Here is a 115,343-nt window from a genome sequence, read left to right on the forward strand (position 1 = left end):
CCTTGAAGATCTCCTTGATCTCGTCAGACAGCTGCTGTCTTCGCAGCTCACGCGGGGCGGGTTTGCGGGTATGCCACTTGTAGAACCATGACTGGCTCACCCCCCAGCGCCCGGCAGGACACCGCGTGCGGAATGCTGTACTCGGTCCTCTGGTCGCTGATCACCCCGGCCACGACGGCCGGGTCCGCCACAGCTATTTCACCCACAGGACCATGCAGCGTTTGAGGACATCACGCTCCATGGCCAGCTCCTTGTTGTCCTTCTTCAGCGCCGTGTTCTCTCGTCGCAGCCGGGCGATCTCCTCATCCACGTCGGCCGGCTTGCCCTTCTCGGCTCGCTTGGCCCGTGACACCCAGCTCGCGAGCGTCGCCTCGTTGATCCCCAGGTCATCGGCAACCTCGGAGATCGGCTTCCCCGTCTCGGCCACGATCCGTACAGCCCCCTCACGAAACTCCGGCTTGAACACTCGACGCTTCTCTGCCCTGACTCTCAACTTCCCCTGCAGTCACGGACTCCACGCTACGAGGGGAGACTCACCTCACAGCACACCTCCGTGCTGCGGTACCTCGCGCTCGCCGACGCCCTTGGCACGGATGCCTCGCGCAACAAGGATGAGGCCAGCCGTCTTGTACGGGAGGTACTGGCGGGCGAGCACTGGCAGTACGTGCTACCAGTCCTGCCACAGCTTGCTCCAGAGGCCGTCCCCCGGCTCGCGGAGTCGGCCCTCGTGTACGCCTCCGGCTGTCGATGAGGGTTCGTGGGTCGACCCGACCGAGTGGCGACAGCGAGACAGGGCGGCCTCTCGGCCGTACCCACGGTCGGTGACAGCCCGGTGGACGCGTCAGAAGACCGCACGGTCACGGACCAATACGACTACCACGATGGCGAACCCCGTACGAGGCCCTTCCGGGACCCCCAGAGGCGCCAGCAGGCAGTGCTGAAGCCAGGCTGCTGCTGCGGGAAAGAACCGACACCACCGAGCCGCCAGAACTGGTATGGCAACCTATACGCAGAGTATGGTCTTATATATGGCATCAAAGAAAGTGACAGTGACGATCCCCGAGGAACTCCTTGAGGAGATTCGCGGGGAGGCGGCCGAGCGAGGTCTGTCGGCGTACGTGGCCGAAGCCTTGCGCTTCAAGCGCGACCGGGACCGGCTCAGAGAGCTCGTCGGCTGGCTGGAGGAGGAGCACGGGCCAGTCACGGAAAGCGAGCGCGCCGCAGTGCGCCACGAGCTGGACGATCTTGATGCCGAGCACAAGAACCGCGCGGGCAGGAATTGCGCGGGAGAAGCCGCGTGAAGCAGCGGAACTGTGACCACAATCCGCCGCTGCGTGTCTTCGTGCTGGACTGCGAGGCTCTGTCGCTGGCCGTGCGCGGGGATCGGATGATGATTGCCCGGCTCAGGCTGGCCGCTGACGGTGAGGCCGAAGTGGTGACTTCTCCGATGACACTGGTCGAGGCCTACGACGGCAGAACCACCGAGCAACGCTGGGACTGGGTCCTCTCCCGCATCAGCGTGGCCGACATCGGGAAGGACGAAGCGCGCCAGGCCCGTCGGCTCTTGGCCGACGCAGGTCTGCACGGCCACAAATACGCGATCGATGCAGTACTCGCAGTTATCGCGCGGCAGCAGAAGGGACAAGTCACGGTCTTCACCTCGGATGTGGACGACTTGGAACGGCTGGTCCCCGACACAATCGTCGTCAGGAAGGTGTGACCTCGGCCCGGTATCAGTTCTGGTCTCATTCACCGCCGTACATCACCGTTCAGACCGCCGATCTGTTCCGGCCCCGACTCAGGACGCGGGCGTCCCCCTCGATCGGCCATTCTGGCTTCTGTGCGGGCCGATTCCGGTCGGAGCCCACCCGCGCTCGTCTTTGTGAGGTGTCCCCATCGGCAAGCCCAGTGGATCAACTCTGGCAGCGTGGCTGAGTGATCTGGAAGTCGACCGGCTTGAACGAGTCCTGGCGACCCGCCCGGATGCCGTGTCCCCGCCGGAGCCACGGTCGTTCGGCGAACTCGCGGACCGCCTTCAGCGGCCGGCCTCGGTGGCCCCGGTGCTGACCGGGCTCGCGCTGCCGCACCTGCAGGTGGCCGAGGCACTGGCGGCACTGGGGCCCGTTCCCCGTGCCGCCCTGGCCGATCTGCTGGTCTCGACCGGAACGGAGAGCGCTCGCGGGTTGGACGCGGCCTTGGAGGCGCTGGCCGACCGCGCACTCGTCTGGGCGGACGGTGAAGGGCTGCTGCACATGGTCGCGCCATTGCGGCAGGCGTGGGACTCGCCGCTGGGGGTGGATGCTCCGCTCACCCGGCTGTTGGCGGACACGACCTCCGAGGAACTGCGCCGCATGCTGGTGGCCCTGGGCATCAGGTCGCCCGGCACCACCAAAAAGCATCGGCTGACCGCTCTGCTGGAACACCACAGCGATCCGGAGCGGGTGGCCGCGGTCATCGCCTCGGCACCTGCGGCCACCCGGAATCTCCTTGAGCGGCGAGCCTCTCACCAGGGTGAACAGGCTCAATCGCCGGCACATTTCCTCACGTTCAGGACTCCGCCGCCCGGCTCCGGGCCGGGCGCGCGCTGGGCGCTGGAGCGGGGACTGCTGGTCCAGGACCGGCACTCCGGGTACGGATCCACACGCATGCCCGCCGAGGTGACGCTCGCCCTGCGCGGAACAGGCCGGCGCGCCCCCTTCGAGCCCGTCCCGCCCGTCGTGCGGACGGTGTCCGTGACCTCGGCGGAAGTGGACCGGGAGGCGGCGGCCGCCGCCACGGCGTTCGCCGCACATGCCGCGTCGGTTCTGGCGACGTGCTCCGCGGCTCCGCCGGTCCTGCTGAAGTCCGGCGGGGTCGGAGCACGTGAGTTGTCCCGGATCGGCAGGGCGGCACAGTGCGACGGCATCGTCGTACGCCTCGTTCTGGAGACCGCGTACGACGCCGGGCTACTGGCCCGGGACGGCGACCGGGTCGCGGCGACGGACGGGTACGACACCTGGGCGGAAAGAGAACCGGCGGAGCAGCTCACCGCGCTTCTCCACGCCTGGCGGACGCTGCCGCTGACTCCGTCCCGAGCCCGCGACGAGGACGGCAAGGCGCTGCCCTCGCTCGCCGGAGAACCGCCCTGCGACAGCTGTTCACAGGCCCGGGAGGGGCTCCTCGCCGCCGCGGCGGCGCTCCCGGCGCACCACGGGGCGCACAGCACCGCGGAGCTGGGGCCGCTGGTCGCCTGGCATCGCCCGCTCGCCGAGCACCTCCCCCAGGACACCGCGCCCTTCGCCACGGTGATCCGGGAAGCGGAACTGCTCGGGGTCCTCGCCCGCGGCTGCCTGTCCCCCATCGGCGCCGCCCTGCGGGGCGACGATGCCGAAGCCGCCGAAACGCTCGCCGCCGCCTGTGAGCGGCTGCTGCCGGAGGCCACCAGGGCTGTCCGTTTCGGCGCGGACCTCACCGCCGTCGTCACCGGCACCCCGTCCGCCCGCCTCGCCGCACTGCTGGACACCGTCGCGGACAAGGAAGTCGGTGGCACGGCATCGGTGTGGCGGTTCAGTCCCACAACCGTTCGCCGCGCCCTGGACACGGGCCGCGCGGCGGATGCCCTCGCGGCGGACCTGAGCGCAGTCGCCGTCGGTGCCCTCCCCCAGCCGCTGTCGTACCTGATCAACGACACCGCGCGCACTCATGGCCGGGTGCGCATCACCCCCGCCGCCTGTGTGATCCACGGCGAAGAACCCGCGCTCCTCGCCGAACTCGTCACGCACAGAAAGCTCGCCGGCCTCGGTCTGCGCCTGCTGGCACCGACCGTGCTGGTCAGCCGGACCCCACTCGACCAGACCCTCGCCTCGCTCCGGGCCGCCGGCTACGCCCCCGTCGCGGAAAGGGCCGACGGAACCGTACGCGTCGAGAAGACCCGGCGCCCACGTGCAGCCGCCCCGGCCCCACTCCCGGGCCAGCGGCGGCGGTCCGTGCCGACGGTGACTCCGGTGACCGTCGACCTGAGCACGCTGGCCGCCAGGCTGCGGGCCGCCCCAACGGCACTTCCGGCGCCCGACCCGTTCGGCACCGGGGTCCCCTACGGCACGGACACCGAGGAGATCGTCGCCGGGTACGCGAAGAATCTGGCGTACGCCGATGTTCGCCTGCTCGCCCATGCCGTCGACGCCGGCACAGCCATCACGGTCGAGTACGTCGCCGCTTCGGGCAACCGGACCGTACGTACCCTCAGCGAGCTCGTGCTCGACCCGCCCCACGTGTATGCCTGGTGCCACCTGCGCGACGACGACCGGGTCTTCACCCTCTCCCGCATCCGCGGCGTCATGCCCGGATAGCCGGGATCCGCGTCGTGGCCCGGTGTGCGGCCGGCCACTGCGGCCATGCCCCGCCACCCAGCACGGCGAGGCGCCGCCGCTACGATCGCCGACCATGGACTGGGTCGAGCGCACCGCGCAGTTGAGGCAGTGGACGAGGAGCGGGGCGCGGGCTCCGCACAAGCCGCTGCTGTTCCTGTACGCGCTCAGCCGGTTCCAGCAGGCCGCCGATGACGAGCTGCGGTACAGCGCCGTGGAGGAGGACCTGCGGGGGCTGCTCGTCGCCTACGGACCCGGCAACCGGACGACGCCCGCCTATCCCTTCCATCACTTGGTGAGTGACGGCGTGTGGGAGGTGCGCACCGAGCGCGGGCCGGGCAGCCCGGGGACCGGGGTCGGGGAACTGCGCAGCTCCGGCGCCGCGGGGCGGCTGGCGCCGGAGCTGCGGGCGGCGCTGCGGCGGGAGCCGTCCCGCCACGACCGCCTGACCGCCGATCCGGGCAGTGACGGACGCCCGAGGTTCTCCTGGACGACATCCGTGCGAGGCAGCAGGACGGGGCGTCGGCCTACGTCGCCGAGGCGCTGCCCCGTCTCCTTGTACGCGAAGGTCTGGAAGACCCTCCGCGAGCTGGAGCATGTTGATCACTCCCTCGGCTCGGCGGCGCAAGGGGGCGTATGTGGCCATGCGCTCGGCCCTTGGATGGCTGCGTCCTGGAGCGCGTCCAGACCGCGCGCGATGAGAACCTGTGCCCGGCTGCCGGGCCGGACGCAGGCCAGGAGCCTTCGAACGGGGGCCGTCGGGCCCGTCAGGGGGACGCGCCTCAGGGGCAGGTCCTGAGGGAGTGGGGCCCGCCGGGGCATGAGGCAGATGCCGTGTCCGTGGGCGACCAGGGCGGCGACGGCAGTCCAATCGATCGCGCTGTGTGCCACGCGTGGGGTGAACCCTGCGGCTGCCGCGGCGCGCAGGAGGACCGGGTGCTGGTCCCTGGGGTCCCCCGCCTGGATCCAGGTCTCCTGGGCGGCATCCACCAGGCGTACGGATTCCCGGCGGGCAAGGACATGGTGATCGGGTACGACCAGGTCCTGGGGTTCTTCCGTCAGCACTACGTGTTCGAAGAGGCCGCCTCCCGTGCCCGGAACATCGAAGGCGGCGATCACTACGGCGATGTCCACCCGGTGGGCGAGCAGAAGGCTGAGGCGGTCTTCGTCGGGGTGTTCGTCGAGGCGGCAGACCATCTGCGGGAACTGGTCGCACAGTGTCTGTGCCGCCGGGGCGATCACCGAGGCAAGGGCGCTGGCGACGCCGGTGATCCGCAGGAGGCCCGCGGTTCCTTCCCGGTGGGAGTCCAGAACGGCGCCGGCCCGTTCCCATTCGGCGTTCATGGCCTCCACGTGCCCGACCAGTGCGAGCGCGGCGGGAGTGAGCCGAACCCTTCGGCCCTCCGGTTCCAGAAGTTTCAGGCCGAGTTCGCCTGACAGCTGACGAAGCTGCTGGGAGACCGTAGGGGGCGAGAGGTGCAGAGTCGCTGCCGCGGCGGTGACGGTTCCTTCCGCGTGCAGGGCGCGCAGAGCCTGCAGACGAGGGTCGATCATGTGGCTTCTCCGAACGGAACGGTGTGGAACTTTCCCATGGACGCCGTCAGGACGCCCGGACAAGAATGAAGATCCGCGCCCATGACGATCGACGCTCGCACAGGGGCCCGTGCGGATCCGCTTTCGCGCACTGTCCGCTCCGAGCCCACTGGAGGCTTGTTGTGCTCGATTCCGCTGTCGCGGGAGCGCTGGCCGGATACGGTCTCGCCATCCCTGTGGGAGCCGTCGCCGTGCTGATGATCAACCTGACGGCCCGGACCTCTTTTCGCGTCGGGGCCGCGGCGGCGATCGGTGCGACGACGGCAGACGCGCTCTACGCCGTGATCGCTGTCGTGGGAGGAGCGGCGGTGGCCTCGGCGATCCAGCCCTTCTCCGAACTCTTGCGCTGGTTGGCCTTCCTGGTCCTGGCGGTGATGGCCGCGCGGATCGCCGTTGCCGGACTGCGGAAACCAAAGGGCGGCGCGGTCCAGAAGGCACCTGAGGAGACGGCAGTCAGCCCACGGCGGTCGTTCGCGATGTTCCTGGCGCTCACAGCGCTCAACCCGTGGCCCGCCCTGTACTTCGTCGCGCTCATCCTCGGACATCAGGCCCTCCAGGAAGCATCGTGGGCAGAATCGGCGGTTTACATCGCGGCTGTCGTCACCGCGTCCGCGAGTTGGCAGTTGTTGCTTGCCGGCGGAGGGGCGGTTTTCGGCCGCTTCATCACCGGCCCACGAGGTCGAAAGGTCACCGCTGTGGTTTCCAGTGCTCTGATTCTGGGACTCGGCGCCCACATGGCTCTGGGGTGACATAAAACGGGGGTGTACCCCAGGCACAGTTTCTGCCTGGGGCATAGAAATCACTCTCCCTGTACCACGTGGGCACGGCCCTGTTAAATCGCCAAGACCTTGTCTTCCGATGGGTTCAGCTGCCCCAGGACCCACTCCCGAAACGTGATGATGAGACTCTCGTGTGGAGTGTGGAACTCTTCGAAGTACTGGGAACCTGCCGAATTTTGAACCCTGACACAGGCTTCGAAGTCCTCGCGGGCCGTGACGTCTACGAGTGCCACAGCATCATCCGGGGAGAAATCGGGATCTTCCATGGCCTCGGGATGAAAGAGCCACTGCGTGACGACCTTGGTGCGGTCGGGTCCCACTGGATCGAACCGCATACACATCACATGGTCCGGAATGAACATGAGGTGCACATTGGGCCAGAGAAGGATCCCATGGAAGGTCCGTGCATCGTCTTCCGGCACACCGGGAAGCCGGGCTGCCGCCGCTTTTCCGGACAGCGAGAATCCAGTGGCACCGTCAGCCAGTGCGGACCCACGCTTCTGAGGACCTTCAGGGCCGCTTACCGTCCCGTATCCGGTACGCCAGCTCGGAAGAATCTGGCAGATTTCCGGATGCATGGTGGGGCAGTGGTAGCACTCACAGAAATTCTCATAGAGAATCTTCCAGTTCGCCGGAACTTCGTAGACCACCTCCTTGGCAACCTTCAATTCGTTGCAGCCGTAGTTGCCCGGGACGTCGTCATCGCCGAAGCGTTCACGGATCAGCGGTCCGACCTGGTCCGCCAGGGGTGCCGCGTCGGGGTCGAGGTTCACCCAGACGTAGCCGAGCCATTCGGTGACGCCGGCGGTGAAGAGGTGCCGCTCCTTCGTCTCGGGCGGGAGGTCGCGCATGAAAGGGGCTGCCGTGAGGTGGCCGTCAAGGCTGAAGGTCCATCCATGATAGGGACAGCGGATGGAACCGCCGAAATTCCCCTTTTCCTCAAGGCAGAGCTGGGCACCGCGATGGCGGCACAGATTGATCAGGGCCCGGATCTCGCCGGCGGCCTTGCGTACGAGAAGAACGCTCTCTCTTCCTACATTCACACGTACGAATGAGCCGGCTTCGGCGATCTCCGAGGACCGCGCCACGCACTGCCAGGAACGCTCGAATATTCGTTCCTGCTCCCGGGCGAAGTGTTCCTCACTGGTGTAGTACGTCGGTGGCTAATTAACCGTCACTCCTGAACTCCCTTTCGGTTCGAAACCAAGCCGAGTCGCGCAACGCAAGCCGGGGCTTCACTCTCGAATTCAGCAGATCGGTTTTCACCCGTACTGAACGATTCAATCGACGACCGGCTCTACGTCACCGGAGACTTGCGCGCCTCGAAAAACCTGCGCACGCAGAAGCAATGGCCGATTTCCACGAACCATCATGCGCATGGCGTCATCAGACCCGCAAGAGCTCTTCATTTCGGGGCTGAAAACACCCGTTCGATAAAGCGTTGGACCGGATGCCGGCGCCGGCCCTTCGACAGAGGCGGCGAACCTCGACCACAGCCCACCGGGCCGCACGGACTGCCGGCCCACTGCCTCGGTCGAGCAGCGGGCAGCATGGCGATTGGCTCAAGTTCGCCTACCACTGCCGGAATTATCTAGAGTTTCCACGACCATTCTGACTGAGCTCCGAATTGCACGCTCATAAGGCGACTGGGTCCCTCTCGTAGCGTGGAACCGTCCGCTCACCCGCAAGCCACCACTCCTCCTGGCCGGGTCGGACCTGTCGAGGGTGGAGGCGCTGAACCGCTACGACCGCCCCCGCCTCCACCAGCGCGGCCGGGAATCGGCCGTGGGCCCGCTGAACCCGGTCGACATCGGCGAGATGCTCGACTCCATGCCCATGGACGCGAACGGTGACCAGCGGATCAACGGCCTGATCGAACGGTCCACGGCTCTCTTCCCGACGGCACCCCGCCGCTGAACAGTCCGGCAGGTCATCCGAGAGCCTGGACAAACCCGGCGTCCCGTTCACGGCGTGGCAGCCGCCGTCCGGGATCCCGTATACGAGATCCTGACGTCAACTAGGGCTGGATTCAGCCGCCTTGACTTGGTTTCGGACAACGATGGGCGTCTCGTGCCTCGGAGACAACCCCGGGAGTGCCCTACGTCATCTCTCACAGGCGGGAGACAGTTTCGTCATCGCATCCGGTGCGGCGCTGTCCGTCCACCGTCCCATCAGGCACTCGGAAGTACGAGGAATGATGACCAGATCCCACCAGGCCCGTCTGTCGCGTTCGGCCATCGCCGCAGCAGCGGCCATCGCCGTGACCGCGGGCGTCGTCGCCGCAGCACCCGACGCCAAGACGGCCGAGCCCACGCCGAAGCTCAGCCTGATCGCCGCTTCCACTTCGGTGACCCTCGATTCGTGGAAGGAGGACCCCGGCGTCTACCTGGACCTCGGGACGTACGTCACCGCCGAGAACGGTCCTCTCGAACTGAAGGTGAGCCGTAAGTCCTACAAGGACCCGATCATCGCGAAGCAGATCATCCGGGATGGGAAGGGCAAGCAGACCGGGACGAAGGTTCTGCCCAAGCGTCTGCTAAAGGACTTCGCCGGGCTGCCCGATTTCGCGAAGATCACCGTCACGGACGCGGCCGGCAAGACCGTGCTGGACAAGACCGAGGCGTTCTGTCCGAACAACGCGTCCGGTCGCGTCCGTCCCGACGCACCGGCCAACTCGAAGTATCCCGAGAGCTGTCCCGTGAACCCGTTCACCCTCGGTTCCGTGTGGGGTGTCGAGAACGGCTGGGCGTCCAACACCTACGCGGGCTACTACTCCGCGCCGGTCCAGCTGGCCGCCGGCAAGTACACCGCCAAGGTGTCCGTGTCGAAGGCCTACCGCGATCTGTTCGGTATCGCCGACAAGCCGCAGACGATCAAGGTGACGGTCCGCGAGCGCAGTTGGGAGGAGGGCGAGGGCGTCTCGGGCGCCTCCCAGATGTCCGGGCACGACATGTCCAAGATGTCCGGGCATGAGATGTCCGGCCACAGCATGCCCGGACACGGCGCGATGCGTTCGCCCGCCCCGGCGGCCGCGACGAGCGGTGCCGGTCCCTCGTACAACGTGGGTCACGGGCCCTACGCCCCCGCGCCGCCCTCCCTGCCGTGGGCGCTCAAGAAGGCCGCCCTCAAGTCCGCGCAGGCGGGTGACGTGGCCGGGCGTACCGACGGGTCGCGCAAGGCGCCCGCCGCCCAGCCCAACGCGAAGCGGCCGACCGGCAAGGCGACCGTGCCCGACGTTCCCAAGCCGGACCTCCGGTCACTGCCCGCCTATGGCATCACCGTCAGCGACGGGTACGAAGAGGAACCGGGCAAGGACTACCTCGCCTTCAGCGCCAACGTGTGGAACGCGGGCCCCGCGAAGCTCGTCGTGGACGGCTTCCGCGCTCCGGGCAAGGAGCTGATGGACGCGTACCAGTACTTCTACGACGCCAAGGGCAAGCAGATTGGGTACACCCCGACCGGCACCATGGAGTGGGACCCGCGCCCCGGCCACGAGCACTGGCACTTCACCGACTTCGCCAGCTACCGGCTGCTGAAGGAGGACAAGAAGGAGACCGTGCGCAGCGGCAAGGAGGCGTTCTGCCTCGCCAACACGGACGCGGTCGACTACACGGTGAAGAACGCCAACTGGCACCCGGAGAACACCGACCTGTCCACCGCGTGCGGCCAGGAGAACTCGATCTCCGTCCGCGAGGTGCTCGACATCGGCTCCGGTGACACGTACACCCAGGACCTGCCCGGCCAGTCCTTCGACATCACCGGCCTGGCGAACGGCACCTACTACATCCAGGTGCTGGCCAACCCGGAGAACCGGCTCAAGGAGACCGACCTCACCAACAACAGCGCCCTGCGCAAGGTCGTCCTGGGCGGTAAGCCCGGCGCCCGTACGGTGACCGTCCCCGCGCACGACCGGGTGGACGCCAACTAACGGCACCTGACGCCGACCAACGGAACGGCAACCAACACCCCATCCCCATAGGTGCGGCCCCCTGGACTCCTGTCCCGGGGGCCGTATCCGTATCCGTACGCGGGCCGCGTGAGGTCAGTTCTTCGGGTGGCGCTTCGTGATCCGGCCCTGGGCGTCCGCCTCCAGGAACACCTTGGCGTCCTTGCCCGCCTCGCCCGCGTTGCCCGTCACCGATACCCGGACGGTCAGGTCCCGTCCCCCCGACGCCGGCTCCACGTCGATGCGCCATGCCTCGGGGTCACGTACGCCCAGGGTGTTCCGGGCCTCGCGCACCAGGCCGGGGAACAGTTCGTACGGGAGCGTGCGCAGGTCGATGGCCCGGGCGCCGTTCTTCGGGCCGCCGGTCTCGCCGCTCACCGCCATGCGGTGCTCCTCGATGCTGAGTTCGGCCACGCTCGACGTGCCCACCCGTTCCGTCAGTGATTCGGCGGTGTCGCGCATCCTGCCGATGTCCAGCATCGACGCCGAGGGCCCCGAGACCGTCGTGGACGACGAGAAGGTACTTGTCGAGGACGAGGACGAGGATGAGGAAGGGGAGCCGGGGCGGGGCTCGGAGCCGTCGAACAGCTCACCCCGGAGCAGCAGAATGACGACCACCGCGCCGAGCAGCAGCCCCACCAGGCCGATGAAGCAGCTCGATCCCGCCTTCTTCCTCCGGTCCTTCTCCCGGGTGAACTCGGGCGCGGAGTCCACCTTCGCCGTCTCCGCCCGCCGCAACCACTCCGGTGACGGCCTGGTGACGATCTCGACCTCCCACGGCTCGTCGGGGCGGTACTCGACGACCGTCACACCCCTCGGCCGGTAGGTGGGGATGTCGACGAGATTGATCGGCTGGTTGACCGTGACCCGGTACGCCGCACGGTCGTCCGGGGCGACTGTGAGGTCGAACCTGACCGGGACGTCCGCCGTCTCGCCGCCGGTGGCGCGCAGGTCCTCGATCAGTGCCAGCGCCGTGCGGGTGACCGAGGTGCCCTTCCCGGCCTCCCGCCGGCGCTCCAGGACCAGCAGCACCACGACGGTGAGCACCAGGAGCCCGGCGCCCGTCACGAAGACGGGCACGCTCTTGATGATCACCCCGCAGACCATGCACGCCAGTGCGGCACCGGTCGTCCCCCCGGCCAGGAATCCGCGGATCTGGGCTATCGGCCCTGTGGTGTCTTCCCGCCCGGCAACTGTGTTCCCCATGGCGGTGATTCTGCCGTGCCGGAGGGGTTCGGCGGTGGGTTCGGCCGGGCCGGATCGCCCGGCCCGGCCGACTCCGGATCAGTCCTCGCCCTCCAGGTTGCCTTCCGTCTCCAGGAAGACCTGGCGCAGCGCTTCGAGCACCGCCGGGTCGGGCTTGGCCCACATCCCGCGCGACTCGGCCTCCAGGAGGCGTTCCGCGATGCCGTGCAGGGCCCACGGGTTGGCCTGCTGGAGGAACTCGCGGTTCGTCGGGTCCAGGACGTACGTCTCGGTGAGCTTGTCGTACATCCAGTCGGCGACCACGCCCGTCGTCGCGTCGTACCCGAAGAGGTAGTCGACGGTCGCGGCCAGTTCGAAGGCGCCCTTGTAACCGTGGCGGCGCATCGCCTCGATCCACTTGGGGTTCACGACGCGGGCGCGGAAGACGCGGGACGTCTCCTCGACCAGGGTGCGGGTGCGGACCGTCTCCGGGCGGGTGGAGTCGCCGATGTACGCGGCCGGGGCGGTGCCCTTCAGCGCGCGCACGGTGGCGACCATGCCGCCGTGGTACTGGAAGTAGTCGTCCGAGTCCGCGATGTCGTGCTCGCGGGTGTCGGTGTTCTTCGCGGCGACCTCGATCCGCTTGTACGCGGTCTCCATCTCCTCACGGGCCGGCCGCCCGTCGAGCTCACGCCCGTAGGCGTAACCGCCCCACACCGTGTAGACCTCCGCGAGGTCGGCGTCCGTGCGCCAGTCGCGGGAGTCGATGAGCTGGAGCAGACCGGCGCCGTACGTACCGGGCCGGGAGCCGAAGATACGGGTGGTGGCGCGGCGTTCGTCGCCGTGCTCGGCCAGGTCCGCCTGCGTGTGGGCGCGTACGTAGTTCCGCTCGGCCGGCTCGTCGAGCGAGGCGGCGAGCCGTACGGCGTCGTCCAGCAGACCGATGGTGTGCGGGAACGCGTCGCGGAAGAAGCCGGAGATGCGCAGCGTGACATCGATGCGGGGGCGGCCCAGTTCCTCGTACGGGATCGCCTCCAGACCCGTCACCCGGCGCGAGGCGTCGTCCCAGACGGGGCGGACACCGAGCAGCGCGAACGCCTCCGCGATGTCGTCGCCCGCCGTGCGCATCGCGCTCGTGCCCCACAGGGACAGGCCGACCGAGGTGGGCCATTCGCCGTTGTCGGTGCGGTAGCGCTCCAGGAGCGAGTCGGCGAGCGCCTGACCGGTCTCCCAGGCGAGCTTGGAGGGGACGGCCTTCGGGTCGACGGAGTAGAAGTTGCGGCCGGTCGGCAGCACGTTGACCAGGCCGCGCAGCGGGGAACCGGACGGGCCCGCCGGGACGAAGCCGCCGTTCAGCGCGTGGACGGCGTGGGCGAGTTCGTCGGTCGTGGCGGCGAGGCGCGGTACGACCTCGTGGGCGGCGAAGTCGAGGATGTCGGCGACGGCCCGCGGGTGTCCGGCGGCCACGGTCGCGACGGCGGCGGGGTCCCAGTCCGCGTCCTCCATCGCCTGGACCAGGGCGCGGGCCTGCTCCTCGATCGCGTCGGCGGCGGTGCGGGTGGCGGCGGACTCGTCGAGACCGAGCGCCTCGCGCAGACCCGGCAGGGACGCCGTACCGCCCCAGATCTGGCGGGCGCGCAGGATCGCCAGGACCAGGTTGACGCGGTCCTGACCGGCGGGTGCGGTGCCCAGGACGTGCAGACCGTCGCGGATCTGGACGTCCTTGATCTCACAGAGCCAGCCGTCGAGATGCATGATGAAGTCGTCGAAGCCCTCGTCCTCGGGGCGGTCCTGGAGCCCCAGGTCGTGGTCGAGCTTCGCCGCCTGGATCAGGGTCCAGATCTGGGCGCGGATCGCCGGGAGCTTCGCCGGGTCCATCGCGGCGATCTGGGCGTGCTCGTCGAGCAGCTGCTCCAGCCGTGCGATGTCGCCGTAGCTGTCCGCGCGGGCCATCGGCGGTACGAGGTGGTCGACCAGGGTGGCGTGGACGCGGCGCTTGGCCTGCGTACCCTCGCCCGGGTCGTTGACCAGGAACGGGTAGACGAGCGGGACATCGCCCAGGGCCGCGTCCGGGCCGCAGGACGCGGACAGGCCCGCGTTCTTGCCGGGCAGCCACTCCAGGTTGCCGTGCTTGCCGAGGTGGATCATCGCGTCGGCGCCGAACCCGTTGTCCTCGGCGGACGCCGCGATCCAGCGGTACGCGGCCAAGTAGTGGTGCGAGGGCGGCAGATCGGGGTCGTGGTAGATCGCGATCGGGTTCTCGCCGAAGCCGCGCGGCGGCTGGATGAGGATGAGCAGGTTGCCGCGGCGCAGGGCCGCGAGCACGATGTCGCCCTCGGGGTTGGCGGACCGGTCCACGAACATCTCGCCGGGCGCCGGGCCCCAGTGGCGCTCGACGGCCTCGCGCAGATCGGCGGGGAGCGTGGCGAACCAGCGGCGGTAGTCGGCCGCCGGGATGCGGACCGGGTTGCGGGCCAGCTGCTCCTCGGTGAGCCAGTCCTGGTCGTGACCGCCCGCGTCGATCAGCGCGTAGATCAGTTCGTCGCCGTCGCCGGAGACGAGGCCGGGGATCTCGTCCTCGGGGCCGAAGTCGTATCCCTCGGCGCGGAGCCGGCGCAGCAGGGCAACGGCGCTGGCCGGGGTGTCGAGGCCGACGGCGTTACCGATCCGGGAGTGCTTGGTCGGGTACGCGGACAGCACGAGCGCGATCCGCTTCTCCGCGTTCGGGATGTGGCGGAGCCTGGCGTGCCGTACGGCGATTCCGGCGACCCGGGCGGCGCGTTCGGGGTCGGCGACGTACGCGGGCAGGCCGTCCTCGTCGATCTCCTTGAAGGAGAACGGCACGGTGATCAGGCGGCCGTCGAACTCCGGCACCGCGATCTGGGTGGCGGCGTCCAACGGGGAGACGCCCTCGTCGTTCTCCTCCCAGGCGGCGCGGGCGCTGGTGAGGCAGAGCGCCTGGAGGACGGGGACGTCGAGACCGGTCAGCGCGCCCGCGTCCCAGGACTCGTCGTCACCGCCGGCGGACGCCTCGGCGGGACGGGTGCCGCCCGCCGCGAGAACGGTCGTCACGATGACGTCGGCGGCCCGGAGTTCATCGATCAGCTCGGGCTCGGGGGTACGCAGCGAGGCCACGTACAGCGGGAGGGGGCGGGCGCCCGCGTCCTCCACGGCCGTGCACAGGGCCTCGACGAACGCGGTGTTCCCGCTCATGTGGTGGGCGCGGTAGTAGAGCACCGCGACGGTGGGCGCGGACGCGGGGGCCTGCCGGGCGGTCCGCTCCAGCGGGCCCCACGCGGGGGCCGGGGCGGGCGGCTCGAAGCCGTGGCCGGTGAGCAGCACGGTGTCGGACAGGAACCGGGCCAGCTGGCCGAGGTTGGCGGGGCCGCCGTGCGCCAGATAGGCGTGCGCCTCGGCGGCGATGCCGATGGGGACGGTGGAGGCGGCCATCAGCTGGGCGTCCGGGGCCTGCTCGCCGGTCAGGACCACGACCGGGCGGCCGGTGGCCAGCAGCTGGTCGAGTCCCTCCTGCCAGGCGCGTACGCCGCCGAGGAGACGTACGACGACGAGGTCCACGCCGTCCAGGAGCTGCGGAAGGCCGTCCAGCGGGAGCCGGGAGGGGTTGGCGTAGCGGTAGCTGACCGGGCCGTCGGAGGCGCGGGCGCTCAGAAGGTCGGTGTCGGACGTCGACAGGAGCAGGATCATGCTGCGTCTTGGCCTTCCTCGGGGTGTCCACGCCCCGGGCGGTGTCGGAATCGGGTTCCCCTGCTCGAACAAAGTCGAGCGCTGCGGGGAAGGGAGTTCCTGACTCGCCCGGCCGGGGTGTCGGCCGGGCTCACAGTGGCGGGACCGCGCCGGATTCGCACCGGGCTTCCTCCCCTGTCGCCGTCTGGCGATGACGGACCGTATGGGCCGCCGTTCTGCATCCTAAGCGGGTGGGGTGCGGCGGTGGGTGGGCGCGGGTGCGGAAGGCCGGTACTCCCCGTGGTCCAAGGCCGGTACTCCCCGTCGCGGACGCTTGGTGCTCCCCGTGATCGGAGGTCGGTGCTCCCGTAGCCGGAGGCCGGAGGGCCGGAGCGGACAGCCGGTGGGCCGGGGCGCGGGCCGGGGCGGAACGCCGGTGGGCAGAGGTGCGGGCCGGAGCGGAACACCGGTGGGCCGGGGTGCGGGCTGGAGTTGTACGTCACAGGGAGCGGGCGGTGGGCGGTCGGTATGCTCGCCGCCATGTCCGATTCCGCCCCCTCGCCCCGGTCCACGGGTGCCCCCGCCGTCCCGAGCGGTGGTGACGCCTGCCCGGGAACCCTGAGGCTGCACCGGGCGGACGACGGTGCGCTGGCGCGGGTCCGGCTGCCCGGCGGAGTGCTGACCGCCGCTCAGGCCGAGGCCCTTCTGACGGCGGCCGGGCGGCTCGGGGACGGTGAGCTGCATCTCACCTCACGCGGCAACATCCAACTGCGCGGACTCGGTCCGGGCTGCGGAGCCGAACTGGCCGGTTCGCTGGGCCGCGCCGGGCTGTTGCCCTCCGACGCGCACGAGCGGGTGCGCAACATCGTCGCCTCGCCGCTCTCCGGACTCGACGGCCGCGGGCTCCCCGACATCCGTTCCTGGCTGACCGGGCTGGACGCGGCGCTCTGCGGGAGCGCGTACGCGACGGGGCTCTCGGGCCGTTTCCTGTTCGCCCTGGACGACGGCCGCGGCGACGTGGACGCCCTCGGCGCCGATGTGACCCTGATCGCGGACGGCGGGAGCGCGCTGCTGCGGGTCGGGAGCGACGACGCCGTGTTCCGGGTGCCCGCCGCCGACGCCCCCCGCGCCGCGCTCCTCGCCGCCGAGGCGTTCCTCGGCCCGGCCCGGGAGTCCGGTGCCTGGCGGGTGAAGGACCTGCCCGACGACGCCCGCGCCGCGCTGCCGGGTGAGGTCGCGCGGCGGATCGGCCCGGTGGGCCCGGCCGTCCACCGCGCCCGCCCGCCCGCCGCGCATCCCCCGGCCCCGGGGCCCGTGACCGGACCGCACGGGCTCACCGCGCTCTGTGCCGGGGTGCCGCTCGGCCGGCTCGCCCCCGCACAGTGGCGGCTGCTCACCGATGTCGCGCGGCGCGGCTCCGGCGAGCTGCGGCTCACCCCGTGGCGCGGGGTCGTCCTCCCCGGGCTCGCCGAAGCGGACGCCGCCGAGGCGCTCCGTACGCTCGCCGACGCCGGGCTGATCACCGGGCCCGACTCCCCCTGGACCGGTGTGGGGGCCTGTATCGGGCACCCGGGCTGCGCGAAGTCGCTCGCCGATGTGCGGGCCGAAGCGGGGGCCGCCGTCGGACCGCTCGGCCGGCTACCTGTGTACTGGTCCGGGTGCGAACGCCGGTGCGGCCATCCGCACGGGGAGTGGATCGACGTGGTGGCCACCCGCGACGGGCACCGGATCTCCCACGTGCGGGGGGACGGGCGCGAGGCTCCGGTGACGGTCCGGGACGATCCGGCCGCGCTCGCCGCCGCGGTCGCCGCGGCCCGCGCCTGACCAGTACAGGTACCTGTGTACGTATAGCCGTTCCCGTCCCCGTCCCCGTATCCGTTCCTGTTCCCGTTTCCGTAGATGAAGAAGAAAGCGACAGCACTGTGCATCAGTACGAGAAGGACGGACCGGCGATCTACCGCCAGTCCTTCGCCACCATCCGCGCGGAGGCGGATCTGGCCGGGCTGCCCGCCGATGTGAGCCAGGTCGCCGTCCGGATGATCCACGCCTGCGGCATGGTCGACCTCGTACGCGATCTCGCTTTCTCCCCGGACGCCGTGGCCCACGCCCGTACGGCGCTGCGCTCCGGCGCTCCCATCCTGTGCGACGTGGCCATGGTCGCCAGCGGGGTCACCCGTAAGCGGCTCCCGGCCGGCAACGACGTGGTGTGCACCCTGTCCGACCCGTCGGTGCCGGAACTCGCCGCGAAGATGGGCACCACGCGCAGCGCTGCCGCCCTGGAGCTGTGGCGCGACCGGATGGAAGGCGCCGTCGTCGCCATCGGCAACGCGCCCACCGCCCTCTTCCGGCTGCTGGAGATGATCGAGGAGGGCGCCCCGCGCCCCGCCGCCGTCATCGGCGTCCCGGTCGGCTTCATCGGCGCCGCCGAGTCGAAGGAGGCCCTCGCCGCCCACCCGTCGGGCCTGGAGCACCTGATCGTGCGCGGCCGTCGCGGCGGCAGCGCGATAGCCGCGGCCGCGATCAACGCGATCGCCAGCGAGGAAGAGTAATGAGCGACAGCGTGAACGAGGCCGGAGCAGCCGGGGTGGACGAGACCGACGCGGGCACGGTCGACGAGACCAGGACAGGCAGGCTCTACGGCGTGGGGCTGGGTCCCGGCGACCCGGCCCTGATGACCGTACGGGCCGTGCAGATCATCGGTGAGGCCGACGTCGTCGCGTACCACAGCGCCCGGCACGGCCGGTCCATCGCACGGTCCATCGCGGCCGAGCACCTGCGCCCCGACCACATCGAGGAGGCGCTGGTCTACCCCGTCACGACGGAGACCACGGACCACCCGGGCGGCTACCGGGGCGCGCTGGAGGAGTTCTACGCCGAGGCCGCGGCCCGGCTCGCGGTGCACCTGGACGCCGGGCGCACCGTCGCCGTGCTCGCCGAGGGCGACCCGCTGTTCTACGGCTCGTACATGCACATGCACAAGCGGCTCGCGGACCGGTACGTCACCGAGGTCATCCCCGGCGTCACCTCCGTCAGCGCGGCGGCCGCGCGGCTCGGCACCCCGCTCGTCGAGGGCGAGGAGATCCTGACGATCCTGCCCGGCACGCTGCCCGAGGAGGAGCTGACGGCCCGTCTGGCGGCCACGGACTCCGCGGTGGTGATGAAGCTGGGCCGTACGTTCCCGGCGGTGCGCCGTGCGTTCGAGGCGTCGGGGCGGCTGCCCGAGGCCCGTTACGTGGAGCGCGCCACGATGTCCGGGGAGCGCACCGGCGACCTGGCGGACGTCGAGGCCGGTTCGGTCCCGTACTTCGCGGTCGCCGTGCTGCCGAGCCGGATCGACGCGCCGCGCCCCGAGCGCGCGCCGGACTCCGGTGAGGTGGTCGTGGTCGGTACCGGCCCGGCCGGACCGCTGTGGCTGACGCCCGAGACGCGCGGGGCACTGGCCGCCGCCGACGACGTGGTCGGGTACACGACGTATCTGGACCGGGTGCCGGTACGGCCCGGCCAGGCACGCCACGGCTCCGACAACAAGGTCGAGTCCGAGCGCGCCGAGTTCGCCCTCGACCTGGCCCGGCGCGGGCGGCGGGTGGCGGTGGTGTCGGGCGGCGACCCGGGGGTCTTCGCGATGGCGACGGCGGTGCTGGAGGTGGCCTCGCAGGACGCCTACGCGGACATCGCGGTACGGGTCCTGCCGGGGGTGACCGCGGCCAACGCGGCAGCCGCCCGCGCGGGTGCTCCGCTCGGCCACGACTACGCCACGATCTCGCTGTCCGACCGGCTCAAGCCGTGGGAGGTCATCGCGGAGCGGTTGCGCGCGGCGGCGACGGCGGACCTGGTGCTGGCCCTGTACAACCCCGGTTCGAAGAGCCGGACCTGGCAGGTCGGCAAGGCCCGCGACCTGCTGCTCGAACACCGCTCGCCGGACACCCCCGTGGTGCTCGGCCGGGACGTGGGCGGGCCGACGGAGAGCGTGCGTACGGTGCGGCTCGCCGATCTCGACCCGGCCGACGTCGACATGCGGACCCTCCTGATCGTGGGCTCGTCGCAGACGCGGTGGGTGCGGCGGGGCGGCGAAGGACAGCAGATCGTGTGGACGCCGCGGCGGTATCCGGAGGCGTGAGGGCCGGTCGGTCAGACCGCCACGCCACGCAGCCAGGACTCGGCCTCCTCCGGAGTGGCGGCCACCGGGACCCCCTCGGGGACGGGTGGCCGCCGGACGACGACCACCGGAATCCCGGCCTCGCGGGCGGCGGTCAGCTTCGGGGCGGTCGCGTCGCCGCCGCTGTCCTTGGTGACGAGGACGTCGACGTGGTGGCGGCGGATCAGCTCCCGTTCCCCGTCCAGGGTGAACGGGCCCCGGTCGAGCAGCACCTCCATCCGGGCGGGGCAGGGCCCTTCCGGGGCGTCCACCGAACGCATCAGGAACCACAGCGCGTCCAGCCCGGCGAAGGCCGCGAGCCCCATCCGGCCGGTCGTGAGGAACACTCGCTCGCCCAGCGCGGGCAGCAGTTCCGCCGCCTCCTCCAGTGACCCGGCCGGGTGCCACCGGTCGCCGTCGCCGGGCACCCAGCCCGGCCTGCGCAGCGCCAGCAGGGGAACATGGGCCATGGCGGCCGCCGCGGCCGCGTGGAAACTGATCGTCCCGGCGAAAGGATGGGTGGCGTCGATGAGCGCGTCCACCTGGTGCTCCCGCAGCCACGCGGCGAGCCCGTCGGTACCGCCGAAGCCGCCGATGCGGACCTCGCCCGGCGGGAGCCTCGGCCCGGCCACCCGACCCGCGAGCGAACTGGTCACCCGTACGTCCCCGCCCGTGTCCTCGTTCTCCACCAGGGACTCGGCGAGGCGGCGGGCCTCCGTCGTACCGCCGAGAACGAGTACATGCATCGGAACGGTCCATCTCCATGAGCAGTGAGGCCTCCATGAACGGCGAGGCACAGGGCAGCGAGGCACGGGGCAGCGAGCCGCAGGGCGGGCGCAGCGCCCAACTCAAGCACACCGGTCTGCGGCCGGGGTGGACCACCGGGGCCTGCGCGACGGCGGCGACGACGGCCGCGTACACGGCGCTGCTGACCGGCGAGTTCCCCGACCCGGTGACCATCACCCTGCCCAAGGGGCAGACGCCCGCGTTCGCGCTGGCAGTGGAGAAACTGTCGGCCGGGCCGGAGCGGGCCATGGCCGGGGTGGTCAAGGACGCGGGCGACGACCCGGACGTGACGCACGGGGCGCTGGTACGGGCCACGGTACGGAAGCTGCCGCCGGGGTCCGGGGTGGTGTTCCGCGCGGGGCCCGGCGTGGGCACGGTCACCCTGCCCGGCCTGCCGCTGGCGGTCGGGGAGCCTGCGGTGAACCCGGTGCCCCGGCAGCTGATGCGGGAACACGTCGCCCGGGTGGCCGCGGAGCACGGCGGTACGGGGGACGTGGAGATCACGGTCTCCGTGGACCACGGCGAGGAGATCGCCCGTTCCACGTGGAACGGGCGGCTCGGCATCCTGGGCGGTCTCTCCATCCTGGGCACGACCGGCATCGTGGTGCCCTACTCCTGCTCGGCCTGGATCGACTCGATCCGGCGCGGGGTCGACGTGGCGCTCGCCGCCGGGCACACCCATGTGGCGGGCTGTACCGGCTCGACCTCGGAGAAGACCGTGGTGGCCGAGTACGGGCTGCCGGAGATCGCCCTGCTGGACATGGGGGACTTCGCGGGTGCGGTGCTGAAGTACGTACGCCGTCATCCGGTGGCCCGGCTCACGATCTGCGGAGGGTTCGCCAAGCTGTCGAAGCTCGCGGCCGGACATCTGGACCTGCACTCCGCCCGCTCCCAGGTCGACAAGGGGTTCCTCGCCGATCTGGCCCGGCACGGCGGCGCGGACGAGACCCTGGCGGCGGAGATCGCCGTCGCCAACACGGGCCTGGCGGCACTGCGCCTGTGCGAGGCGGCGGGCGTCCCCCTCGGCGACCTGGTGGCATCCCGCGCCCGCGACGAGGCCCTGGCGGTGCTGCGGGGCGCGCCGGTCGAGGTCGACGTGATTTGCATCGACCGGGCGGGGGTGGTGGTGGGCCGGACGTAGTGCCCGCTACTGGACACCGGGTCCACCGTGTCCACCATGTCCACCGGACGCGGCAGCGGCGAGCCGCGCCCGCCACCCTCCCGGACCCTGCCCGGCGTCCACGGCCGCCGCCGCGTCGCCCGCGAGGTCGACGCCGAGGTCGGCGGCCCTCCTGGCGGCCCAGTGCGCCCAGGCAGCGGCCTGTTGGCACTCCGGGCACTCGGTCTCTCCCGCCATGGCCCGGAAGACGTGCTCGGGCCCGGGTCCTTGGCAGGTGACGAGCGGGGGGACGTACCGGGGAACGACGGGCCGGGAGGGCGAGACGTCGGGACGGACCGCCTCCGCCGAGGACGAGCCCCCGGGACACCCGGCCCCCGCCGAGGACGAGACCTCAGGACACCCGGCCCCCGCCAAGGGCGACGCCTCGGGACACCCATTCCCCGCCGAGGGCGAGACCCCGGCGGGACGCCCCGCCCCCACCGGGGCAGCAGGACCGCGCCGCTCTCCCTCGGGCATCTTCTGCACCAGCCGGTGCCGCAGGAACCCCCCGGCGGAACGGACCCCGCCCGGTGGCAGATCGCTGGTCAGTACGCGCCGGAGCTCACCGCCGGAGATCCCGCGCCGCAGCCACTCCACCGCGTGCGCGACGAGCGCACGCGCCTCGGAGACGCCGAGATGCAGATCCCGGTGGGAATGCCGCAAGGACAGCAACACCTCTTCGGCCTCCGCGACTTCGGGCGCTTCAGCCGCTTCAGGCGCTTCAGGCGGTGAGACCTGACCATCGCTTTCCGTGTCGGCCGTTTCGGTGGGTGGGTGGGATGTGTTCTTCTCCCGTTCTTCGTCTACCGGTAGTTGGCGACCGACCGTCCGAGGGGTCGGCCGACCGACCGTCGGAGAGTGCGTACTCGGAGGCGCACCGCTGTCGACGCCCGCTTCCCGCCACACGGCGAGGGCATCGGCGTCGGAGAGCGGCACGTTGGAGCAGAGCTGATGGGTGACCCACCGCCCCTGCTCCCCGGGGACCCGCTGCTCATGCACGAACCCGTGGGTGACCAGTTGTTCCTTGGCCCGCTGGAACGCCCGTCCCTTGATGCCCAGTTTCCGCCCGTGCTCGGAGAGCGGGAGGTGGGTCTCATCCTCGGGAAGCCCCTGGACGTACAGGAGGAGGATCTTCGCGTCGCTGCACAGACGCGGATGGCGCACGACGTCGTGCGAAGCCTTCGTGTAGCGCCGAACCGGCGCGATAGCATGCCAAAGCATCCCGGTGGACCTCTAGACCACTCGTGGGTGAAGGCCTCCGGACCGGTGCTGTTAACACCCCCGGGGGCCGCCCCATGTACACGTACGCACGAACACACGTACACACAGAGCGTGATGACACGATTACGGTACCGCAGTCGAGGGGACGCTGCGGACAATCCGCTCAACGCCCCGCGTCTGCCGCACCTTTGCCGATTCCCGACGGCCACGCCGCACCGCGCGACGCGCCTTCCTGTCAGCTCAGCGCTTTCTCGATGGCGTCGAAGATGTCGGCGTCGGTCTCCCGCTGCCAGGCGGGCAGGTCGGGCCAGTCCGCCACATAGCCCGGCTTCGGGTCGTCGAAGTGCTTGAACATCTGAGCCGTCCAACAGGTCGCGACGAACCGGCCTCGCTGCTCGCGGGACAGCCGGGAGGTGTGTGCGCCGCTGAGTTCGACGAACTGGGCCACCTGTTCGTAGACGGCCCCTGCGGCTTCGCGCTCCCACTGCGGGGTGTCGTCCCACGGGGTGACGTAGCCGGCCTTCGGTTCACCGGGGAAGTGCCGGTGAACTCCCGCGATCCAGGTCTCCCGGAAGAGTCGTGCACCCTCGGTCTGTGACATGCCATCCCCTGTCGTCACGGTGCGCTCGACGCGGCTCAGCGCGGCAATCTTGCACCGAAGCACTTCGCCAGGGCCTCCATGGTGAAACCTCTGGAGGTACAGCAAACTCAGCACCGGATCGAGAGGGGCCGCAAGCGATGCAGTGGAAGGTTCATGGGGAACGTCCGATCTACGAGAACAACTGGGTGAACCTGTGGCTCACCGACATCGAGACGCCGGACGGGAACCGCTGGGAGCACCACGTCGTCAAGCTCCGCCACCTGGCTGTGGCCGCCGTGATCAACGAGCAACGCGAGATCCTGATGATGTGGCGCCACCGCTTCATCACGAACGTCTGGGCGTGGGAGCTGCCCATGGGCCTGGTCGAGGAGGGCGAGACACCGGCCGACGCGGCGGCCCGTGAGGTCCTGGAGGAAACCGGCTGGCGCCCTGGCTCCGTCAAGCCTCTGATCTACGCCGAGCCTGCCAACGGCATCACCGACTCCCAGCACCACGTCTTCCGGGCCGACGGTGCGACGTACGAAGGACCGCCGACCGAGAAGAATGAGTCGGACCGGATCGAATGGATCCCGCTGGCCGACGTGCGAGGCATGATCGACCGGCGCGAGATCGTCAGCAGCGGCTCCCTCGTCGGGCTTCTCTACGTGCTCATGGACGCGGCTATCCGCTGACCTGTCGGAGGGGGTTCTTCCCGGGCTCATGTGTTCCCAATGAGCTTCTGGCCATCGTGTGTTCGCACGCGGGGTGCATCGTTCAGCAGGGCATCGGTGACCCTGACCGCGTAGACCTCGGCCATGCGGCTGGTCACCTCGTCCGGGGTCAGCCATTCGACTGCCGTGGATTCATCCGACAGTTGCTCGTTGCCGCCTTCGGCATGGCAGCGAAAGACCAGGGCGATGATGCCTCGGGATGTGTTCTTGTAGACCCCGGTCAACCGGTCCACCTGGACCTTGATACCGGTCTCCTCGTAGACCTCCCGACGAACACCGTCCTCCGGGTTCTCAGCCAGTTCGAGCACGCCCCCGGGCGGCTCCCAGGTCCCGTTGTCGGCTCGCTTGATCGTGAGCACCCGGCCGTCCTCCCGGACGACGACTCCGGCCACGGACACGGAGTGGAGCGGCGTTGACGGCGTCTCCTGACGGATGTTACTCATGTACATGAGAATAGGAGACTCAGAAGGACTATGGCGAACAGCGATGTGACCTCTTCGGCCAAGGCGAAGTACCTCCAGATCGCCGACGACCTTGCCGCACAGATTCGGTCCGGTGCGCTGGCGGCCGGGGATGCCGTGCCGAGCGAGACGACTCTCATGGAACGCTACGGCGTTGCCTCGGGAACCGTGCGCAAGGCGGTTGCGGAACTACGGGCGGCTCAGCTGATCGAAACGCACCACGGGCGGGGCTCGTTCGTACGGTCCCGGCCGCCCGTGCAACGCAAGTCCTCCGATCGGTTCCGCCGGACACACCGGAAGGCAGGGAAGGCGGCCTACCTCGCAGAAGCGGAGCAGTCCGGCGGTAGGCCGTCCGTGACCATCCTCTTCATCGGCCCCGCCAAGGCTCCGGAAGAGATCGCCGAGCGGCTGGGCGTACCCGCCGGCTCCCAGGTCCTCGCGCGCAAGCGTCGCTACTTCCGGGAGGGCGTACCCACGGAAGAGGCCACTTCGTATCTCCCCTGGGACGTCGCGAAGGACATCCCGGAGATGTTCGCCGAGAATCCCGGCGGCGGAGGGATCTACGCCCGCCTCGAAGATCACGGCCACACCCTCGGAGAGTTCACCGAGACAGTCCGGGCACGGCTCGCAACCAAGGCCGAGGCGTCCGCACTTGCACTGAGCCCCGGCTCTCCGGTGATCCACCTCGTACGAAACGCGACAACGAAGCCCGGACGGGTCGTGGAGGTGTGCGACACGATCATGGCCGCTGACCAGTTCGTCCTGGACTACCGCTTCCCCGCCGAAGACTGAGAAGGCGTCAGCCGATCAGCCCGTCGGACGTTCCTTCTGACGGTCACTTGACTCCTATATAGGAGTGAGGCACTCTTTCAGCTATCACTCATGTACATGAGTGAATGAGAACGTCTCTTGTATATGAGGTGCTCATGCCGTCGTTCGAGATTGATGCCGTACGGATGACATTGCGGGTGTCGCGCGACTCCGGCCGAACGTGGGGGCCTCTTACAGAGGTACGCGTGGGCGATGACCCGCTGCTCCCGGACAACCCGGGCGGCTTCCCACCGTGCGTATGTCGCCAGTGCCCGGCACGGAACTCTGTCGACTCTCGGGGGCTGGTGTCGTGATGCGGTGCACTCACTGGCGCCGGGTGCCTCTGGACCTGGTGCGAGAGACGCAGGAGAGGTCGGCTGCGGAGTGCGTCGACAGCGCCGTCCAGTGCCAGTTGTCCACCCACGACGGCGACGAGCACTACGGCCTCATCGACGACCTCGCCGAGTACGGCACCGCGTGGTGGCTGAGCTGGCACGGAAGCGCCGAGGTGCAGTTGGTGGCGCTGCCGGACTGCCCCGTGATCAGCCCCGGACCCGACGGGGACGGCTGCCGTGGCAAGAGGGTCGGCTGGTGGATCGAGCACAGTCCGCCCGGGATGGGGCGATCAGGGTCCCAGGAGACGGCTGTCGAAGCCGTCGGCGAGGAGAGATTCGTACGCGGCATGCACGTTCTCCGGGACGTCCTGCTCGATGGCGAATCCGAGCTTTGGATACTCGATCACCCGCTGGAGGTCTCCGACGAGCATGTCCAGGACGAGTTTCCCGTCGCCGATGCTCTTGAGGTAATCGTCGAACTCCAGTGGCTCCGAGGCACAGATGATCTCGATCTCGGGCCACAGCTTGCGGGCGGTGGCGAAGGATCGACGCTCCATGTAGGGCTTGGAGACCAGCAGCACGCTTTTCGGTGTGATCCCGGCGACGGCCAGCACCTCGCGGGAGAGGGTGATGTTCTGCCCGGTGTTCCCGGCGTTCGGCTCCAGCAGGATCGCCGAAGCGGGGACGCCGAGGCCGATGGCGTGCTCGCGGAAGTGCACGGCCTCGCCGCGCGGGAACACCTTGGCGGTGGTGGGGCTGTTGCCTCCGGTGAAGACCAGGTGCGGGAAGAGTCCGGCGTGATACAGCTCGGCGGAGAACGCGGCCACTCCGAGGTCGTGGCTGCCCAGGCCGATCGCCGCGTCGGCAGGCCGGACCTCATGATGCGTCTGGTGGTAGTCCCAGATCAGCTTGGCATGCTGCCACTGATCCTCGCTGAGGGCCTGCTGGTTGTCGCTCACGCTTGTTCTCTCCCCGGTCACCGTTGCCGGGGCCCGGTCAGCCCCTGGCTCATGGCCTCGATGCCCTCGATACTGCGCAGTTGGTGCACGAGTCCGTACTGCGCGGCCACCTCGGCGGCCTGGTCGAGGACGACAGGTCCATCATCGCGGGTGTACCGGTCGGAGAGCAGGATGTGACCGTGGGCGGTGTGCAGTCGCACGTGTGGCATCGGTGAGTCCGGCGTTCCGCTGTTGCGGGCGGTGCCGATGAAGTGCGGCCCCGCGTCCAAGGCGCGGTGCAGGGTGCCGGTCCGCTCTGCGAGCAGGACCGGCGAGTGTGCCGGAGGCACGCCCCCGGCCGGTGCTCAGCACACGTGGCGGTCGCGCTCCGGGGAGTACAGGTGGCTGTCGCGGAACTGCTCCGCCCCCAGCGTGCGGCCCACCATGATCACCGCGGTCCTGACCACCCCGGCCGCCTTCACCTGCTCCGCGATCGAGTCCAGCGAGCCCCGCAGGATGATCTCGTCCGGCCGGGACGCCATGGCCACCACCGCGGCCGGGCAGTCCGCGCCGTAGTGCGGGAGCAGTTCCGCCACCACCCGGTCCACGTACGCCGCGGCCAGGTGCAGCACGATCAGGGCGCCGCTGCGGCCCAGGGTCGCCAGGTCCTCGCCCTCGGGCATCGCGGTCGCGCGCTGGGCGACCCGTGTGAGGATCACGGTCTGCCCGACGGTCGGCACGGTCAGCTCCCGCTTCAGCGCAGCCGCCGCCGCGGCGAACGCGGGCACCCCGGGCACCACCTCGTACGGCACGTCCGCCTCGTCGAGCCGCCGCATCTGCTCGTTGACCGCGCTGAAGACCGACGGGTCGCCGGAGTGCAGCCGGGCCACGTCGTGGCCCTCCGCGTGGGCCCGTACGAGCTCCGCCGTGATCTGCCCGATGTCGAGGTTCGCCGTGTCGACCAGCCGCGCCCCCTCCGGGCACTCGGCCAGCAGTTCGACCGGGACCAGGCTGCCCGCGTACAGGCAGACCGGGCTGGCGGCGAGCAGCCGCGCGCCGCGCACCGTGATCAGGTCGGCCGCGCCGGGTCCTGCGCCGATGAAGTACACGGTCATGGGGTGTCTCCTGTGTCTGCTGAGGCTGAGGTCTTGCGGCACGACCACTGCGTTACGGGCATCGCCTGGCGCCAGCCGGTGAAGCCGCCGACCGGTACCGCGTGGGCCACCGCGAGCCGTACCAGCTCGCCGCCGTGCTCCCGGTACCGCGCGGCGAGCAGCGCCTCGGACTCCAGCGTGACCGTGTTGGCGACCAGCCGGCCCCCGGCGGGCAGCGCGTCCCAGCAGGCGTCGAGGAGGCCCGGCACGGTCAGGCCGCCGCCGATGAACACCGCGTCGGGCGCGGACAGTCCGGCCAGCGCCTCCGGTGCCCGGCCGGTGACCACGCGCAGGGCGGGGACCCCGAGCCGGTCCGCGTTGCGGGCGATGCGCGCCGCCCGTACCGGGTCGCGTTCCACCGTGATCGCCCGGCACGACGGATGGGCCCGCATCCACTCGACGGCGATCGAGCCGGAGCCGCCGCCGATGTCCCAGAGGAGTTCGCCGGGCGCGGGCGCGAGCGTGCCGAGCGTGGCGGCCCGTACGTGGCGTTTGGTGAGCTGGCCGTCGTGGTCGTACGCCTCGTCGGGCAGGCCCGGTACGGCGCCGAGGCGCAGCGTGTCCGGGACGCTCCGGCACTCGACCGCGATGACGTTCAGCGGGTCGCCCGGCGGGTGCGCCCAGGTCTCCGCCGTGCCGTCGACATGGTCCTCGCCCTCGGCGCCGAGCTGTTCGAGCACCCGCAGCCGGCTCGGCCCGAAGCCGTGCTCGCGCAGCAGGGCGGCGACGGCGGCGGGCGTGGCCGCGTCGGCGCTCAGGACCAGCAGGCGGCGCCCCTCGTACAGCGCGGCGGCCAGCCGGGCGGCGGGGCGGCCCACGAGCGTGACGACCTCGGTGTCCTCCACCGGCCACCCGAGTCGGGCGCAGGCGTACGACACCGACGACGGGTGCGGCAGGACGTGCAGCGCCCCGGCCCCCAGCTCCTCGGTGAGGGCCCGGCCGATGCCGTAGAACATCGGGTCCCCGCTGGCCAGTACGGCGATGGCGCTGCCCCGGTGTGCGGCGAGGAGGCGGGGGACGGCGGGGCGCAGCGGGGACGGCCAGGGCACGCGCCGTCCGGTGCACGAGGGCGGGAGCAGCCCCAGCTGGCGCTCACCGCCGATCAGGACCTCGGCGCACCGGAGCGTGTCGCGCGCCGTGCCGGACAGGCCCGCCCACCCGTCGGCGCCGATCCCCACGACGAAGACGGGGAGCGCGGACTTGGGGGCAGGAGACACGGCCGGGACCTCGGTGTTCGGGCAGGGGAAGGGGGCGGGGGCGCAGCCGAAACTCTACTGAACGGGCGAGTCCCGGCCCCGGCCAGGTGGCCACCGCCCCACGCACCGGCAAGTGGCCGCCGCCCCGCAAGGCAGGCATTGGTTCAGAGCCGCCGCCCCGCAAGGGCATGGTTCAGAGCCGCCGCCCCGCCAGGCGGGCACGGTTCAGAGCCGCAGCCCCTCCGCGAGCAGCCCCACGTGCCGGTCGTACAGGGCCGCCAGGTCCGCCGTCCCGCCGCCCTCCGCCCAGTGCCGTACGACGGCCGTGAACACCGCGACGACCGCTGCGGCGGCGCAGCTCGCCTCCAGGTCGCCCGGCGCGCGCCCGGCGCGCTCGGCGATCAGTTCCGCGACGACGTCCTGGCCGCGCTGCTGCTCGTCCAGCCTGCGGGCCCGTACGGCGGGGTCGGTGAGGCCGAGCCGGGTACGGAACAGCAGCTCCGCCCGGTCGGTGGCCGACAGCCCGGCCAGCGAGTCGGTCAGCGCGTGCCGGACGGCGTCCACGACCGGCTCGCCCCCGGCCACGCGGGACCGCAGCGACCGGGCGAGCGCGAGGACCTGACCGTGGTCGTGGTCGTGCCCCTGGTCGTCGGCCAGGACGATGTCCTCCTTGGCCGGGAAGTAGCGGAAGAGCGTGCTCGGGGAGACCTCGGCCGCGTCGGCGATCTGGTCGACGGTGGTCGCCTCGTAACCCTGCTCGGCGAACAGGCGGTACGCCTCGCTCCGGATGGTCCGCCGGGTCCGCAGCTTCTTGCGCTCGCGCAGCCCCATGGGCGGACCCTGGACACCCTGGCCGACGCCTTCGGCCGGGGCCCGGACCGACAGCTGCCCCGGCATCTGCCCCGGATTCGGAGCCGGGGTCTCCTTGACGCTCATACGGTCGATTCTCCGGCACCCGCTGTCCCGGCGGCACCTCCCCGTACGGGGCAGGGTGGGTGATGACGGAGAAGTTCCGCGCGTGGTGTCGAGGAACCGCCCCCGGCTCCGACGTCCCCTGTGAAAGCCGCCCACCGGGGGCGGGCACAGGAACCGAGGAGCGAACTCATGAAGTATCTGGTGATGGTCCAGGGCACCCAGGCCGACTACGACACGATGTCCGGCAAGGGCTCCGCGCACAGCGTGACGTGGAGCGAGAAGGACATGCAGACGATGTTCTCCTTCATGGAGGGCATCAACAACGACCTCGCCGAGTCCGGTGAGCTCGTGGACGCCAACGGTCTCACCGAACCCGCGCAGACCCGGTTCGTGAGCGCGGGCGACGACGGCCGGCCGGTCATCTCGGACGGGCCGTACGGGGAGACCAAGGAACTGCTCGCCGGGTACTGGGTGCTCGACTGCGAGAGCCTGGAGAGGGTCACCGAGATCGCGGCCCGCATCGCGCGCTGCCCGCAGCCCGAGGGCGCGCCCGAGTACCCGGTGGTCATCCGCCCCATCCAGGGCGAGTGCTGAGTACGCCGAAGGCCGGAGCCACGTGTGAACCATGACGAAGACCGGATCGAGGACCTGTTGCGCCTGCACGCGCCACAGGTCCTCGGCGCGCTCGTACGGCGGTACGGACACTTCGACGCGGCCGAGGACGCGGTGCAGGAAGCCCTCCTCGCCGCGGCACGGCAGTGGCCGGAACAAGGGCTGCCGGACAACCCGCGCGGCTGGCTCATCAGGATTGCGTCCCGGCGGCTGACCGACCGGCTGCGCGCCGACTCGGCCCGGCGGCGGCGCGAGGAGACGGCGGCGGCGCTCACCCCGAGGGACGCCTTCACCGCACCGCCGCCCGGGGAGAGCCGGGCCCCCTCCGAGGACGACACCCTCACCCTGCTCTTCCTGTGCTGCCACCCCGCGCTCACCCCCGCCGCGCAGATCGCGCTCACCCTGCGCGCGGTCGGCGGCCTGACCACCGCCGAGATCGCCCGCGCCCATCTGGTGCCCGAGGCGACCATGGCCCAGCGGATCAGCCGGGCCAAGCACAAGGTGCACGGAACACCGTTCCGGCAGCCGGGGCCCGAGGACCGTGACGAACGGCTGGCCGCCGTGCTCCAGGTGCTCTACCTGATCTTCAACGAGGGTTACACCGCCTCCTCCGGCCCCGCTCTGCACCGCGCGGACCTCGCCCGCGAGGCCGTCCGGCTGGCCCGTTCCGTCCGCCGCCTCCTGCCGCGGGAAGGCCGGGTGACCGGCCTGCTGGCACTCATGCTGCTCACCGAAGCCCGCAGCCCGGCCCGCACCGGCCCGCACGGCGAACTGATCCCGCTCGACGAACAGGACCGCACCCTCTGGGACCGTTCCGCGATCGCGGAGGGAGTCGCCCTCGCCGAGGAGGCGCTGTCCCAGGGACCCGCCGGGGACTACCAGCTACAGGCCGCCGTCGCGGCCCTGCACGACGAGGCGGAGCACTCCGACGACACCGACTGGCCGCAGATCCTCGCCCTGTACGACATCCTCGTGCACCGCACACCCGACCCGATGGCGGCACTGGGACGGGCGGTCGCCGTGGCCATGGTGCACGGTCCACGGGCGGGCCTGGCGGAAGTCGCCCTGCTGGAGGGCCCGTTGGCCGGTCACCATCGGCTCGATGCCGTACGGGGCCATCTGCTGGAGCGGGCCGGGGACCCGGAGGCGGCGCGCGCCGCCTACCGCTCGGCGGCCGACCGCACCCTCAGCGAACCCGAGGCCCACTACTTGCGGAGGCGGGCGGACGCGCTGCCCCCGACTCCGTGAATCCCGTTCCCGTGAATGCCGTGAATCCCGGGCGGGGAACCGGGCGGTTCGGCCCATGCGGCTACGGTCTCCGGCCGAAGAACTCGACCTCCGCCACGGCGACCCGGCGGCCCTCCCCGGTGCCGTACGCCGAGTCGACCGTGAGCCGGGCCCGTACGGTCTCCTTGCCGCGTACGTCGAAGGTCTGCTGACCCGCCTGGTCGCGCAGCCGGATCGTCCGGCTGGTCTCCTTGCCGTCCTTCGCCGTCAGTACGACGGTGATCCGCGCCGGGCGGGCCTGGGTGAGGAATTCGTCCTTCCGCGCCGAGGTCCCGGAGAAGACGACGATCTTCCGCACCCCTACCGGCTGAGCGAACTCGCACTCCAGGTACTCCCCGGCGCCCACCCCGGCCTCTTTCGGCGCCCAGTAGCGGTTGTTGAACCCGTCGAAGGCCGCACCCGCCGGATGGCCGGACACCGCGCTGGACGCGCGGAACACCGAGGGCGGCACCGACTCGGGAGTCCCCGTCTCCTCCTTCGCGAAGCCGAACAGGCCGGACAGGTGCGGAAGCGCGAACCAGATCCCGACCGCCAGCAGAAGCAGCACGACCGGCAGCCCGAATCTCGGCCGCCGCCATCCGCGCTTCGGCCTCGTCCCCGCGACATGGGCCTGCCGGGGGCCGCGGCGGAAGATCCGGCGCCACCACGGCGGGCGGACGTCGGGGGGCGGGCCGGGGTCGAGGAGCAGCGCACAGCGGACGCAGAGCGTGCGTCCCGGCGCGTTCTCCGTACGGCAGTTGGGGCAGATCACCGGCGCTCCAGCAGGGACCGGCGCCGGTGTCTCGGGGGCGGGCTGCCTCGGCCCCCGGTCCGGCCAGGCATCAGGCCCCGGAGCGGGCCCGCCCACCTCCTCCCCGGGACGCCGGGGAGCGGCGGTGGCCGGTGGAGGTGGTGTGGGAGGTGCAGAAGGTGCGGGTGGTGGGGGTGGGGTGAATGCGGGCGGAGGTACGGGGGCGGGCGGAGTAGCGGGAAGGGGGACGAGGGCAGACGGAGGCGCAGGAGGGGGCACGTGGGTAGGCGCGGGTGCAGGAGGGGGTACGTGGCTGGCCGCGGGTGCCACCGGCGGAACCGGCGCAACCGGCGAAGCAGAAGGCGCAGACGGGGCCGGCGGAACAGGCGTCACCAGCGGGGGCGCCGGCACCCCCGGCGCGGGCGCGGGCGCGATCGGCGGAACAGGTGCCGGGGCCGCGCTCCCCTCCGCCGGCTCCCAGGCCAGGAACGCCTCGCAGGACGCGCAGAACTCCCGCCCCGGCGCGTTCCGGTGACCGCATGACTCACAGATCACTCCGCACCACCCCCCGAAGCCGCCGGGCTCCCGGCCGACGGCAGGATCTCCAGCGTGAACCCGACGTGCGCCGGAACCTCCGTACCGATCAGCTCCTCCAACCGCACCCGGTCGATCCGCCGCCCCCGCCCCGCTTCCGGCTCACGGACCCGGATCGTCACCCACGGGCGGGCCTGGCCCGGCAGCGGGGTGAGCGGCCGGGTCGACCACGCCGTACCGCCGCTCTCGACGATCTCCGGTTCCGCACCGGTCTCCAGCCGTACCGCCTCGGCCAGACCGCCCGACGTCCCGCGCCGGGCATGCCGGGCCACCGCCCCCCGTACCGCAGCCCGTTGCCGGTCCGGGGCGCTGTCCTCGTACGGCTCCACGGCCACCCACTGGGCGAGCCAGGCGAGAAAGTCGTCGGGGGCGCTGCGGGGGTCGAGGTGGGCGGGCAGGTTGTCGATGGTGAGCAGGACCGGGGCGAGCACGTCGTCCAGCGCGGCGAGGAAGCGCTGGAGGAAGTCCTGCTCCAGGTAGACGGCGGGCAGTTGCTCGATCAGCGGGTGCGGGGTCGGGAGACCGGGGACGCCGGTACGCATCGGCTCAGCCCTCCCGTACCCGGAGCGCGTGTTCGTAGCTGAAGACCAGCGCGTGCCGGTCCAGCGGAATCCGGGTGGTGGCTTCGGTGCGCTCCCCGGTCACCGGGTCCGCCGGATACAGCCGTACGTCCTCCACCAGGTCCACCCCGGGCACCCGTTGCAGGACCGCGAACGCCTCGCCCGACTGGATCGGCCGGCCGAACGGCCAGCCCTGCCCGTTCGGTCCGCCGGTCAGCGGGTTGAAGTACCCGTACAGCGCGGCGAGCGCCGTCTCACGGACCCGTTCGACGACGGCCCCCCGCTCGGCCTGCACCGTGGCGACGACGGTGACGCCCTGGTAGAACGGCGGCTCGACCACCAGCCGGGCCCCGATCGGACGGCGGGCGTCCAGATGCCCGGCGATGAGGCCGAGGGTCTGGGCGGGCGGGATGAGTTCGTCGAACACGATCCGGCCCTGCTCGTCACTGCGTCCGGCCGGTACGACGAGCAGCCGCACTCCGCCCGCCTCGGCGCCGCCGTTCTCCCCGGCGCCCCCGTTCGCCCCCGCTGCCCCGCCGCTCCCGCCGGACCCGCCGGACCCGCCGGACCCGCTCCCGCCCCCGTCCTCTCCGGCCCGGATGCAGTGCACACGGGCCGCGTCCGGGGCGATCTCGCGGGCCAGGAGTTCGTAGTCGTGCGGGACGACGGCCCGGTGCAGGGTCCGCAGCGTCATCGGCCCGCGCACCCGTGCGCTGTCGACGCTCTCCCCGTCGACCCCGCCGAGTGCCGGTCGGCGGTTCTCCACCCGGGCCACGTACGGGATCGCGCTGCGCAGGACCCGCAGGGTGGACCGGGCGACGTTGCCGCGCAGCCCGCCTCCGGTGCGGTAGGAACGCACCCGGACGATGGCGCCCTTGTCCGGGAAGTCGCCGTAGTAGCGGATGCCGCCGTCCCGTTCCCGTACGGCGGGGCCGAACTCCACGCGGCCGGAGTTCGGGTCGAGGGTGATGTGGCGGTCCTCGGGCCCGGAGTGGGCGAAGTCGTCGACCTGGGTCCACCGGGTGAATCCGTCGCCGCCCGCCTGATCCGACACCTCCACGACGAACTCGCCGGGCACCACGGGCGGGCGCGCCAGCGTGAACACCTGGCCCGGTACGCCCTCCGCCGCTCCGAGCACCTCGTCCGTGACGGTCTCGGCGTGTTCGGCGGGCACGGTCGCCCCGATCGTGAACGCGGAGATCCGGCGGACCACGGGCGGCGCCATGTACGTCGGCCGGCCCGGCTCCGCCTCGATCAGACGGCAGCGCAGCCAGCCACCGGTACGCCCCACGACGGCCGCCGGTACGTGGTTCTTCGGCAGATGCAGGATCAGCTCACCGGACCGGTTGAAGCCGCCCGTGTCGTCCTTCTCGATCTCGCAGACCGTCCAGGCGGTGCCGTCCCACGCCTCCCAGAGCAGCGGCGGCCGCAGCGGGTCGACCCCGACGCCCTCGACCCGGCAGTCCAGCCGCAGGACGACCACGCCCGCCGGAACCGCGGCGGACAGGCCCACGTACAGGCAGTCCCCCGGCGCCGGAGTGGCCCCGAAACACGCCACGTCCCGCCCGAGCGCCAGCTCCTCCGTACGGTCCACGGCTTCCCCGGGCGAGGGCCAGGTGGCGAGATGGGCAAAGGCGCAGGGCTCCACCGTCAGGGTCTCGGAGGTGGTGAAGACGACCGCCTCCTCCGTCTCCGTACGGACGGTGGCGACCTCCGTACCCGCCCGCACCACCACCGGGTCGGGCTGCGGCGCGGACAGCCGGAACGTCACCTCGGTCTGTGCGGCCGTGGGCGGGTGGAGCCGCACCCCGATCAGGTCGAGGAAGGTCAGATAGTTCTTCTCCGGCACCCGGTTCACCCGGTAGACGAGCTGGTCGACCATGGCCGCGAACGCCTCGATGAGGGTCACACCGGGGTCGGACACATTGTGGTCGGTCCACTCCGGGCAGCGCTGCTGCACCAGGCGCTTGGCCTCGTCCACCAGGTCCTGGAAGCGGCGGTCGTCCAGATGCGGACTGGGCAGCGTCACGCGCCTGCCTCCTCGTCGTAGGGCGTTCCCCGGGCGGCCGTCGCGTCCTGGGCGGCGCTCGCGTCCTGGGCGTGCTGCGGGATCACATAGAAGGGGAAGACCAGGTTCCGGGGGTCGTTGGCACCGCGCACCGTGTAACCGATGTCGATGTACAGCACCCCCTCGTCCGCCTCGTCGAACCGGACGACCACCTCGGTCACCTCGATCCGGGGCTCCCAGCGCTCCAGCGCCAGCCGTACCTCGTACGCGAGCTGCCCGGCGGTCCCCGCGTCCGCGGGGGCGAACACGTAGTCGTTGACGGCGCAGCCGAACTCCGGCCGCATCGGCCGCTCCCCCGGCGAGGTCGCCAGGATCAGCCGGATCGACTCCTCCAGCTCGTGTTCGCCACGCACCAGGGCGATGGACCCGGTGGCATCCGTACGCGGCGGAAACGCCCAGCCCGCGCCGATGAACTGCTGTCCCATACCGGCTCAGCCCCCGATCAGCACCGACGTGCACCCGGACACGACCGGCGCACCGCAGCCCGCCAGATCCCCGACCCGGGCGGCGGGCTTCCCGCCGATCAGCACCGAGGAGCTGCCGGGCGGCGCGATCGTGGACGGCGGATGGGCGGTGGGGGACGCGCACTGGTGCGCGGTGCCGACCGTGGCGGCGGGCTTCCCGCCGATGAGCACGGACGGCACGCCGGGCGGCCCGACGGTGCCGGGATGCCCGGTGGGATCGCCGACCCGGGCGGCTGCGGATGCTGCTGCCGACATGCGGTCCACTCCTGTTCTGTACGAGTGCGAGTGCGAGTACGTGTGGGTGTGCGAGTACGTGTACGTCTGCGTCTGCGTCTGCGTGTACGGGGCCGAGTGCGGGGGCGAGTACGTCAGTTGAGCTTGATGATCGGGGCGTTCACGGACACCGAGGCACCGCTCTTGATGTCGGTGCGCTGGGTGCCGTTGACCGAGACCTGGCCGCCCTGCACCTCCACCGCTCCACCGGTGGAGAGCGCGACCTTCCCGTTCCCGCCGTCGACGGACACTCCGCTGCGGGACGTCAACGTGACGCTGTCACCGGCGAGTTGGAGGGCACCGCGCCCGGCGTCCAGCGCAACCCCCTTGGCCGCCGTGATGGAGACCTGCTCCTTGGCCTCGATCGTCACGCTGCCGTCGCTGTTGATGACGATGGCGGTGCCCTTGCGGTCGAGGTCGATCGTGAGCTTGCCGTCGCCGGTACGGAGCCGGACGCCCTGCGGCCCGTTCGCGGCGTCCAGCAGCTCCAACTGGTTACCGCTCCTGGACGCGAAGGCGCGCCGGTTCACGGCACCACTGGTGGGATCGACCAGTTCGCCACCGCCACCGGTGCCAGCACCGGCACCGGCACCGGCACCGCCAACGGCGGGAGTACCGCTGTCACCGGCGGGCGCACCGCTCCCGGAGCCGCCCCCGCCCGGCCGGTCCTTCCCGTTGTACAGCCCCGCGAGTACATAGGGCCGGTCCAGATGCCCGTGCTCGAACCCGACCAGCACCTCGTCACCGACCTCCGGAATGAACGCCTCGCCGCCGCCCGTCCCGCCCGACTGCGCCGTACGCGCCCAGTCGCTCGCGTACTCGTCGGACAGCCACGGGAACCGGACCTTGACGCGCCCCGACCCCTCCGGGTCCTGGGTGTCCGTCACGGTCCCGCTCACCAGCCCGGCGCACCGCGAGCCACCACCGCCGCCGCCCCCGCCCGGTGCTCCCCCGGTCAGCCCGAACAGCGAACGCTCCTGCTGGCCGGAGACGGTGATCCAGGTCTCGTACCCGCGTACGGCGTCGAAGACGTGGCGCGAGGACGTCACCGTGTACCGGCCCTCGAACGGCGCGCCCACCGCGTTCAGCGCCACCGCGCTGCCCGCCCGGACCTCCGGGTTGCCCCGGATCACCGCCTCCAGCTCCGCGAACGACCCGGCGATCCGCTCCGCCAGGGCCTTCGCCGCCTGGTCCACCTGCGCCTGCGCCCCGTACGCCGCGTCCGTCACGACGAACCGCGCCTCGCCGAACGGGGCGGCCACCTCCGCCGCCGTCACCCCGAGTTCCAGCGTGGACGACTTCCCCGCCGGGGCCCTGCCCACCAGCGGCTGCTTGGCCTGGACGTCCCAGCCGCGCACCTCCACCTCGGAGACCTGCTCGGCGGCGGACACCCCGGCCCGGCAGCGCAGCAGGTTGCTGCCCAGTTCCAGGACGAGGGGATCGCGGTCCGCACGCGCCGAGGCGTCCGGTGCGCCGCTCGCCTCGGCGGGCCGGGTGATGTGCAGCTGCCCGTCGCGTACGTACGCCTGGGCGCCGGCCTCCTCGGCGAGCCCGCGCACGAACTCCCAGTCGGTGACGTTGGGCTGGGCGATGTGTGCGAGCACCGGCCCGGCGATGTCCACGTTCCCCGGCTTCAGCCCGGCGCGCCGGGCGACCTGACCGCAGATGTCGGCGAGGGTCATGTTCTGGTAGCTGGCCACCCGGCGCCCCCGGAAGAGCCGGTGCGACTCGTCGAGCCCGCGTACGACGGTGAAGGTGCCGGTCTCGTCCAGCTCCACCTCCAGAGCGGTCACCACGCCGTCGAGCAGCGGCTTCGGAGCCGTGTCCCCGCCCGCACGGGCCAGCAGCCGGGCCTCGCTGCCGATCTTCAGCCCGGCCTGCTCCAGCAGCACCCGGTCGGGGTCCCGGAACCGCAGCAGGAACAGGTCCGGGAGCGTACGGCTGTCGTCGACGTACCCCTCGACCAGGGTGTTCACGAACTTCGCCGGCAGCGGTGTGCCGCCGAACTCCACCACCAGCGCGGTGGCGACCCCCTGCTGAGCCATCAGCCCCGCCTCTCCCGGTCGACGGCACCGCGACGCCGGTCGGCCGCGTCCCGGAGCCGGTTCAGCTCGTCGAGGGCGGGCAGCAGGAGCTGGGTCCCCGGCGCGATCCGCATCGGGTCGTCGATGCCGTTCGCCTCGGCGATCACCCGCCAGGCACCGGCGTCCCCGTACTCCCGGTGGGCCAGCGAGGGCAGCGAGTCCCCGGCGTCCACCCGGTGCACGCGCCGGGCCGCCAGCGCGCCCGAGGTCGGGTTCTGCCCCGGTGTCTCCCCGCTGATCTCCTCCATCGTGACCTGGCAGACGGCCCGGATCGGCACCCCGGACGTCGTGAACAGCGTGTATTTTGCCGCCACTTGACTGACGTACCCCGGAAATCCCGTGAGCCCGCCCCAGTGGAAGACCACCCACGGCGGCGAGGAACGCTGCTGCTGCCGGGTCTCGTTCGTCGGCACACAGCACGCGAACAGCTGCTCCACCGAGGTCACCACCCGGGTGTCCTGGGTGTCGCTGGCGTCGAAGAACATCTCGACGGTGAGCTTGCTGGGCTGCGACCCCTGATACTCCGGCGGCCCGGAGCTCTTCGCCCCCTTGGCCGGACTCCGCTTCCAGGAGGCCGCCTTGGTCAGGCTCAGCTCCTTGGGGTTGAACTGGAAGTCGATCCGCCCGCACGGCCCGCCGGGGGTGAGCCCGCCACCGGTCGGCGGGGTCCGCAGCTCCAGGTAGGCGTGCTCCAGCTTGGGCCGGGCCGATCCGCCCTTCGCGGCGGACGCCACCCCCGACGTACCGGCGGCGCTGAAGGCGATGGGCCCTGCCCCGCTCACGCCGCTCAGCCCTCCATCACATAGCCGTGATGGGCGATCTCGATCGTCTCCATCGCGACCTTCGGCGACTCGGGCGTGAACGAGGGGCCGGTCCAGCGCACGGGAACGACCTCCAGCAGCCCCCACTGGGCCACCTTCCGCCCGTCCCCGGTCCGCGCCTCGATGTGCGCCGTCTTGCGGCTGAACCCGGTCGTCATCGTGGCGAACCAGCGCGCCACCTTCTCCGTCTCCCGGGTGAGCGGCCGGGAGAGCTTCACATTGGAGTACTTCAGGCGGGTCGGCAGCTGCCACAGATGACCGTTGTTGCCGCCCTCCTCCCGCGTTTCGAGCACCACTTCACAGCCCAGGCCGTCACATGTGTTGAACGACCCCAGCTCGATGTCGTCGATCGTCACGACGAAGCAGACGCTGACGGCGGGGTCGCTGTCCTGAGCGGTGGCCATGACACGTACCTCTCTCACTGGCGGGCGATCACGGGGCGGGTGGTGCTCAGTGGCGGGTGTTGATGAGGAATCCGGCGCGTTCGCGTTCCAGCCGGAGGTCGGCCTTGAGGAGTCGGCTGAGCGGCGCGTACAGGGCACGGACCAGCTCGTCCGTCACGGGCGGCGCACCCGCCTGGCCCGGTGCTCCGCCACCACCGGCGCGGGCGGCCGGAGCACCGGCCGCGTCGCCGGAGGAGGACTCGGAGCCCGGTTCCGCGTCCGGTTCCGGTTCCGGTTCCGTCGCCGTGTCCGGTACGGGGTCGGGCGGCGGTGGCTCCTCGGTGATCTCCGCGTCCCGCTGGACGACCGGTCGCGACGTGCCCGAAGGCGGCGAGGCCGACGTGGCGGACGGGGGGCCGAAGACGACGCTTCCGTCGGGCATGCGCTGGGCGACCCCGGCCGCGACGGCGAAGGCACCGGCCGTGGGAAAGGCGCTGCGGCTGCCGCCACCCGGCGGGAAACCGGCCGCCGTCCCCGGCGACCGTCCGCCGGTCCGCCGCTGCACCGGGAGGCGCGACGCCGCGGAGGGCGCACCCGGGGAGGCGACGACGGCCCGCTGTACGGCGGGCGCGCCCGCGTACGCGCCCGTCCCCGTGCCCACTCCCGTGCCCGCCGTGGTCCAGCGCACGGGCACGGCGTCGGGTACGCCAAGGGGTCCGGCACCGTGCCCGGCACCGGCCACCGCGCCGGAAGGTCCCTCCGGGGAACGCTGCGCGACGGGCCCGATCGGCGCTTCGGCCCCTTCCGGACCGGCGGTGGTGCGAAGGGCCAGCGGACGATCGCCGAGCAGCGGGGCGGTGGGCAAGGAGTGCGGGGGTCCAGGAGCAACGGGAGTACCAGAGGCACCAGGAGTACCGGTGGAACGCTGGACCGCCGCCCCGTCGGCCTCACCACCGACGCCACGGGGGACGGCGCCGGACACACCACCGGGCACGGCACCGGACACGGCACCGACGAGCGGATCATCGCCGAGCAACGGGGCGGTGGGCCCGCCCATGTCCGTACCGACGGACGGCGGCTCGGGTCCTTCGTCCGGTACCGCCGGTACCGCCGGTACCGCCACCTCCGGTACGCCGGAGCCGTCCTCCGCACTCCGCGACACGGGAACCGCCACCGCGCCCCCCTCACTCCCGGCCCCGCCCCCACTCCCGGCCCCACTCCCCGGTACGGAAGCGGCGGCCGATCGCTGAGCTGTCGGCGGCAGTCCGGCCAGGGGCGCCCCGAGTCCGGGCGCGCGCCGGGCCGGCTCCGCCGCCGGAGGCTCCACACCGCGCTGAACAGCACCGCTCCCGGAAGGCCCCGCATCGCCCGGTCGCGGAAGTGCCGACTGCGGTACGAGGGGTTGCTCGCCGACGAGCCGGCGTACGGGAAGGTCGGCCACCGCCCGCTCCCCGGCCGAGGTCATGGCCGGTGCGCCACCTGCGTACACACGCTGTACGGGCACGGTCTCCACCCGCATCGGCATCTCGACGGACCGCTGGGCCGTGGGTGACGGCTGCGGGCTCACCGGTGCCGGAGCGGTGAGCCCGTGGACGAGTCCGGCGGGCGCGTCGGGGCTGACGAGATGGCCGAGGGGCGTACCGAGTGCGGTGTCCTGCCGGGTGGACAGCGACTGCTCGAACCCGGAGGGATCGCTGACGAGTTCCTGCCCGGCGAGGGTCCGCTGCATGGGCACCAGCCGATGCACATCGACACGGTCATCCCGCGGTGCCGGAGTCCGTGCGTCCTGCGCGGCCACCGGCACGGCCCCGCTCGTGGAACGGCCGCCGCGCAGCCAGGACATCAGCCCCATGGATCTCGTGTCCTCCCCCGCGCCACTCGCTACCGCCCGTTGAGGCAAGCGACCTGTGCAACGAACTTCAGGCGTTCCGGATGTTCCAGGTCCAGCAGGTCATCGAGCGGCCAGTGGAAGTGATAGGCGAGGTACGCGACCTCCTCGTAGAGCAGGTCGGCCGCGTACGTCACGATTCCCCCAGGCGGCCACCGGCGAGATCCACCGCGAACTCCTCCTGGCAGGAGGGACAGGTGACGGCGGCGCGGGTGTGTCCCTCGGCGTTGATCCGGCGGTAGAAGTCCTGGAGGAACGCCAGGTCCGAGGCGAACAGGTCCTCGATGATGCCGGGGTGTATGTCGTCGATGGTGCCGATCCGGGTCACGACCCGGGAGATCAGGACGACGGAGAGGTACGCGGAGTTCTCCCGGACCCGGTCGTCCCGCAGCGGCACCAGTTCGTCGCGGGCGGTCGCGAGCCGCATGACGCCGCCGCGGTGCACGGCGCCCGAGTCGTCGACGTACCCACGCGGCAGCTCGAAGGCGAACTCCGTCCGCAGCGGCTCGGGTTGCCGGTCCCGCCCCTGCTGCTCCGACCGTTCCGACCGCTCCGCCCTTTCCGGCTGCTCCTGCCGGGGGGCCTGGAACTGGACCGTACGGCGCATCAGTCGAGTTCCATGCTCTCGTAGGTGATCGCCAGCTTCTCCGTCAGGACCGAGGTGTCACCGGCCTTGAGCGTGCCGATCTCCAGGGACTTCGGCCAGGCGTTGATGAGCTTGTAGCGCTTGATCGGCATGCCCTCGTAGTCGTAGACGATGACCGAGCCGTTGCGGCGGGCGTCCGTCATCCGGCCGAAGCGCGAGTCCTTGATCCAGCGCTCGAAGCTGTTGTCCTCCGTGAGGCCGCGCGTCACGGTGACCTCACCGGCCTTGGGCCGGCCCGGCAGCTTCTTCAGGGCGTACTTGCCGTCGGCGGTGTTCTGCTTCAGCTCGATGACGTCCTGCTCCATCTTCAGACCGCTGACCTCGGTGATCTGCTTGATGAGGACGCTGTCGAATTCGAGGCCGAACGAGCACCCGACGGAACTGTCGAGATCGGGAAGTGGCACAACGGGCTCCTTACGCCATGCTCAGAAACGGACCGGGCTGCGGGCCGTTCGAGGGTCCGGTCATTCGTCGATCCCGCCGGTGCCGCCGGTCAGCTGGGAGAGCCGGAACACCACGAACTCGGCCGGCTTGACCGGTGCGACACCGATCTCGCAGATGACCTGACCCGCGTCGACGCTCTCGGGCGGGTTGGTCTCGCGGTCGCACTTCACGTAGAACGCCTCGTCGGGCGTCAGCCCGAACAGCGACCCCTTGCGCCATTCGTTGACGAGGAACGCCGAGACCGTACGGCGGATACGGGCCCACAGCGCATCGTCGTTCGGCTCGAAGACGACCCACTGCGTACCGGCGAGGATCGACTCCTCCAGGTAATTGAAGAGCCGCCGCACATTCAGGTACCGCCAGGCCGGATCCGAAGCGAGTGTCCGCGCACCCCACACCCGGATTCCCCGCCCGGGGAAGGCACGGATGCAGTTCAGCCCGAGGGGGTTGAGCAGATCGTGCTCGCCCTTGGTCAGCTGCGTCTGCAACGCGACGGCTCCCCGCACCACCTCGTTCGCCGGAGCCTTGTGCACCCCGCGCGAATCGTCATTGCGCGCCCAGACCCCGGCGATGTGCCCACTGGGCGGTACGAGGGTGGCGCGGCCCGAAGCGGGGTCGGCGACGCTGATCCACGGGTAGTAGAGGGTCGCGTACTTGGAGTCGAAGTTGGCCCGGTCGGTGCGCCAGCCCCTGACCTGCTGCGGCGAGAGCCCCGGCGGCGGGTCGAGGATGGCGACGCGGTCGCCCATCAGCTCACAGTGGGAGATCAGCCCCTGCTGGACGGCGATGACCGACTCCAGGTCCAGCAGCCCGCGTTCGTACGCGCTCATCAGGTCGGGGACCGCGATCATGGTGACCTCGTCGACCGCTTCCAGGCCGCCGAGCCCGGTCCTGCGGTCGGCGTCACCGACGTACGCCTCGGGGGCCAGCGCCCCGGCACCACCGGCGGCGGGGGCGGCGGGCGCGAGGGTGACGGACTGCGTCTCGGGGCGGGCGGGCGCGGCGCCGCGCCCCGACTCCCGTACCTCGATGAGCTCGGACTTGGCGTTGACCCGGGTGGCGACGTTCTCCTTGCTGCGCTTCGTCGTCACCGAGGGGTACGTCTCCGCGACCTGCCCGTCGCGCTTCACGATGAGCTGGAAGACGTCGGAGGGAGGGTCGTCCCCCTCGACGTCCGTCACTTCGACGCTGATCTCCCAGGCCACGCCCGGCCGGGGCTTCACGGCGTAGGGGCCGACCTGCACTTCGGACCCGGCGGCCGGTTGGCCGGTCTCCCCGCTCTCCCCGTCGCCGCCTTGCGCGCAACCGTCACCGATCCGCACGACGTAACAGATGCCGCCGCCGTTGGCGAAGAAGCCGTAGACGGAGGAGGCGAGATACGTACCGTCGACGAAGTCGCCGAAGGTACTGACGAACTGGCTCCAGTTCGTGATCAGCGTCGGCTCGTCGAGAGGTCCCCGCTGGGCGAAGCCGACGAAGGCGGCGACCGAGGTGCCCACCCCTTCGATCGGCCGGGATCCGGACTCGACCTCTTCGACGTAGACGCCCGGGGACAGGTACGACGGCATATGAGCCTCTCCTTGACGCGCTCCTCGACGTGCTGCTCGCCCCGTTCCACGACCGGGGAACGCCGGCAATTCTCGCCACTCGTTCGATCACCGGGAACGGGTGCACGGCCGCCCTGCCGTGCACCGACGACTGCCCTAAGAGGCAACGCGACACCTCCGCCCGGACGGGCCGTCTCTGCCCCCGACCGCGCACCCGCACACTCCGCCCGCCCCCGGGGTCCCCCGGCACCCTGACAGGCACCACGTCCGGGCAACCGAGGGCTGGCGGGAGGGACGGGCGATGAAGGCGGTTCCGGAGAAGACGGCCCCCACCGCAGCGCCCCGCACCGAGACGGTTTCCCGCACGGACACCGCCGCCGCCACCGGCACCGCTCCCACTCCCGCTCCCGCCCTGCCTTCCCCGGACCGCCACTCGCTCCAGCGGTTGCGGCACCTGCAACGGTCGGCCGGCAACACGGCGGTGTCGCGTCTGGTCGCGCAGCGCTACACGGAACCGGTGAAGCCGTCCCCCGCCCAGGCCCCGGGCTTCCGGGCGGTGAAGGCGGACGTGGCGGCGAAGCGGACCCGGATCGCCGTTCACGCGGCCGCGGCTGCGGAGTCGAAGGCGTCGCAGGACGCGGCCGTCGCGCCGCCGGACGACAAGGAAGCCCAGGGCAAGACGGCGAACGCGGAGAAGATGAATGCCGCGAAGCCGGGGGAGTTCGACAAGAAGGCGTTCGTCGACGCGGTGAACAAGGCCATCGACGCGCAGGCGCCGAAGAACCTCGACGAGGCCGACAAGTTCTCCAAGTCCGGGAAGGCCGACAAGGTCAAGGACGAGGTCGACGGGAAGGTCACGGACGGCAAGGAGTCCTCGGCCAAGGACATCGACACGGCGACGAAGGCCCCGCCGGACACCTCGGCCGCCAAGGACAAAGAGGTCACCCCCCTCACCCCGGACCAGCCCCCGGCGAACCCGGGCGCCCCGTCGGCGTCCGACGCGGTCCCGGCGAAGCAGCCCGCGGCGGTGACGGACTTCTCCGAGGGCCCGGCCGCCAACGACCAGGCGATGGCGGACGCCGAGGTCACCGAGGAACAGCTCACCAAGAGCAACGAGCCGGACTTCAACGACGCCCTCTCCGCGAAGAAGACCGCCGAAACGGACTCCGCGAAGGCCCCGGCGAAGGGTCAGGCAGCGGAGAACCAGCAGCTGGCGGGGGCGAAGGAGGGTGCGGCGGCGTCGGGCGCCCAGGCGATGACCGCGCTGACCGCGACCCGGGCATCGGCGGGGAAGCAGGTCGACGGCGGCAAGGGGGACACGAAGACCAAGGACGAGAAGAAGCGCGCCGAGGTCACGGCAAAGCTCCAGAAGGTCTACGACGGCACAAAGAAGGACGTCGAGGAGACCCTGTCCGGCCTGGACAAGAAGGTCGACACAGCGTTCACGGCGGGCGAGAAATCGGCGCGGGACGCGTTCACGGCGGACCACAAGCGCCGGATGAAGAAGTACAAGGACAAACGCTACTCGGGCCTCATGGGCAAGGGCCGTTGGGTGAAGGACAAGTTCGCCGGCCTCCCGAAGGAGGCGAACAACCTCTACCAGGAGGCCCGCAAGCTCTACGTCTCCCAGATGCAGACGGTGATCTCCGCCGTCGCCGACCTCATCGGTACGGAACTGGGAAAGGCGAAGGCCCGTATAGCGAAGGGCCGCACCGAGCTGAAGGCGGAGGTCGACAAACTCCCCGCCGACCTCAAGCAGTTCGGCGAGGAGGCGGCGAAGGACTTCGCGGGAAAGTTCGACGACCTGGAAGCCACGGTCAACGAGAAGTCCGAACAGCTGGTCCAGGACCTCGCATCGAAGTACACAGCCGCGCTGAACAAGATCGACGAGGAGATCAAGAAGCTCCAGGAGGCCAACAAGGGCCTGATCGACAAGGCGAAGGACGCCATTGTCGGCGTCATCAAGACGATCAACGAACTGAAGAACCTGCTCCTCGGCATCCTCGCCAAGGCCGCCTCCGCGATCATGAAGATCATCAAGGACCCGATCGGGTTCCTGGGCAACCTGGTCAGGGCGGTAGGCGCGGGCCTGAACCTCTTCATCACCAACATCGCCGAGCACCTGAAAACAGGCGTCGTCTCCTGGCTGCTGGGCACCGCGGTCAAGGCGGGCCTCGAACTCCCGCAACGGTTTGACCTCAAGGGCATCATCCAGCTCATCGGCTCACTCCTGGGCCTGACCTGGGACAACATCCGCGCCCGCGTAACCCGCAAGGGCGTCCCCGACGAGGCGATGTCCGCCGTCGAAACGTCCGTCCCGGTAGCGAAGAACATCGCCCGCGAGGGCCCGGCAGGCGCGGTCAAGGAAATCCAGGCGGAAACGGGCGACCTCAAAGCCACGATCCTGCAAAAGCTGACGAGCTACCTGATCCCCACGGTCATCATCGCGGGCATCACCTGGATCCTCTCCCTCCTCAACCCGGCCTCCGCCTTCATCCGGGCGGTCAAGGGAATCATCGACATCGTCACCTTCATCGTGACCCAGGGCGCCCAAATAGCCGACTTCGTCAACGCGGTCCTGGACGCGGTCATAGCCATAGCCAACGGCGGCGCGGCAGGCGTCCCAAAGCTGGTAGAAGCCGCCCTGGCGACCAGCGTCCCGTTGTTGATCGGCTTCCTGGCTTCCCTGCTGGGCATCGGCAGCCTGGCCAACAAGGTGAAGAGCGTGTTTCACGCGGTGTCGCGTCCCGTGAACAGGGCAATCGACAAGATTGTCGACTTCATAGCCAAGAAAGGCAAAGCGCTCTGGAGAAGGCCCAAGAAGAAGCCCGACGGCAGGAATCAGAACGAATCGGAGAAAGGGAGGAACAACGAGAGGGGCCCTTCGCATTACCCGCCCCCAAAAAAGAGCTTCCAGTCTCTCGACAAGCAAAGCCACAGGGTCCAGTTCAATGAGGAAAGCGTGGACGCTGGCCTCATCGTTCACAGCACTCCGCAGGATATTGAGAAATACATGGCGGATTGGAAAACTGAACTGGAGGCTGCGGGTTCGAGCGCCGACAGCGAGTCTCGCGCCGCGCTTGACGATGTGAAGAAGAATGAGCAAACAGTCAAGTCACTGAATAAATCATTTCGTTCGCAGCCCGCGGGTTCACAAGCCAAACAGGATGCCTACAAAGCCCTCCTCGCAGCCCTTTCCAAACTTGCCCAACTGTTGGCGCACCGACCGGGCGCCACCCCTCCCCTGCCTCCGCCGGTTCTCCCGCCATTCGAACACGGCGTCCTCGCCCAGCCGTTCAGGGCGAGCTACATCGACAAGGATATTAAGGAAGGCACCGAGGCAAGAACATATGACGGCGCCACTCTGACGGGATGGAACATTGCCGAGACCTACAACACAACGACCGACAATAACGCCTGGGTGAAGATGCATCTCCTTCCCGCGTTCCTTGGAGGCGATGCAAAAGACTCCAATTTGGTCCCCGCGAGGGGGTTCATAAACAACCCGATGTTCCTTTGGGCCGTGGAGAACCCGGCTAAATCATCCCTAAACAAGGCAGCCACGAGTCCCGCACTTGAGCGGATGATTTGGTACAACGTCAACGTCAGCTATTACGCGACCCATGCGGGCTTTCCCAGAACCATCGAGGTCGAGTGGGGTGGCTATGAACACTCCAGTGGAAGGTGGAGCGAGCGCCCACCGCGGCCTGGCAACGGCCCCAGGTCCTTCGCTGACACACAGGACCCACCAGCACCGCTGGCCAATGACATCCTTCGGATCAACCTATCTGGAGTAAAGTACACCGTCTTCGATTCCCTCGGCATCGGAAGAACCGACGCGGAAGCAATCAAGAAACTGGTGAAGAAGAGGCCTCTCATCGACCTCGCCGACGCCATCAGTAAGTTCCCACACCTCACCACACAACTCACGAACGCCAGCACAACACAACGACTCAGATTCGGAATGGCACCCCATCACGTTCTTCGAATCAATGAACCGAAAGAGAAGTACGCTGTTTTCAGTTCCCTCGACATCGGCAGAGCCGACGCGAAAGCAATCAAAAAGCAGGTGAAGAGCACCCCCCTAGCAGACCTCCCCGACGCCATCAGTAAGTTCCCACACCTCACCACACAACTCACGAACGCCGACGCAACACAACGACTCAGATTCGACTGATACTCCGACGGAACTTCCGCGTGAGCACCGAACCGGAGGATGACATGGAAACCGAATATGAAATCAAACTTCGCGACACAGTGAAGGAAGTCCAGGAATGCGACTCAATTCGGACGAATAAGTACGACCGGGGCCCGTTGGCCATTTACCTAAAGCGCGCCGAAGATGCATTTGAGATCATAAGGCAGGTTCAGGATATTCCGCCACCGGCGGGACTCGGAGAGAATTTCCATCGATACTCCAACCTCTCCTTCTCCTGGCGCGCCCTGGAACCGTTCGACAAGATCGCAGGGGAGTTTCATATAATTCACATCGCCGAGGCGGTGGTACGCGGCCCTCAGCGATCGCCGATTCACCCGGCAACTACCGAAACAGGGAGACTTATCGAGGAGTTTAGGATTTTCGAGACCCACCCTGTGGGAGGTACCGGAACATACTCCGCACTGAGACTCACACATAATGAGGACTCGCCGGAGATCTGGTACTTCGATATCCGACAGGGCCCCTCTCGGCTCCACATCAACTACAGCGACTACCTCGACGTCATGTTGCTTACCAGGGGCCTATACGACTGGCAGTACCTTTTTGCGAAGCCGGACAAAGACAACTACGGAATGTCTGTGTCGCTTCCCTACCTGCGCGACGGGCTCGCCTTTCTCGCCCGCGAGTTCGCCGGCGACGACCTGTCGGACCTCCTCGACAGATTGGCGGAGCGCACCCGAGTCGCAGACGAGGTGTCGTAGGTTCGGCAACCGCTCTCGGGGTGCCCCGAGCATCGACATCGACCAGCACAGTTGGCGCACTTCCCCACGCGAGGTGCAAGGCCGTGTGACGTCACACATCGGCCACCCGCACAGGCAGCGACTTCAACCCGTTGATGAAGTTCGACACCAGCCGGCGCGGTGGGGCCGCAGAGTGGAGTCGGCCCGATGGCAGGGCGCGGCACATCTCCTCGTACAGCGCGCGCAGCTGCAATCGCGCGAAGTGCGCCCCCAGGCAGACATGAGGGCCGTCGCCGAACGAGATGTGCGGGTTCGGGGACCGCGAGAGGTCCAGGGTGAACGGGTCGGGGAAGACGCGTTCGTCGTGGTTGGCCGAGGCGTGGAAGACGACCACCTTGTCGCCGGTGCGGATTCGGGTGCCTGCCAACTCCGTGTCCCGGGTGGCCGTGCGGCGGAACGTCAGGACCGGCGGGTGGCGGCGGAGCAGTTCGTCCACGGCCGTGGTGAACCCCACCTCGCCGTCGCACAGGCGGCGGTACGCATCCGGATGCTGGGCCAGTAGATGCAGGCCGCCAGGAGCCGCGCTGCGTACCGTGTCGTTCCCCGCCACCACCAGCAGGAAGAAGAACATCTCCAGTTCGGGCGCGCTCAGTTCAGGATCGGTGGCGAGGGCCGTCATCACGTCGTCGGCGGGGTGCTGACGCTTGTGTGCCGCCAGCTCGTGCGCGTACGCGAACATGTCGCGCAGTGACGCCGGAGAGCGCGGGTTGACCGGCTTGCCGTCCGGGCCGAGTGTCGGCGTTCCCGCCTCGTCGGGGTCCTGGTAGCCGATGACCCGTTGGGTCCAGTGGAGAAGGAGGCCCCGGTCGCTGTCCGGTACCCCCAGCAGGTCCGTCAGGTTGAGCAGCGCGTAGTCGTCGGTGACCTGGGCGACGAGGTCACAGGTGCCGTTGCCGCCCCGCGCCTCGGTGACCGCCCGGTCGAGGAGGGAGCGGGCGCGTTCACGTACGACCGTCTCGAAGCGGTCCACCCGCCCGGGGGTGAAGGCGCGGCTGACGAGCGTACGCAGTCGCCGGTGGTGCGGTGGGTCCTGGTTGAGCATCATGCGGCGGATGAACGGCAGATCCGCGGGGTCCGGGTTGCGGATCTGGGTGGCGCCGAGGTACGAGGAGTACGTGGACGAGTCCTTCAGGACCCGGACGGCGTCCCGGTGCCGGGTGACCGCCCAGAAGCCGGGGCCCGCAGGCCACCCCAGTACCTCCGGCTCCTCCTGCCACGCGACGGGGTGGTGATCGCGCAGGTGGCGGTAGCGGTCGTGGGGGATGCCCAGCGCGTACTGCCCCGGGTCGAAGATGTCCGGTACGGGCGATCCGGCGTCGGGCCCGCTCACGCCGTCACCTCGCCGCCCTCCACGTGCGCGTCCACGTCCACGTGCACGTCCGGATCCACGTCCACGTCCGCCCGCAGGAAGTCCTCCATCACACGGATCAGGTCGAGCGGGGCCTCGTCCATCGCGTAGTGGCCGCACGAGGGCAGCTCCACCAGTTCGGCGCGCGGAAACCAGCGCATCCAGGTGGCACGCTGCAGATCGGCGGAGAGGGCCGGGTCCAGCGCCCCCGCGACCACCAGGGCCGGCACGGGCGAACCGTCGATCCGGTCGTGGAAGTCCTCGCCCGCCCAGGAGTCCAGCCAGGCCCGGAACGCCTTCGCGTCGCTGCACTCGACCGAGCGACGCACCATGCGATCCAGCCAGCCCGCCGGGCGCCGGCCTCCGGTGGTGGTGTCGAGGATGGCCCGACGGTTGTCCGGGTTCTGCGCCGCCGCGGCAAACAGTTCCCACTGCTCGGGCGGCAGAGGCAGGCCGGACGCGGGGACCGGTGACACCCCGACGATTCTGCGGACCCGTTGCGGCGCTGCGGCCAGCGTCCGCTGGATGACGGAGCCACCCATCGAGTGGCCGATCAGCGAGAACCGGTCCCAGCCGAGCCGGTCGGCCAGCGCGATCACGTCGTCGGCGCCCTCCGCCGTGGTGTACGAACCGTCCGCGTCCCTGGCCTCGCCGTATCCCCGTAGATCCACCACCGCGTACTGGAACGAACCGAAGTCGAGATCCGGCAGCAGCGGGTCGTAGGCGGAACGGTCGGCGAGCCAGCCGTGCACCGCGATCACCTTGTGCGGGCCGTCGCCGTGCAGGACATGAGGCAGAACAGACAATGCGGTCACACTGGCTCCCGTCGCGGTACGGCGATGATCTGTCGGTCAACAGCCCGCCCGCCCACGGTGGCGGCAACCATCGGCCCGCGCAAGGGCACACGCGGAGACTGCGGCAAGGCCGCTGGTCGTGTCATGCCGACGGGTACGGATGCCGGCGGGCAAAGATCGTGAAGATTTCCGCCTGCGCCCCCGGCGAGGGGCCCACCAAATCCGCGTCCGCGTCCGTCTCCTCGCCCGCCTCCGCGTCCGCGTCCGTCCATGAGGGCACTATCGCGGCGGTGCGCTCCCGGCCGGAACTCCCCCATGAAGGCCAGTGCTCCCCCGGCCCCAGGCAGACACAAACCGCGCCTGCCGAATCCTGCAACTCCCTGTCCCGGCAGTCCAGTTGACGTCACGCTCATTCGATCCACCACGTCGGGCACCCGGAACGGGAGACGCATCATGCTCAGTGCGAGAAGTGCTCTGTACCGCCTCGCTGCCACAGCGAGCGCCGCGCTGATCGCCGTGGGGGTGGGCCTGCTCGGGGCTTCTCCTGCCGCGGCTGTCGACTACTACTACGAGCTTCCCTACCCCGCGGGTGAGGCGTACACCGTCACCCAGGGGCCGGAGGGGACGTACTCGCACACCGGCCCGTACAACGAGTACGCCTGGGACCTCGGGCTCCCGGCCAACTACGAGGTGTCCGCGGCGCAGGGCGGCACCGTTCTCGTATCGGACTGGTCGCCGTACTGGCAGAACGGCATCGAGGTCATCATCCGGCACCCCAACGGCCAGTGCACCCACTACGCGCACCTCAACCGGGCGATCTACAACACCGGTGACTGGGTCCCGCAGGGCAGGATCATCGGCTGGTCCGGCAGTACGGGAGCGTCCACCGCGCCGCACCTGCACTTCCAGGTCATCGACTGCAACACCCGGGTCGGCATCCCCGCCACGCTCCAGGGCTGGACGCCCTCCACCGGAACCGCGCCGGTGAGCGTCAACACCCGGGCCTGACAGCGGTCTGACGGTCCCGACTGCTGCGGCTGCCCCGGCTGCCGCAGCAGTCAGGACCGTCCGGCAGCTCCCTACCTGCGCGCCCTCAGCCCTGCACCAGTCGCAGATACGGTCCGAACTCCGACGCCAGCGTCAGCCGTCCCAGCTTCTGGTACTCCCGCTGGATCGCGTGGATCAGCGTCGGCATCGTCACCGACTCCCCCGTGTCCGCCGCCAGGTACGCCGCCGTCACCGCGATCGAGCGGATGTTGCCGCCCGCCAGCTCGAAGTTCTCCGCGCAGAAGTCCAGGTCCAGGTCCGTGCCCCTCGGCAGGAGCGGGCCGAGGCAGCGTTCCCAGAGGACCAGGCGCTGGTCGGGGTCCGGGACGGGGAAGTCGATGACGAGGTCCAGGCGGCGGGTGAAGGCATCGTCCAGGTTGGCCCGGAGGTTAGTCGCCAGGATGGCGAGGCCGTCGAAGGACTCCATGCGTTGCAGGAGATACGCGCTCTCCACGTTGGCGTAGCGGTCGTGGGCGTCCTTCACGTCCGAGCGTTTGCCGAAGATCGCGTCCGCCTCGTCGAAGAGGAGGACGCCGTTCACCCCTGCCGCCTCGGTGAAGATGCGCTCCAGGTTCTTCTCCGTCTCGCCCACGTACTTGTCGATGACCGTGGCCAGGTCGACCGTGTAGAGGTCAAGGCCCAAGTCCGAGGCGATCACCTCCGCCGACATCGTCTTGCCGGTGCCGGAGTCGCCCGCGAAGAGCGCCGAGACGCCCCGGCCCCTGCCGCCTCCCGGACGCATACCCCACTCCCCCAGGACCCGGTCGCGATGGCGGGCGCGGGCCGTGAGTTCGCGGAGCTGGGTGTGGGAGTCGGGGGGCAGAACCAGGTCGTCCCAGGTCACCGTGGGCTCGATACGCCGGGCCAGCCGGTCGAGGCCCGCCGCGTTCTGGGCGCGGGCTCCCTGGCGTACGTGGTCGGAGGTGAGGGTTCCACCGGCCAGGCGGGCCGTCTGGGCGGCGCTCCGGGCGGCTCCCGTCACCTGTTCCGGAGTGAGGAGGAACGGCGCGAGGAGATGGTCCGGGTCGATGGCGGGCGGGAGGGGGGACGGGGCCAGCTGTTTGTACGCGTCCGTCCAGAGCGCGCCGCGCGCCGACGGCTCCACCCTGGGGGCGTGCAGGAGCAGCGGTGGAGAGGTGGACCAGGACGCGTCCCAGGGCACCCGGCCCACCATGACCGTCGGTACGGGGGTGGCCGTGAGGAGCCTGAGCAGGTGCGGGTGTTCGCGCGAGACCGCGTCCAGCGGGGCGCAGACCAGGCCCGCGCCCGTCAGTCGCGCCTCGCGGACCAGGGAACGTACCGCGTCCGCCGGTGCGGGGTCCTCGGCCAGCCGTGCCAGGTCCAGGCCCAGGACGCCCCGGCCCGCCCGCGTGAGTGCCGAGGCGGCCAGCGCCGTGCCCGCGCCGCCCTGGTCCTCGCTGAGGTAGGCCAGAGGGACGCCGTCGGCCAGGACCCCGGCGAGCGGAGCCGGGTCGCCGACGCCCGGTATCACGTGCCAGGGGGCCAGCAGGTCCGCCAGACGCGGGTCCGGGGTGTCGTCGCCCAGGAGGTGGGCGGTCACCCGGTCCGGTACCCGCAACGCTCGGCTCAGGAACGGGCGGTCCAGGTCCTCGACCAGCAGCAGCCGGCCCTCCCGCAGCGGAGAGCGGGCCGACAGCCGGCCGCGCGCCACCTGATCGGCCGGAGACAGTCCGCACAGTCCCAGCGCCAGACCGATGGACGGGCGACGGCGCGTCACGTCGTCGTTGAGGTAGCCGTAGAACGCCTCGAACCGGTCGTCCAGATCCGGTACAAGGGCGATGAGCAGGATCTCGACGTCGAGCGAGGTGAGCCCGAACTCGGCTTCCAGGGCGGTCAGTCGGGATGCCGGGGTGGGGCCGGGGGCGGCGGGGACTTCCGAAACCTCCGGGATCTTCGAAACCTCCGGGGATTCCGGGTCCTCCGGTGCTTTTGGGTTCTCCGGGGCTTCCGGGAGCGGCTCGGGGAAGCCGCGTACCGCGTCCTCGTCCAGCAGTCTCGCGATGTTCTCGTCCGTGAGGTACAGCCCCCGGAACGCGTCGTCCGGGTCCGGGTCGACGCGTTGCCGGGCCTCGACCGCCCGGCGGATGCGCTGCTCCACGGCCACCGCCCGCGCGAGGAGATGGCGCAGGTTCGGGTCGTCGGTGGGGTGGCCCGAGGTCGTCATGCGGTGCTGTCCTCCGTACGGCCGCCTCGGCCGTCCCTCTCGCCTCGGCTGTCCCGGTCGTCCCTCTCGCCTTGGCCGTCCCGGTCGTCCCTCTCGCCTTGGCTGCCCCGGTCGTCCCGGCTGCCCCTCGCGCCCCGGTTCTCGGTGATCCGGAGCGAGAGGCCTCGGCGGGGCTCGCCCGTACCGGACGCCGCACGCCGGTCGCGTCCATCGGAGCCGGCCCGTCCATCGGGGCCGTCGCGTCCGTCGAACCCGTCGACCGCTGCCCGTCCTGGGCGGCCCGGACGGGACCCGTACACCGGCAGACCGGGCCCACGCCCCGGCATCGGCTGACGGGGCTGTTCCGGAGGCGTTGGTACGTCCCCGAACCGTGCCTGGAGCCCCTCGTCCCCCACCGGCGGGCCCGCCACATAGGTCGGCGATGCCGTCACCGGAACGCTGACCACCAGGTCGAGCGAGGGTTTCAGCTCCCCGCCCAGCGCGCTCCACACATCCGCGAACGAGCGGTCCTCGGGCGGCGGTAGCGCGATCGACATCGGTACGGCGGCCCCGATCTCCGCCAGTGAACCCGTCAGCCGCTCCGGGGGCAGCGCCTCGTAGCGCAACAGGCACGCGAGCAGCGAGGACAACAGCCGGTGTTCGTCCTCCGGGCGCTTCGTCCACGCCGTGATCAGGTACGACAGCTTGAAGTAGCGGGGCGGGCGGCGGCGCGCGACGACCGTCCCACGCTCGTCGTACTCGTTGTGCAGGCCCCGCTCGCGGCGCTTCATGTCCTCGCGGATGTCATAGAGGTAGAGGTTGACCATGGGGGCGTTGACCTTCGCCGCCCACTCCCTCGTCGGCGCGTCGAAAACCACCGCGATCTGACCGCCTTCGAGCACTTCTGCCCGAATCAGGGACCGTAGTACGTCGTCGACCTCGTGGATCATCCGGTGACCGCCCTCATCCTGCTCGGCTCATCCTTCTCTGCTCATCAGGCTCGGCTTATCCTGCTCGGCTTCTCCTGTACCGGCTTCTCCTGTACCGGCTTCTCCCTCTCGGCTCCTCATGACCGGCCCGCGAAGTCCGGTGGCTGGAGGTTGCGTTGCACCACCAGGACCGGTTTCTGGAGACGGGGGAGGTCGCGGGCGTCCGCTCGCAGCATGCGCGGGCCGAGCGTGTCCTTGCGCAGGACCAGCATCTGTACCTCGAAGGTCCCGTCGCGGCCCACCCGTACGCCGGACCGGTCGGCGGTAATGCCGATGTTCCACGTGAAACGTACGGTCTCGCCGGGCGGATAGTCCTTGCCCCGGGCCAGTACGGGCTGCCCTGGCCTGGCGACCTGCGGGGTGACGGTGAGCGAGGGCTTCAGGACGCGCAGCCGGTCCGTGTCCTTGTTGTTCGCCGTACGGCGGTCGGGCAGTTTGCCGCGCACGGTGGCCCGTACGTCGCCGGTGATCGCCGCCCGGTACGTACCCGTCTGCGTCACCTCGATCCGTCCCCCGGCGGGGATGGTGCACGGCTTGGCGGCACTGCACCGGTTGAGACCCGGCAGGCTGCGGTCCTTCGCCTTGGACGGCTTGGGCCAGGTCGCGCCGATGACGACCTCGGTCGCCGCGTCCGGGCCGGCGTTGGTGACCGTGAACCGGGCGCGGGCCGGGCGCCCGACGTAGGTGCGGTCCGGGCTGACATCGGCCTTGACCGCGATGTCCGACGAGGGGGGCACCGGGGCTTCCAGCACCTCGAACTCCGCCGTGTCGGTTGCGGTGTTGCCCGCCGCGTCCGTCGCCGAGCAGGTGACCGTGGTCGCCCCGACCGGGAAGAGCGATCCGGACGCGGGCGTGCAGGTGACCGGCAGCGTGCCGTCCTGGGCGTCCGTGGCCGTGGCCGTGTAGCTGATACGCACCCCGTCGTCGTCCTTCGCCCGGACCGTACGGTCGTCCACGGTGACGACGGGGGCGTTGATGTCGTTCACGTCGATGCTGATCTGCTGTTGGAAGTCCGGGTCGGGCACGGCGGCCGGCCCGATCGTGTCCGTCCCCGGCACCTGTGTCCCGAGCAGGAACTGCACGGTGCAGGTGAGGGTGGCGCCCTGCGGTGCGTCGGCCGCGACATCGATGGTCTCCGCGAAGTCGGCGGTCTCCCCGCTGGTCAGGCTGCGGATGGGCGGGTCGAGGGCAACGGTGAGGTGGGGGTCGCAGCTGTCGAGCTCGTAGCCGACGGAGGTGGGGAGGTTCTTGAAACCCTCGATGATCGCGTCGGTCACCCCGTCGCCCGGTATCCCGCTGAGCATCCGGCCGTTGGTGGCCGCGGCGATCCGTTTGGCCTGGTCGGGCTCGTGATACGGGTCCTGATAGGTGGGGCTGCTGTACCCCCAGCCGTTGAGCCCGTCGCCGTCCTCCGTCGTCACATCGACGGCGATGACCCGCACCCCCTTGTCCTGGAGCGCGAACACCGCTTCTTCGTAGGGGATCTTGTTGCTGGGGTTGTGACTCGACGCGTCGCCGACCAGGACGACCACCGGGCTGGCCCCTTCCCGGAAGACCGTCCCGCCGTCGGCGCCGTTGGCCACCTTCCACAGCGCGTAGATCCAGTCCTCGGACGGGCCCTTGCTCCTGTAGCCGCGAAGGATGTTCAACTCGTCGACACCCTTCTTCTGCACATCGTCCAGGTTCGTCGTCAGCCCCTGGAGCACGGCGAACTCCGCCGTCGGATCGTCCTTCTCATCGCCGTACGTGGCCACGGCGAACCGCGAATCCGCTTGCTGGTCGCGGACCGCCGCCGTGATCTTCTTCAAGCCCTTCTGCACATCACCGATCGGAACCTTCATACTCCCGGTGCCGTCCACCAGCAGCACCACATCGGGCCTCGGCGGGACGGCCGGTGTCCGCACCCGCTTGTCCACGCCCGTCGAGCCGCCCGGGTCGAGCGCCCCGTGCACGCTCGCCGGGGTGACCCACGGGTCCGGGGGAACCGGCATGGTCGTGGCCACGCCGGTCACACCGGTCACACCCGAGGCGGGGGCCAGACCGGCGGCCAGCAGGAGCAGGACGAGCGCCGCCCAACGGCGCGTCCCGGCCGGCCCGCGTGATCCTTTTCCTGGCTGCAACCACCGCACGGAATTCCTCCCCCGAAACCCGACCGACCGGTTCGCACGGTCCCGCGAAAACTGCACGTCCGCACCGGAAAGCGAGCCACACCGCCGGGAAGGCCGAATTGCCCTTTGAGGCAATACAACGGCGCCCGAAGATCACCACTACGGCACCCGAAGATCAGATAAGACCTTGCCGCATCGCATACGCCACCGCATGGGAACGATTTCGCAGCTGAAGGCGGGTCATCACGGAATGCAGCACATTCTTGATCGTGCGCTCGGAATAGGCCAGTTTCGTCGCGATGTCCGCGGTGTCGTACCCCTCGGCGACCAGCCGCAGCACATCCACTTCACGCGCCGCCAGACCGGTGAAGTGGAGACCGCGCGGACCCAGCACCTGCCCCTGGAGCCTGCCGACCTCTTCGAGGAGGCGTCCGAGCAGATCGGAGGGGAGATGGCCCTCCCCGCGCGCCACCGTCCCGATGACATGCACCAGATGCTCGGGCGTCGACTCGGAGCGCCTGACCACACCGGCCACGCCGCACTCCGCGGCGCTCACCAGCTTCTGCTCATCGATGTCCGTGGTGACCAGAACGGTGCGGGCGGTACTCGTGCGCTGTATGTGGCGCAGCATCCTCAGTACGTCCTCGTCGACCGTGTCCACCACCACGACCACCACCTGGGGCGAGGGCTCGGCCTCGCCCCATTCCATGACGCTGACCTCGGGACGGGCCCTCAATTGGCTGGCCACGCCCGCCTGCGAAATTGGATCTTGGGCCCTTAATGCGACAGTGGTGCGCTCCATGTCAATGCTCCCCCTGGGCAACAGCCGGAAGCATCACAGCATGCTCAAGCCTCACAGCTGCACACGTCTGCCTCATTAGTTATGAGGCGGTCAAAAGATTCCCATGTTTACTGACGAGGAAACTAAAAGGTGGTTACGGGCACTACATCTGCCCGAAAGTGTTCCTTCACGGCCGATGCCCGACAACGTCGGCGACCCTACGGTCCGCCGTATGAGTCTTACGGCAAGTCTCGACGAGTCGTCCGTCACCGCCGCACCGGGCGAGGAGACGGCCCTCCCCCTGCGGGTCCTCAACTCCGGCCAGACCGTCGAGGAGTACCGCTTCGAGGTGGTGGGCGCCTGTGCCGCCTGGTCGGCGGTGGAGCCGGCGGTGCTGTCCCTGTACCCGGGTGACTCCCGGACCGTATCGCTCATGCTGCGGCCGCCCCGCGACTCGACCGTACTCGCGGGCGAGACCCCGTTCGGGATACGGGTGGTGCCCACCAGCGAGCCGGACGGCACCGTGGTGCCCGAAGGCCGGGTGACGGTGCTGCCGTTCATCGAGACGACCGCCGAACTGGTACCGCGCAGCTCCCACGGCTCGCGCGGCGGACGGCACCAGTTCGCCGTCGACAACCGCGGCAACACACCGGTCACCGTGCGGCTCGGCGCCCAGCCCGGTTCCGAACTGGCACGCGTCGCCTTCGCCGTGTCCGAGCTCCAGGTCGCCCCCGGGCACGCGGAGTTCGGAAAGCTGCGCGTCCGTCCGGCCAAGCGGATGTGGCGCGGTATGCCGGTCACGCACCCCTTCCAGGTGTTCGCCGCCCCGCAGGTGGCGGAGGGCCAGGAACCGGTGGAACCCGTCCTCGTGGATGGCTCCTACCAGCAGGAACCGATCCTTCCGCGCTGGCTTCCCCGCGCCCTGATCACGGCGGCGGTGCTGCTGATCGCGCTGGTCGGCCTCTGGTACGCCCTGCTGCGCCCGGCCGTGAAGTCGGCGGCACGGGAGGCGGTCACGCCCGAGGCGGTACGTTCCGCCGCGGCGGCGGCCGACAAGAGCAAGGCGCCGAACCAGGGCGACACGGCCGGAGCCGGTTCCGGAGGCGGTTCCGGAGGCAGTGGCTCCGCAGGTGCGGGCTCGGGCGGCGGCGCGTCGGAACCCAGCCCCACCCCGAGCACGGGCGGCGCTGTGGGGGACCCCGCGACATCGGCCGCCCCCACCAGCGCCCAGGTGCGGGTCAGGGACGCGGTGGGCGGCGGCTCGAACACCTCGACCGCGCTCCAGGTGCCGGACGGGCACACGTTCCAGCTGACCGACATCGTGGTGCAGAACCCGCAGGGGGACGCGGGAACGGTGACCGTCTCCGCCGGAAAGGACAACCGCGTGCTGAGCCTCGGGCTGGAGAACTTCCGGGACTCCGACTACCACTTCGTAACGCCGATCCTGGTGCCCGCGGGCGGCAAGGTCACCATGACCATCGACTGCCGGAAGGTAGGGAAGCCGGTGGGCGCACCGGCGCCCTCGCGGTGCGCCGAGTCGCTGTTCCTCGGCGGCACGATGCGCCCGGACTCCGCAGGCTGACCACCCGACCGGGTCGGTTGTCGGACCGGGCCGGGTCGGTTGTCGGGCCGGGTCCGGTCGTCGAGCCGGTCAGGTCAGGGCGGCCGGTCGAATCACGGCAGCCGGTCGAATCAGGCGGCTTCGCGCCGTCGGTCCGGTCGGCTGCGGGGCGGCCGGGCGGGTGGCTCAGGCCGGTGGGGCTTCCTCTTCCTCCTCCGGGCCCTTCTCCTCGGCCCGCTGGACGAACGAGCCCTGCACGTCGGCCGGTTGTTCGTCCTCGTCCTCCGTGGCCGCACGCTGCACGGCGGGCGCGGCGGAAGCGGCGGAAGCGACCGGTGCGGCGGGAACAGTGGTAGCGGCGGCGGCCGGAGCGGGCTCGGCCGACACGGGTGCCGGGTCCGACAGCACCCGGTCCGCGTTCGCCACAGCCTCCCGTTCGAAGCGGTCCGAGGGATCACTGACCCGGATGCCACCCGGCGCCTCCGTGCCCTCGACCGGCCCGCTGCGCTGCTGGATCACATGCGTCAGCTCATGGGCCAGCGTCGTACGGCCCTGCGGTGACGACGGGTCGTACGCGTCCCGCTGGAAGACCACGTTGTTGCCCACGGTGTACGCGTGCGCTCCGACGCCCTTCGCCGACTCGTGCGCGGCGGAGTCGTTGTGGACGCGTACGTCGGAGAAGTCCGCGCCCATACGGCTCTCCAGATCCGTACGGGTATCGGTGTCCAGGGGCGAACCGCCGCCGGACGACACGACGTCGTGGACCGGTGAGCGCTGCGCCGCTTGGGGTTCTTCCTCCGCCGGTCCGGACGGGCCGGCCTTGGCGCGCTGGATCATCGGGCCGAGCGCGCCGTTGCCCACGATCCGCTGGAGCATGCCCATTCCGCTCGTCCCGACCACATCCGTACGCCCGGCAGCCGCAGCCCGGAAGAGGTGGTGCGTGTCCGCCCCGCCGTCGTGGACGTCCGCCGTCCTCGGCGCCGCGACCGCGACCGCGTCCGCGTGCTCGTGCCGCCCGTACTCGTCCTGCCCGTACTCGCTCTCGCGCGGGAGGTCGTGGTCGTGGGCCCGCTCCGGGTCCTGCTCGTGCTGATGCTCGTGGTCGTGTGCGTTCATCGTCATCTCCCCTGACCGCACCGGTCGCAGACGTCCGCCGCGACGCCTCGCGGCGGCCCGCACCGGTCCCGGCTCTCCACCTTTACGGGAGGCTCCCTGCCCCGTCCAGCCCACGTCCGGCCCGTCCGGTGCACCCGGTGCTGCCTTTTCGGGCACCCGGACGGTACGGGCGTCCCCCGCGCCCCGCCCGCACAGCGGCCCGAAGCGGCAGCACCGCGCCACCGCTCAGAGCGTGCCGCGCGCCGGAACCACGCTCACCGAAACGTGGCTCTCTCCCGGCCCCGGCCGCCGGGTCCACGAGGCACCCCGCACCGCGTGCAGCCGGCCGTGGCGCAGGGCGAACCGCGGCAGCGTCACCCCGAACGCCTCGGCTATCGCGTCGAGCGCCCGTATCTCCGCTTCCTGGTCGAGGTGGGCACCGGCACCGTCGGCGAGGCCGTGGGGACCGGACCCGAAGAGGGCGGTGCCGAACAGGGCCGGGTCCAGCCCTTCGGGCGGTGTCCCGGTGGACTCGGCCCCGCCTCCGCGTGCCGTACTCCCGAAGCGCCGGCGGCCGTCCTCCGCGTACGAGAAGCGGAACGCGTCCTGGAACGCCTCGCCGGGGGCGTGACGCCGCTCGCTCCAGAGCGATATCGCCCGCGTGCCCCGCGACACCTCGGCGTCGAGGCCGTTCAGCCTGTTCGGCTGGAAGGTCTCGGGCCGAAGCTCGAAGGCGAAACTCCAGCCACCCCGACCGCTACCGCCGTCCCCGCCACCCCCGTCACCACCGCTGCCGCCATCAGCGCCGCTACCGGCACCTCTACCGCACGAGCCCACCCGGAACAACGGGCCCCACGCGCCCTGCTGCCCCGGGAGACCGTGCGCGAGGCCCCACAGGTCCTGCTCGCCGCACGGGGCCAGCAACGGGCCGCTCCCGCCGAGCCGTTCCGCTAGAACCTCCGGGGTCACGCCTTGAACGAGTACAAGGCGGTAGGAGTGCTCCCCCCGCTCACCCCCGGCCAACCACCCGAGCCCTGCCGCCGGCTCCTCCACCGGAACCGGACCGGAATCCCGAACCGGAGCCACACCCGACCCCGAACCGGAAGCCGCAGCCCGGCCCGCCCCCGGCGCACCGCCCCTGGCCGTGTTCAGGATGCGGCGGCCCCGCTCCGGTGTGATGACCGGCGCCAGGATCGGATCGGCCATCAGCCCGACCGGCGCTATCTGCTCCGAGCTGTACGGCTCCCACTGTGCGACGGCGTCCGCGATCGTGCGCCACGCCGCTTCCGTGTCGCCCCAGCGGGCCTGCTCCCTGGCCTCCACCACGGCCCGGCCGAACGCACCCGGCGCCTCGTAGCGGAAGGTCCGCTCCGACACCTCCCGCAACACCGCCCCCACCCGTGGGCGATCCTCCTCCTCGTACCGTCGCAGGAACCACTCGTCGTCCCGGTGACGGCCGCCCCTGATCTCCCCCGCGGCGACGACCGGCAGGATCTCGCGTACGTACAGCGGATCGTCCAGGTCCACGGTCGCCGCCAGGTATCCGGGCGGGCCGGTCATCGCGGTGATCTGGTCGCGCAGCCGCCGCGCCCGCGCCCGCCCGAACGAATCGGCCCGCGCGAGGACGGCCAGCAACTCGTCCACGTCACCGCCGGCCAGACACGCGAGGCGGGCCCGCTCGACGGAGGCGTCCAGTTCTCGGGTCTCCTCGTTCTCGAAGTCGGCGTTGTCGCTGTACTCGCGGTGGAATTCGCGGTACATCGACTGCATGTAGTCCGCGAACGACTCGTAGCGGTCGGGGAATTCGCCGGACCAGCCCTTGTAGACGTACACCGGCCACTCGCCGTCCTCGCCCACGTCCCCCGGGTCGAGCAGCACATCGGTCATGTCCGAGTCGAGCGAGAGCTGGAGCGATCGCTTCCACATCGCGGCCCGCCGGATCTCCGCCGGGTCCGCGTTCTCGTCCAGGTTCTCCTCGTACAGGGGCGTAAGGCCGAGCGGGTCGCCGTGCCAGTGGATGTCCTCCGCGACGCCGAGCAGGTAGACCATCATGCCCGCGTGCCGCCACCCGTTGGACGCCCGGAGGAAGGCCCGGTACGACGGGGGCAGCACCGTGCCCAGCCGCTCCTCCAGTACGGCTATGCCCTGGTCGTCCGCGGGCGGGAAGCCGAGCCCGCCGGCGGCCAGCGCCTCCTCGTCGACCTCCTCGGGATCGAGCGCGGCCTGTGCCGCGACCCACTGCCCACTCCAACGGTCCAGAAACAACTGCCAGTTGTCGATTCCCACGTATCCGATCCTGACATCCACCACTGACAACCCACAGCGACACGAAGGCGAGACGACGAAGGCGAGACGATACGTCTTGCGAGGCCCGGGCGATCGCGCTAATCTGCCACTCGAACCAAACGAGACGATACGACTCGTCTAGCCGCACTCGACCCGTCGTACCGACCTCGCCCACGCTTCACCGACCCTGTCGCCGACGGAAGGAATCGCCCTTGCAGCCGACCCCAGCCACCACCGCGCCCCGCACGACCTCCCGGATCGTCCTGACCGACGTCACCAAGCGCTACGACGACCGCCAGGTCCTCGACCGCGTCACCTGCACCCTCCGCCCCGGCGAACGGGTCGGGGTCATCGGCGACAACGGCTCCGGGAAGTCGACCCTGCTCCGGCTCCTCGCGGGCGTCGAGCAGCCCGACAACGGCACCGTCGACGTCACGGCCCCCGGCGGCATCGGCCATCTTCCGCAGACCATCGACCTGCCGGACACCGCATGCGTCGGCGACGCCATCGACCTCGCCCTGGCCGACCTGCGCGCCCTGGAGCGGCGCATCGCCCGCGCGGAGGCGTCCCTGGGCCGTGCGACGCCCGAGGAGCTGACGGCGTACGGCGAGCTGGTCACCGCGTACGAGGTACGGGGCGGCCGGGACGCGGAACGCCGGGTGGAGATCGTCCTGGCCCGGCTCGGCGGGCGCACCGCCCCGGACCGCGACCGTCCGCTCGGCACCCTGTCCGGAGGGCAGCGTTCCAGGCTGGCGCTCGCCGCGACGCTGGCCGGCTCCCCCGAACTGCTGCTCCTCGACGAGCCGACCAACGACCTGGACGACGAGGCGGTCGCGTGGCTGGAGGAACACCTGCTGGCCCACCCGGGAACGGTCGTGGCCGTGACCCACGACCGCGCCTTCCTGGACCGGGTCACCACGAGCATCCTGGAAGTCGACGGCGCCCGGCACACGGTCCAGCGGTACGGCAACGGCTACGCGGGGTTCCTCGCCGCGAAGACCGCCGCCAGGGCGCGCCTGCACCGGCGGTACGAACAGTGGCGGGCCGAGAACGCCCGGTACTCCGCGCTCGCCGACTCGAACATCGGGCTGCTCTCCGCCATCCCGCGCAAGGCACCCGCCTCGTTCAGCGGCGCGGGGGCGTTCCGGGCGCGGTCGCGGTCGCACGGCGCGATGAGCCGTATCCGCAACGCCCGCGAGCACCTGCACCGGCTCGCCGAGAACCCGGTGCCGCCACCACCGCAGCCCCTGCGCTTCACCGGCCGCATCCAGGGCCCCACCGACGCACCGACCGGAACAGCCCCGGACCCCGAGGCCGCCGCCCAGGTCACCGCCGCCCAGCTCACCGGCGTTCAACCCAGCGGCGTCCAGCCCACCGGCATCCAGCTCACCGGCATCCATGTCCCCGGCCGTCTCACCCTCGACGCCCTGCACCTCGCCCCCGGAGACCGCCTCCTGGTCACCGGCCCCAACGGAGCGGGCAAGTCCACCCTCCTCCAGGTCCTCGCGGGCGAGCTGGTCCCCGAGCGCGGCACGGTCCGCCGCCCGGACCGGGTCGGCCTCCTGCGCCAGAACACCGCACGCCCGGAGGGCGCCGAAGCGGCCTGTACGGTCCTCGAAACCTTCGCCGCGACCAGGGGGTGCGCCGACCCCGAGGAGGCGGCCGACGAACTGCTCGCCTTCGGCCTCTTCCGTGCGCGCGACCTGGCCATGCCCGTCGGCGCGCTCTCCATCGGCGGCCGGCGTCGGCTCGAACTGGCCGCACTGATCGCGAACCCGGTGGATCTGCTCCTCCTGGACGAGCCGACGAACCACCTGGCCCCGGCCCTGGCCGAGGAGATCGAAGCGGCGCTGGCCCAGTACACCGGAACCCTGGTGGTCGTCACCCACGACCGTCGGATGCGGGCGGCGTTCGCCCGGGTGAGCCGCCTCCGCCTCGCCCATCAGCAGCAGCTGGAGTCGCCGTCCTCCGGCCCTCTCGGGATCATCGGAGGATGACGCGAAGCGACAGCGGCAAGGACATCACGGTGCGGATCGCCCAGCAGCCCGAGGCGGACGAGCTCCTCGGGCGCAGCCCGCTGGCCGCCCTCGTCGGGATGCTGCTGGACCAGCAGGTACCGATGGAATGGGCGTTCACGGGCCCGTTCACATTGGCGGAACGAATGGGCGGGGACGACCTGGACGCCGGGGAGATCGCCGCCTACGACCCGGAGGCGTTCACCGAACTCTTCACCGCCAAACCGGCCCTGCACCGCTATCCCGGCTCCATGGCCAAGCGGGTGCAGCAACTCTGCCAGTTCCTCGTGGCGGAGTACGGCGGTGAGGCGAGCGCGGTGTGGACCGACGCGAAGACCGGCGACGAGCTGCTGGAACGGCTGAACGCACTGCCCGGCTTCGGCACCCAGAAGGCGCAGATCTTCCTGGCACTGCTCGGCAAGCAGTTCGGTGTCCGGCCCACGGGCTGGCGGGCGGCGGCCGGTCCGTACGGCGAAGCGGGCTCGCACCACTCGGTCGCCGACATCACCGGCCCGGACTCCCTCGCCCAGGTGCGTGCGCACAAGCAGGAGGCGAAAGCGGCGGCCAACACAGCCAAGGCTGCCAGGACGACAAAGACCGCGACCACGGCGACGGCGACCGCGACCGCAAAGGCGAAGGCGAAGGCGCAGCAGGGCGTGAAGAAGGGGGCGAAGAAGTGATCACGGACCGGCCAGTCATCGACAGGCTCTTCCAGGGCACCCCTGAGCGGTCATTCGATGAATAACAACTGATCACAAACGGCCACAGCGGTTCACAGAACTCACCTCACTCGCTAGCTTTCCCAGCACATCCGTTCACGCCGGAAGGACCCCTGTGCACGCAACACGTCGCAGAGCCATAGCTGTTGTGGCCGCCACCGCCCTGGCCACGCCGCTCCTCATGGCCGCGTCCCCGCACCAAGGCCACCCGTCCTCGCACGACGCCGCGAAGGAGGCCGCCAAGCTGTCGCGGAAGCTGGTGCAGCGCTCGTCCGCGCAGGACGCGTACCGGCACCTCCAGCAGTTCCAGGCGATAGCCGACTCGGCGGAGGGCCACCGCGCCGCCGGTTCGCTGGGCCACGACGCCTCCGCCGCGTATGTGTACCGCCAGCTCCAGAAGGCCGGCTACAAGGTCTCGTACGAGAACTTCGACTTCATCTACACCGAGACGCTCGCCGAGAAGCTCTCCGTGGTCTCGCCCACGCCCCGCGACGTCTCCATCAAGGCGATGACGTACACCCCGTCCACCAAGGTGGGCGGCCTCACGGCGCCGCTCGCCGGGGTCCCCGTCGACGACACCACGGGATGCGAGGCGGCCGACTACGCCTCGGAGACGTTCACCGGGAAGATCGCGCTGATCAAGCGCGGCGGCTGTTCCTTCGCCGAGAAGCAGGCGGCGGCCGCTACGGCGGGCGCGGCCGGTGCGGTCATCTACAACAACACCGAAGGCGTCCTCTCCGGCACCCTCGGAGACGCCCCGTCCGGCAAGATACCCACCGGTGGCCTCACCCAGGCCGAGGGCGAGAAGCTCGTCGCCGATCTGGCGAAGGGCGAGGTGAAGGTCGCCTTCGAGATCCGGGAGCTCCAGGAGAAGCGCTCCACCCGCAACGTCATCGCGGAGACCCGCGGCGGCAAGGCGGCGAAGACCGTCATGCTCGGCGCCCACCTGGACTCGGTCACCGAGGGTCCCGGCATCAACGACAACGGCTCCGGCTCGGCCGGTCTGCTCGAAGTCGCCCTGGAACTGGCGAAGTCCAAGAACAAGGTCGCCAACAAGGTCCGGTTCGCCTGGTGGTCGGCCGAGGAGAACGGCCTCCTGGGCTCGGAGGCGTACGTCGCGGGGCTCACCGAGGCGCAGCGCAAGCAGGTCGCGCTGTATCTCAACTTCGACATGATCGCCTCACCGAACGGCGCGCAGTTCGTCTTCGACGGCGATGACTCCGACAAGGTGGGCGAGGGCCCCGGTCCGGAGGGCTCCGCCCAACTGGAGCGCGACATCAACGGCTTCCTCGACCGCAAGGACACGCCGCACGAGGGCACGGACTTCACCGGGCGCTCCGACTACGGGCCGTTCATCGAGGTCGGCATCCCCTCCGGCGGTACCGACACGGGCGCCGAGGAGATCAAGACACCGGCCCAGGCGGAGAAGTTCGGCGGTGAGGCCGGCGTCGCGTTCGACCCGTGCTACCACGCGGCCTGCGACGACCTGGACAACATCGACATGGCGCTGTTCGACACGAACATCGACGTGATCGCCAACGCCGTCGGCACGTACGCCCACGACATCAGCTCCCTGACCCGCCCGGTCACCTCCACGCCCACCACGGGCGGGCCGGGCAGCGGCGGCGGCCTGCGCGACGGCCACGCACACGGAGTCACCGAGTAGACGGAGTCACCGAGTAAGCGGCACGGACACCGGAACGGCCCGCACACCCCGGGCCCGCACACCCTGAGCGGGCACACCCCAGGCGGGCACACCCCCGGGCGGCCGGCGCGCATCAGCGCCGGCCGCCTGTCCTCGCCACCACCATCGCCCTCGGCGTCGGCGGCGGTCGGCTCCGTACCGCTCCATACCGCTCCATACCGCCCTGGGCCGCCCCATACCGCTCCGGACCTCTAGCGCCTGCGGCGTGCCGTACCGAACAGCGACCGGGAGATCTCCCGCCCCAGCTGGGTCCCCACCGACCGCGCCAGGGACTTGAACATCCCGCTGCCCACCACCTGCTCGACCAGCGAGGCATCCTCCTTGCCGCGCTCGGCAGGCGTACGCGGCGGCTTCACGGCCTCCTCCACCGCCGCCCGGTCAGCCGCCTCCTGAGCCTCCTGAGCCTTCTGGTCCTTCTGGTCCTTCTGGTCCTTCTGAGCCCCCTGAGTCGCCCGGTCCTCCTTCGCCCCACCCGCCTCCCGGGCCGCGAGCTTCTCGTAGGCCGACTCACGGTCCACGGCCTCGGCGTAACGCCCGTACAGCGGCGATCCCTTCACGGCGGCGTCCAGCACGTCCGCCGCCACCGGCCCCATCAGCGACTGCGGCGCCCGCAGCCGGGTGGCGGCCACCGGCGTCGGCGCCCCCTTCTCGCTGAGCACGGTGATCACGGCCTCGCCGGTGCCCAGCTGTGTGAGCAGCTCCTCCAGGTCGTACGGGGAGTTCGGAAAGGTCTTCACCGTCGCCCGCAGCGCCTTCGCGTCATCGGGGGTGAACGCGCGCAGCGCATGCTGCACCCGGCTGCCGAGTTGCCCCAGCACCGGCGCCGGAACATCCTGCGGGGACTGCGTGACGAAGAAGATCCCGATCCCCTTGGAGCGGATCAGCCGAACGGTCCGGGTGATCGACTCCAGGAATGCCTTCGACGCGTCGTCGAAGAGCAGATGCGCCTCGTCGAAGAAGAAGACGAGCTTGGGCCGGTCGAGATCGCCGACCTCGGGCAGATCGTGGAAGAGATCGGCGAGCAGCCACATCAGGAAGGTCGAGAAGAGCTGCGGCTTGTCCTGCACGGCGGCCAGTTCCAGTACGGAGACCAGGCCGCGCCCGTCCGGTGCCTGCCGCAGGAAGTCGGCCGTGTCGAACTCCGGCTCCCCGAAGAAGTCGCCCGCACCCTGCTGCTCGAAGGCGGTGAGCGAGCGCAGGATCACCCCGGCGGTGGCCGTGGAGAGCCCGCCGATCCCCTTCAGTTCGGCCTTCCCGGTGTCCGATACGAGGAATGCGGCGACGGACCGCAGATCCTTGAGGTCGACCAGCTCCAGGCCCTTGGTGTCCGCGTAGTGGAAGATCAGCCCGAGCGACTGCTCCTGGGTCTGGTTGAGACCGAGCACCTTGGAGAGCAGGACCGGCCCGAAACTGGTGACGGTCGCCCGCAGCGGAATGCCGGCCCCGATGCCGCCGAGCGCGTAGAACTCGCTCGGGAAGCCGGTGCCCCGCCAGGTCTGGCCCACCTGCCCGGCCCGCTCGTCCACCTTGTCGCCGGGCAGGCCGGGGGCCGAGATGCCGGAGACATCGCCCTTGATGTCGGCGAGGAAGACCGGCACCCCGTTGGCGGAGAGCTGTTCGGCGATCAGCTGGAGGGTCTTGGTCTTCCCGGTGCCGGTGGCACCCGCGACCAGTCCGTGCCGGTTGAGCATGCCCAGCGGGATACGGATCTGTGTCGCGGGCAGACAGGCGCCGTCCCACAGGAGGGCGCCGAGATCGAGGGCAGTGCCGGAAACGGCGTACCCGGCGGCGATGTCCCGCGCCGGCTGCGGCAGGGCATCCACACCGGAACCGGGGTCCGCACCCGCGTCGGCGGCCGTGCGCGCTTCGGAGCCCGCACCCGTGCCCGTACCCGCGCCGGCGGCCGTGCGCGCTTCGGACCCCGTACCCGTGCCCGCGTCGGAGCCCGCTCCCTCGGCCGTGTTCGCGCTCCCACTCATGGCAACCCCTGTCCGGACATCCCATGCCATATGACATTTCGTCCAGCATCGCAGTAGCGTTCCCTGGCTGCGCCCGGAGCCCCTTGGCCGGTAGGCTTTCCGTGTGATCTTCAAGCGCATCGGAAATGGGAAGCCTTACCCCGACCACGGCCGGGAAAGCACCCGACAGTGGGCGGATGTCGCGCCGCGTCCGGTGCGTCTGGACCAGCTCGTGACCACCAAGGGCCAACTGGACCTGGAAACCCTCCTCGCCGAGGACTCCACGTTCTACGGTGACCTGTTCGCGCACGTCGTGAAGTGGCAGGGCGACCTCTATCTGGAGGACGGGCTGCACCGCGCGGTCCGCGCGGCACTCCAGCAGCGCCAGGTGCTGCACGCCCGCGTCCTGGAAATGGGCTGACCCACCCCGCTCACCCCCGGCCTGATTCCGGCCTTTCGGGTGCTTTAGTGCGCATGCGGGTGCCATCCATTGATCATTTAGTACGCATCATCACCAGGTCGCACTACGCTGCGCCCATGAGCATGCTCACTCCCCCCGGCATGGGCGGAAAGTACCGCATCACGGGCGACACGTACCCACGGATGCGCCGCCCCCGTCACCGCCGCAGGCTCGTCCTCGCGGGCATCTCCGCCGTGGTCGCCCTCGGCCTGGCCGGCTGGGGCACGCTGCAGCTCATCGATGTCTTCACCGGCGGCGACAAGAAGGCGAGCGCCGCCGACCACAAGCGCGACTGCCCGGCCCCGAAGCCGTCGGCGCCCGCGAAGGTCCTGCCGAAACCGGCCGGCATCAAGGTCAACGTCTACAACGCGACACCCCGCAGCGGGCTCGCCAAGGCTGCCGCGGACGAGCTGAAGAAGCGCGGCTTCACCATCGGCAAGGTGGGCAACGCCCCGGCGGCGTACGACAAGAAGGTCCCCGGCACCGGGATGCTGCTGGGCGCACCGGCGGCGACGAACGGCACCTTCCCGGTGCTCGGGACGCAGCTGCCGGGCACGGCGCTGAAGACCGACGCCCGCAAGACCGGGGACGTCGATCTGATTCTGGGGACGAAGTTCACGACGTTCAGTACCCCGAAGGCGGCCGCGGCGGCGCTCACGGCCCTGTCGAAGCCGGCTCCGGCCCCGTCCTCCTGCTGAAGCCGCGCACGCGACTCCTGAGGGACCCGGCGACGGCGGGGCAGTACGCGCACCCGCCTCGCCCCGTCCCCGCCACGCCCGAAGAGCTAGCCCGCCGTGCCGTACATGCGGTCGCCCGCGTCTCCCAGCCCCGGCACGATGTAGCCGTGGTCGTTGAGCCGCTCGTCGACCGAGGCCGTGACCACGGTGACCGGAGTGCCCGCCAGCTCGCGCTCCATCACCTCGACGCCCTCGGGCGCCGCGAGGAGCACGACCGCGGTGACATCGTCCGCACCGCGCTTGATCAGCTCCCTGATCGCCGCGACGAGGGTCCCGCCGGTCGCCAGCATCGGGTCCAGGACATAGACCTGTCGGCCCGAGAGGTCCTCCGGCATCCGGGTCGCGTACGTCTCCGCCTGGAGCGTCTCCTCGTTGCGGATCATGCCCAGGAAGCCCACCTCGGCGGTCGGCAGCAGCCGCACCATGCCGTCCAGCATGCCGAGACCGGCGCGCAGGATCGGCACGACCAGGGGCCGCGGGTACGACAGCTTCACACCCGTCGTCCGCGTCACCGGGGTCTCGATGTCGACCTGCTCGGTGCGCACATCCCTGGTGGCCTCGTAGGCGAGGAGGGTGACCAGCTCGTCGGCGAGCCGCCGGAAGGTCGGGGAGTCGGTGCGCTTGTCGCGCAGCGTGGTGAGTTTGTGCGCCACCAACGGGTGGTCGACGACGTGGATCCGCATGCGTCAACAGTAACCGCGCCTCCCGGCACTCTGCGCTGGCATCAACCACCTGTTCGGAGGGAAGGTGGGGGCATACGGACCCGGCGTTGGGGTGGTGTGTCGATGCAGGACGGGGAGCAGCGGAATCAGGAGCGGCCCTGGGGCGAGACTCCGGAGACGTCCGGGGCACGCGAGGCACGGGGGACGTCCGGGACCCGCGAGGTACAAGGGACATCCCGGCCGGGCCGGGTACGCGACGTACCGGAGGCATCCGCGGCACCCCGGGCGCGCGACGTATCCGAGGCATCCGGGGCATCCGACGCACCCCGGGCGCGCGACGCGCGCGAGGCGCAGGACGCGGCGCAGGATGTGCGCGACGCGCAGGAGAGTGACGCGGACCGGCGCAGACGACGCGCCCACTTCCTCCGCGAACTCCACGAGGCCAAGCAGCTGCGCGACCGGGTCCAGCCGCGCAGGGCGCGCGCGGCCCGTATGCGCCAACAGATGCGGATGCGCACCTTCCGCTGGTGACGGTCACGGCGAACGGGTGGCGGTCGCCGCGCCGGAACACCCACGTCAGAACCACCGCCGAGCAGGCACTACGGGAACTGATGGCCGACGCAACGCCGGAAGAGGTCTCGCGCGGCGCTTGTTTCTGCCACGATGCCGATTGGCGGGGCACAGTGCAGCCGGATTCACCGTCTGCCCTCCCGCCCGACCGTTTCGCCTATGACCAGTGGGAGAGTCACGGTGTACTTCGCCGCACTGCTCGCGCGCACCGAAGACGGGTGGGAAGCGAGCGACACGGAGCTGGACGATGTGGAGACCCTGTCCGATCTGATGGATCTGGCCCGGGAAGCCTCGGTGGACGAGGACACGGTCCTGGTCTTCATCGAGCAGGAGGACGCCTGGTTCGGCGTCATCCGGGTGGACGGTGAGGAGGACCCGCGTATCTACGTCTCGAACGCGTCCGCCGCCGCCCGCTCCTCGTACGGGGAGATCCTGCTCACCGACGAACTGCTCGGCCGCGAACCGGGGGCCGAGGACGAGATCGCCGCGCTGGAGGAGCTTGTCGACCTCGACGGTACGGAGGACGACGAGCCGAGCGTGACCATCGGGAGCGGGCGGTCCGCTCCCGCAGCCGAATCCATCGACCCCATCGACCCGGACGACGACCCCGACGCCGTACCGGCGGGGCCGATCGGAGAGTTCGGGGTCCTCACCGACCTCGGGATGTCCGAGAAGGAGCTGCTGACGTTGCGGAACGACGCACTGGTGGAGATCGCGGACGCGCTGGGAGCGGCCGAGGTCCTGGAGACCGTCCGTTAGGGTCCGCGGGTGACCGCCCGACCTCCGAAACCTTCAACCACACCCGCCGCCGCTTCCGTACGGGACCCCGTACGGGATCCGTGGCGGGCCCCGATGCGCCGCGCCCTGGCCGAGGCGGCGCAGGCGGCGTCGTCCGGCGATGTGCCGGTCGGCGCCGTCGTACTCGGCCCGGACGGAACGCCGCTCGCGCTCGCCCACAACGAGCGCGAGGCCACCAGCGACCCGACCGCGCACGCGGAGATCCTGGCCCTGCGCCGAGCGGCCACCACGCTGGGCGAATGGCGCCTGACCGACTGCACCCTGGTGGTCACCCTGGAGCCCTGCACCATGTGCGCGGGCGCCCTGGTCCAGTCCCGCGTGGCCCGGGTCGTCTACGGAGCCCGCGACGAGAAGGCGGGCGCGGCCGGCTCCCTCTGGGACGTCGTACGCGACCGCCGCCTCAACCACCGCCCGGAGGTCATCCCCGGCGTCCTGGAAGAGGAGTGCGCGGCCCAGCTGACGGCCTTCTTCCGCGCGCTCTGAGATTGGATTTCGAACCACGGCCCAGGATGGTCTAAGCTCTCTCTCGGTAGCGTGTCCGAGCGGCCGAAGGAGCTCGCCTCGAAAGCGAGTGTGGGGAAACTCACCGAGGGTTCAAATCCCTCCGCTACCGCCATCGACGCCCTCCTGAACTGCGGAAACGTAGATCAGGAGGGCGTTCGTGTACCTCCTGGATGATGACGGCCAGCAGGGTCAACCGTCTTCTCCCCGCCCGAGCGGGGGTGCCCCCTGGGGCGAGCGTTGAGCAACGTACTCCCCGTCGGTGCGGGGCTCCCCACAGCCGCGCTGCGCTCACAGCAACGCCGCTGGAACAGCAGTCCGGCCAGAAATTCCAATTGGGGAGAGCGCTGGGCAAATTACTGACGCCAGGCGCAGGGCCGCCCATTTCGAGCAACTACACTCAGCAACTCTCCTGGTACGCTGTGCTACTTGCTGGGGTTCCGCATCGCGGAGCGGGGCCAGCCGACGACCTCGGCTCTGCGCCCGGTTCGCCCCTGCACCAAGGCCGCAGGCCCTTCGGGAAGCGCAGGGATCAGCTGCGGACATCGGCGTACATCAAGGAGATTTCAGTGCAACGGAATAATCCCGATGCCCGGCCAGTCGGCAATGGCTCGCTCCTCCCCGCCCTGATCTCGGCCGGGCTGCTCACCCCTCCCGTACTCACGCCTTCCGCCTCGGCATGGGCTTGGAGTATCACGGTGATCGTGGTGATCGTGCTGCTCACCCCTGGAGCGCCAGGTTGTTGGACGTGACTGCTGCGTCGCCAGCAGCTCGCCGGTAGCACCTCCACACCACCGACGTTTCACACCCATCCGGCATCAACCCAGAGGTGACGGCCAGCCCCATAGCGAGGGCGATCCGCAGTCCCGCCGAGCAGATTCGGCCCCACCCACGCTTCAGGACCGCTGGTTCGACGGTCGGTGCATGCGGAGTCTTCGTCGAGAAGCCTCCGTATGCACCGGCGTGGCCGTGTACCAGGACGCAGCCCAGCAGCTTCGCGCGGCAGCGCTGTCCGTTGATGAGTCCAGGGACATGATCAAAGAGATAAGGGACCAGAAATGACGACCACCCCTTCCGTTCGTGATGCGTCCGCCCTGCCCGTGAAGTGGTGGAAGTCCACCGCATCCGGCGCGCAGTCCGATTGCGTGGAGTGCGGAATCGTCGATGGCGCGAATGTGGCTGTCCGCGACAGCAAGACCCCGACCGGGCCAGCTCTGGTCTGCGGTAGTGAGGCTCTGTCAGCGATGGTGACGGCTGTCGCGACCGGAACTCTGTGATCCCACTCGAACCCAGAGGGGCTAGTTCGCCCGCGAGAACGTCGCCTGTCAGCCCTCTCTTGCGGTGCACCTGCGCCGTCCCGACCACTCCAGGATGGGTAGGCCACGGGACACCTGAGGCGAAGAAATGAGTCGTTGGATCCAGTGAGTACAAAAGCCTCAACTGACAGCTGGTCACAGCAACACATGAGAACCGCAGGGGCAACCCGCGGCACGCGGCCACTGATGTACCGGAAGCTCCCTATGCCCGAATTTCGCAAAGTAAGTAAAAACAGGCCCCTGCCCGCCTAAACACACAGGTCAGCAACTGTGGTCCCCGCGCCTGCGGGGTTGGTCCCTACGCCCTGGGTATCGACCTGGAGGACAGCGCGTGGTCCCCGCGCCTGCGGGGTTGGTCCCTGCGTGTGCCCGGCGGGCGTTTGGCGCGTACAGTGGTCCCCGCGCCTGCGGGGTTGGTCCCGCGCGGAGACGACTTACGGAGGGCTCAAATCCGTGGTCCCCGCGCCTGCGGGGTTGGTCCCGACTTGGTCGGCCCGGAAACCCCGGGCGCGCCGTGGTCCCCGCGCCTGCGGGGTTGGTCCCGGAAGTTCGAGCGTTCACCCGATGCGCGGGCAGTGGTCCCCGCGCCTGCGGGGTTGGTCCCGGGCCGCTTCATCAAACCGGTCCAGGGCGGCTGTGGTCCCCGCGCCTGCGGGGTTGGTCCCGTGTGCACCGATCGTTCCCGAGCTCCGTGCGCGTGGTCCCCGCGCCTGCGGGGTTGGTCCCACTCATCCAGATCTCCGTTTTGGGGATGTGATGTGGTCCCTGCGCCTGCGGGGTTGGTCCCGGGAAGGCGATTTTCACCGCCGCGAACGGGTGGTGGTCCCTGCGCCTGCGGGGTTGGTCCCATCCCCGCCGACGAACTGCGCCCCACCTGGACGTGATCCCCGCGCCTGCGGGGTTGGTCCCGCCGTGGTGCGGTCCGACCGGGACACGGAGGTGTGATCCCCGCAAATACGGGGTCAGTTCATACCCGCCACACCAAAAAAGGCGATATCGCCTGCTCCCCGCACGCTCCGTCTGTCCACGGCGCTCCTGGCGGCTCTCCGCGCGCCCGAGGCGTTGGTCCGGCCGGACTTTTACGCCGTAAAGAACCGAGGTAATGCCGCTTGCCAGCGGGTAGGCCCTGAACTGCCATCACCAGCCGCGCACCCAAGGCACGGCCCCCGGCGCATGGGACTGTCAGCACCACACGGCCCACCGCATCATGCAGCGGTGGAATGAAGACGGAGCGCTCCCAGAGCCTTCCTCACCCCAGGAGCTCTCATCCTCATCAGCTTGGCCAAGGCAATCGCTGATGCCAGTCACATGTGCATTCGGCTCGGAAGCACAGACCGTGCGCATCCGAGGCATCCATGATCTTCACGCCTCGGCACGACGCGCGCTCAGGACCCACAAGCGTGGCTTCGCACCGATCAAGCATGACTGCGGCAGCACGTGCAAGTTCTCGCAGGCGGCTCAGGTGAAGGCACACGCCGCACCGACAGCACGCCTGCCAGAACACCTTGTGGTCAACTGGCTGCCGCGATTCGCTCACCACACGACCACCGCCCAGACGATCTTGCCGAACGGGCGGTCGTCCACACCCCATCGCAATGCCAGCACCTCGACCAGATGCATCCCCCTGCCGCGAACGCGTTCCTCCGATGCCGGCCTGATGCGCGGCTTCCTGCGGCAGGTGTCGTGCACCTCGATACGGCAACTGCCTGGCTGAGCCGCCACCTTCACCATCAGCGAGTCGCCCGGCTCCGTTCCGTACCGCACCGCATTGGTCACCAGCTCGCTCGCGACAAGTTCGAGGGTGCCGAGCGCGTCTTCGGTAACGGACGGCTCCTGATAGGCAGCCGCCTCCCTCACGTAACGCCGAGCGGCCCGCACGGACTCAGGCTCAGCGGAGTAGATCGCCTGCGGCGGCACGACAGGCGGGCCACAGGGGTGGGTCGGTGGTAACGCTCGCGAATGCATGGCCATCGTGCGGACCCCTCGCGTATGGGCCGACCAGACGCGCATCTCTCTGTATCGGCACGACTGCAACTCTTGCACCTAGAGTGACGCTCAGCATGGCACTCTGCAAGCCATTCACTCGAATGTGCAAATCTGCACTCGACCGAGAGAATGGCCGGAAGGAAGAGGTGTTCGAAGGTGACAGCACGGCGGGAAGCGCGGCAGACTGAACGCGGTCAGAAAGAGGCGGGAGGGTACGTGTCGGCACCGACAGTCAGACGGCGGCAGCTTGGCCGAACCTTGCGTTCGATTCGGGAGAAGCTCGGCCTCACGCAGGAAGAGGCTGCGGAGAACACTGGCGGTCGGATCTCGCCCGCAAAGCTCTCGCGTATCGAGACGGCGCGAAATGCGGCGTCGGCCAGCGATGTCGAGGCGCTGCTAGACCTTTACGGAGTCTCCGACGCAGACGTCCGCCGAGACATGATTCGCCTCACGCGCGAAGGTTCGCAGCGTGGATGGTGGCAGTCGTACCGGTCGGTCCTGTCCCCGGTGTACGAGGACTTGATCAGTCTCGAAGCTGAGGCCAGCACGATCCGCACATGGCAACTCGCGTCCATTCCAGGACTGCTCCAGACCCCGCAGTACGCGCATGCCGCAATCGCAAGTACCGCAATGTCGAAGGCGATCACCGACCGCGTACAAGCGTTGGTCGAGGTCAGGCTTGCCCGGCAGTCGGTACTGTCTCGCAGCGAGCCGCTGCGTCTACGCGCAATCATCGGTGAGGCCGCTCTCCGCACCCGGCTCCCCGACGCTTCGGTGATGTATGACCAACTGTCGCGCCTCGTGCACTTTGCATCAATGCCCAACGTCGATGTTCAAGTGCTGCCGATCACCGCGCCGCTCACCGTCGGGCAGACCGGCAGCTTTTCCATCCTCGGATTCGGTGAGCTGGCAGAGCTGAGTGTGGTGCACCTCGAACAGCTGACCAGCGCCCTCTATGTCGAAGATGCGACGCAGGTCAGCACGTATGCCGACGCGCACGAGTCGTTGACCGCCGCCGCGCTCTCGGTCGAACAGTCACTTGACCTGATCACACACGCAAGGGACCAAAAACCATGACTATCGCCGATTCTTCAACTCTGGCCGTGACCTGGTGGAAGTCCAGCGCCTCACACGCTCAGTCCGACTGTGTCGAGTGCGGCACTGTCAGCCCGTCGACTGTCGCCATCCGCGACAGCAAGTACCCGGCCGGCCCCGCCCTAGTCTTCAGCAATGAAGCGCTCGCGGCGATGGTAGGGGCAGTAGCAACCGGACGCCTGTGACTCACCGCGACGCGCGGCGGTCGCTCCTGCGGTACGCCTGCGCGGTTCGCAATCCGGCACGTGCGTTGACGTCAAAAGAGTGCTTAGTGACGGATACCCGCGCCCGATGTCTACGGTAGCTACGTCTACCTCAACGAAGAGCGGGACACAGAGGCACATGAGAACCGCAGGGACGACATACGTCAAGGAACAGCTGAAGGACGGCGATAAGTTCCCTATCCCCGAGTTTCGCAAAGTAAGTAAAAACAGCCCCCAGGCCAACTAAACGCACAGGTCAGCAACTGTGTTCCCCGCGCCTGCGGGGTTGGTCCGTACTGCAAGCACGGAAGCCCAGCGCCCCTCCGTGTTCCCCGCGCCTGCGGGGTTGGTCCCGGGCCGTCTACAGGGTGCTGCTGGACCGTCAGGTGTTCCCCGCGCCTGCGGGGTTGGTCCCCGCCCGCCGCTGAGTGAGGCCCCCCCCCGAAGAAGTGTTCCCCGCGCCTGCGGGGTTGGTCCCTCCCGCAGCTCCCGGTCGGTGTAGACGGCCTTGTGTTCCCCGCGCCTGCGGGGTTGGTCCCCGAAGGACGAGGACAGCATGAGCGACATCACGGTGTTCCCCGCGCCTGCGGGGTTGGTCCCGAAAGCCCAATCCTTGAATTCAGAACCCGTCGGTGTTCCCCGCGCCTGCGGGGTTGGTCCCTGACCCGGGAGGACAAGGTCGCCGCCGCCGTCGTGTTCCCCGCGCCTGCGGGGTTGGTCCCGCGGAGTCGTACATCATGCGGCCGTCGTCCTTGGTGTTCCCCGCGCCTGCGGGGTTGGTCCCTCCCGCTCGTCCATCTTCAGCCGACCTTGTGGGTGTTCCCCGCGCCTGCGGGGTTGGTCCGCATTGCGGATCTTGCCGTCCATGATGCGGTGGTGTTCCCCGCGCCTGCGGGGTTGGTCCCCGGCAGGCGAAGGCCAACGCTGCCGCGCAGGCGTGGTCCCCGCGCCTGCGGGGTTGGTCCCAGGTCGGCGAATCCGGCGTACTTCCCGGTGGCGTGGTCCCCGCGCCTGCGGGGTTGGTCCCGTCGCCTTCATCACCCTCCGGACTGTCCGGAAGTGGTCCCCGCGCCTGCGGGGTTGGTCCCCGGTCGCATCGGCGAGTACGCAGGAAGGAACCGTGGTCCCCGCGCCTGCGGGGTTGGTCCCGGGGGCGGCTCCGAGCCCTTCAAATGGATGGGGTGGTCCCCGCGCCTGCGGGGTTGGTCCCCGGACACGGATCCGGACGGGGCTCAGGCGCTGGTGTTCCCCGCGCCTGCGGGGTTGGTCCCCAGCGAGATGCAGGCGGGATCGAGGTCGTACTGTGTTCCCCGCGCCTGCGGGGTTGGTCCCAGCACCGAAGCCACCTCGTGGCTCTCGACCCGGTGTTCCCCGCGCCTGCGGGGTTGGTCCCAACCACACTACTGGCGACACCACCATCTATCTGTGTTCCCCGCGCCTGCGGGGTTGGTCCCTGCTCGCCCGCCATACCCAGAGCGGGCGTCTGGTGTTCCCCGCGCCTGCGGGGTTGGTCCCCTCGACCACACCACCTACCTCCTGACCGTCCAGTGGTCCCCGCGCCTGCGGGGTTGGTCCCCCATCGAGGTAGGGGAGTCCGTTGCCGGACCGGTGGTCCCCGCGCCTGCGGGGTTGGTCCCTGCCTGAGGTAGCGGTTGGTCTTGTCGCCGTTGTGGTCCCCGCGCCTGCGGGGTTGGTCCCTGGGCGGCGAACCCGCGCAACTCCCGGCCGACGTGGTCCCCGCGCCTGCGGGGTTGGTCCCTCAATTCGGGTGCGGTAAGCGGGCTTGGTCTCGTGGTCCCCGCGCCTGCGGGGTTGGTCCCGCCAAACCGGCTGCCCGTCACCCGGGCGAGTGGTGGTCCCCGCGCCTGCGGGGTTGGTCCCTGCTCTCCCTCCTCCAGGCGCTCGGAGGCGAGGTGGTCCCCGCGTGTGCGGGGTTGGTCCTCCGCCGTAAGTAACATGATCTTGCCCGGCTGTGTGGTCCCCGCGCACGCGGGGTTGACCCCTGGTACGGGAACAGCTTTCCGGTGAACATCAGTTGGTCCCCGCAGAAGCGGGGGTGGTCCTCCCGACTCGCCCAGGCACTGGCTCCGGACCGGGTCGTCCCCGCGCACGCGGGGCTGGGCCCACCGCCGTAAAGCCGCTCTGAGTGTCCGGGGCGTGGTCCCCGTACACACGGGGTTGGCCCTCCAGCCGCCACCGCACCGCACGGTCGAGCGTCGCGAGCCTCGCGTACGCAGCGCCGCATCTTGTGCTCGCTCCCATCGGCCGTGGTCCCCGCCGGTACGGGCCGGCCGCTCCACGCCAGCCTCCCCCGTGTCCCCCGCGTCCCCCGCGTCCCGGAGATCGGGATCGTCGCGGCGCTCCGTGCCCACAGGGCCCGTCCCAGGCGGACGGAGCCCCCTCGGTGCCGGGCGATGAGGTACGACGTCAAGCGCCCACACCCCTCAGCACCACACCCCACCCATCAGCCCCACGAGTAGCAGGCAGCCGACCGAACAGGCTTCGCAACCAAGAAGCCACCGAGCATCCATTAACCAAAGATCTTGAGCATCAAACAGTCACCTTCGGTCAGTTCTCACCGATTTTCGAATAGCCCGCCTCACCCCGCACCACGCGCTATCGAATGGCCCCATGTCCAGCGATCTTCCCGAATGTCCCACCGCGTACAACGAGTTGTCCGCCGCATCCCGTACCGCCTGGGGCAAGCACGATCGGAAGACCGAGGAGTGGCTGCCGTTGTGGCGGCACATGGCGGACAGTGCCGCCGTTGCCGGGAGGCTGTGGGACGCGTGGGTGCCCGCGAGCGTGAAGGCGCTCGTCGCGGACGTGTTTCCGCGCGGCGCCGCCGATGCCCGGCAGGTCGCCGTTTATCTGGCCTGTGTCCATGACATCGGCAAGGCCACGCCCGCCTTCGCCTGCCAGGTGGACGGGCTCGCCGATCGGATGCGGCAGGCCGGGCTCGACATGCCGTATCAGAAGCAGTTCGGCGTGGACCGCAGGATGGCCCCGCACGGGCTGGCCGGGCAGTTGCTTCTCCAGGAGTGGCTGGCCGAGCGGTTCGGGTGGAGCGGGCGCGCTTCCGGGCAGTTCGCCGTCGTGGCGGGCGGGCATCACGGGACGCCGCCGGATCATCAGCAGATCCATGATCTCGGCCTTCATCCACGGCTGTTGCGCACCAGAGGTGACAGCGAGGACACCTGGCGCTCGGTGCAGTACGAGCTCATGGACGCGTGCGCGCGGCGGGCCGGGGTCACGGAGCGGCTCGCGGACTGGCAGTCCGTACGGCTTCCCCAGCCGGTACAGGTGGTGCTCACCGCCATCGTGATCGTCTCGGACTGGATCGCCAGCGCCTCCGAGCTGTTTCCGTACGATCCGTCCTCCTGGTCACCGCTCGGGGAAGCGGGCGAGGCCCGGCGGCTCGAAGCCGCCTGGGCGGGGCTCGATCTGCCCGGACCGTGGGCGGCGGAACAACCGGCGGGCACAGCGGCCGAGTTGTTCCGGGAGAGGTTCGAGCTTCCGGACGGTGCCACGGTCAGGCCCGTACAGGAGGAAGCCGTACGTGTGGCCCGGCAGATGGCCCCCGCCGGGTTGCTGATCATCGAGGCGCCCATGGGCGAGGGCAAGACCGAGGCGGCCTTCGCGGCGGCGGAGATCCTGGCGGCCCGGTCCGGGGCCGGAGGCGTCCTCGTGGCGCTGCCGACGCGGGCGACCGGGGACGCAATGTTCCCCAGGCTGCTGAGCTGGCTGGCGCGGCTCCCGGCGGACGGGCCCCGGTCCGTGGTGCTCGCCCACGCCAAGTCCGCCCTCAACGAGGTCTGGTCCGGGATGACGAAGGCCGGTCACCGTACGATCGCGGCCGTCGAGCTGGACAGCCCGGACGACACCGTCTCCCGCGCCGGGGCGGCCGACCCGTCCCACCCCTCCGGACTGCACGCCCACCAGTGGCTGCGCGGCCGGAAGAAGGCGCTGCTCGCCTCGTTCGCCGTGGGCACCATCGACCAGGTCCTCTTCGCCGGGCTCAAGAGCCGGCATCTGGCGCTGCGGCACCTGGCCGTCGCGGGCAAGGTCGTCATCATCGACGAAGTGCACGCCTACGACGCGTACATGAGCGCCTACCTCGACCGCGTACTGGAGTGGCTGGCGGCCTACCGGGTCCCCGTCGTCATGCTCTCCGCCACGCTTCCGGCCAAGCGGCGCAGGGAGCTGGCCGCCGCGTACGCCGGTGAGGAGACGGGCGCACTCGCCGACGCCCTGAACCTGCCCGACGACGCCTACCCCCTGATCACGGCCACCGCGCCCGGAGGAGACGTACTCACCGCGCGGCCCGAACCCGCCTCGGGCCGCCGTACCGAGGTGGCGCTCGAACGGCTCGATGACGATCCCTCGCGGTTGGTACGGCGGCTGGCCGACGAACTCCGGGACGGCGGGTGCGCCCTGGTCGTACGCAACACCGTCGACCGAGTGCTGGAGGCGGCCGAGCACCTGCGGGATCACTTCGGCGCGGACGCCGTGACCGTGGCCCACTCGCGGTTCCTGGCGGCCGACCGGGCGCGTAAGGACACCGACCTGCGCGAACGGTTCGGCCCCGGCGGCGACCGGCCCGCCGGGCCGCACATCGTCGTGGCCAGCCAGGTGGTCGAACAGTCGCTGGACATCGACTTCGACCTCCTGGTCACCGATCTGGCACCCGTGGACCTGATGCTCCAGCGCATGGGGCGGCTGCACCGCCATCCGCGTACGCGCCCGCCCCGGCTCGTACAGGCCCGTTGCCTGGTGACCGGCGTGGCGGACTGGAGCGCCGACCCGCCGGAGCCCGTGCGCGGTTCGCTCGCCGTCTACCAGGGGCCGCACACCCTGCTCCGGGCGCTGGCCGTGCTCGGGCCGCATCTCGACGGCGCCCCGGTGGTGCTGCCCGACCACATCAGCCCGCTGGTCCAGGCCGCCTACGACGAACGGCCCGTCGGCCCGGACCGGTGGGGGCCCGCACTGGCCGACGCCCGGCGTGCGTACGAGACCCGGCTCGCCGACAAGAGGGAGCGCGCCGACGTGTTCCGGCTCGGGCCGGTACGGAGAGCAGGGCGGCCCGTCTTCGGCTGGCTGGACGCCAACGCCGGTGACGCCGACGACAGTCGTAGCGGTCGGGCCCAGGTGCGCGACAGCGAGGAGACCCTGGAAGTACTGGTCGTCCAGCGGCACAAGGACGGCGGGCTCACCACCGTGGGCTGGCTCGACGCAGGACGCGGCGGGCTGGCCCTCCCGGAACACGCGCCTCCCACCCGGCAGGCCGCCGAGGCGGTGGCCGCGAGCGCGCTGACGCTCCCCCGGCCGCTCACCCATCCGGGTGCAATCGACAGGACCATCGCGGAGCTTGAGCGGTGGGTCGTACCGGCCTGGCAGGTGAAGGAATGCCCCTGGCTGGCGGGCGAACTGCTGCTCGTCCTCGACGAGGAGTGCCGGACCCGCCTGGCAGGCTTCGAACTCCACTACAGCCCGGCCGACGGACTTCGCACCGCCCCCGTCGGCGCGCCCCACGCAAAGAGGCCCGGCCCTATGGCGCCCTCCTTCGATCTCGTCTCCCGGCCCTGGCTGCCCGTCCAGCGCGAGGACGGAACCACCGCCGAACTGTCACTCCTGGACGTCTTCGCCCAGGCGGACCGGGTGCGGCGGCTGGTGGGCGATCTCCCCACCCAGGAACTGGCCCTGCTGCGGCTGCTGTTGGCGATCCTGTACGACGCGCTGGACGAGGCGCGGGGCGGATCGACCGGTGCCCCGGCCGAGTTGGAGGACTGGGAGGAGCTGAGAGCGGCGAAGGACTCCTTCGTCGTCGTCGCCGGATACCTCGACCGGAACCGGGACCGCTTCGACCTGCTCCACGCCGAGCGCCCGTTCTTCCAGGTCGCCGGATTGCGCACGGCGAAGAACGAGGTCGCCTCGCTGAACCGGATCGTGGCCGACGTACCGAACGGAGAGGCGTTCTTCTCGATGCGCCGGCCGGGCGTGGACCGGCTGGGCCTCGCCGAAGCGGCTCGCTGGCTGGTCCACACGCACGCGTACGACTCGTCCGGGATCAAGTCCGGGATGGAGGGCGACGCCCGGGTCAAGGGCGGGAAGGTCTACCCGCAGGGCGTGGGATGGGCGGGCGGACTCGGCGGCGTCTTCGCGGAAGGCGCCACGCTGCGCGAGACGCTCCTGCTGAACCTGATTCCGACGGACGAGGGCATCCTGACGTCGGACCGGAAGGCTGATCTGCCCGTCTGGCGCCGCGAGACGCCGCCCGGCGCGGGTGTGCTGGAGGCCGACCCGTCCGTACCCCGGCCCGCGGGCCCCCGTGACCTCTACACCTGGCAGTCCCGGCGACTGCTCCTCCACACCGAGGGCGGCGACGTCACGGGAGTCGTCCTCGGCTACGGCGACCCGCTCGCCCCCGCCAACCGGTGGAAGGCGGAGCCCATGACGGGCTGGCGGCGCAGCCAGGCGCAGGAGAAGAAGCTGGGCCGCCCACTGATCTACCTGCCGCGCCAGCACGATCCGAACCGGGCCGCCTGGCGCGGTCTGGCGAGCCTGCTGTACGCGCAGAAGTCGGACAGCGATACGACGGGCAGGGGGACCGACCAGAGCCTGCCCTCCGGGGTGGTGAAGTGGCTGTCCCTGCTGACCAGTGAGGACGTCCTGCCGAAGCGGTCGCTGATCCGTACGCGGCTCATCGGCGCGGTGTACGGGACCCAGCAGTCCGTGGTGGACGAGGTGGTCGACGACGGCGTCACCCTGCCGGTCGTGCTGCTCCACCAGGACCGCCCGCTGTACGGCGCGGCCGCGGTCGCCGCGGTGGCGGACGCCGAGCGAGCCGTGGCGGCTCTGGGGCACCTGGCCGGGAATCTGGCGCGTGCGGCCGGTTCGGAGCCGGGGCCGCCCACGGACACGGCCCGCGATCTGGGGTTCGGGGCGCTGGACGGACCGTACCGGGGATGGCTGGCGGGCCTCGGCGAGGCCGAGGATCCGGATGCGGCGCGTGCCGCGTGGCAGGCCACCGCCCGCCGCGTCGTTCTGGACCTCGGCCGTCAACTGCTCGACTCGGCGGGGCGGGCCGCGGCGGAGGGCCGGGTGATCGAGCTGCCCCAGGTCGGGAAGCGCTGGGTCGACAGCTCGCGGGCGGACCTGTGGTTCCGGACCCGGATCAACAAGGTGCTGCCGAAGCCACCACCGGACTCACCGGACTCACCCGCGCCCCAGGCCTGATCCAGACGAGAGGCCCTGGCCCGGCCTCCCAGCCCGACGAAGCCCCCTTGGACGGAACGGTATGACCACGACGACGACCGGCGCAGCCATCGACGGCCCCGCCCCCACAAGCGGCGGCCGGGCCGAACCGCCGACGGTGCACGCCCTGGTCATGCGGGCGACAGACACCTACATCGCGCGAGTTCAGCCTCTGTACCTCAAGGACAACCCGGCGGCCGTGGCGGAGCTGGCCCGGCTGCGGCGCGGGGCGGGCAAGCGGGCGCACCAGGTCCAGGACCTCTGGGGCATCGGCAGCTTGGAGGAGCTGGCCGGTCTGCTGGCCGACCGGCAGGCCAACCAGCAGGCCAACCAGCAGGACTTCCCCCGCCGCGCGGACGCCGAGCACGCGGTGTTCCTCGCCTCGACCCTGTGGGCGCTGCATCAGCAGTCGGGCCGCGAACACGGCATGCACGTCAAGAAGCGGTCCCTGGGCGGGGCGGTCCGCGCGTTGATCCGGCTGAAGACGGAGTCGAGGGGCGACTCGGGCGCCGAGGAGGAGGGCTCGCCCCTGCGCACACGCCTGGTCCGGGTCGGCACCGCCGAGTCGATCGAGTCCGTCGCCGTACGGCTCAGGGAGATCGTGCTGCTCCTGCGCACCGCCCAGGTTCCGCTCGACTACGGACTTCTGGCAGGCCAGCTCCACCGGTGGCAGTACCGGCCCGATCGGGCGGCCGTGCAGCGCGAATGGGGACGCGAGTTCCATCTGGCCGCCCCTCCCCGCACCAAGCGCGGCAAGGGCGGTGCCACGGACGATGGCGACGCGATCGACCCGTCGCTGAGCTCGTCCGAGGAGTACGGCGGCTACGCCGCAGGGGAGTGACGTGACCTCGCGTCGCGTCGCGTCAGCCGGATAACACCGCCGCGCCCTGCCAGGTCTGCCGACCTCGCCCCGGCCATTCCCCGGCCTTGCCCCGCCATCCGGAACACCTTCTACGAAGAGGAATTGAGTACGCGTGACCAGGACGATTCTCGACATCCACATCCTTCAGACCGTCCCGCCGAGCAATCTGAACCGTGACGACACGGGGACGCCGAAGTCGGCGACGTACGGAGGCGTGCGACGCTCCAGGGTGTCCAGCCAGGCGTGGAAGCGGGCCACCCGCAAGGCGTTCACCGAGCTGCTCGACTCCTCCGAACTCGGCGTCCGGACGAAGAAGGTCGTGGAAGTCCTGGCCGGCCGCATCCTGGTCCTCGACCCGTCGCTGACGCGTGCCGCCGCACAGGACCTGGCCATGGAGACGATCTCCACGGCGACCGGTTCGAAGCCCGTCGTGCCCAATCGCAAGAGCAAGAAGGACGTGGACGACCCCGCCGCCGAGTCCACCTATCTGATGTTCCTGAGCGACCGGCAGTTCGACGCTCTCGCCGCGATCACGGTCGAGGGTGGCGAGGGCGGTGACGTCAAGGCGCTCAAGGAATTCCTCTCGGTCAAGGAGAACAAGGCGCGGGCCAAGCAGCTCGCCCGTACCGAACACTCCGTGGACATCGCACTGTTCGGCCGGATGGTCGCGGACTCGACCGATCTGAACGTGGACGCCGCGGCCCAGGTCGCGCATGCGTTGAGCGTGCACGCGGTGGAGGTCGAGTCGGACTACTACACCGCGGTGGACGACAAGAACACCGATGCCGAGACCGGCGCCGGAATGATCGGGTCCATCGACTTCAACTCGGCGACCCTCTACCGGTACGCGGCGGTCGACGTCGACCGGCTCCAGGAGAATCTGGGTGCCGGTCACGACGCGGCCCGGCCGGTGGAGCCCACCCGGCGGGCGGTCACGGCGTTCCTCGAAGGCTTCATCACCTCCCTCCCGACCGGGAAGATCAACACCTTCGCCAACCAGACCCTGCCGACCGCGGTGATCGTCAAGGTCCGCTCCCGGCGGCCGGTCAGTTACGTCGCGGCCTTCGAGAAGCCCGTCATCATGGGCGAGGCCGGCGGCTTCCTTCAGGAAAGCTGCGAACGGCTCGCCACCTTCGTACCGACGCTGGAGAGCAGTTACGGGCTGGCCGACAGCGGGCAGGGCTGGGTGCTCCGGGTGGGTGAGGAGACCGGCGCGCTGGCAACGCTCGGGGCCGAGGTGAATCTGTCCGAGCTGCTGACGGCTGTGGGCGACGCCGTGGAGGCCAGGCTGACACCGGTACTCCCGGCCGCCAGGCAGGGCGGATCCCCGGCCCTCGCGTCGGAGTCCGGGGCATGAGCGTGCTGCTGCTGCGGCTCGCGGGTCCCCTCCAGTCCTGGGGGTCCGCGGCCCGTTTCACGCGCCGCACGACCGAGAACGCACCGACGAAGAGCGGGGTCATCGGCCTCCTCGCCGCAGCCCAGGGGCGCCGACGGGACGCCGACCTCACCGATCTGGCGGCGCTGGAGTTCGGCGTCCGGATCGATCAGCCGGGCGCGCGGCTCCGTGACTTCCAGACGGCGCACCACAGCGACACGGACAAGGCCATGCCGTTGTCGGAACGCTTCTACCTCGCGGACGCGGTGTTCGTGGCGGGCGTGAGCGGTGAGGCGGCGCTGGTGCAGCGGCTGTACGAGGCGTTGCTGGAGCCCGTGTTCCTACCCTATCTCGGTCGGCGTTCCTGCCCGCCCTCACAGCCGATCGCGATCGGGGAGCCGTTTGCGTCGGACCTCGAACAGGCCCTGCGCGACGCGGAATGGGAGGCGTCGGACTGGTACAAGGACCGCCTCGCGGCCAAGTCCCGTCCGGAGACGGAGGAACTCGGTCTCCTGCTGGACTGCCCGGCCGACCGGAAGCCGGACATCACGCTGCGCGACCTGCCCCTGAGCTTCGATCCACGCCATCGGCGGTACGGGCCACGGGGCGTTCGCAGCAGATCCGTACCCCGGCCCGCCGCACCGCCGAGCCACGAACCGACCGCGCCGCTGGCGCCGCTCGCGCCCGTCGCCGTGTCTGTCACCCCAGCCGTCACGCCGGCTGCCACACCATCTGACACACCGCCCGGCACACCGGCTGCCGCATCACCTGCCACTCCGCCGGGCACACCGCCTGCCACTCCATCCGGCACGCCATCCACCACGCCGCCCGTCACACCGAGGACCGACTGATGTACCTCACCCGCTTCCGAGTGAACACCGGCCGCTCAGACGCCCGGCAGCTGCTCGGCTCGCCGCATCGCCTGCACGGGGCGGTGAACATGTCCTTCCCCACCCGCCCCGCCCGCGACGGATCGGGCCCCCGGGTGCTGTGGCGGGTGGACCGCGACGGAGCCTCCGAGACGCTGCTGTACATCGTCAGCCCCACCCGCCCCGATCTGACCCACCTGGTGGAGCAGGCGGGCTGGCCCGCCTCGGACGAGCCCGGCTGGACGTCGTTCGCGTACGAGAAGTTCCTCTCGGCACTCGACGTCGGCGGCACCTGGGGGTTCAGGCTCACGGCGAACCCCGTGCACAACATCCGTCACCAGTACCTCAAAGAGGGCGAACGGACGAAGCGCGCCGCACACCGGACCACACAGCACCAGATGCAGTGGCTGCTCCAACGGCAGGAGCAGTCGGGCTTCGAGATCGTCCAGAAGCCGGTGGAGCGCCGGCTCCTGGAGCAGGGCGACGAGTACGAACTGATCGTCCGCGACCGCATCCCTCTCCAGTTCCACCGGCCCCCGGCCAAGCCGAGCAGCAACGACGTACAGATCACCAAGGTCACGTTCGACGGCCGTCTGCGGGTCACCGACCCGGAGCTCTTCCGCCGTACGCTCACCCACGGCCTGGGCAAGGCCAAGGCGTACGGCTGCGGTCTGATGACGCTGGCTCCGGTACGGGGAGAGTCATGAGCACCGTCAGCCGCCGGGGTGCCTCCTCGCCCCGGGAACTCACGCGGGTCGGGGACCGGCTCTCGTTCGTCTACCTGGAGCGGTGCACCGTGCACCGGGACTCCAACGCGATCACGGCGGAGGACGCGGACGGCGTCACGCACCTCCCGTCCGCCACGATCGGCACTCTCCTGCTCGGCCCGGGAACCCGCGTCACCCACCAGGCGATGGCCCTCCTCGGCGACAGCGGCGCGGGCGTGGCGTGGGTCGGTGAGCACGGAGTGCGGTACTACGCGGGCGGGCGGGCCCTGACGCGTTCCTCGGGCCTGATCGAGGCGCAGGCCACGGCCTGGGCGAACCGTCGTACCCGGCTGGACGTGGCACGCGCCATGTACCGCCTGCGTTTCCCGGGCGAGGACACGGCGGGCCGGACCCGGCAGGACCTCCTCGGCATGGAGGGACGGCGCCTGAAGGACTGCTACCGGCGGGAGTCGTTGCGCACCGGCGTCCCGTGGCACCGACGCGATTACCACCGCGACGACTTCTCGGCGGGCGACGCCCCCAATCAGGCCGTCACCGCGGCGGCTCAGTGCATGTACGGGGTCTCCCACTCGGTCGTGGTGGCCCTCGGCTGCTCTCCGGGCCTGGGCTTCGTCCACTCCGGACACGAGCGCTCGTTCGTCATGGACGTCGCCGACTTCTACAAGACGGAGATCGCCATCCCCGCCGCCTTCGACGCGGCGGTCGAGGGGGCGGACGATGTCGCGGCGCGGACCCGCCGGATGCTCAGGGACCGTATCAATCGGACGGGCCTCCTCGACCGCTGCGTCCGGGACATCAAGGATCTGCTCGGCTACGACGGCAAGCGCGACACGAGCGAGGCGGGGGACGCGGCACAGGACCGGGTCACACTCCAGTCCGACGGCGACCTCCACGTCGAAAGCGGCCGCAATCACGGTGACGAGCCCCTCTGGTGACCGTCATCGTTCTCACCAACTGCCCGGTCGGCCTACGGGGTTTCCTCACCCGCTGGCTGCTGGAGATCTCGCCCGGCGTCTTCCTGGGCGCCCCTTCGACCCGCATCCGCGAAGTCCTGTGGAACGAGGTGCGCCAGTACGCGGGTCAGGGCCGCGCGCTGCTGGCCTACCAGACGAACACCGAACAGGGCTACGCGTTCGAAACCCACGACCACGCGTGGCACCCGACGGACCACGAGGGCCTCACCCTGATCCGCCGTCCGAACCCCACCGCACCACGCCCCCCGAAGGGACCGGCCGACGTCCCCCGCCAGGGCTGGAGCAAGGCCGCCAAGCGGAGGAAGTACGGGGGGCGGTAGGGGGCGTCGGGAAGGGAAGACGTTCACGCTTCTCCGAAAGAGAATGAAAGGCCCGCTATGCCGGAATCCAAAGAAGTAAGCAAAAACAGGCTGCGGCCCGAATAAAACCGCAGGTCAGCAACTGTCGTCCCCGCGCGTGCGGGGTTGTTCCCGGGCCGCCCTTGACGAGCCAGCAGGGCTCACCGTCGTCCCCGCGCGTGCGGGGTTGTTCCCGCCGCAGCGACGGCAGCAGTCGCCTGACCCCTGTCGTCCCCGCGCGTGCGGGGTTGTTCCCCAGACTGGTTCGGGGCTGCTTCGCTTTGGAAGGTCGTCCCCGCGCGTGCGGGGTTGTTCCCTGCCAGGACGGCCCCCAGGACAAGCGTCACGAGTCGTCCCCGCGCGTGCGGGGTTGTTCCCTCCGCGTCACCCGGGCATCCCGCCGCCGCTGGGTCGTCCCCGCGCGTGCGGGGTTGTTCCCACCATCGCTCAGGCGTTCACTCCGAGCCCCCAGTCGTCCCCGCGCGTGCGGGGTTGTTCCTCTGACGAAACCGCCGAAGCCGCCGAAGCCGTCGTCGTCCCCGCGCGTGCGGGGTTGTTCCCTGACCGCCCCCGGAGGGGACACCATGATCAACTGTCGTCCCCGCGCGTGCGGGGTTGTTCCCGTGCGCGGTCCAGAGGTCGCTGGCGCGGAAGTGTCGTCCCCGCGCGTGCGGGGTTGTTCCCGCGCTAGTCGACTAGCGCTGTCGTGCTTTGCGGTCGTCCCCGCGCGTGCGGGGTTGTTCCCATCCGCGTCGGATTGTGCGGTGCGCCAGGCGTGTCGTCCCCGCGCGTGCGGGGTTGTTCCCACTCAGTCGCAGGTGGACCAGGCGGAGAAGGTGCCGTCCCCGCGCGTGCGGGGTTGTTCCCGTCGACCCCTCCTACGTCTCCCGCCTGCTCTCGTCGTCCCCGCGCGCGCGGGGTTGTTCCCTCTTCGGCGGCCTCTCGGTGTTGCGGCTCGGAGTCGTCCCCACGCCTGCGGGGCTGTCCCCCGGACCGGCAACGCGGCCAACCTCGCCCGCGTGTCATCCCCGCCCACGCGGGGCCACCGCACCTCCGCCAGCCGACGCCCCACGCGGGGTCCACCGCAGCTCCACCAGTCGGCCAGGTGATTTCGAGGTAAGCGCCCCACGCAAAACACCGCGCCCCCGACTCGTCGCGCCCTTGCATAGGCGTCGAGTCCGGGGCGCGGTTCATCGGGGGGCGTCGGAAAGTTAGGTCGGGGGAAGCGGCATCGGGGGGACAAGCCGCTTCCCCCGATGAGAACAGGGCCTACTGGTCCCCGCCGCAGTCAGGGGGAAGTCTTGCGGCGTGGACCCCACAGAGAGGTCCTGTTCCAGCCCCTCGGATTCCTGCCAGATCCGCTGGGCTCGTCATCCATCCTGCCCCTCCGCGGAAGCCCGCCCTGCGGGCAAAAGACCCCGGTGGCCGGGCCATAGGTCCTTAAAGAGCGCATCAGTGATCGGAAACAGCCACTGGATACGGCCAAGTGTGCGGATAGAATCGCGCGACTGCACACGCGACCGAAGGGGAGGCAGGGGCTGTGGTGCAAGCGAAGAAGATCGCGCTGTACATAGTGGTGGTCTTCGTGCTGTACACGATCATCACGTCCCCGGCCAGGGCCGCTGATCTCGTCCAGGTAGGGTTCGAAGGCGTTTCCAGTGCCGCCCAGAGCGTCGGCGACTTCATGTCCGAGCTGGTGAAGTAGGAGTATCCGATGATCCGCCACCTGGTCCTGTTCAAGCTGAACGACGGCGTCGAGCGGGACGATCCGCGGGTGGTTGCCGGGGAACAGGCCTTCCGGGAGCTCGGTGGGCTGATTCCGGAGCTGGAGTTCTGGGAGTGCGCCTGGAACATCACCGATCGGCCGATCGCGTATGACTTCGCCATCAATTCGGCGGTCGCCGACGAGGACACCCTGAAGCGCTACATCGAGCACCCGGCCCACCAGGCCGCGGCCGGTCAGTGGCGGGAATTTGCCACCTGGGTGATCGCCGACTACCCCTTCTGACGGCCTCCCGACCCTCGGTTCCGCCGACCCCTCGCCGCTCAGGTGAGGGGTTTTTGGCGTTTAAAAACAAAATTGCCCTCAACACGACCATATGCGGTGCTTGCACACAGTGGACATGTCTTGTGATGCTATGACCGCTTTTGACGGATGAGTTGATCGTAGTTGACCGCAAAGGGGTGGCGTCACCGTGCCGGCCAGTACAGCGCCTCAAGTGCCTCCCCAGAACGTCCAGACCGAGGACATCCAGACCGAGACGCCCGACCCCACCGCCCCGCCCGCCAGAACCCGGGGCGCGGACACCAGGGCGCTCACGCAGGTGCTCTTCGGGCAGCTCAAGGACCTGGAGCCGGGCACCCCCGAGCACCGCAGGGTGCGGGCCGCCCTGATCGAGGCGAACCTTCCGCTCGTGCGGTACGCCGCCGCGCGGTTCCGGAGCCGTAACGAGCCGATGGAGGACGTCGTCCAGGTCGGCACCATCGGGCTGATCAACGCCATCGACCGGTTCGATCCGGAACGCGGCGTCCAGTTCCCGACGTTCGCGATGCCCACCGTGGTCGGCGAGATCAAACGTTACTTCCGGGACAACGTGAGGACCGTCCACGTACCCCGCCGGCTCCACGAGCTCTGGGTCCAGGTCACCGGCGCCACCGAGGATCTGACGACCGCTCACGGGCGCTCCCCCACCACCGGTGAGATCGCCGAACGGCTGAAGATCTCCGAGGACGAGGTACTGGCCTGCATCGAGGCGGGGCGCTCGTACCACGCGACTTCACTGGAGGCCGCCCAGGAGGGTGACGGGCTGCCCGGACTCCTCGACCGGCTCGGCTACGAGGACCCCGCGCTCGCCGGGGTCGAGCACCGCGACCTCGTACGGCACCTGCTCGTCCAGCTCCCCGAGCGCGAGCAGCGGATCCTTCTGCTGCGCTACTACAGCAACTTGACCCAGTCTCAGATCAGCGCCGAACTGGGCGTCTCACAGATGCATGTGTCAAGGCTTCTGGCCAGAAGCTTCGCCCGACTGCGATCCGCAAATAGGATCGAGGCGTAGTCAGAACGGGTAGACCATACAAAGAGCACTTCTGGCGGTGTAAAAGCCTCACACCCCCTGTTTCCTGCGCAGACTTGGCGCTGACTTGTCGACATGTCACTACAGCGTGTTGCCGACATGTGACATTCTGCTGGAACCGCGTTTGCCGCAGCCCCGCCTCCGGTATTCAGGTGGAGGCTGCGTTCCTCCGATGGTCGCGGTCACCGCGACCGTCCGCGACCTCAAGGGGGTGGCATGTCCGCAGAACAGGGCAGCTCGAAGGTGCTCACGCTCACGAAGAGCGTGCCGGCACCCGCCGTGCTCACCAGCTCGTCGGAAGCCATCGACACCCGTACTCTGTCCCGCTCCCTGTTCCTGCGGCTCGCCGCGCTCGGCCCCGCTCCGGGTCCCGGGGGAACGGACAGCCCGGAGCGTGCCTACGTACGGGACACACTCATCGAGCTCAACCTCCCGCTGGTCCGCTACGCCGCGGCGCGCTTCCGCAGCCGCAACGAGCCGATGGAGGACATCGTCCAGGTCGGCACCATCGGCCTGATCAAGGCGATCGACCGGTTCGACTGCGAACGGGGCGTGGAGTTCCCGACGTTCGCGATGCCCACCGTCGTCGGGGAGATCAAACGGTTCTTCCGCGACACCTCCTGGTCGGTACGGGTACCCCGGCGCCTCCAGGAGCTGCGGCTCGCGCTCACCAAGACCAGCGACGAGCTCGCGCAGAAGCTCGACCGCTCGCCGACCGTGCCGGAGCTGGCCAAGGCGCTCGGAGTCTCCGAGGAGGACGTGGTCGACGGTCTGGCCGTCGGCAACGCGTACACCGCCTCGTCGCTGGACTCCCCCTCACCCGAGGACGACGGCGGCGAGGGCTCGCTCGCCGATCGCCTGGGATACGAGGACGCCGCCCTGGAGGGCGTCGAGTACCGCGAGTCCCTGAAGCCGCTGCTGGCCAAACTCGCCCCGCGCGAACGCCAGATCATCATGCTGCGCTTCTTCGCCAACATGACCCAGTCGCAGATCGGCGAGGAGGTCGGCATCTCCCAGATGCACGTCTCGCGCCTGCTGACCCGCACCCTCGCCCAGCTCAGGGAAGGGCTCATCGCCGACTGACCCGGTGCCGTGCGCACAAGGGTTCCGAATTGACGGACCGTCAGCCACACTGGCGCGATGCGACGTCAGACATACGGCTCGACCGGCCGCCGGGGCACCGTGATCGCCGCCTCGGCGGCCGTGCTGTGTCTGGGCGGCGCCCTGGCCTCCTGCGCGGGCGGCTCGGGCGGCGGCGACGGCTACGCGGCCGTGGGAGCCGCCGCCGCGGGCCCCGGGAGGACGCCCACGGGTGCGGCGGCCCCCTCGGGCAAGGTGACGCTGGTTCCGCTGGACAGGGGCGGCAGCGGGGCGGGAAGCGGGAGCGGCGGGCGGGGTGCCGCCAAGGGCGGCACGGGTGATTCCGGCCGTCCTGCGGACATGAGCGATACGGAGAGCGCGGGCGCTTCCCACGCGCCCGGAACACCCGGCCCCGAGCCGTCCTCCGGGAACGGGGAAGGGAGCGGGAGCGGGACCGGCAGCCCGACGTCCCCACCGGGCCCCGCGAAGCCCGGTTCCCCCGGCACTCCCGGCACCCCGGGCACCACCACTCCGCCCGCCCCGGCCGCCCTGCAGCTCAGCGGCCCCGAGCGGGCCGCCACCGACGAGCGCTGGTGCGAGAAGGTGAGCATGGAGTTCCGCAATACCGGAGGCTCACCGGTGCGCTCGGGCACCGTCACCTTCGCCACGCACATCATCGGTGCGCTGGGAGTCGACTGGGCGACGATCGAGTCGACGCAGCCGCTGCCCGCGCCGATCGACGCGGGAGCGGTGCGGAAGAAGACGTACACCGTCTGTGTGGACGCCTGGCGGGTCCCCCTGGGGATGCGTATCGAGACCCAGGACGTCACCGCCGTAGGGAAGTGACCCCCGCGGACGCGGGGGCGGGCGGAATGTCAGCTGAGCGCGAGCCAGGCGACCGCTCCGAGGACGACAACGACCGCGACGACCGCCGCGATCACCCCGGTCCTCGGCCCGGACGAGGTCGCCGCCGGCTGCTGCCGGCGCTGCGGCTCGCCCTCGTCGACAAAGGCGCGGAACATCTGCGTGCTGCCCGCCGGGTCGTGATTGCCCTCGGGGCCCTGCTGAGGGGCGTGGGGGTTGTGTGCCATGGGGCAGGACCCTAGCGAACTCGGACGTACGGCCCAACCCCCGGGGCCCACAGGGAGCGTGGTCCCGCGCGGGCCGCGCCGGTGAACGCGAGGGCCGGACACCACGGAAAGCAGTGCCCGACACCACGGAAAGCAGTGCCCGACGCCACGGAAAGTGGTGCCGGATGCGACGGAATGCCATGCCCGACGCCATGGAATGCCGTGCCGGACGCCACGGAGAGTGGTGCCGGATGCGACGGAAAGCTGTGCCGGGCGCCACGGAAAGTGGTGCCGAGCGTGACGGAGAGCCGTGCCGGACGTGACGCATGACACCCCTGTCGCGAGGGCCCACCGCACACGCTGCGCGCTTGACCGGGACCCTACGGAGGCTTTTGCCTTCCTTTACTTCTGCAAGCCCGTTTTCATTTGCCTGCGGCAACCAACGAATCTATGGTTGCCCTAAGCAACAAGATGTCGGCGAGTCTGTCTGGGGGTCCCGTGGCCGAGCGGAGTCAGTACGAAGAACTGGCCCGACAGCTCAGCGCCATCGGGGCCGTCAAGCGCGGACTCGCCCGCGCCCTCCCCTCCGAGTGTCCCGGTGGCTCCGCCGCCGTGCTGGCGCTCCTGGCTCAGCACGGTGAGATGCGGATCAGCAGACTCGCCGAGCTGCTGGCCGTGGACATGTCGGTGACCAGCCGTCATGTCGCCCATGTGGCAGAGCACGGCTGGATCGAGCGGTCTTCGGATCCGGCGGACAAGCGGTCCCGCATCCTGCGGCTGACCCCCGCCGGCAACGACCAGCTCGACGAGCTGACACGGCGGACCACCGAGATGTTCGCCCACAACCTTCAGGACTGGTCCGACGACGAGGTCGGGCAGCTCAACTCGCTGTTGTCCCGGCTGCGCGACAGCTTCGCCTGTCGCGGCTCCGGCGGATGTGCCCCCGGGACCCACACCGGCGACTGCCGTACCCGGCACTCCGACGACGCCTACACCCGTACACCTGTGTAACAGAAGCAAAGACAAGGAACTCCATGGCTACGACCACACCAACCGGTGTGCGGGGCGGCCACGCCAAGCACGGTGGCGCCGACGCCGCCGATGGCACGCCGATGACACACCGGCAGATCATGGAAGCGCTGACCGGGCTGCTGCTCGGCATGTTCGTCGCGATTCTGTCGTCGACGGTCGTCTCCAACGCCCTGCCGGAAATCATCTCCGACCTCGGCGGCGGCCAGAGCGCGTACACCTGGGTCGTCACGGCCTCACTGCTGGCCATGACCGCCACCACCCCCCTGTGGGGCAAGCTCTCCGACCTGTTCAGCAAGAAGCTGCTGGTCCAGATATCGCTGGTCATCTACGTCGCGGGCTCGGTCGTCGCCGGTCTGTCGACCAGCAGCGGCATGCTCATCGCCTGCCGTGTCGTCCAGGGCGTCGGCGTCGGCGGTCTCTCCGCCCTCGCCCAGATCGTGATGGCCGCGATGATCGCCCCGCGTGAGCGCGGCCGCTACAGCGGCTACCTCGGCGCGGTCTTCGCCGTCGCCACCGTCGGCGGTCCGCTCCTCGGCGGTGTCATCACCGACACCAGCTGGATGGGCTGGCGCTGGTGCTTCTACGTGGGTGTGCCGTTCGCGATGATCGCCCTGGTCGTGCTCCAGAAGACCCTGAAGCTCCCGGTCGTCAAGCGCGAGGTCAAGGTCGACTGGTCGGGCGCGTTCTTCATCAGCGCCGCCGTCTCGCTGTTGCTGCTCTGGGTGACCTTCGCGGGTGACAAGTACGACTGGATCTCCTGGCAGACCTACACGATGCTCGGCGGCACCGTCGCGCTCGTCGGTCTCTTCCTGCTCATCGAGTCCAAGGCCAGCGAGCCGATCATCCCGCTGCGCCTCTTCCGCAACCGGACCATCACGCTGGCCTCGGTGGCCTCGCTGTTCGTCGGTATCGCGATGTTCGCGGGCACCGTCTTCTTCAGCCAGTACTTCCAGCTGGCACGCGGCAAGTCGCCGACGATGTCCGGTGTCATGACGATCCCGATGATCGCGGGTCTGTTCCTCTCCTCGACCGTCTCGGGCCAGGTCATCACCAAGACCGGCCGCTGGAAGGCCTGGCTGGTCAGCGGTGGCTTCCTGGTCACCGCCGGTCTCGGAATGCTCGGCACCATCCGGTACGACACCGCGTACTGGCACATCGCGGTCTACATGTTCGTGATGGGTCTCGGCATCGGCATGATGATGCAGAACCTGGTCCTCGCCACACAGAACCAGGTCGCCCCCAGCGACCTCGGCTCGGCCAGCTCCGTCGTCACCTTCTTCCGTTCGCTCGGCGGCGCGATCGGCGTCTCGGCGCTCGGCGCCGTCATGGCGAACCGCGTCGCCCACTACGTCAAGGACGGCCTCGCGGACCTCGGTCCCGAGGGCGCGGCCATGGGCCACGGCGGCACCGGCGGCGGGGGCATCCCCGACCTGGACAAGCTGCCCGGCCCGATCCGTACGGTCGTCGAGGCCGCCTACGGTCATGGCGTCGGCGATGTCTTCCTCTACGCCGCTCCGGCCGCGCTCGTCGCCTTCATCGTGACGATCTTCATCAAGGAGGTCGCGCTGAAGACGAACGCCGCCAACGACGACCCGGCCAAGGCCGCGGTCCCCGCCCAGGTCCCCTCGCAGGCTCCTGTCGAGGCCGCGGTGCCCGCCGCGGTCGCGGTCGGCGCTGCCGCACCGGTCGCCGGGGGCGCCGCCGGGATCACCTCGGTCGACACGCTCGAAACCCCTGCGGCCACCGTGCAGGGCACTCCGGTGCACGGTGTGGTGCGCGGTGCCGAGGGCGCACCCGTCGCCCGCGCCGCCGTCACGCTGATCTCGCTGGGCGGCCGGCAGCTGGGACGCTCCGTCGCCCGGTCCGACGGCGGCTACACCCTGGACGCGCCGGGCTCCGGCTCGTACGTCCTGATCGCGTCCGCCGACGGTTTCCAGCCGCAGGCGACCACCGTGATCATCGGCGAGGAGGCACTGGCCTTCGACATCCTGCTGGCCGGTACGAGCGGCCTGGCCGGAACCGTCAGGGCTGCCGAGACCGGTACGCCGGTCGAGGGCGCCATGGTCATCGTGACCGATGTACGCGGCGACGTCCTGGCCACCGGCAAGTCCGGTGAGACGGGCGAGTTCGCCTTCGGCGAGCTGATCCCCGGTGCGGTGACCGTCGCGGTCAACGGCGCGGGCTTCCGCCCGCTCGCCCTGCCGGTGGAGATCGGCGGCCAGGGTGTCACCCGGATCGACGCCGCCCTCCGGGCCGGTGCGCTGGTCCAGGGCCTCGTACGGGCCGGTGCCGCACGGGCCCCGCTGCCCGACGCACGGGTCACGCTGATCGACGCGGCGGGCAACGTGGTCGCCAACGCGACGACCGGCCAGGACGGGGCGTACGCCTTCACCGACCTGGACGCGGGCGAGTACTCGGTCATCGCGACCGGCTACCCGCCGGTGGCCGGCTCCCTGACCGTGGCCGGTCATGGCGTCGACGGTCACGACATCGAGCTCGCCCACCCCGGCGAGTAGGAACGAGTGCGCGGGATGCCGGTGTCACCGGTATCCCGCGCAGCACCGGTATCCCACGTGACACCGGTGTCCCGGGTATCTCACCGGTACACGGGTGACAAGACCCCTGGCGGTACGGCACTCCCAGCGGAGAGGCTGTCCCGGCCGGCGGAAACGGGCCCCGGCGGCGGGGACGGCAGGCAGGGGACGGCCTGCCGCCCCCGCCCCGGGGCCCGACTCATTGACCCACCGGGTCAAGATGCAAGGAGAGAAAACGGGATGGCACTTCGCGCACAGGTACGGACGCGGGACGGCTGGGCGGTCCAGCACGCGGTCGTGACGGTCACCGACATGACCGGCACCCAGGTGCTGCGGGCCGACGCCGACGAGAACGGGGCCGTCCGTGCCGACGGCTCCCTGCCGGCCGGCGCGTACACGGTGATCGTCACGGCGGTCGGGTACGCCCCCGCCGCCTCCACCGCGCTCGTCACGGCCAGCGGCCTGATCTCGGCCGGGCAGATCGTGCTGGCCCGGCAGGGCGGCGTGGAACTCCCGCCGCCCGGCGCCTGGTCGCTGGACCCGGCGCACTCCTCGGTGGCCGCGGTCGCCCAGCACCTGGGCATCTCCAGCGTGCACGGCCGGTTCACCGAGTTCGGCGGCCGCATCGAGATCGCCGAGGACATCGCCAGGTCCCGCGTCGACGCGGTCATCGGCGCCGCCAGCATCGACACCGGCAACGGCATGCGGGACAAGCACCTGCGCTCGCCCGACTTCCTGGACGTGGAGCGGTTCCCCGAGATCACGTACCGCTCCAGCGGGCTGACCCCGGCCGGACCCGACCGCTGGACGGTGCACGGCGAGCTGTCGATGCACGGCGTCGCCCGCCCGGTCGACCTGGACCTCAGCTACCTGGGCACCGGCCCCGACCCGTGGGGCGGCATCCGCGCGGCCTTCCACGCCACGGCCGAGCTGCGCCGCGACGACTTCGCCATGAACTACAACCAGGTGATCCAGGCGGGCATCTCGGCGATCGGCACGACCCTGCGCGTGGAACTGGACATCCAGGCCGTCCAGGGCGACGTGCTGCCCTCGTAGGCGGTTCGCCGGTGTCGTAAGGCGACGCGCTGGTGTCGTACGGCGACTCGCCGGTGTCGTACGGCGACTCGCCGGTGTCGTACGGCGACTCGCCGGTGTCGTAGGGCGACGCGCCGGTGTCGTACGGCGGTGCATCGATGTCGTAAGGCGGTTCGCCGGTTTCGTGGGGCGGTTCGCTGCCTTCGTACGGTCCCGGTGCCGCCGTAGGGTTGACCGTATGGCATCCAACATCGCGACCAACACCGCCGTGGAGCTCGACGAGTTGCTGGCTTTCGTACGGCCCCGGCACCGGGCGGTCCTGCTGACCACCCGGACCGACGGCCGCCCCCAGGGCTCCCCGCTGACCTGCGGCGTCGACGACGCGGGCCGGATCGTCATGTCGACCTACCCCGAACGGGCCAAGACCCGTAACGCGAAGCGGGACGAGCGGGTCAGCGTGATCGTCCTGTCGGACGACTGGAACGGGCCGTGGGTGCAGATCGACGGCTCGGCCGAGGTGATCGACTCGCCGGATTCGGTCGAGCCGCTCGTGGAGTACTTCCGGAACATCTCCGGTGAGCACCCGGACTGGGACGAGTACCGGGCGGCGATGGTGAAGCAGGAGAAGTCGATCATCCGGATCACTCCGGAGCGCTGGAGCCCGATCGCCACCGGCGGCTTCCCGGCCCGCCTGGCCCCCGAGAACTGACCGGCCCGTGCCTCTCCCTCCCGGCGGTATACCGGAGCCGGACCTGCTCGCGCGGGCCCGGCTCCTTGTCGCGCCGGACCTCGATGCCTCCCTGGTCCACGCGTTGGAGCGGATCACCGGCCGTCACGCCGAGCCGCTGGGCAGCGCCCCGCCGGACGGCCTCCCCCGCGTGTGCGTGGGAGCCACGCTTCCGGACGCGTGGCGCACCACCGGCCGTCCGGTGTGGTTCCACAGCGTCAACGCCGGGACGGACGCGCTGCTCGCCTCCGGTCCCTGGCCCACCGGAACGCTGCTGACCCGGACCGTCGGCCGGATGGGCGAGCGGATCGCCCAGTACGTCCTGGCCTGGGTGCTCGCCGAGTGCCAGTCCGTGCCCGAGTTCGCCGCCCAGCACGCGCGGGCCGAGTGGCGTCGTATCCCGTCCGAGCTCGTCGCCGGGCAGACCGCCCTCGTCTACGGAACCGGCCGCATCGGCGCGGCCGTCGCCGGTCTGCTGCGCGGGTGCGGGATCAGGACGGTGGGCGTGGCGCGTACCGCGCGTGCCGTGCCGCCGCCGGGTTTCGACCGGGTGATCGGGACCGGTGAGGACATCGAAGCGCTCGCCACCGCGCGGTGGGTGGTCTCCGCCCTGCCGTTGACCGGTGCGACGGAGGGGTTCTTCGGTGCGGACCGGTTCGCGGCCGTCCGGGGGGCCACGTTCATCAATGTGGGCCGGGGCGCGACGGTGGCCCCGGGGGCGCTGGAGACCGCGCTGCGGAACGGCTCGGTGCGGCGGGCGGTGCTCGACGTGCTGCCCCAGGAGCCGGCCGCGCCCGGGGGCCCCTGCTGGCGGCTCCCCCGTACGGTGATCACCTCGCACTCCGCGGGGATCACCGCCCCCGAGGACGTGGCGGCGGACTTCGGGGCGTGCTGGAGCGACCTGCACGCGGGCCGCGTACCCGGCCTCGCCGTGGACGTGGGCCGGGGGTACTGACGACGCGGGCCTGGGGTACGGAGAGCCGCCTGCGACACGGGCGTTACGGGGCCGTGGCGCCGGGAGACCTGCCCGCCCCTTTGCCTGACGAAGACCTGCCCCGCCCACCCGTTACGGGGCCGTAGCACCCTCGCGGGCGCACATCGCCTCGATGCCCGCGACCAGCAGATCCAGCGCGAAGACGTAGTCCCGCTCGCGCATCTCCTCCACCGAATCGCCGCCGCGGGCGTCCATCAGGTCCTGCGAGGAGTCGACGATCTCCTTGAGCTCGGGCCGGCTCCGGACCGCGGCCATCGCCCGCCGGAAATACTCGTCCTGGCTGAGCCCCACTCCCTTGCTCCGCTCCAGCAAGTGGCCTTCGATGGTGCCGAATCCGTAGACGAACTGGAAGACGGCGGCCAGCGCGCCCGTCTGGTGCTTCAGGGGGAGTCCGGTGGCCCGGATGACGTCCTGGACGGCGTACGAGAACAGCATGGAGTGCGGGCCGATGTTGAGGAAGTGACCGGCCAGCGGCGACACCCAGACATGGCGGACGAGCAGCTCGCGGTAGCTGCGGGCGAGCTCGCGCAGCCGGTCGCGCCAGTCGGCGGCCTCGCGCGGGGACCCGATCTCGGCGTAGACCGAATCCAAGGCCAGCTCCAGCAGGTCGTCCTTGGCGTCGACGTACCAGTAGAGGGACATCGCGGTGACGTCCAGCTCGGCGGCGAGCCTGCGCATGGAGAACTTGGCGAGGCCCTCGGCGTCCAGCATCCGGACCGTCGCCGCGGTGATCTTGTCCCGGTCCAGGCCCTCCGGGGAGTCGGTCCTGCGGGCGCGTGCGGAGACCCGTTGATCCAGCCACACACTGGTCCTCGCGGGGTTCTTCGCACGGTCTGCCGCAGACACCATGGCGCACTCTCCTCGTCTTGCCGGCGGAAACGAGCCGGTGGCGGACGCACGTACGGGAAGGTGAACATCCGGTACGTGCGTCCTGTCCGATGCTATGCCGCCGACCCGGTCGAGTCTGCCGGAGCGGAGCCCGCCCGGTCAGTGCCGGTACCGGAAGCGGAACCGGAATCCGTGCCCGTGCCCGTGGCCGCCGCTTCGGCGCGTTCCGCCCGTCGCAGCAGCACCGCGGCGATCAGACCGCCGATCAGGACCGCGACGGCGCCGACCAGCTGGCTGGTCTCCAGACCGGAGGCGAACGCGTCCTTGATGCCCTGCGCCTCCGACTCACTGTCCGCGGCGGCGAGTGCGGCGGGCAGCGAGGCGGCACCGACCGCGGCGGGCACGAGGGCGGCGAACCGGGAGTTGAGCACGGCGCCGAGCACCGCGACCCCGAGCCCGTTGCCGAACTCGCCGAGGGTGCCGTTGATCCCGGCGCCCACGCCCGCCTTCTCCGGCGGGATGGCGCTCATGATGGCGTTGGCCATCGCGGGCATGGCGAACGAGATGCCCGCCCCCATCACGACCAGGCCGAGCAGCATGCCCGCGTAGTCGTGGCTGCCGAGCAGGGCGATCGCCGCGAGGCCGGCCGCCAGGCAGGTCATCCCGCTGGCGATGGTGAGCGGCGTCCCCAGCCTGGGAACGAGGCGCGCGCCCACGCCGGTGAGGTTGAGGGCGACCACGGTGAGGGCGAGCGGAGCCGTACGCAGACCGGCTTCCAGCGGCCCGTAACCGAGCACGAACTGCAGGTGCTGGGTGAGCAGGAAGAGCGATCCGCTCATCCCGAAGGCGACCAGGATCGCGCCCCCGATCGCGCCGACGAACTTCTGGTTCCGGAAGAAGTGCATGTCCAGCATCGGGTTCGGGATGCGCAGCTCCCACACGACGAACCCGGCGAGAACAGCGATCCCGACGAACGCGGTCAGCAGTACCTGGCCGGAGGTCCAGCCGTGTTCCGGCCCGGAGATGATCGCGTACACGACCGCCGTCATCCCGATGGTGGAGAGCAGCGCGCCGAGCAGGTCGGGGCGGTCGCCCTGCGGATTCTTGGACTCCGGTACGAGACGGACGACGGCGACCAGACCGATCACCGCGATCGGGATGTTCACCAGGAAGATCGCGCCCCACCAGTAGTGGTCGAGCATGAACCCGCCGAGGAGCGGGCCGACGGCGAAGCCGAGGGAGTTGACGGTCGCCCAGAGGCCGATCGCCTTCACGCGCTCGCTGTCGTCGAAGATCTGGACGATGACGGCGAGGGTGGTGGTGATCAGCAGCGCACCGCCGATGCCCATCCCGGCACGGGCCGCGATGAGCTGGCCGGAGGACTGCGAGAGCCCGGCCGCCAGCGAACCGATGCCGAACAGGGCGAGCCCGGCGACCAGCATCTTCTTGCGCCCGTAGCGGTCGGCCGAGCTGCCCGCGGTGAGCAGCAGCCCCGACTGGACGAGCGAGTAGGCGTTGATCATCCACTGCACATCGGCGGTGGAGGCGTCCAGCTCCGTGGTCAGGGAGGGGATCGCGACGTTCAGGACGGTGTTGTCGAGCAGCACGGTGAGCTGGGCGAGGCAGATGACGCCGAGAATCAGCCAGCGCTGCGGGTGGCCCCGGGGGGCGAGGTCTTTTTGCTCGGCGACGGTTGCCGTCATGCGGGCTCCTTGCGCTCCAGCGCGACTTGTACGGTGTACGGGACGTGACGCTGTACACCGTATGGGAAGTCCTGTACGCCGTACAAGTTGATTTCGCGCGAGCGGTCGGGGCGGGGCGGGCGGTTCGGGGCGGCGGAAGACGCCTGACCCGGGCCGGATGTTCCGGCCCGGGTCGGGGTGGGGTGAGGTGAGATGTGCCCGGTGTTCGGGTCAGGTGGTGGGCCGGGTCAGGTCGTAGAAGGTGGAGCTGCCGACGGTGACCTCCGTGAAGTTCTCCGTCACCCACGAGGAGATCTGCGAGGACGTACCGGCGCTGCCGCCCATCCCGCCGCCGCCCATACCGCCGCCCATGCCTCCGCCACCGCCTCCCGAGATGAAGTAGTGGATCCGGCCGTCGGCCACGTACTTCTTGAACTGGGCGAGCGTCGGGGACGGGTCGCTGCCGTTGAAGCCGCCGATCGCCATCACCGGGTCACCGGTGGCGAGCTGGTAGCTCGCGGCGTTCTGCGAGCCGATGGCCGCGGCGGCCCAGGTGAAGTCTCCGGCGTTCTTCTCCAAGAGCTTCTTGGCCTCCGCGCCGACGGACGAGCCGTTGAGCAGTCCGCCCATGCCGCCCCCGCCCATGCCGCCGCCCATACGGCCTTCGCCGGTGGTGCCGGGAGCGGTGCCGGGCATTCCGCCCTGGCGATTGTTGCCCTGGCCTTGTCCCTGGCCTTGTCCCTGACCCTGGCCTTGTCCCTGCTGACCGCCTGTCGGCGGCTGGCCCATACCGCCGCCCTGCTGGTTGCCCTGCTGGGTCCCCTGCCCCGGAGGCCGCATCCCGCCCCGCATTCCGCCACCGTCACCACCGCCGCCCGGGCCGCCCATGCCGCTCGCACCCGACGGGCCCGCCGTCACGATCGACCCCTGGTGTCCGGTGTCCAACGTGCTGATCGTGTACGCCGTCGGCCCCGCCAGCGACGCGACGAAGCCCAGCCCCACCGCGGCGAGTGCGAGCCGCCGCCCCGTCCGGGCGGCGAGCAGCAGGCCGGCCGAGGCCACCAGACCGCCGATCAGGACGGCCCAGCGCAGCCACGGCAGGTGGTCCGGGGTGCGCCCCAGCAGGACGTACGACCAGATCACCGTGACGGCGACGGTCACGGCGAGCACGCCGCCCGCCCACCACCTGGCCCGTTCCTCCCACAGGACCGTGGCGCCCATGCCGACGAGCGCCGCGACGTAGGGCGCGAGGGCCACCGTGTAGTACTGGTGGAAGATCCCGGCCATGAAGCTGAAGACGACCGCGGTCATCAGCAGCGAACCGCCCCAGGCGAGGAAGGCCGCACGCGCCGTGTCCGTCCGCTTCGCCTTCCAGGTCAGCCAGACACCCGCGGCGAGCAGGATCAGGGCGGCGGGCAGCAGCCACGAGATCTGACTGCCGATCTCGGAGTTGAACATCCGGCCGACGCCGGTCTCACCCCAGCCTCCGCCGCGGCCACCACCGCCGTCACCGCCACCCCCACCACCGACGCTGCCGGTCTCCTCGCCGTTGATCCGGCCGAGTCCGTTGTAGCCGAAGGTGAGTTCCAGGAACGAGTTGTTCTGGGAGCCGCCGATGTACGGCCGTGAGGAGGCGGGCATCAGCTCGACGATCGCCACCCACCAGCCGCCCGCGACCACCATCGTGAGTGCGGACAGGGCGAGTTGGCCGAGCCTCCCGCGTACGGAACCGGGTGCGAACACCGCGTACAGCACGGCCAGCGGCGGCAGGATCAGGAACGCCTGCAAGGTCTTCGTCAGGAACGCGAACCCGACCGCTGCCCCCGCCCAGACCAGCCACTTCGTGCGTCCGTTCTCCATCGCCCGCAGGACGCAGCAGACGGTGACGGTCATCAGGAGCGCCAGCAGCGCGTCCGGGTTGTTGAAGCGGAACATCAGCGCGGCGACCGGCGTCAGCGCGAGGACGGCCATGGCGATCAGCCCGGCGGCAGCGCTGAAGCGACGGCGCACTGCTGCGTACAGCACGCCGGCCGTGGCGACGCCCATCAGCACCTGCGGGACGAGGATCGCCCAGGAGCTGAGCCCGAAGAGCCGCACGGACAGGGCCATCGGCCAGAGGGTCGCCGGGGGCTTGTCGACGGTGATGGCGTTGGCGGCGTCCAGCGAGCCGAAGAAGAACGCCTTCCAGCTATGGCTGCCGGCCTGCACGGCGGCGGAGTAGAAGGAGTTGGCGTAACCGGAGGCGCTGAGATTCCACAGGTAGGCCAGCGCGACGACGAGCAGCAGCCCGAGGAAAGCGGGCCGTACCCAGCGGGGGTCGTCCGGCCTGCCCCGCAGGGTGCGCCGCGCGAACGCCTCCCTGGTGCGCCCGTGCGCGGCGGGGACACCCGGGGACGGGGCGGGAACATGGTCGGGGTACAGGGTGGTCATCGGACGTTCCCCAGTTCGTGTTCGGTACGCCGGTCCGGGAAGACCCAGGCGCGGAAGAGCAGGAAGCGCAGCACCGTCGCCGCGAGGTTGGCCGCGATCAGGACGGCGAGTTCCGTGCCGTGCGAGGGCGAGCCGGATGCCGCCCCCAGCGCGGCGAGCGAGCCGCCGGTCAGGGCGAGGCCGATGGCGAAGACGACGAGCCCCTGCGCCTGGTGGCGTACGGCGCCGCCCAGGCCGCGTACACCGAAGGTGAGCCTCCGGTTGGCCGCCGTATTGGCGACGGCCGACACCAGCAGCGCGCCGCCGTTGGCGAACTGCGGCCCGAAGCCCATCCGGAACAGCGAGTACAGGGCCAGATAGAAGAGGGTGGAGAGGGCCCCCACGACGCAGAATCCGACGAGTTGGCGGGCCAGCCCGCCCGGCACCCCGGGCAGGGCGCGGTCGCGCGGGTCGTCGCCGAAGGGGCGGGCCAGCCGGTCCAGCGGCAGTGCGCCGACGGCCAGCGCCCGCCCCACCCGCCACACGCCTTTCAGGTCCTCGGTCGCCGTCCGCACGATATGGACGGTCGAGTCGGGGTCGTCGACCCAGTCGACCGGTACCTCGTGGATGCGCAGCCCGGCACGTTCGGCGAGCACCAGCATCTCGGTGTCGAAGAACCACCCGGTGTCCTCGACCATCGGCAGCAGCCGCTGGGCGACCTCGCGCCGGATCGCCTTGAATCCGCACTGGGCGTCGCTGAACCGTGCGGCCAGCGACGAACGCAGGATGAGGTTGTAGGCCCGCGAGATGAACTCACGCTTCGACCCGCGCACCACCCGTGAACTGCGCGCCAGCCGCGACCCGATGGCCAGGTCGGAGTGGCCGGAGATCAGGGGGGCGACCAGTGGGAGCAGTGCGTTGAGGTCGGTCGAGAGGTCGACGTCCATGTAGGCGAGGACCGGGGAGTCGGAGTGCGACCACACGGTACGCAGCGCCCGGCCGCGCCCCTTCTCCTCCAGCCGGTACGAACGCACTTCCGGGATGGCCGCCGCGAGCGCGGCCGCCACCCGGGGCGTGCGGTCGGTGCTCGCGTTGTCCGCGACGGTGATGCGGAAGGGGTACGGGAAGGTGCGGACCAGATGGTCGTGCAGGCGCAGTACGCACGGTTCGAGGTCCTTCTCCTCGTTGTGGACGGGAACCACGATGTCGAGCACGGGGGCACCGGCCGCATCGGCCTCGCCGGCCAGGAGGTGTTCCCTGGCCGGCAGGCTGTCACCACTGCCGCTGCCACTGCCGCTGCTGACACTGCTGGCGCCGCTGCCGCTATGGCCGCTGCCGCCGCTCCGGAGGCTGTCGGTTCGCATGTCATCGACATTCGCCAACCGCGCTGTCACACCGGTGTGCTGAGCCTGTGTCCACCCTGTGAGTCGCCCGCCCCGAGCCCGGTACCGGGCCCTGCGCAGGGATCCGTAACGGAGCGCGTAGCCGATCCCGTACCGGAGCGCGTGGCGAATCCCGTACCGGAGCCTGTAGCGGCCGGGTCGGCGGGCAGTCGGACGGCGAAGACCGTGCGTCCGGGCTCCGAGCGCACCTCCACCCGGCCGCCGTGCGCGGCGACGACGGCCTCCACGATGGCGAGCCCCAGTCCGGTGGAGCCCGCACCGCGTGAGCGCGAGGCGTCGCCACGCGCGAACCGTTCGAAGACATGCGGCAGCAGTCCGGCCGGGATGCCGGGCCCGTCGTCCTCGACCTCCAGCGTCACCCGGGGCAGGCCGGCGGAGGCCGCCCGCACCCGGACGGTGACCGTGGTCCCGGGCGGGGTGTGTGTACGGGCGTTGGCCAGGAGGTTGACCAGCACCTGCTGGATGCGGGGCGGATCGGCCCGTACGGTCGTGGGGGCATCCGGCAGCTCCAGCCGCCAGTGGTGCTGTACGGCTCCGGGCCCGCCGGAAGGCCCTCCGCCCGGTCCGCCGCCCGGTCCTCCGTCCGGCCCGGCCCCCGGTCCGCCGCCCGCTTCGCCCGCGACGCGCGCATCGCTCACCGCGTCGACGACGAGCGGCAGCAGATCAGTGCTCTCGTAACTGAGCGGCCGTCCGGCATCGAGCCGTGCCAGCAGCAGCAGATCCTCCACCATCCCCGTCATCCGCTGCGCCTCGGACTCGATCCGGCCCAGTGCGTGGCGGGTGTCGGGGCCGGTGTCCTCCCGGCCGCGTCTGGTCAGTTCGGCGTACCCGCGGATCGAGGCCAGCGGGGTGCGCAGCTCATGACTGGCGTCGGCGACGAACTGCCGTACCCGCATCTCGCTGTCCTGCCGCGCCGCCAGCGCCGAACCGACGTGTCCCAGCATCCGGTTGAGCGCGGCGCCCACCTGCCCGACCTCGGTACGGGGGTCGGCCTCGGCGTCCGGGACGCGTTCGAACAGGGCCACCTCGCCACTGTGCAGGGGGAGTTCGGAGACACGGGTCGCGGCGGCGGCGACCCGGCGCAGCGGACGCAGGGCCACTCCGACCATGGCGGCGCCCGCGATACCGGCGGCGGTCAGTCCGGCCGCGGTGACACAGACCTCGACGAGGATCAGGGCGGTGAGGGCGCTGCTCACCTCGTCGCTGGGGATGCCGACGAGGACGGTGTCCCCGTCGGAGGTGGCGACGGCCTCCACCCGGTAGCCGCCGAGGCCGGGCAGGTCGATGCCCCGCGCCTCTCCGCCGGTACTCGACCCGGAGGCGTCCGGCCCGGAGGCGTCCGGGTCCGAGGCGTCCGGCCCGTCCCGCAGCCCGTCCATGAGCCCGTCGGCCAGCGCGTTCTCCAGCGCGGCCCGCTGGGCGCCGGTCAGCGGCTCGGCACTCTCCTGGGCGCGCTGACCGCTGTCCTCGACCACCTTCGACTCGGTGACGGTCCCGTCGACGACGACGGCCCCGAGGGTGCCGAAGGGCTGGCCGCCCCCGCCGATGAAGCCCAGCGGTCCGGCGGCGCGGAGCCCGGCGACGAGCGGTGAGGGGCCGGGCGGCCGCTCCGCGCGTACGGCGATGGAGTGCAGCTGATCGTCGAGCTTGCCGTACATGTAGCTGTGGAAGGCGATGGCGGTGACCGAGCCGATCACGGCGGCGACGACGGCGATGAGAGAGACGGCGGACACGACGAGCCGGGTCCGCAGCGTCCAAGGCTTCCGCGACTTCCGCAGCGCCCCCGGCTCCTCCGACTCCCCCGACTTCCGCAGCGTCCCCGACTCCCCCGGCTTCCCCGACTTCCGCAGCGTCCCCGACTCCCCCGGCTTCCCCGACTTCCGCAGCGTCCCCGACTCCCCCGGCTTCCCCGACTCCCCCGGCTTCCCCGGCTTCCGCAGCCTCGGCGGCTTTCGCGCCGGGCCACCCGCCCGCGCCGATCCGCTCACCGATCCGCTCGCCGTGCCTCTCACGGGTCCGCCCACGGGGGTGCGCACCGGCCTACTCCCCGGGCTTGATCAGATACCCCGCCCCACGCCGGGTGTGGATCATCGGCGTCCGTCCCGCGTCGATCTTCTTGCGCAGATACGAGATGTAGAGCTCGACGACGTTGGCCTGGCCGCCGAAGTCGTAGTTCCACACCCGGTCCAGGATCTGGGCCTTGCTGAGCACCCGGCGCGGATTGCGCATCAGGAAGCGCAGCAGCTCGAACTCGGTGGCCGTGAGGTGGATCGAGTCCTCGCCCCGGCTCACCTCGTGGCTGTCCTCGTCCAGCACCAGGTCCCCGACGACGAGCGTCGACTCACTGCGTACCGCCGCTGCCGCCGTGACCGACCGCCGGATCAGCCCGCGCAGCCGCGCCACGACCTCCTCCAGGCTGAACGGCTTGGTCACATAGTCGTCGCCGCCCGCGGTGAGCCCCGCGATCCGGTCCTCCACGGCGTCCCGCGCGGTCAGGAAGAGGACCGGGACGTCGGAGTACTCCCGCCGCAGCCGGCCGAGCACGGAGAGCCCGTCCATGTCGGGCAGCATCACATCGAGAACCACCGCGTCGGGGCGGAAATCACGGGCGGCCCGTACGGCTCCGGCACCGTCACCGGCGCTGCGCACGTCCCAGCCCTCGTACCGCAGGGCCATGGAGAGCAGCTCGGCGAGCGGTGCCTCGTCGTCCACGATGAGGACGCGCACGGGGTTGCGGTCCGGCCTGAGCATCTCGGTACGCCCCTGGGGCGAGGTCGTCGTCATGCCCCCTACCCTGTGAGGGCCGCCTGAGAGCCGCCTGACCCATTCCTGTGAATTCCCTGAGAAACCTCAGCCGAACAGTGCGCTGGCGTTCCCGTGGCACACGCCCCGCAACCACGCGTCGCCCAGCTCCAGCCGCTCCAGCGCGTGCAGTTGATGGACGTACGGGTAGGGAATGTTCGGGAAGTCGGTTCCCAGCAGGATGCGGTCCCCGAGATCCGCGAGCCGCCCCCGTTCCGCCGCCGGGAAGGGGGAGAACCCCTCGGTGAAGTCCGTGAACGCCATCGTCGTGTCGAGGCGCACCTGTGGGTACGCACCGGCCAGCGCCAGGAACTCGGCGTACTCCGGCATCCCCATGTGCGCCACCACGAGCGGCAGCCGGGGATGGCGCGACAGCAGCCCGGCGATCGGCCCGGGCCCGGTGTACGCGCCCGGGGCGGGCCCGGACCCGCAGTGCATCACCACCGGAACACCGGCCTCCGCCAGCAGCCCCCAGACGGGCTCCAGGAGCGGGTCGTTCGGGTCGTACGCACCGACCTGGAGGTGCGACTTGAAGACCCGCGCCCCGTCCTCGACGGCCTCCTTCACATACCGCTCGACGCCCTCCTCCGGAAAGAAGGTGGCGGTGTGCAGGCAGTCGGGCACCCGCCCGGCGAAGTCCTTGGCCCAGCCGTTCAGCCAGCGGGCCATCCCCGCCTTGTGCGGATAGAGCATCGAGGTGAAACGGAGCACCCCGAACGAACGCAGCAGGGCGAGCCGTTCGTCCTCGTCGTGCCGGTAGGTGATCGGCCACTCCATGCCGGTCAGCGGCCCGGCGGAGTCGAAGTACGCCCACACCTTGCGCAGGACCCGCTCCGGCATGAAGTGCGTATGGACATCGATGATCCCGGGCAGCCCCAGCCGCTCCCAGAACCGCACGACGTCGTCCCGTTCCTGCCCCACGTGCGCTCCCTCGCCTGTTCCCAGGGCCGATCCGCCCTCAGAACAACCCACCCTGCACGCCGCCACCCCCGATGTCGATGGTGGGCACACTCACCCCGGCCCCGGCCCCGATGCCGGCGCTGCCCCCGGTCCCGCCCCCTTCGCCCTCTCCGGCGCCGACCCCCGAGAGCTCCCACCCGCTCATCAGCCGGGTGTCCAGCACCACCACCCCACCGCCGCCCGGCCCGGTCGTCGCCAGATGCAGATCGGGCCCGGCCGCCGCGAGGAGCCGCCCCGCGACGACACCGCCGTCCGCCAACGCGCTCACGGCCCTGACCGCCTCGGGCGCACCCTCCAGCCCGAACAGCCCCAGATGATCGACCGCCTCGAAGGGCAGCCGCTCCAACGACTCCGGCCAGCCGTCCCCTTCCAGCGCGACGGCCCGCCGGTACAGCTCCGCCACCTCGTCGCCCCGTTCCCCGGCACCCGGCAGCGTCCCGCGCACGGCCCGCTTCCTCGCGTACGGAATCCGGTCCGGCACCCCGAGCGCGGCCCGGAGCACCTCCTCGGTCCGCCGCGCCGCCATCAGGGGCCCACGCCCCAGCCAGCTGAACACCACGGCCCCCTGCTCCCGCAGCCGCGCCGCCCCGCGCTCCTCCCCGGTGATCCCGACCTTGACCATTCCGGGCCCGAACCAGGCGAGATAGACGCGGTACGTACGCGGGTCATCGGCGATCGTGTCGGCGGCCACCGAATGCGCCCGGTCCAGCCGCGCACACTCCGCGCACCGCGCCCCGGTACTCCGCACGGGCACCACGGCCCCCACCGGACACACGTTCCCCCGAGCCCCCACACAGTGCCGCTCCCCCACGGCCCGGAACCCGAGCCCGGCCCCGTACGCGAGCACACTCACCCGCCGGGCCGCCCCCTTGCACCACCCCAGCTCGGGCACCTCTCCCGGCCAGCGCAGCCCGGTGCACCACCACCCCATGAGCCGACATCCCCGCCCTTCGTGGATCACAACGCGAGAGGCCCCCAGGATTTCTCCTGGGGGCCTCTGGCCTGCTGTGCACTCGGCAGGATTCGAACCTGCAACCTTCTGATCCGTAGTCAGATGCTCTATCCGTTAAGCTACGAGTGCTTGGCGTTCCGGGCTTTTCTGCCTGGTCGGCGTTGCGGGAACAACATTACATGACCTGCGCCGTGACGCGAAATCCATTAGCCATACCGCCTCTGACCTGCGAAAACACCGTTCTGAGGCGTATCTCGGCCATCCTCCCGCCCGCCCCGGCGCTCTCCCTTCGCGCCGACCCCGTGCTCGCCCCGTGCCGACCCGCGAGCGGGGCGTCCGGCCGGAGACGACCGAAGCCCCGTGCCAGGGGCACGGGGCTTCGGTGTTCGAGCGGAGGCGGAGGGATTTGAACCCTCGATGGGCTTTAAGACCCAAACCGCATTAGCAGTGCGGCGCCATAGACCGGACTAGGCGACGCCTCCAGCACACCCCGCGCGGACGCGAGTGGTGCGTGCAGATGATGACACAGACGAGCGCGCTGTCACCAATCGCCGCCCACGGTACTAGGCATGCGGGCACCAGGGCAAAGCATTCGGGCATCGCCCGCCGCCTTCACCCGACGTCGTCGTCCGCCGCCTTCGCCCAAAGCCTTCACCCGACGTCGTCGCACACCGTCGTCGTCCGCCGCCTTCGCTCAACGTCGTCGCACAACGACGGGGCGCGCCCTCGGGGCGCAACGTCGCGGCGTCCGGAGCGTTAGAGGAGGCGGGGTGACGGGGTGACGGCCCGTTGATCGCCGTCCGCTGTCCGCCGCCCTCCACCGAGCCCGTCGTGTCAGAGCACAGGAGCCCCGCATGCTGCGCCGTCTCACCCGAACCGCCGCCGTTTCCCTCGCCTCCCTCGCCGTGCTGTCCGCCGCCGCTCCCGCCGCGACGGCCGCGGGGCCGCTGTCCATGCCGATCCCGCCGCTGCCCTCGTTCCAGCACCTCCCGCTGTTCCAGGAGCTGGGCGGCGTGTACCACCCGGCGAACGCGGGGCAGACCCGGCTGACGGTGACGGTTTCCTCGTCCGGTGACCGGGCGGCCGACGGCACGTACGAGCTGGAGTGCGGGCCGACCGGGGGCAGCCACCCGCAGCGGCAGGGGGCCTGCGACCGGCTGGCGGAGGCGGCGAAGGCGGGCGAGGAGCTGTTCGCGCCGACGCCCCAGGACGCGATGTGCACCCAGATGGACGGCGGGCCGGCCGGCGCGCGCATCGTCGGAACCTGGCAGGGACAGCGGGTCGACACCTCGTTGAGCCGGGCGAACGGCTGCGAGATCTCGCGCTGGAACAACCTCGTTCCGGTGCTGCCGACGGTCAAGTAGCCGCCCGTACCGGGCCCGCCGCCCTGTGTTCGCGCACGTCACAGGGTGTGCGGGCGGTCACGTCACGGACCTGGGGCGTACACGCCGTGCACAGAACCTTGGTGAGAGCTCCCCCTCATCCGCCGCCCCTCGGCCCTCCCCAGCCTTTAGACTCCTCCAGTGACAGCCTGCGGCCCGAGGGGCAAGATGGGGTCCGCTGTCGGCAAGGTGCGGTAACCAGGGAGGAAGCGTCGTCGTGAGCAGCAGGCCATCCCGAGGCGCTGCTCGCCTCGCAGCCATACTCGACGCCCTCCCGGACGGGCTTCTGCTCGTCAATTGCAACGGCACGGTCGTCAACGCCAACACCATCGCCCTCGAAATGTTCGAGACCCCGGGCACCGCGCTCGTCGGGCGCGGACTGCTCGATCTGCTTCCGGAGTTCGACTCCAAGCTGATCCCGGGGTCGATGCGCCGGCCGGAGGCTGCGGACGAGCAGGGCAGGACCAAGCCGACGCGGATGATCGCGCGGCGCACCGACGGCAACGAGTATCCCGTCGAGGTCACCAGCGCGAGCCTGGACAGCGGACAGGCCGAGTACAACGACATCCACGCGAGCTACACCGGCGACGAGCTGCTGATGCTCGTCGTACGTGATCTCTCGGGCACCGTCGACACCGAGGCCGAGCTGGCCCGTTCGCAGCGCCAGACCGAGATGATCCTGCGGGCCGCGTCCGAAGGCGTCGTGGGCACGGACATCGACGGCAGGGTCGTCCTGGTCAACCCCGCCGCCGCGCAGATCCTCGGCT

At 70.5% G+C, this 115,343-nt stretch carries 95 protein-coding genes, 3 tRNA genes, 2 pseudogenes, 3 CRISPR repeat arrays and 1 riboswitch (1 of these 104 running past the window's edge); of the genes and pseudogenes, 51 read left to right on the forward strand and 49 right to left on the reverse strand.

The features are described 5' to 3' along the window. Positions 1-193: 193 nt before the first annotated feature. Positions 194-466 (reverse strand): transposase, encoded by a 273-nt coding sequence (locus A6A29_RS36880; protein ID WP_241838784.1) that lies wholly within the window; start codon positions 464-466, stop codon positions 194-196. Positions 467-1,028: 562 nt separating this feature from the next. Between A6A29_RS36880 and A6A29_RS36885 the strand changes: the two genes are divergently transcribed. The 4 genes and pseudogenes from A6A29_RS36885 to A6A29_RS48275 all read left to right on the forward strand — a co-directional run. Further along, on the forward strand, positions 1,029-1,301 hold the full coding sequence (locus A6A29_RS36885) for a CopG family transcriptional regulator (RefSeq protein WP_073728085.1): 273 nt from the start codon (positions 1,029-1,031) through the stop codon (positions 1,299-1,301). After that, the gene (locus tag A6A29_RS36890) at positions 1,298-1,720 is read left to right on the forward strand and encodes a PIN domain-containing protein (RefSeq protein WP_073727431.1); all 423 of its coding nucleotides are present in this window, start codon (positions 1,298-1,300) and stop codon (positions 1,718-1,720) included. Before A6A29_RS36885 ends, A6A29_RS36890 begins: the two co-directional genes overlap by 4 nt. A 175-nt stretch (positions 1,721-1,895) precedes the next feature. Then, complete coding sequence (locus A6A29_RS36895) at positions 1,896-4,328, forward strand: helicase-associated domain-containing protein (protein WP_073727433.1); 2,433 nt, start codon at positions 1,896-1,898, stop codon at positions 4,326-4,328. 94 nt (positions 4,329-4,422) lie between these two features. Then, a pseudogene (locus A6A29_RS48275) lies at positions 4,423-4,794 on the forward strand (phosphorothioated DNA-binding restriction endonuclease); the annotation flags it as partial. Positions 4,795-4,949: 155 nt separating this feature from the next. Here A6A29_RS48275 and A6A29_RS36905 read toward each other — a convergent pair. Next, on the reverse strand, positions 4,950-5,900 hold the full coding sequence (locus A6A29_RS36905) for a LysR substrate-binding domain-containing protein (protein ID WP_073727435.1): 951 nt from the start codon (positions 5,898-5,900) through the stop codon (positions 4,950-4,952). A gap of 161 nt (positions 5,901-6,061) precedes the next feature. On the opposite strand from A6A29_RS36905, the gene A6A29_RS36910 reads away from it, so the two are divergent. Further along, positions 6,062-6,688, forward strand: a complete 627-nt coding sequence (locus A6A29_RS36910; protein ID WP_073727437.1) for a LysE/ArgO family amino acid transporter — start codon at positions 6,062-6,064, stop codon at positions 6,686-6,688. Positions 6,689-6,771: 83 nt separating this feature from the next. On the opposite strand, the gene A6A29_RS36915 is transcribed toward A6A29_RS36910, so the two are convergent. Next, positions 6,772-7,806, reverse strand: coding sequence for an aromatic ring-hydroxylating oxygenase subunit alpha (locus A6A29_RS36915; protein ID WP_079183177.1), 1,035 nt, complete (start codon positions 7,804-7,806; stop codon positions 6,772-6,774). 637 nt (positions 7,807-8,443) lie between these two features. Here A6A29_RS36915 and A6A29_RS48280 point away from each other — a divergent pair. Both A6A29_RS48280 and A6A29_RS36925 read left to right on the forward strand, forming a co-directional pair. Further along, positions 8,444-8,635 (forward strand): hypothetical protein, encoded by a 192-nt coding sequence (locus A6A29_RS48280; RefSeq protein WP_073727439.1) that lies wholly within the window; start codon positions 8,444-8,446, stop codon positions 8,633-8,635. 277 nt (positions 8,636-8,912) lie between these two features. Beyond that, positions 8,913-10,646, forward strand: coding sequence for a lysyl oxidase family protein (locus A6A29_RS36925; protein WP_198953531.1), 1,734 nt, complete (start codon positions 8,913-8,915; stop codon positions 10,644-10,646). Between the two features lie 114 nt (positions 10,647-10,760). Here A6A29_RS36925 and A6A29_RS36930 read toward each other — a convergent pair whose 3' ends face one another. Both A6A29_RS36930 and cobN read right to left on the reverse strand, forming a co-directional pair. Beyond that, positions 10,761-11,870, reverse strand: a complete 1,110-nt coding sequence (locus tag A6A29_RS36930) for a hypothetical protein (RefSeq protein ID WP_073727441.1) — start codon at positions 11,868-11,870, stop codon at positions 10,761-10,763. A gap of 78 nt (positions 11,871-11,948) precedes the next feature. Further along, complete coding sequence (cobN, locus tag A6A29_RS36935; protein WP_073727443.1) at positions 11,949-15,554, reverse strand: cobaltochelatase subunit CobN; 3,606 nt, start codon at positions 15,552-15,554, stop codon at positions 11,949-11,951. 93 nt (positions 15,555-15,647) lie between these two features. Next, positions 15,648-15,726: riboswitch (cobalamin riboswitch) on the reverse strand. A 335-nt stretch (positions 15,727-16,061) separates the two neighbouring features. On the opposite strand from cobN, the gene cobG reads away from it, so the two are divergent. From cobG to A6A29_RS36950, 3 genes are all read left to right on the forward strand, one after another. After that, positions 16,062-17,357, forward strand: coding sequence for a precorrin-3B synthase (cobG, locus tag A6A29_RS36940; protein ID WP_073727445.1), 1,296 nt, complete (start codon positions 16,062-16,064; stop codon positions 17,355-17,357). 98 nt (positions 17,358-17,455) lie between these two features. Next, a complete protein-coding gene (locus A6A29_RS36945) occupies positions 17,456-18,082 on the forward strand; it encodes a precorrin-8X methylmutase (protein ID WP_073727447.1) in 627 nt (208 codons plus the stop codon). Next, positions 18,082-19,650, forward strand: a complete 1,569-nt coding sequence (locus A6A29_RS36950; RefSeq protein WP_241838786.1) for a precorrin-2 C(20)-methyltransferase — start codon at positions 18,082-18,084, stop codon at positions 19,648-19,650. Before A6A29_RS36945 ends, A6A29_RS36950 begins: the two co-directional genes overlap by 1 nt. Before the next feature lie 11 nt (positions 19,651-19,661). On the opposite strand, the gene A6A29_RS36955 is transcribed toward A6A29_RS36950, so the two are convergent. Continuing rightward, positions 19,662-20,414 (reverse strand): cobalt-precorrin-6A reductase, encoded by a 753-nt coding sequence (locus A6A29_RS36955; RefSeq protein ID WP_073727449.1) that lies wholly within the window; start codon positions 20,412-20,414, stop codon positions 19,662-19,664. Positions 20,415-20,431: 17 nt separating this feature from the next. Here A6A29_RS36955 and A6A29_RS36960 point away from each other — a divergent pair, with 17 nt between their 5' ends. Next, positions 20,432-21,595, forward strand: a complete 1,164-nt coding sequence (locus A6A29_RS36960) for a cobalt-precorrin-5B (C(1))-methyltransferase (protein WP_385728188.1) — start codon at positions 20,432-20,434, stop codon at positions 21,593-21,595. Between the two features lie 6 nt (positions 21,596-21,601). Here the strand turns inward: A6A29_RS36960 and A6A29_RS36965 are convergent, their stop codons facing one another. Both A6A29_RS36965 and A6A29_RS36970 read right to left on the reverse strand, forming a co-directional pair. Continuing rightward, positions 21,602-22,834 carry a hypothetical protein gene (locus A6A29_RS36965; protein ID WP_073727453.1) on the reverse strand — a complete coding sequence of 411 codons (1,233 nt, stop codon included), beginning with the start codon at positions 22,832-22,834 and terminating at the stop codon, positions 21,602-21,604. A gap of 235 nt (positions 22,835-23,069) precedes the next feature. Continuing rightward, entirely contained in the window at positions 23,070-23,435 is a 366-nt protein-coding gene (locus A6A29_RS36970) for a hypothetical protein (protein ID WP_073727455.1), read from the reverse strand. Between the two features lie 137 nt (positions 23,436-23,572). On the opposite strand from A6A29_RS36970, the gene A6A29_RS36975 reads away from it, so the two are divergent. Further along, complete coding sequence (locus A6A29_RS36975; RefSeq protein WP_073727457.1) at positions 23,573-24,106, forward strand: NUDIX hydrolase; 534 nt, start codon at positions 23,573-23,575, stop codon at positions 24,104-24,106. A gap of 26 nt (positions 24,107-24,132) precedes the next feature. Here A6A29_RS36975 and A6A29_RS36980 read toward each other — a convergent pair whose 3' ends face one another. Next, positions 24,133-24,600, reverse strand: a complete 468-nt coding sequence (locus A6A29_RS36980; RefSeq protein ID WP_073727459.1) for an NUDIX hydrolase — start codon at positions 24,598-24,600, stop codon at positions 24,133-24,135. Positions 24,601-24,618: 18 nt separating this feature from the next. Here A6A29_RS36980 and A6A29_RS36985 point away from each other — a divergent pair, with 18 nt between their 5' ends. Next, positions 24,619-25,398: a GntR family transcriptional regulator gene (locus A6A29_RS36985; protein ID WP_073727461.1), complete on the forward strand. Its 780-nt coding sequence runs from the start codon at positions 24,619-24,621 to the stop codon at positions 25,396-25,398. A gap of 643 nt (positions 25,399-26,041) precedes the next feature. On the opposite strand, the gene A6A29_RS37000 is transcribed toward A6A29_RS36985, so the two are convergent. From A6A29_RS37000 to A6A29_RS37020, 5 genes are all read right to left on the reverse strand, one after another. Then, positions 26,042-26,710 (reverse strand): YdcF family protein, encoded by a 669-nt coding sequence (locus A6A29_RS37000; protein ID WP_073727463.1) that lies wholly within the window; start codon positions 26,708-26,710, stop codon positions 26,042-26,044. Between the two features lie 17 nt (positions 26,711-26,727). Continuing rightward, positions 26,728-27,039 (reverse strand): hypothetical protein, encoded by a 312-nt coding sequence (locus A6A29_RS47250; protein WP_385728180.1) that lies wholly within the window; start codon positions 27,037-27,039, stop codon positions 26,728-26,730. Positions 27,040-27,054: 15 nt separating this feature from the next. Further along, the gene (gene cobM / locus A6A29_RS37010) at positions 27,055-27,804 is read right to left on the reverse strand and encodes a precorrin-4 C(11)-methyltransferase (RefSeq protein ID WP_073727465.1); all 750 of its coding nucleotides are present in this window, start codon (positions 27,802-27,804) and stop codon (positions 27,055-27,057) included. After that, on the reverse strand, positions 27,801-29,060 hold the full coding sequence (gene cbiE / locus A6A29_RS37015; protein WP_073727467.1) for a precorrin-6y C5,15-methyltransferase (decarboxylating) subunit CbiE: 1,260 nt from the start codon (positions 29,058-29,060) through the stop codon (positions 27,801-27,803). Before cbiE ends, cobM begins: the two co-directional genes overlap by 4 nt. A 204-nt stretch (positions 29,061-29,264) precedes the next feature. Then, on the reverse strand, positions 29,265-29,975 hold the full coding sequence (locus tag A6A29_RS37020) for a TetR/AcrR family transcriptional regulator (protein WP_241838787.1): 711 nt from the start codon (positions 29,973-29,975) through the stop codon (positions 29,265-29,267). Between the two features lie 168 nt (positions 29,976-30,143). Between A6A29_RS37020 and A6A29_RS37025 the strand changes: the two genes are divergently transcribed. Both A6A29_RS37025 and A6A29_RS37030 read left to right on the forward strand, forming a co-directional pair. Beyond that, positions 30,144-30,548 (forward strand): YciI family protein, encoded by a 405-nt coding sequence (locus A6A29_RS37025; protein WP_073727469.1) that lies wholly within the window; start codon positions 30,144-30,146, stop codon positions 30,546-30,548. A 24-nt stretch (positions 30,549-30,572) separates the two neighbouring features. Then, positions 30,573-31,814 (forward strand): RNA polymerase sigma factor, encoded by a 1,242-nt coding sequence (locus A6A29_RS37030; RefSeq protein WP_073727471.1) that lies wholly within the window; start codon positions 30,573-30,575, stop codon positions 31,812-31,814. Between the two features lie 61 nt (positions 31,815-31,875). Here A6A29_RS37030 and A6A29_RS43585 read toward each other — a convergent pair whose 3' ends face one another. From A6A29_RS43585 to A6A29_RS37055, 5 genes are all read right to left on the reverse strand, one after another. Further along, a complete protein-coding gene (locus tag A6A29_RS43585) occupies positions 31,876-32,604 on the reverse strand; it encodes an NADase-type glycan-binding domain-containing protein (protein WP_241838804.1) in 729 nt (242 codons plus the stop codon). Positions 32,605-33,134: 530 nt separating this feature from the next. Beyond that, positions 33,135-33,719: a phage tail protein gene (locus A6A29_RS37040; protein ID WP_073727475.1), complete on the reverse strand. Its 585-nt coding sequence runs from the start codon at positions 33,717-33,719 to the stop codon at positions 33,135-33,137. 4 nt (positions 33,720-33,723) lie between these two features. Beyond that, positions 33,724-35,766, reverse strand: a complete 2,043-nt coding sequence (locus tag A6A29_RS37045; protein WP_073727477.1) for a putative baseplate assembly protein — start codon at positions 35,764-35,766, stop codon at positions 33,724-33,726. Next, on the reverse strand, positions 35,763-36,230 hold the full coding sequence (locus tag A6A29_RS37050) for a GPW/gp25 family protein (RefSeq protein WP_073727479.1): 468 nt from the start codon (positions 36,228-36,230) through the stop codon (positions 35,763-35,765). Before A6A29_RS37050 ends, A6A29_RS37045 begins: the two co-directional genes overlap by 4 nt. 6 nt (positions 36,231-36,236) lie before the next feature. After that, positions 36,237-36,524 (reverse strand): PAAR domain-containing protein, encoded by a 288-nt coding sequence (locus A6A29_RS37055; RefSeq protein ID WP_073727481.1) that lies wholly within the window; start codon positions 36,522-36,524, stop codon positions 36,237-36,239. On the opposite strand from A6A29_RS37055, the gene A6A29_RS47715 reads away from it, so the two are divergent. Further along, complete coding sequence (locus A6A29_RS47715; RefSeq protein WP_274535855.1) at positions 36,523-36,645, forward strand: hypothetical protein; 123 nt, start codon at positions 36,523-36,525, stop codon at positions 36,643-36,645. The genes A6A29_RS37055 and A6A29_RS47715 overlap by 2 nt on opposite strands. On the opposite strand, the gene A6A29_RS37060 is transcribed toward A6A29_RS47715, so the two are convergent. Genes A6A29_RS37060 through A6A29_RS37090 form a run of 8 tightly spaced genes read right to left on the reverse strand, consistent with a single transcriptional unit; the run spans position 36,638 to position 44,376 of the window. Next, positions 36,638-38,587 (reverse strand): VgrG-related protein, encoded by a 1,950-nt coding sequence (locus A6A29_RS37060; protein ID WP_073727483.1) that lies wholly within the window; start codon positions 38,585-38,587, stop codon positions 36,638-36,640. The two genes, A6A29_RS47715 and A6A29_RS37060, sit on opposite strands and share 8 nt — an antisense overlap. Beyond that, a complete protein-coding gene (locus A6A29_RS37065) occupies positions 38,587-39,408 on the reverse strand; it encodes a CIS tube protein (RefSeq protein ID WP_073727485.1) in 822 nt (273 codons plus the stop codon). The genes A6A29_RS37060 and A6A29_RS37065 overlap by 1 nt, the downstream gene beginning before the upstream one ends. Before the next feature lie 5 nt (positions 39,409-39,413). Next, on the reverse strand, positions 39,414-39,851 hold the full coding sequence (locus A6A29_RS37070) for a phage tail protein (RefSeq protein WP_073727487.1): 438 nt from the start codon (positions 39,849-39,851) through the stop codon (positions 39,414-39,416). 46 nt (positions 39,852-39,897) lie between these two features. Further along, positions 39,898-41,682, reverse strand: a complete 1,785-nt coding sequence (locus tag A6A29_RS37075) for a hypothetical protein (protein ID WP_073727489.1) — start codon at positions 41,680-41,682, stop codon at positions 39,898-39,900. Positions 41,683-41,711: 29 nt separating this feature from the next. After that, a complete protein-coding gene (locus A6A29_RS46045) occupies positions 41,712-41,855 on the reverse strand; it encodes a DUF6760 family protein (RefSeq protein ID WP_198953533.1) in 144 nt (47 codons plus the stop codon). Continuing rightward, a complete protein-coding gene (locus A6A29_RS37080; RefSeq protein WP_073727491.1) occupies positions 41,852-42,325 on the reverse strand; it encodes a hypothetical protein in 474 nt (157 codons plus the stop codon). The genes A6A29_RS46045 and A6A29_RS37080 overlap by 4 nt, the downstream gene beginning before the upstream one ends. Beyond that, positions 42,325-42,768: a phage tail protein gene (locus A6A29_RS37085; RefSeq protein ID WP_073727493.1), complete on the reverse strand. Its 444-nt coding sequence runs from the start codon at positions 42,766-42,768 to the stop codon at positions 42,325-42,327. The genes A6A29_RS37080 and A6A29_RS37085 overlap by 1 nt, the downstream gene beginning before the upstream one ends. Before the next feature lie 60 nt (positions 42,769-42,828). Then, on the reverse strand, positions 42,829-44,376 hold the full coding sequence (locus A6A29_RS37090) for a phage tail sheath family protein (RefSeq protein ID WP_073727495.1): 1,548 nt from the start codon (positions 44,374-44,376) through the stop codon (positions 42,829-42,831). 496 nt (positions 44,377-44,872) lie between these two features. On the opposite strand from A6A29_RS37090, the gene A6A29_RS47255 reads away from it, so the two are divergent. Further along, complete coding sequence (locus A6A29_RS47255) at positions 44,873-48,532, forward strand: phage tail protein (protein ID WP_241838788.1); 3,660 nt, start codon at positions 44,873-44,875, stop codon at positions 48,530-48,532. 20 nt (positions 48,533-48,552) lie between these two features. After that, on the forward strand, positions 48,553-49,275 hold the full coding sequence (locus A6A29_RS37100) for a hypothetical protein (RefSeq protein ID WP_073727497.1): 723 nt from the start codon (positions 48,553-48,555) through the stop codon (positions 49,273-49,275). Positions 49,276-49,366: 91 nt separating this feature from the next. Here A6A29_RS37100 and A6A29_RS37105 read toward each other — a convergent pair whose 3' ends face one another. Together A6A29_RS37105 and A6A29_RS37110 are read right to left on the reverse strand one after the other, a co-directional pair. Continuing rightward, positions 49,367-50,644, reverse strand: coding sequence for a cytochrome P450 (locus tag A6A29_RS37105; RefSeq protein ID WP_073727499.1), 1,278 nt, complete (start codon positions 50,642-50,644; stop codon positions 49,367-49,369). After that, positions 50,641-51,477 carry an alpha/beta fold hydrolase gene (locus tag A6A29_RS37110; protein ID WP_073727501.1) on the reverse strand — a complete coding sequence of 279 codons (837 nt, stop codon included), beginning with the start codon at positions 51,475-51,477 and terminating at the stop codon, positions 50,641-50,643. The genes A6A29_RS37105 and A6A29_RS37110 overlap by 4 nt, the downstream gene beginning before the upstream one ends. 432 nt (positions 51,478-51,909) lie before the next feature. Between A6A29_RS37110 and A6A29_RS37115 the strand changes: the two genes are divergently transcribed. Then, entirely contained in the window at positions 51,910-52,464 is a 555-nt protein-coding gene (locus A6A29_RS37115; protein ID WP_073727503.1) for a M23 family metallopeptidase, read from the forward strand. A gap of 85 nt (positions 52,465-52,549) precedes the next feature. On the opposite strand, the gene A6A29_RS37120 is transcribed toward A6A29_RS37115, so the two are convergent. The 4 genes from A6A29_RS37120 to A6A29_RS37135 all read right to left on the reverse strand — a co-directional run bounded on the left by A6A29_RS37120 (position 52,550) and on the right by A6A29_RS37135 (position 58,566). After that, positions 52,550-54,688 (reverse strand): ATP-binding protein, encoded by a 2,139-nt coding sequence (locus tag A6A29_RS37120; protein ID WP_073727505.1) that lies wholly within the window; start codon positions 54,686-54,688, stop codon positions 52,550-52,552. Further along, positions 54,685-55,617, reverse strand: a complete 933-nt coding sequence (locus A6A29_RS37125; protein WP_073727507.1) for a DUF4255 domain-containing protein — start codon at positions 55,615-55,617, stop codon at positions 54,685-54,687. Before A6A29_RS37125 ends, A6A29_RS37120 begins: the two co-directional genes overlap by 4 nt. A gap of 116 nt (positions 55,618-55,733) precedes the next feature. Next, positions 55,734-57,785, reverse strand: a complete 2,052-nt coding sequence (locus A6A29_RS37130) for an HYR domain-containing protein (protein ID WP_079183179.1) — start codon at positions 57,783-57,785, stop codon at positions 55,734-55,736. A gap of 154 nt (positions 57,786-57,939) precedes the next feature. After that, the gene (locus A6A29_RS37135) at positions 57,940-58,566 is read right to left on the reverse strand and encodes a helix-turn-helix transcriptional regulator (protein WP_073727509.1); all 627 of its coding nucleotides are present in this window, start codon (positions 58,564-58,566) and stop codon (positions 57,940-57,942) included. Positions 58,567-58,777: 211 nt separating this feature from the next. Between A6A29_RS37135 and A6A29_RS37140 the strand changes: the two genes are divergently transcribed. After that, positions 58,778-60,127, forward strand: coding sequence for a COG1470 family protein (locus tag A6A29_RS37140; RefSeq protein ID WP_079183206.1), 1,350 nt, complete (start codon positions 58,778-58,780; stop codon positions 60,125-60,127). A gap of 165 nt (positions 60,128-60,292) precedes the next feature. Here the strand turns inward: A6A29_RS37140 and A6A29_RS37145 are convergent, their stop codons facing one another. Together A6A29_RS37145 and A6A29_RS37150 are read right to left on the reverse strand one after the other, a co-directional pair. Next, entirely contained in the window at positions 60,293-61,228 is a 936-nt protein-coding gene (locus A6A29_RS37145; protein ID WP_073727511.1) for an eCIS core domain-containing protein, read from the reverse strand. 219 nt (positions 61,229-61,447) lie between these two features. Continuing rightward, entirely contained in the window at positions 61,448-63,487 is a 2,040-nt protein-coding gene (locus A6A29_RS37150; RefSeq protein ID WP_073727513.1) for an SMI1/KNR4 family protein, read from the reverse strand. A gap of 212 nt (positions 63,488-63,699) precedes the next feature. Between A6A29_RS37150 and A6A29_RS37155 the strand changes: the two genes are divergently transcribed. The 3 genes from A6A29_RS37155 to A6A29_RS37165 all read left to right on the forward strand — a co-directional run bounded on the left by A6A29_RS37155 (position 63,700) and on the right by A6A29_RS37165 (position 67,887). Beyond that, positions 63,700-65,484 (forward strand): ABC-F family ATP-binding cassette domain-containing protein, encoded by a 1,785-nt coding sequence (locus tag A6A29_RS37155; protein WP_073727515.1) that lies wholly within the window; start codon positions 63,700-63,702, stop codon positions 65,482-65,484. Then, positions 65,481-66,182: an HhH-GPD-type base excision DNA repair protein gene (locus tag A6A29_RS37160; protein WP_073727517.1), complete on the forward strand. Its 702-nt coding sequence runs from the start codon at positions 65,481-65,483 to the stop codon at positions 66,180-66,182. Before A6A29_RS37155 ends, A6A29_RS37160 begins: the two co-directional genes overlap by 4 nt. 187 nt (positions 66,183-66,369) lie before the next feature. After that, positions 66,370-67,887 (forward strand): M28 family metallopeptidase, encoded by a 1,518-nt coding sequence (locus A6A29_RS37165; protein ID WP_198953537.1) that lies wholly within the window; start codon positions 66,370-66,372, stop codon positions 67,885-67,887. Positions 67,888-68,117: 230 nt separating this feature from the next. On the opposite strand, the gene A6A29_RS37170 is transcribed toward A6A29_RS37165, so the two are convergent. After that, entirely contained in the window at positions 68,118-69,905 is a 1,788-nt protein-coding gene (locus tag A6A29_RS37170) for a helicase HerA-like domain-containing protein (protein ID WP_079183180.1), read from the reverse strand. 103 nt (positions 69,906-70,008) lie between these two features. On the opposite strand from A6A29_RS37170, the gene A6A29_RS37175 reads away from it, so the two are divergent. Then, the gene (locus tag A6A29_RS37175) at positions 70,009-70,305 is read left to right on the forward strand and encodes a type II toxin-antitoxin system VapB family antitoxin (protein ID WP_073727519.1); all 297 of its coding nucleotides are present in this window, start codon (positions 70,009-70,011) and stop codon (positions 70,303-70,305) included. Between the two features lie 140 nt (positions 70,306-70,445). Further along, a complete protein-coding gene (locus A6A29_RS37180) occupies positions 70,446-71,042 on the forward strand; it encodes a LytR C-terminal domain-containing protein (RefSeq protein ID WP_073727521.1) in 597 nt (198 codons plus the stop codon). Positions 71,043-71,128: 86 nt separating this feature from the next. Here A6A29_RS37180 and upp read toward each other — a convergent pair whose 3' ends face one another. Next, on the reverse strand, positions 71,129-71,764 hold the full coding sequence (gene upp / locus A6A29_RS37185) for a uracil phosphoribosyltransferase (RefSeq protein WP_073727523.1): 636 nt from the start codon (positions 71,762-71,764) through the stop codon (positions 71,129-71,131). 315 nt (positions 71,765-72,079) lie between these two features. Here upp and A6A29_RS47260 point away from each other — a divergent pair. The 5 genes and pseudogenes from A6A29_RS47260 to A6A29_RS37210 form a co-directional block, all read left to right on the forward strand. Beyond that, a pseudogene (locus A6A29_RS47260) lies at positions 72,080-72,274 on the forward strand (hypothetical protein); the annotation flags it as partial. 219 nt (positions 72,275-72,493) lie between these two features. Further along, entirely contained in the window at positions 72,494-73,072 is a 579-nt protein-coding gene (locus A6A29_RS37195; RefSeq protein WP_073727527.1) for a tRNA adenosine deaminase-associated protein, read from the forward strand. 93 nt (positions 73,073-73,165) lie between these two features. Beyond that, entirely contained in the window at positions 73,166-73,594 is a 429-nt protein-coding gene (gene tadA / locus A6A29_RS37200; RefSeq protein WP_073727529.1) for a tRNA adenosine(34) deaminase TadA, read from the forward strand. Between the two features lie 45 nt (positions 73,595-73,639). Beyond that, a tRNA-Ser gene (locus A6A29_RS37205) sits at positions 73,640-73,727 on the forward strand. Positions 73,728-74,670: 943 nt separating this feature from the next. Continuing rightward, positions 74,671-74,889, forward strand: a complete 219-nt coding sequence (locus A6A29_RS37210; protein ID WP_073727531.1) for a DUF397 domain-containing protein — start codon at positions 74,671-74,673, stop codon at positions 74,887-74,889. Between the two features lie 309 nt (positions 74,890-75,198). Then, a CRISPR array of direct repeats spans positions 75,199-75,837; the repeat unit is 29 nt; unit sequence GTGGTCCCCGCGCCTGCGGGGTTGGTCCC. A 624-nt stretch (positions 75,838-76,461) separates the two neighbouring features. Here A6A29_RS37210 and A6A29_RS37215 read toward each other — a convergent pair. Beyond that, positions 76,462-76,899 carry an ATP-binding protein gene (locus A6A29_RS37215; RefSeq protein ID WP_198953539.1) on the reverse strand — a complete coding sequence of 146 codons (438 nt, stop codon included), beginning with the start codon at positions 76,897-76,899 and terminating at the stop codon, positions 76,462-76,464. A gap of 171 nt (positions 76,900-77,070) precedes the next feature. On the opposite strand from A6A29_RS37215, the gene A6A29_RS37220 reads away from it, so the two are divergent. The 14 genes from A6A29_RS37220 to A6A29_RS37280 all read left to right on the forward strand — a co-directional run bounded on the left by A6A29_RS37220 (position 77,071) and on the right by A6A29_RS37280 (position 95,612). Further along, positions 77,071-77,991, forward strand: a complete 921-nt coding sequence (locus tag A6A29_RS37220; RefSeq protein WP_241838789.1) for a helix-turn-helix domain-containing protein — start codon at positions 77,071-77,073, stop codon at positions 77,989-77,991. Beyond that, positions 77,988-78,194 (forward strand): DUF397 domain-containing protein, encoded by a 207-nt coding sequence (locus A6A29_RS37225; protein WP_073727536.1) that lies wholly within the window; start codon positions 77,988-77,990, stop codon positions 78,192-78,194. The genes A6A29_RS37220 and A6A29_RS37225 overlap by 4 nt, the downstream gene beginning before the upstream one ends. Positions 78,195-78,477: 283 nt before the next feature. Beyond that, positions 78,478-80,215: a CRISPR direct-repeat array (repeat unit 29 nt; unit sequence GTGTTCCCCGCGCCTGCGGGGTTGGTCCC). Between the two features lie 628 nt (positions 80,216-80,843). Then, the gene (casA, locus tag A6A29_RS37230) at positions 80,844-85,448 is read left to right on the forward strand and encodes a type I-E CRISPR-associated protein Cse1/CasA (protein WP_079183181.1); all 4,605 of its coding nucleotides are present in this window, start codon (positions 80,844-80,846) and stop codon (positions 85,446-85,448) included. A gap of 61 nt (positions 85,449-85,509) precedes the next feature. Continuing rightward, complete coding sequence (gene casB, locus A6A29_RS37235) at positions 85,510-86,307, forward strand: type I-E CRISPR-associated protein Cse2/CasB (RefSeq protein ID WP_073727538.1); 798 nt, start codon at positions 85,510-85,512, stop codon at positions 86,305-86,307. A gap of 133 nt (positions 86,308-86,440) precedes the next feature. After that, complete coding sequence (gene cas7e, locus A6A29_RS37240; protein WP_073727540.1) at positions 86,441-87,685, forward strand: type I-E CRISPR-associated protein Cas7/Cse4/CasC; 1,245 nt, start codon at positions 86,441-86,443, stop codon at positions 87,683-87,685. Beyond that, complete coding sequence (gene cas5e, locus A6A29_RS37245; protein ID WP_079183182.1) at positions 87,682-88,554, forward strand: type I-E CRISPR-associated protein Cas5/CasD; 873 nt, start codon at positions 87,682-87,684, stop codon at positions 88,552-88,554. Before cas7e ends, cas5e begins: the two co-directional genes overlap by 4 nt. Further along, on the forward strand, positions 88,554-89,279 hold the full coding sequence (gene cas6e / locus A6A29_RS37250) for a type I-E CRISPR-associated protein Cas6/Cse3/CasE (RefSeq protein ID WP_073727542.1): 726 nt from the start codon (positions 88,554-88,556) through the stop codon (positions 89,277-89,279). The genes cas5e and cas6e overlap by 1 nt, the downstream gene beginning before the upstream one ends. Next, positions 89,276-90,235 carry a type I-E CRISPR-associated endonuclease Cas1e gene (gene cas1e / locus A6A29_RS37255; RefSeq protein ID WP_073727544.1) on the forward strand — a complete coding sequence of 320 codons (960 nt, stop codon included), beginning with the start codon at positions 89,276-89,278 and terminating at the stop codon, positions 90,233-90,235. The genes cas6e and cas1e overlap by 4 nt, the downstream gene beginning before the upstream one ends. After that, positions 90,232-90,594: a type I-E CRISPR-associated endoribonuclease Cas2e gene (cas2e, locus tag A6A29_RS37260; RefSeq protein WP_073727546.1), complete on the forward strand. Its 363-nt coding sequence runs from the start codon at positions 90,232-90,234 to the stop codon at positions 90,592-90,594. The genes cas1e and cas2e overlap by 4 nt, the downstream gene beginning before the upstream one ends. 123 nt (positions 90,595-90,717) lie before the next feature. Then, positions 90,718-91,601: a CRISPR direct-repeat array (repeat unit 29 nt; unit sequence GTCGTCCCCGCGCGTGCGGGGTTGTTCCC). Between the two features lie 551 nt (positions 91,602-92,152). Beyond that, a complete protein-coding gene (locus A6A29_RS46050) occupies positions 92,153-92,317 on the forward strand; it encodes a hypothetical protein (RefSeq protein ID WP_198953543.1) in 165 nt (54 codons plus the stop codon). A 9-nt stretch (positions 92,318-92,326) separates the two neighbouring features. Beyond that, on the forward strand, positions 92,327-92,620 hold the full coding sequence (locus A6A29_RS37265; RefSeq protein ID WP_073727548.1) for a Dabb family protein: 294 nt from the start codon (positions 92,327-92,329) through the stop codon (positions 92,618-92,620). 187 nt (positions 92,621-92,807) lie between these two features. After that, positions 92,808-93,668, forward strand: a complete 861-nt coding sequence (locus A6A29_RS37270) for an RNA polymerase sigma factor SigF (protein WP_073727550.1) — start codon at positions 92,808-92,810, stop codon at positions 93,666-93,668. Positions 93,669-93,902: 234 nt separating this feature from the next. Beyond that, the gene (locus A6A29_RS37275; RefSeq protein ID WP_073727552.1) at positions 93,903-94,769 is read left to right on the forward strand and encodes an RNA polymerase sigma factor SigF; all 867 of its coding nucleotides are present in this window, start codon (positions 93,903-93,905) and stop codon (positions 94,767-94,769) included. 57 nt (positions 94,770-94,826) lie between these two features. Beyond that, entirely contained in the window at positions 94,827-95,612 is a 786-nt protein-coding gene (locus A6A29_RS37280; protein WP_073727554.1) for a hypothetical protein, read from the forward strand. Between the two features lie 29 nt (positions 95,613-95,641). Here A6A29_RS37280 and A6A29_RS37285 read toward each other — a convergent pair whose 3' ends face one another. Beyond that, positions 95,642-95,857: a hypothetical protein gene (locus tag A6A29_RS37285; protein ID WP_073727556.1), complete on the reverse strand. Its 216-nt coding sequence runs from the start codon at positions 95,855-95,857 to the stop codon at positions 95,642-95,644. A gap of 477 nt (positions 95,858-96,334) precedes the next feature. Here A6A29_RS37285 and A6A29_RS37290 point away from each other — a divergent pair, with 477 nt between their 5' ends. The 5 genes from A6A29_RS37290 to A6A29_RS37310 all read left to right on the forward strand — a co-directional run bounded on the left by A6A29_RS37290 (position 96,335) and on the right by A6A29_RS37310 (position 102,119). Then, positions 96,335-96,847 carry a MarR family winged helix-turn-helix transcriptional regulator gene (locus A6A29_RS37290; RefSeq protein WP_073727557.1) on the forward strand — a complete coding sequence of 171 codons (513 nt, stop codon included), beginning with the start codon at positions 96,335-96,337 and terminating at the stop codon, positions 96,845-96,847. A gap of 23 nt (positions 96,848-96,870) precedes the next feature. Further along, positions 96,871-99,384, forward strand: coding sequence for an MFS transporter (locus tag A6A29_RS37295; protein ID WP_073727558.1), 2,514 nt, complete (start codon positions 96,871-96,873; stop codon positions 99,382-99,384). A gap of 258 nt (positions 99,385-99,642) precedes the next feature. After that, positions 99,643-100,458 (forward strand): YceI family protein, encoded by an 816-nt coding sequence (locus A6A29_RS37300; RefSeq protein WP_073727559.1) that lies wholly within the window; start codon positions 99,643-99,645, stop codon positions 100,456-100,458. A 217-nt stretch (positions 100,459-100,675) separates the two neighbouring features. Continuing rightward, positions 100,676-101,146: a PPOX class F420-dependent oxidoreductase gene (locus A6A29_RS37305; RefSeq protein WP_073727560.1), complete on the forward strand. Its 471-nt coding sequence runs from the start codon at positions 100,676-100,678 to the stop codon at positions 101,144-101,146. 7 nt (positions 101,147-101,153) lie between these two features. Next, a complete protein-coding gene (locus tag A6A29_RS37310) occupies positions 101,154-102,119 on the forward strand; it encodes an NAD(P)-dependent oxidoreductase (protein ID WP_241838790.1) in 966 nt (321 codons plus the stop codon). A 111-nt stretch (positions 102,120-102,230) separates the two neighbouring features. On the opposite strand, the gene A6A29_RS37315 is transcribed toward A6A29_RS37310, so the two are convergent. The 10 genes from A6A29_RS37315 to A6A29_RS37365 form a co-directional block, all read right to left on the reverse strand. Continuing rightward, positions 102,231-103,007: a TetR/AcrR family transcriptional regulator gene (locus A6A29_RS37315; protein WP_073727561.1), complete on the reverse strand. Its 777-nt coding sequence runs from the start codon at positions 103,005-103,007 to the stop codon at positions 102,231-102,233. Between the two features lie 92 nt (positions 103,008-103,099). Then, positions 103,100-104,689 carry a DHA2 family efflux MFS transporter permease subunit gene (locus A6A29_RS37320; RefSeq protein WP_073727562.1) on the reverse strand — a complete coding sequence of 530 codons (1,590 nt, stop codon included), beginning with the start codon at positions 104,687-104,689 and terminating at the stop codon, positions 103,100-103,102. Positions 104,690-104,899: 210 nt separating this feature from the next. After that, positions 104,900-107,098: an ArnT family glycosyltransferase gene (locus A6A29_RS37325; RefSeq protein WP_073727563.1), complete on the reverse strand. Its 2,199-nt coding sequence runs from the start codon at positions 107,096-107,098 to the stop codon at positions 104,900-104,902. After that, entirely contained in the window at positions 107,095-108,441 is a 1,347-nt protein-coding gene (locus A6A29_RS37330) for a glycosyltransferase (protein WP_385728135.1), read from the reverse strand. The genes A6A29_RS37325 and A6A29_RS37330 overlap by 4 nt, the downstream gene beginning before the upstream one ends. A 26-nt stretch (positions 108,442-108,467) precedes the next feature. Next, positions 108,468-110,294, reverse strand: coding sequence for a sensor histidine kinase (locus tag A6A29_RS37335; RefSeq protein ID WP_443333369.1), 1,827 nt, complete (start codon positions 110,292-110,294; stop codon positions 108,468-108,470). A gap of 226 nt (positions 110,295-110,520) precedes the next feature. Then, the gene (locus tag A6A29_RS37345) at positions 110,521-111,264 is read right to left on the reverse strand and encodes a response regulator transcription factor (RefSeq protein ID WP_073727564.1); all 744 of its coding nucleotides are present in this window, start codon (positions 111,262-111,264) and stop codon (positions 110,521-110,523) included. Between the two features lie 66 nt (positions 111,265-111,330). Continuing rightward, positions 111,331-112,203, reverse strand: a complete 873-nt coding sequence (locus A6A29_RS37350) for an amidohydrolase family protein (protein WP_073727565.1) — start codon at positions 112,201-112,203, stop codon at positions 111,331-111,333. Positions 112,204-112,240: 37 nt separating this feature from the next. Beyond that, positions 112,241-113,173: a DUF2797 domain-containing protein gene (locus A6A29_RS37355; RefSeq protein WP_073727566.1), complete on the reverse strand. Its 933-nt coding sequence runs from the start codon at positions 113,171-113,173 to the stop codon at positions 112,241-112,243. A gap of 77 nt (positions 113,174-113,250) precedes the next feature. Then, positions 113,251-113,323, reverse strand: a tRNA-Arg gene (locus tag A6A29_RS37360). Positions 113,324-113,585: 262 nt separating this feature from the next. Next, positions 113,586-113,676: transfer RNA gene (locus A6A29_RS37365), tRNA-Ser, on the reverse strand. Between the two features lie 372 nt (positions 113,677-114,048). Here A6A29_RS37365 and A6A29_RS37370 point away from each other — a divergent pair. Both A6A29_RS37370 and A6A29_RS37375 read left to right on the forward strand, forming a co-directional pair. Further along, positions 114,049-114,558 (forward strand): SSI family serine proteinase inhibitor, encoded by a 510-nt coding sequence (locus A6A29_RS37370; protein ID WP_073727567.1) that lies wholly within the window; start codon positions 114,049-114,051, stop codon positions 114,556-114,558. A gap of 235 nt (positions 114,559-114,793) precedes the next feature. Then, positions 114,794-115,343 carry the 5' end (the start) of a hybrid sensor histidine kinase/response regulator gene (locus A6A29_RS37375; protein ID WP_073727568.1) on the forward strand. It continues 3,749 nt past the right edge of the window, so the window shows 550 of its 4,299 coding nt (coding positions 1-550); it begins with the start codon at positions 114,794-114,796; the stop codon falls past the right edge of the window.

It is taken from the genome of Streptomyces sp. TSRI0281, from assembly GCF_001905125.1.
Lineage (GTDB): Bacteria > Actinomycetota > Actinomycetes > Streptomycetales > Streptomycetaceae > Streptomyces.

Excerpts from the sequence above, each read along its gene's own strand:
- A6A29_RS36885 (WP_073728085.1), top strand. The coding sequence starts at position 1,029 with ATGGCATCAAAGAAAGTGACAGTGACGATCCCCGAGGAACTCCTTGAG.
- A6A29_RS36905 (WP_073727435.1), bottom strand. The coding sequence starts at position 5,900 with ATGATCGACCCTCGTCTGCAGGCTCTGCGCGCCCTGCACGCGGAAGGA.
- A6A29_RS36925 (WP_198953531.1), top strand. The coding sequence starts at position 8,913 with ATGATGACCAGATCCCACCAGGCCCGTCTGTCGCGTTCGGCCATCGCC.
- A6A29_RS36930 (WP_073727441.1), bottom strand. The coding sequence starts at position 11,870 with ATGGGGAACACAGTTGCCGGGCGGGAAGACACCACAGGGCCGATAGCC.
- cobN (WP_073727443.1), bottom strand. The coding sequence starts at position 15,554 with ATGATCCTGCTCCTGTCGACGTCCGACACCGACCTTCTGAGCGCCCGC.
- cobG (WP_073727445.1), top strand. The coding sequence starts at position 16,062 with ATGCTCGCCGCCATGTCCGATTCCGCCCCCTCGCCCCGGTCCACGGGT.
- A6A29_RS36950 (WP_241838786.1), top strand. The coding sequence starts at position 18,082 with ATGAGCGACAGCGTGAACGAGGCCGGAGCAGCCGGGGTGGACGAGACC.
- A6A29_RS36955 (WP_073727449.1), bottom strand. The coding sequence starts at position 20,414 with ATGCATGTACTCGTTCTCGGCGGTACGACGGAGGCCCGCCGCCTCGCC.
- A6A29_RS36960 (WP_385728188.1), top strand. The coding sequence starts at position 20,432 with ATGAGCAGTGAGGCCTCCATGAACGGCGAGGCACAGGGCAGCGAGGCA.
- A6A29_RS36965 (WP_073727453.1), bottom strand. The coding sequence starts at position 22,834 with ATGCTTTGGCATGCTATCGCGCCGGTTCGGCGCTACACGAAGGCTTCG.
- A6A29_RS36970 (WP_073727455.1), bottom strand. The coding sequence starts at position 23,435 with ATGTCACAGACCGAGGGTGCACGACTCTTCCGGGAGACCTGGATCGCG.
- A6A29_RS36975 (WP_073727457.1), top strand. The coding sequence starts at position 23,573 with ATGCAGTGGAAGGTTCATGGGGAACGTCCGATCTACGAGAACAACTGG.
- A6A29_RS36985 (WP_073727461.1), top strand. The coding sequence starts at position 24,619 with ATGGCGAACAGCGATGTGACCTCTTCGGCCAAGGCGAAGTACCTCCAG.
- cobM (WP_073727465.1), bottom strand. The coding sequence starts at position 27,804 with ATGACCGTGTACTTCATCGGCGCAGGACCCGGCGCGGCCGACCTGATC.
- A6A29_RS37020 (WP_241838787.1), bottom strand. The coding sequence starts at position 29,975 with ATGAGCGTCAAGGAGACCCCGGCTCCGAATCCGGGGCAGATGCCGGGG.
- A6A29_RS37025 (WP_073727469.1), top strand. The coding sequence starts at position 30,144 with ATGAAGTATCTGGTGATGGTCCAGGGCACCCAGGCCGACTACGACACG.
- A6A29_RS37040 (WP_073727475.1), bottom strand. The coding sequence starts at position 33,719 with ATGCGTACCGGCGTCCCCGGTCTCCCGACCCCGCACCCGCTGATCGAG.
- A6A29_RS37050 (WP_073727479.1), bottom strand. The coding sequence starts at position 36,230 with ATGGGACAGCAGTTCATCGGCGCGGGCTGGGCGTTTCCGCCGCGTACG.
- A6A29_RS47715 (WP_274535855.1), top strand. The coding sequence starts at position 36,523 with ATGCGGTCCACTCCTGTTCTGTACGAGTGCGAGTGCGAGTACGTGTGG.
- A6A29_RS37055 (WP_073727481.1), bottom strand. The coding sequence starts at position 36,524 with ATGTCGGCAGCAGCATCCGCAGCCGCCCGGGTCGGCGATCCCACCGGG.
- A6A29_RS37060 (WP_073727483.1), bottom strand. The coding sequence starts at position 38,587 with ATGGCTCAGCAGGGGGTCGCCACCGCGCTGGTGGTGGAGTTCGGCGGC.
- A6A29_RS37070 (WP_073727487.1), bottom strand. The coding sequence starts at position 39,851 with ATGGCCACCGCTCAGGACAGCGACCCCGCCGTCAGCGTCTGCTTCGTC.
- A6A29_RS37075 (WP_073727489.1), bottom strand. The coding sequence starts at position 41,682 with ATGGGGCTGATGTCCTGGCTGCGCGGCGGCCGTTCCACGAGCGGGGCC.
- A6A29_RS37080 (WP_073727491.1), bottom strand. The coding sequence starts at position 42,325 with ATGCGCCGTACGGTCCAGTTCCAGGCCCCCCGGCAGGAGCAGCCGGAA.
- A6A29_RS37090 (WP_073727495.1), bottom strand. The coding sequence starts at position 44,376 with ATGCCGTCGTACCTGTCCCCGGGCGTCTACGTCGAAGAGGTCGAGTCC.
- A6A29_RS37115 (WP_073727503.1), top strand. The coding sequence starts at position 51,910 with ATGCTCAGTGCGAGAAGTGCTCTGTACCGCCTCGCTGCCACAGCGAGC.
- A6A29_RS37120 (WP_073727505.1), bottom strand. The coding sequence starts at position 54,688 with ATGACGACCTCGGGCCACCCCACCGACGACCCGAACCTGCGCCATCTC.
- A6A29_RS37125 (WP_073727507.1), bottom strand. The coding sequence starts at position 55,617 with ATGATCCACGAGGTCGACGACGTACTACGGTCCCTGATTCGGGCAGAA.
- A6A29_RS37135 (WP_073727509.1), bottom strand. The coding sequence starts at position 58,566 with ATGGAGCGCACCACTGTCGCATTAAGGGCCCAAGATCCAATTTCGCAG.
- A6A29_RS37140 (WP_079183206.1), top strand. The coding sequence starts at position 58,778 with ATGAGTCTTACGGCAAGTCTCGACGAGTCGTCCGTCACCGCCGCACCG.
- A6A29_RS37145 (WP_073727511.1), bottom strand. The coding sequence starts at position 61,228 with ATGACGATGAACGCACACGACCACGAGCATCAGCACGAGCAGGACCCG.
- A6A29_RS37160 (WP_073727517.1), top strand. The coding sequence starts at position 65,481 with ATGACGCGAAGCGACAGCGGCAAGGACATCACGGTGCGGATCGCCCAG.
- A6A29_RS37170 (WP_079183180.1), bottom strand. The coding sequence starts at position 69,905 with ATGAGTGGGAGCGCGAACACGGCCGAGGGAGCGGGCTCCGACGCGGGC.
- A6A29_RS37180 (WP_073727521.1), top strand. The coding sequence starts at position 70,446 with ATGGGCGGAAAGTACCGCATCACGGGCGACACGTACCCACGGATGCGC.
- upp (WP_073727523.1), bottom strand. The coding sequence starts at position 71,764 with ATGCGGATCCACGTCGTCGACCACCCGTTGGTGGCGCACAAACTCACC.
- tadA (WP_073727529.1), top strand. The coding sequence starts at position 73,166 with ATGCGCCGCGCCCTGGCCGAGGCGGCGCAGGCGGCGTCGTCCGGCGAT.
- A6A29_RS37210 (WP_073727531.1), top strand. The coding sequence starts at position 74,671 with ATGACGACCACCCCTTCCGTTCGTGATGCGTCCGCCCTGCCCGTGAAG.
- A6A29_RS37215 (WP_198953539.1), bottom strand. The coding sequence starts at position 76,899 with ATGGCCATGCATTCGCGAGCGTTACCACCGACCCACCCCTGTGGCCCG.
- A6A29_RS37225 (WP_073727536.1), top strand. The coding sequence starts at position 77,988 with ATGACTATCGCCGATTCTTCAACTCTGGCCGTGACCTGGTGGAAGTCC.
- casA (WP_079183181.1), top strand. The coding sequence starts at position 80,844 with ATGTCCAGCGATCTTCCCGAATGTCCCACCGCGTACAACGAGTTGTCC.
- casB (WP_073727538.1), top strand. The coding sequence starts at position 85,510 with ATGACCACGACGACGACCGGCGCAGCCATCGACGGCCCCGCCCCCACA.
- cas5e (WP_079183182.1), top strand. The coding sequence starts at position 87,682 with ATGAGCGTGCTGCTGCTGCGGCTCGCGGGTCCCCTCCAGTCCTGGGGG.
- cas6e (WP_073727542.1), top strand. The coding sequence starts at position 88,554 with ATGTACCTCACCCGCTTCCGAGTGAACACCGGCCGCTCAGACGCCCGG.
- cas1e (WP_073727544.1), top strand. The coding sequence starts at position 89,276 with ATGAGCACCGTCAGCCGCCGGGGTGCCTCCTCGCCCCGGGAACTCACG.
- A6A29_RS37265 (WP_073727548.1), top strand. The coding sequence starts at position 92,327 with ATGATCCGCCACCTGGTCCTGTTCAAGCTGAACGACGGCGTCGAGCGG.
- A6A29_RS37275 (WP_073727552.1), top strand. The coding sequence starts at position 93,903 with ATGTCCGCAGAACAGGGCAGCTCGAAGGTGCTCACGCTCACGAAGAGC.
- A6A29_RS37280 (WP_073727554.1), top strand. The coding sequence starts at position 94,827 with ATGCGACGTCAGACATACGGCTCGACCGGCCGCCGGGGCACCGTGATC.
- A6A29_RS37285 (WP_073727556.1), bottom strand. The coding sequence starts at position 95,857 with ATGGCACACAACCCCCACGCCCCTCAGCAGGGCCCCGAGGGCAATCAC.
- A6A29_RS37295 (WP_073727558.1), top strand. The coding sequence starts at position 96,871 with ATGGCTACGACCACACCAACCGGTGTGCGGGGCGGCCACGCCAAGCAC.
- A6A29_RS37300 (WP_073727559.1), top strand. The coding sequence starts at position 99,643 with ATGGCACTTCGCGCACAGGTACGGACGCGGGACGGCTGGGCGGTCCAG.
- A6A29_RS37305 (WP_073727560.1), top strand. The coding sequence starts at position 100,676 with ATGGCATCCAACATCGCGACCAACACCGCCGTGGAGCTCGACGAGTTG.
- A6A29_RS37315 (WP_073727561.1), bottom strand. The coding sequence starts at position 103,007 with ATGGTGTCTGCGGCAGACCGTGCGAAGAACCCCGCGAGGACCAGTGTG.
- A6A29_RS37320 (WP_073727562.1), bottom strand. The coding sequence starts at position 104,689 with ATGACGGCAACCGTCGCCGAGCAAAAAGACCTCGCCCCCCGGGGCCAC.
- A6A29_RS37325 (WP_073727563.1), bottom strand. The coding sequence starts at position 107,098 with ATGACCACCCTGTACCCCGACCATGTTCCCGCCCCGTCCCCGGGTGTC.
- A6A29_RS37330 (WP_385728135.1), bottom strand. The coding sequence starts at position 108,441 with ATGCGAACCGACAGCCTCCGGAGCGGCGGCAGCGGCCATAGCGGCAGC.
- A6A29_RS37345 (WP_073727564.1), bottom strand. The coding sequence starts at position 111,264 with ATGACGACGACCTCGCCCCAGGGGCGTACCGAGATGCTCAGGCCGGAC.
- A6A29_RS37355 (WP_073727566.1), bottom strand. The coding sequence starts at position 113,173 with ATGGGGTGGTGGTGCACCGGGCTGCGCTGGCCGGGAGAGGTGCCCGAG.
- A6A29_RS37370 (WP_073727567.1), top strand. The coding sequence starts at position 114,049 with ATGCTGCGCCGTCTCACCCGAACCGCCGCCGTTTCCCTCGCCTCCCTC.